Source organism: Paenibacillus sp. M-152 (genome assembly GCF_003856555.1).
In the GTDB taxonomy this organism is placed as follows: Bacteria; Bacillota; Bacilli; order Paenibacillales; family Paenibacillaceae; genus Paenibacillus; species Paenibacillus polymyxa_C.
Window position 1 is genome coordinate 2,458,333 of sequence record NZ_CP034141.1, and the last position, 115,343, is coordinate 2,573,675.

Sequence of the window (115,343 nt, forward strand, 5' to 3'; positions counted from 1 at the left end):
CCACGATTACGGTAACGGCAGATGACGGCAATGGCGGTACGGTGGATACGCAGTTCAACGTGACGATCACGCCGATGATCCCGGAAGCCGTGAATCATGCACCGATAGTAGAAACGTCGATCAGCAATGTGACGATTGGAGTCGCAGATGGCATCAAGACGGTGAGCCTTGCAGGTGTGTTCGCAGATGAAGACAGCGACGCACTGACATACACGGCAACCTCGACAGATACGGGCGTGGTGATAGTAGCGGTAAACGGAAGTGACCTGAAAATTAAACCAGTGAACGCGGGTACGACCACGATTACGGTAACGGCAAATGACGGTAAAGGCGGCACGGTGGATACACAGTTCAACGTGAGAATCACGCCAGTGATCCCCGAAGCTCTAAACCATGCGCCGACGGTGAACACGTCGATCAGCAATGTGACGACAGGAGCCGCAGACGGCATCAAGACGGTGAGTCTTGCAGGTGTGTTCGCAGATGAAGATAGCGACGCACTGACCTTTACCGCAACCTCGACAGATACGGGCGTGGTGACAGTAGCGGTAAACGGAAGCGACCTGAAAATAACGCCAGTGAATGCGGTTACAGCCACGATTACGGTAACAGCAAATGACGGTAAAGGCGGCACGGTGGATACACAGTTCAACGTGACAATCACGCCAGTGATCCCGGAAGCTGTGAACCATGCACCGACGGTGGAAACGTCGATCAGCAACGTGACGACAGGAGTTGCAGACGGCATCAAGACGGTGAGTCTTGCAGGTGTGTTTGCAGATGAAGACAGCGATGTGCTGACATACACGGCAACCTCGACGAATGCAGGCGTGGCGACAGTAGCGGTAAACGGAAGCGACCTAAAAATAACGCCAGTGAACGCGGGTACTGTCACGATTACGGTAACGGCGAATGACGGTAAAGGCGGCACGGTTGATACGAATTTCACTCTAACGGTGACTCCTTTACCTGCGGTTAATCACGCTCCTGTTGTTCAAAGCACGATAAATGATGTTTCTACAGAAGCAGGTGCTATGGACACAACTATTGGACTTGCTTCAACTTTTGCAGATGAAGATTTGGACTTGCTAACGTATTCCGCTGGTTCATCGGACCCTGGAGTAGCAACGGTTACCGTTACAAGTGACCAACTGAGTATTACTCCACTTGTAGTCGGGAGTACTACAGTCACAGTCACCGCAGATGATGGGAAGGGGGGGACCGTTCAAACGACCTTCCAAGTCACTGTTGTAGAAAAAAGAGGACTTTTCTTCTCTGAGTTGGCATGGGGGGAGGGCGACTCTATGATGCAGATTATTGAGCTTTATAATGCGGGTTTTGAGGAATTGGATGCTTCGAAAATTAGAATTGAACGCAGTGATAGTGGAAATTCGATCGAAATAAGTCAAAACGCTGGTGCTTCTATTTCAGGGGGAGCTACTTTTGTGATAGGAGAAACTATGTATTTTGGTGATGCGCATGTAGATTACTTCATGGATATGGGATTTTATAACGACGATTCAGCACCTGTCACTTTATCGCTCTATTACGATAATCAGTTGATTGATACGGCCGTGTTTCAGCCTCATACCACTATAGCTAGACAATCCGATGTTACCCATGGAAATGCAGGCCACTACGAGGCGAGTGAATGGTTTGATGAAGGTATCGATTATACGGATAATATCGGTATCTTTAACAGTGAGGCACCGTAATGAATAAAAAGAATAGAGGGAACATCATGAGTTCTAAGCCCAATAAATGGCTGATTACATTAGCCTTGGCTGCACTTGTTGCTCCAACGGCTTTGCAGACGATTGCATCTGCTGCCAGTGATGCGTCAAACGGAGTAGCTCTGGCGAGCCTGCCTTTTAAAGACATCAATAATATTGCTTCAGAGCAAAAGACAAGCATCCTGCAAGCCATTGAAGCCGGGCTTCTGCATGGCGACCCGTCCGGATCCTATCGGCCAACGGATTTGTTGACCCGTCAAGAAATGGCGGCTCTGTTAACTCAAGCTCTTCAACTCTCTATTTCTAAAGCAGCAAGTAGCAGCTTCTCGGATGTAGACTCGAAAAATTGGTCCAGTCCCTATATTGAGGCTGTACATCGTGCAGGACTCATGAATGGAGACGACGGCTCCAAATTCAGGCCCAAAGCGGCAGTAACCAGAGAGGAGGCTGCGGTTCTGCTTATGCGGGCTTCCGGGCTTCCTATTACAGCTAACGCCACGGAGTCTGCTAAACTTACTGATTGGAATCGGGTCAGCCCGTGGGCACGGCCATACGTTAATACGGCTTTACAGTCGGGCTCCATGAAGACGGATCAGTCCGGTTTCAAACCTAAATCGTCCGTTCAGCGTCAAGATATAGCCCAGTATATGATGTCTACCTTTTTCCCCAAGGACCATGTAGTCCAACTCCAAAAAGTAGAGGATGGAAAGGCCTGGATTAACGGGATTGAATATAAACTCTCGGATTCAGTTAAAGGAATCCTGCAAACCTCTAACCAGGAGATTCTTAAGGGAGCAGATATTCAATTTGTAGCATCACAGCGGACCATTGAATCAATCACCAAACTGGTCATCCATGCGAGTGGGCAAGCCCCGATAGGGCAAGCTTCCGAATTCAGCGGCAATCTTGTATTAGATGGTCATAACTCCTCGATTGACGGCGATTTAACTATTGACGGCGACTACATTTCGGTTATGAATTTGAATGTCAAAAATAGTTTTACAGTTACGTCAAGCCTTGAACATGATTTCTATGCCTCTAAATTTACGGTACAAGAAAAAACATATATTCAGGGCGGTGACCAAAACACCGTATTGTTTAACACATCTGAGCTGCAGGATGTCGAGGTATCCAAACAGGATGTCCGCGTAGTCATTCAAGGAAATTCAAGGGTAGATCAAATGACATTGACTTCCAATGCAACGATTGAAAATGATTCATCCTCAATGATACAGCAGTTAAAAGTTCTTACCGGTGCCCAGCAGGTAGAGTTGCAGGGGACTATTCAGCAATTGTCGGTCAACAGTGACCAGCCCGTAGCTCTGACAGGGCAGGCTTCCATTAATACATTGGTTGTGAACAATTCCTCTCCGGTCAGTTTGGAGGTAGCTGGAACCGTTTCAAATTTACAAGTAAATAACTCTGGAGCAAATATTAGTGTAAGCTCCTCCAGCCAAGTCACGAATACTTCATTTGCAGCAGGTGTGTCCTCTTCGACAGTATCAGGAGTCACTGCAACTTCTTCCAGCAGCTCTTCTAGTAGCTCGCGTTCTACGGTTGTGGCCAATACAGCACCGAAGTTAGTGACCAAATATGAAGATCAAGCCATAACGGTGGGCGATTCTGAACTTCGAATTGACTTGCTTGGGCATTTTACGGATGAGGAGCAGTCTGAGCTCAAATATACGGCTGTGTCGTCTAGTACAAAAATCAGTACAGTCAGAGTAGAGGGAACCAACCTGTCTATCAAGGCTGTTGGCAAAGGGACTGCGACTATTACGATCGCTGCAGATGACCAGGCCGGGAAAAAAGCGGGCACGAGTTTCAAGGTCCGTGTCAATGAATCTCCTGTTTCATTGGGTATCCCCGATCAAAGCGAACAGTTGGGAAGCGGCGACGTAATCTTATCATTAGGATCGTTTTTTACGGATTCTGAAAATGATCTCATGACCTATGAGGTAGCGATCGATGATCCTTCCATCGCTACCTTTACCCTGACGGGTGATCAATTGGTATTAACTCCGGCAGTTGTAGGACATGCCCAAGTTACTGTCAAGGCGTCCGATGGTCGGGGAGGCAGCACAAACCAGTCGTTTCAATTAGTGGTAAGTGCGGGACCTAATCAAAATCCGGTTGTAATTCAGAAGCCAGGCAACCAAACGCTCACTGTGGGGGATACGGACTACATCCTGGATTTATCCCCGGTGTTCCTTGATTCGAACAGTAACCCACTGACCATCTCGGCAGAATCCTCGGATTCTTCCATTGCGACGGTTTCCGTTAACGGAAACCAAACTACGGTTCACGCGGTTTCCTCAGGAACAGCAAGCATCCAGCTAAAAGCGGCTAATGGCCTTGGAGGCGAGGTTAAGACCAATTTTGATATTACCGTTAATGAACCTCCGGCATCCATGGGAATTCCGGGTCAAACGAAACAAATCAATTCAGGTGACATTCAATTATCTTTAAATGACTTCTTTACCGACCATGAGCAGGATTCGTTGTCATACAGCATTGATATTTCCGATTCTTCGGTTGCAACTGCAGTGCTCAATGGGGACACGCTTACCATTACACCGTTAAAGATTGGCAGCACATCAGTATCCGTTAAGGCATCCGATGGCCATGGAGGCAGCACAAGCCGGTCGCTTCAAATGGAAGTAACCGCTGTACCTAACCAAAATCCGGTTGTAGATCAGCAGCCGGGTAATCAGACACTGATTTTAGGTAATTCAGATTATACCCTGGATTTTTCTTCGGTATTCCACGATCCTGATGGCGACTCTGTGGACGTTTCTGCAGAATCTTCGGATTCGTTAGTCGCTGCTATATCCGTTAACGGAAACATAGCCACAGTCCATGCAGTTTCCCCAGGAACAGCAACGATTACGCTTAAAGCAGAAGATGGCCGTGGGGGCGAAGTCGCTACTAATTTTGATGTTAGCGTCAATGAATCCCCGATTTCCACAGGGATTCCGGATCAGATGAAAGAAATAAATACAGGCGATATTCAATTGTCCTTAAATGATTTCTTTTCCAGTCCTGATAGCTATGTTTTAACTTACGATGTTCATAGCGTTTCTGACCCGACTGTTGTGACGGCTGCCGTTTATGGGGATATACTCACTCTTACACCATTAACGATCGGTAGCACATTAGTATCGATCAAAGCAACAGATGGCCAGGGAGGGGAAGTAATCGAAACTTTCAAAACCACCGTCACAGCTGGACCTCCACAGAATCAGAATCCAGTAGAAACTAAACCTGCCGACCAGTCGCTTACTGTAGGTGATGCGGTTTACTCACTCGGTTTAGATTCCGTTTTTACAGATCCTGATGGAGATACGTTGACCTTTAAGGCAACCTCTTCCGTTCCGTCTGTTGCTTCGGCGGAAATCACTGGAGACCAATTGAAAATTCAGGCACTAAGTGCAGGGACGACAAGCATAGAAATCAAGGCTACGGATGGTCGCGGAGGGGAAACTTCAACTACCTTCCAGGTCAATGTCCAGTCATCCGGTTCGTCTAACCCATCTTCAAATCAACGCCCTCAAGTAGAAGCTGCCATTTATGAACAAGTGTTGACTGCAGGAGTTACCAATGCAAGAAGCTACGACCTATCCCAATTGTTCAGTGATGCTGACGGGGATGCCCTGACGTTTACTTCTACTGTTGAATCAAGCGGTGTGGCAAATGCAGAGGTTAACGGATCAACGCTGACTCTTACTCCGGGTAATCAGGCAGGAAGTACCAAGGTAACGATTACTGCGGATGACGGGCATGGTGGAACAGCCACCTATAATTTTCAGGTAACAAATGCTCCTCTAACGACGAACGGAATTGTTCAAATCCGAACCAAGCAAGGGGTCAAAGATCCGATTACTTATGACATGTCAACAGTTTTTCCGGGTGAAACTTCATTTAAAGTCTATTCGGGTACAGCAGATTCTACCTTTACTGGACCAATCCCTCTTAACGGGACAGTGTGGACATGGAATGGGGATATTTCTCAATACTACTGGGTAATCGGGGCGAACGGATCTGCCACTGTATTCCAAGTGATAGCAAATCCTCAAGGGCCAGAGGATCTATATTTTTCCCAGTATCTATCCTTGGATAAAACCCGCACTGCTATTGAGTTGTTTTACAATCCAGTAGGGGATACTTCTAAACCTATAGAAAATGTAGGATACTCACTTGAGATTCATCAATACAATTTAGCTACAAATACTCCTAAAGTGTGGAGCCAGCCTATTAATTCGTTTTGGAAAGGCATGCCTTATATATATATCGATTCCATTTTTTATGACTTTTTCGACATTGTTCCTGCAGCCTACTATAATGAAGAAATAATGTTATCAGAATCAGATAAAAATGTAACGACAGGCTATGTCCTGAAAAAGAACGGTGTAACGATCGATGTCTTAGGTGATCCTGACGGTAAAACGCAATTTATGCCGAATAATGGGACTATTATCCGAAAATCGGGGATAAAGTCCGGTTCCTCCTCTTATAACCTTCCAGGAGAGTGGAACTCTTATCCAAATGGAACGCTCCAATATTTTGGCCATCATACTCCATAACAGTTTGTTGAATTAACGGGAAGCCGGCGATAAAATCGCCGGCTTTTTTTTATATTTTTCAGATTTAAGTCCTCTTGATTTGTGGTTGCTTAAAAGCCAGCCGAATTGCACAACCTTCATCGGTTTTGGGGTTTGTTTTGATTTTAAATTAAACTCGAATTATTTTAGAAAATAACACTTGCTATATAATTTGATTATGTGGTATATTCTTATTCCGGCCAATTAAACAAGGTATTTTGCCGGTCAGCTAATGAGCAGAACGAATTTGAAAAAAACGAAAAAAATTGTTGCAAAGTTAGTTGAAAGATGATAATATATAAAAGTTGCTGTTGAGAAAAAAACAGCGATGGAGTGAAGGGTTTGATCTTTGAAAACTGAACAACGAGTGAGTACGGATTTTGTTTACAAAATCCAATGTTGTAATTTTGATACATGCCATCTGGCTGTATGAAATGGAAATGAAAATGAGATATTTCATCTCGTCAGTTTCAACATGAGCTAATCGCTCTTTCGATAAACCAACTTCGGTTGGTCTTTAATGGAGAGTTTGATCCTGGCTCAGGACGAACGCTGGCGGCGTGCCTAATACATGCAAGTCGAGCGAGATTATTTAGAAGCTTGCTTCTAAATAATCTAGCGGCGGACGGGTGAGTAACACGTAGGCAACCTGCCCACAAGACAGGGATAACTACCGGAAACGGTAGCTAATACCCGATACATCTTTTTCCTGCATGGGAGAAGGAGGAAAGGCGGAGCAATCTGTCACTTGTGGATGGGCCTGCGGCGCATTAGCTAGTTGGTGGGGTAAAGGCCTACCAAGGCGACGATGCGTAGCCGACCTGAGAGGGTGATCGGCCACACTGGGACTGAGACACGGCCCAGACTCCTACGGGAGGCAGCAGTAGGGAATCTTCCGCAATGGGCGAAAGCCTGACGGAGCAACGCCGCGTGAGTGATGAAGGTTTTCGGATCGTAAAGCTCTGTTGCCAGGGAAGAACGTCTTGTAGAGTAACTGCTACAAGAGTGACAGTACCTGAGAAGAAAGCCCCGGCTAACTACGTGCCAGCAGCCGCGGTAATACGTAGGGGGCAAGCGTTGTCCGGAATTATTGGGCGTAAAGCGCGCGCAGGCGGCTCTTTAAGTCTGGTGTTTAATCCCGAGGCTCAACTTCGGGTCGCACTGGAAACTGGGGAGCTTGAGTGCAGAAGAGGAGAGTGGAATTCCACGTGTAGCGGTGAAATGCGTAGAGATGTGGAGGAACACCAGTGGCGAAGGCGACTCTCTGGGCTGTAACTGACGCTGAGGCGCGAAAGCGTGGGGAGCAAACAGGATTAGATACCCTGGTAGTCCACGCCGTAAACGATGAATGCTAGGTGTTAGGGGTTTCGATACCCTTGGTGCCGAAGTTAACACATTAAGCATTCCGCCTGGGGAGTACGGTCGCAAGACTGAAACTCAAAGGAATTGACGGGGACCCGCACAAGCAGTGGAGTATGTGGTTTAATTCGAAGCAACGCGAAGAACCTTACCAGGTCTTGACATCCCTCTGACCGCTGTAGAGATATGGCTTTCCTTCGGGACAGAGGAGACAGGTGGTGCATGGTTGTCGTCAGCTCGTGTCGTGAGATGTTGGGTTAAGTCCCGCAACGAGCGCAACCCTTATGCTTAGTTGCCAGCAGGTCAAGCTGGGCACTCTAAGCAGACTGCCGGTGACAAACCGGAGGAAGGTGGGGATGACGTCAAATCATCATGCCCCTTATGACCTGGGCTACACACGTACTACAATGGCCGGTACAACGGGAAGCGAAGGAGCAATCTGGAGCCAATCCTAGAAAAGCCGGTCTCAGTTCGGATTGTAGGCTGCAACTCGCCTACATGAAGTCGGAATTGCTAGTAATCGCGGATCAGCATGCCGCGGTGAATACGTTCCCGGGTCTTGTACACACCGCCCGTCACACCACGAGAGTTTACAACACCCGAAGTCGGTGAGGTAACCGCAAGGGGCCAGCCGCCGAAGGTGGGGTAGATGATTGGGGTGAAGTCGTAACAAGGTAGCCGTATCGGAAGGTGCGGCTGGATCACCTCCTTTCTATGGAGAATCGTTTCCTGCGATGGAAACATTCAAATCAGCAGGTACATGTGCCTGCGACCAGATATTCAATTCGGTTCATCACGTTCGTGTGAATGAAATGAATATCCTGAACTCTACTCACTCGTTGCTTAGTTTTGAGAGTTCAAACTCTCACATATGACTTCCAAAATATACTTGTATTCAAGTGTTGAGGAATTTGATATGATGTTCTTCCGGGATTAAAACCGGTGAATATTGCACCTTGAAAACTGGATACCGAAACGAAATTGCGTTTTAGAATATTCCTTTAAGCTGATCTTGTGTAAACAAGTGAAATAAAGGTAGCCAATAAGGAAAGATATTTTGCTTATAGCAAAAATCATTTTCTTATTGAACATCGACATTTTCTTTCTGCGAAAGAAAAGTCTAGGTTAAGCTACAAAGAGCACACGGAGGATGCCTAGGCGCCAGGAGCCGACGAAGGACGTGGCGAACAACGATAAGGCCTCGGGGAGCTGTAAGCAAGCTTTGATCCGGGGATGTCCGAATGGGGAAACCCGGCTGTCTTCATCGACAGTCACTACTCACTGAATTCATAGGTGAGTGAGAGGCAGACCAGGGGAACTGAAACATCTAAGTACCCTGAGGAAGAGAAAACAATAGTGATTCCGTCAGTAGCGGCGAGCGAACGCGGATTAGCCCAAACCAAGGAGCTTGCTCCTTGGGGTTGTGGGACGTCTCACATGGAGTTACAAAGGAACCGGTTAGATGAAGAGGTCTGGAAAGACCCGCCAGAGAAGGTAAAAGCCCTGTAATTCAAAACTTGTTCTCTCCGAGACGGATCCCGAGTAGTGCGGGGCACGTGAAACCCCGTATGAATCCGGCAGGACCATCTGCCAAGGCTAAATACTCCCTGGCGACCGATAGTGAAGCAGTACCGTGAGGGAAAGGTGAAAAGCACCCCGGAAGGGGAGTGAAATAGATCCTGAAACCGTGTGCTTACAAGAAGTCAGAGCCCGATCGATGGGTGATGGCGTGCCTTTTGTAGAATGAACCGGCGAGTTACGTTCCCGTGCAAGGTTAAGGTGAAGAGCTGAAGCCGCAGCGAAAGCGAGTCTGAATAGGGCGACTTGAGTACGTGGACGTAGACCCGAAACCGGGTGATCTACCCCTGTCCAGGGTGAAGGTGCGGTAACACGCACTGGAGGCCCGAACCCACGCATGTTGAAAAATGCGGGGATGAGGTGGGGGTAGCGGAGAAATTCCAATCGAACCCGGAGATAGCTGGTTCTCCCCGAAATAGCTTTAGGGCTAGCCTCGGAAAAAAGAATCGTGGAGGTAGAGCACTGATTGGGTGCGGGGCCCGCAAGGGTTACCAAGCTCAGTCAAACTCCGAATGCCATAGATTTAGTTCCGGGAGTCAGACAGTGAGTGCTAAGATCCATTGTCGAAAGGGAAACAGCCCAGACCATCAGCTAAGGTCCCTAAGTGTGTGTTAAGTGGGAAAGGATGTGGAGTTGCACAGACAACCAGGATGTTGGCTTAGAAGCAGCCACCATTGAAAGAGTGCGTAATAGCTCACTGGTCGAGTGACTCTGCGCCGAAAATGTAACGGGGCTAAACACACCACCGAAGCTATGGCTTGATGCTTTGCATCAGGGGTAGGGGAGCGTTGAATGCGGGTTGAAGGTGTACCGGAAGGAGCGCTGGACTGCATTCAAGTGAGAATGCCGGTATGAGTAACGAAAAGATCTGTGAGAATCAGATCCGCCGAAAGCCTAAGGGTTCCTGAGGAAGGTTCGTCCGCTCAGGGTAAGTCGGGACCTAAGGCGAGGCCGATAGGCGTAGTCGAAGGACAACAGGTCGAAATTCCTGTACCACCGTAATCCGTGATGAGCGATGGGGTGACGCAGTAGGGTAGTGACGCGGACTGATGGATGTCCGTCTAAGCAGTGAGGCTGATGTGTAGGCAAATCCGCACATCGTTAAGGCTGGGCTGTGATGGGGAGCGAAAATTATAGTAGCGAAGGTCATGATCTCAGACTGCCAAGAAAAGCCTCTAGCCAGGAGAAGGTGCCCGTACCGCAAACCGACACAGGTAGGCGAGAAGAGAATTCTAAGGCGCGCGGAAGAACTCTCGTTAAGGAACTCGGCAAAATGACCCCGTAACTTCGGGAGAAGGGGTGCCTCGGTAGGGTGAATAGCCCGAGGGGGCCGCAGTGAAAAGGCCCAAGCGACTGTTTAGCAAAAACACAGGTCTGTGCGAAGCCGCAAGGCGAAGTATACGGGCTGACGCCTGCCCGGTGCTGGAAGGTTAAGGGGAGTGGTAAGCTCTTCGGAGCGAAGCTATGAACCGAAGCCCCAGTAAACGGCGGCCGTAACTATAACGGTCCTAAGGTAGCGAAATTCCTTGTCAGGTAAATTCTGACCCGCACGAATGGCGTAACGACTTGGGCGCTGTCTCAACGAGAGATCCGGTGAAATTTTAATACCTGTGAAGATGCAGGTTACCCGCGACAAGACGGAAAGACCCCATGGAGCTTTACTGCAGCTTGATATTGAATTTGGGTACGATCTGTACAGGATAGGTGGGAGCCGTTGAACTTTGAGCGCCAGCTTGAAGGGAGGCATCCTTGGGATACCACCCTGATCGTATCTAGGTTCTAACTTGGTACCGTGATCCGGTGCGAGGACAGTGTCAGGTGGGCAGTTTGACTGGGGCGGTCGCCTCCTAAAGAGTAACGGAGGCGCCCCAAGGTTCCCTCAGAATGGTTGGAAATCATTCGAAGAGTGCAAAGGCAGAAGGGAGCTTGACTGCGAGACCTACAAGTCGAGCAGGGACGAAAGTCGGGCTTAGTGATCCGGTGGTACCGCATGGAAGGGCCATCGCTCAACGGATAAAAGCTACCCTGGGGATAACAGGCTTATCTCCCCCAAGAGTCCACATCGACGGGGAGGTTTGGCACCTCGATGTCGGCTCATCGCATCCTGGGGCTGAAGTAGGTCCCAAGGGTTGGGCTGTTCGCCCATTAAAGCGGTACGCGAGCTGGGTTCAGAACGTCGTGAGACAGTTCGGTCCCTATCTGTCGTGGGCGTAGGAAATTTGAGAGGAGCTGTCCTTAGTACGAGAGGACCGGGATGGACGTACCGCTGGTGTACCAGTTGTTCCGCCAGGAGCACCGCTGGGTAGCTATGTACGGAAGGGATAAGCGCTGAAAGCATCTAAGCGTGAAGCCCCCCTCAAGATGAGATTTCCCAATGAGTAAGACCCCTTGAAGACGACGAGGTAGATAGGTTGGGGGTGGAAGTGCAGTAATGCATGGAGCTGACCAATACTAATCGGTCGAGGGCTTATCCTAAGATAAGACGCAAGGAAGTTTCGGATCCAGTTTTCAGGGTGTAACCTTGAAGTTAGAATTTGCGAGGCAAATTCATGTTTGGTGGCGATAGCGGAGGGGTTCCACACGTACCCATCCCGAACACGACCGTTAAGCCCTCCAGCGCCGATGGTACTTGGACCGCAGGGTCCTGGGAGAGTAGGACGTTGCCAAGCAAATAATAGTATGACTCTGCATAGTCGTACTCAGGTCGTCGAGAAAGCTTCGACGACTTTTTTTATTTTCCCATCATTCAACATAACGTCCTATAAGTATTTAATGCGTATATGCAAATTTGTGATAGTTACGAAAAAAGGCTGTTCCATGACTTTTAAAGGTCAAAGGAACAGCCTTTTATAACTTAATTTCGTAGACATTTCGGAGGGGAATTTCATCTTGAGCCGATCTGTCGATTACAGCGAAACGAAGCACTGTTCCCATTGGTCAGTAATGGATGCTTTGTCAAGCTGTTCTCCAATGAGTGTGACATATCCCTGGCTCACCGGAAGTGCGGTGGGTTGCCATTCCAAGTGACTTCCTGAGAATTGCAGAAGCATTGTGCCCTCATACGGGAGCACACAATAACCTTTCGCTCGAAGAAGCGAGGAACCTAGCCCGGTCAGGAAGTCTTCTAATCGTTGCTTTTCTAATGGCCGAGGAGAATATTGATGCAGTGTTAAGCTCTCCAGACGGGAAAAGGAAGGGGGACGGTTGCGATCATGACTGTGGTTATGAGGATGTGCAGAGATCACTTTGAATGCGGTATTTTTGAAGGTACTGCTAGGTCTTTCATTATCTTTGGTGGGAATTGGGATAGGCGATGCTTCTGCATCGTTGGGCTGCACTTGTGCAGATGTATGTTGAAATACTTGTACAGGTTTCGGATCAACGAGTACGGAGGCCAGGACAGGTTCCAGCAGTGGTCCAAGGTCAACGCGGCTATATTCAGTAGTTTGTAGCTTAGCTGTATTGTTGAGCTTGCGGATGTTCTTGACGACCTTAGCCACTTCACGGCTACTTGCGACATCCGTTTTGTTCACCACAATGAAGTCGGCGGAGCGAAGCTGTCCATGCAGAGTCCGAACCAACTCCTTGTCTGCAGTAAAGCGGCTGTTGTATTCATGGAACAGCACAGCATCCACCACACTGATGCTGTGAACCAGATACAGCCGATCTGCCAGCAGTGGAGAACGAAGTTCCTCCAACACTTGCTCGGGGTTGGCTACTCCGGTGGTCTCCATGAAGATCACATCCGGCTTTTGGATGAGCAGGGAATGCAGTGCGCCAGCCAGCTCATTTCTTTTGCTGCAACAAATGCAGCCCTCTAGCAGACCTTCCACTGTTACGTCAGGCATTTCCTCTGAAATAATAGCGCTGTCTACATCATATTCGCCCATTTCGTTCATTAAAACAGCAGCACGAAGGGGAATCTGGCGAGTATGGGCTAACAGCCGCAAAAGTAGCGTTGTTTTGCCGCTTCCAAGAAAACCACTGATTAATATAACAGGAACCTTGTTCATCATTTTTCCTCCTTGGTGGGTTTAGTTCGCTGCATTCAAGCGATCATAGGTTGCTACCGAGTCTGCCTGGGTATAGACATAAGGAGATTCTGGCTGCTTGACAGTCGTTATTTTATTGGATTGAATTTCAAGTACGGGTGTATTGCCCTTTTGCGTTGCATGCAGTGTTCCTTCAATAGTCACCCAGGTATCCTTGTCAAAGGATGGAGGGTTCTGGGATTGGACGATAATCCCGAATGGCATAGCATCAGCAGTACAGCACATAACGAGGAATCTTCCTACTGCAAATAGACCTTTACCCGGTAGGTTGTCGTCCTTATAGACAAAGCCAGTCACCTGTACTTTTTTTCCTTGAAAAGCGTGATTATACAGTTCGATCGCTCCTATAGTTTCGGAGAAAATCTCCGGATGGATCTGTATAACGGGTTGCTGATACAGACGTTTCGCCAGCTCGGCGAACTCTACATTGTACTCATCCGGCGGAACGAACAGCTTATCCAGCGCTTCCTGACTCCATTTACCCCTTAGTGGGAGCGAAATTGGTGTGAAAGATGTAGTTGATACAAGGGAGGAGGCGGGTGTGTTCGTGGTTTGTATGTCTGTTTTTCGTCGGATATCCGGGTTGGGATAGGTGAAGGACATGCCTTTTTTGGCTGCCATATCACTGCCAAGCGCCTGATTGGGCAGCAGTGAGCCGAATAGCAGCGGAATGAGCAGCATTCCATATACGAGTGTTTTTTTAAACCAGCTTTGCGGTAACGGATGCTCACAATCGCATACATCTTGACCATCCGGCCCTCCCACGATTACGTGCCATGCCATCCCCAAAGCGATGAACATAAGTGGCACAGGACAGAGTAAAAGCAGCTTTTGCATGTGCGGAGCCAAGTAGTAATGAAGTGCACTCGTGCGGTGTAATGTGATAATGTATACAGCTAATCCGATCATGAGCAAGGAGCGCATGCCATATTGACAGCGGATGCTAAAGGTTGAATTCACGTTTGTATTTACCTCCCCAATAACCATTCAGCAGCTATAGAGCCGATCAGAACGAGTAAAATAATGAGCATGCCCAAGATTACGACAAATTTGGTGCGAAAGGTGCTGAGCAGCATGAGTGTGCCTTTGAAATCAAGCATCGGGCCGAGTACTAGAAAGGCTGCCAGTGGACCCAGTGTAAAGGTATGCGAAAAAGCAGTAGCTACAAAGGCATCGGAGGTGGAGCACAGCGACAGCACATAGGCAAAGCCCATCATAAAGGCGTACGAGCCGGCCGTTCCATTGCTTAAGGAAAGCATTTCATCACGTGGGATAAAGGTTTGGATGCAAGCTGTCAATAATGCGCCGATAATGAGATATTTACTCATGTCCAAAAACTCATCGCCAGCATGTACAAAAAATCCCCGCCATGTGCGGTTATGCTGATGAATCTGATTGTTCTGCTTTTGCTGGTTAAAAGAGAGCAACGACCGTTTGAGCGGATGCGCACGCACAAAGGCATATACGATCAATCCGATGGTCGCGGAAACGACAAAGGCCAAACCCATTCGAACGACAGTGACCTCAGGGTGGGAAGGGAAAGCCATTATCGTGGCAGCCAGTACTACGGGATTGATAATAGGTCCGCTTAAGATAAAAGTGATACCCATATAGGCAGGCATTCCCTTGAGCATTAATTGGCGAACGACAGGGATCATGCCGCACTCACAGATGGGAAACAGCATACCTAGCAAGGAGGCGAGCAGGACACCCGGCACAGGATGCGCAGGCGCTATTTTACGAATCCATGTCTCCGGTACAAGCCACTGCAAAAGGGATGAGATAAGTACACCGATCAGGAGAAACGGAACAGCCTCCAGAAAAATACCCATAAATACCGTCTTTAATGACTGCAGCTGCCCCATACCTAACAAACGAAGCCACTGAGGAGATAGCGTAATAAGCACAGGGATGAGAAAGGCAAACGGAATCATAAAAGGCAGCATCTTTAACAGCGTACTGTTTTTCATTCCACATCTCCTTGGGAATAAGGATTCTTATCTACATCCTATGCCTGTGTTGGGACAATCATGCCGCAGGATTATGATTGAATCACCTCCTATATTGACAATTCAAAGCATGGTCATATATATTTATGTTTGTTAATAGTAATTATTACGATTAAAATCGTCAAATGATTGCAAGAAGAAAACTTTTACGGTACGATCCATATTAGTGCTGTAAAGACAAGGAGGATTATATGATACCGATTGTTGTTTTATCCGGATTTTTGGGCAGCGGGAAAACAACTCTTCTTCAGCATGCGCTGGCTTACTACAAGGAGCAGGGTCTCAAGCCAGCTATTTTGATGAATGAGTTGGGTGATGTTAATCTGGACGGCAGTTTGGTGAACGACCAAGCCCCCATGAAGGAAATGCTCAGTGGCTGTATATGCTGTACCATTCGCGGGGATTTGGGCGTCGAGCTCATGAATCTTGCCGAGGAATATAAGCCGGATGTGATTATTGTAGAATGTACCGGAGTGGCTAATCCAATGGAGATTGTAGATGCAGTGACAGATGCCTCTATATATTCTTCTATGGTTTTACAATCTGTTATCACGGTCATGGACGCGCGTCAATTTCTGGATTTTTCCTTGGGTAGTGAGAGAAGCAAGTCGTTTCGTTTGATGCAGGATCAGCTACGGTGTGCTTCCAAACTGATTATTAACAAGACTGATTTATTGGCTGCGGGAGAATTGCAGAAAGTGCAGGCCTTTGTAAAAGAATTAAATCCTTATGCTTTGACTGTAAGCACGGAGCGGAGTGACGTAGACCCGGTTACCTTTTTCTCCATTCAAGGAGAGAAACGGATGGAAATTTCGCGGCAAAAGGAGTCCACAGTCGATATCGGGAATGATCATCATTATGCAGAAGATCGTCTTCAAACGTATGGTCATGATGACCATACAGACCATCATCCTCATGACTGTCATAAGCCTGAGCACCACGACCACGACCACAAACACGGAGAGCATTATCATTCCTACGACCATGTAGTTGTTCATACGCATTTTTTTGGACAACCTGTGTCACGATTCGAGTTTGAACAGTTGTTCCGCAGTTTGCCTGCTGAAATTTACCGGGCCAAAGGAATCGTGCAATTTTTGGAATCGGAGGGTCAGATGATGTTCCAATTTGCCTATCGTGAGCTGGAAATCATTCCAATTCGACCGCAAAAGCCAGTGAACGATGTTGCGGTTATTATGGGCGAGAATTTCTCTGCTTCTGAGATTGAGGAACGATTGAAAAGGCTGGAAGCGGCTGCAAAGCCACTGGCTAGTTCATGATTTCGAGAACAAGCAGCGATTATTCATCCAAGGCTAATTCTCGAGCTGATCTAGCAGGGAAGCCTCCATGGAGATTTACAACAATTCTGTTGCTGCTAACTGCTGTGCTGGTGCTGTCAGTTACACTCGCAGTCATGCTGGGGCCTGTGGCTGTCGCTCCAGGGACAGTATGGCGAATTGCGCTGTCCCATCTGCCCTGGCTGGATCAGTGGGTACCCATGACATGGACCAAACCGGAGCAATATATCGTCTGGGAAATTCGCTTTCCGCGTGTGCTGCTAGGTGTTGTCGTGGGAGCAGGGCTTGCTGTTACCGGAGCGGCTATACAGGCATTAATTCGCAATTCGTTAGCGGACCCCTATATTTTAGGAGTCTCGTCGGGGGCTTCAGTGACAGCGACGTTAGTTATTGTGTTTGGAGCTTTTGGATTTTTGGGACGACTTGCACTGCCCCTATCTGCTTTTATAGGCTCCTTAGCTGCAATGCTCATGGTGTTCGCGTTGGCTCGTGTGGCCGGGCGTATATCGAAGACCCGCTTGCTGTTGGCAGGGGTAGCGGTATCTATGATGCTGTCGGCTGTGACTAGCTTTATCGTTACGATGGCCCCGAATGAAAAAGGCATCCGTGACGCGATGTATTGGATGATGGGAAGTCTGGCAGGCGCTCAATGGGATACGCTTTTTATTCCAAGCCTCATTATAACCGTTGGAACGGCCGTCCTTTTAACCCGATACCGTTCACTGAATGCTTTGCTAACGGGGGAAGAAGCCGCCGTAACGCTCGGTGTGAACGTGCAGGCGTTCCGTGTATTATTGGTTGTTGTCGCTTCCCTTTTAACCGGGGCAGTCGTATCAGTTAGTGGCTCAATTGGCTTTGTCGGGCTTATGATTCCACACATCGTTAGGCTAATAGTGGGATCGGATCATCGACGTGTCCTGCCTGTCAGCCTGCTTCTGGGAGCTATCTTTGTCGTGTGGGCAGACGTATGTGCTCGGCTCGTGCTTGCTCCGCAGGAACTGCCGATTGGTATTGTAACGGCTGTATGCGGTGGACCCTTTTTTGTATGGCTGCTGCGGCGCAGCTCCTACTCGTTTGGAGGCGAAAAATGAATATAGAAGTCGAATGCGTGACCTTCAGTATTCACGATAAACGATTGATCGACGGTATCAGTCTCAAGGTGAGAACGGGAGAGCTGGTCGGGCTGATCGGTCCCAATGGCAGCGGCAAATCGACGTTGCTTAAGAATATGTATCGTGTGTTAAGACCTGATAGTGGTTTGGTGACGCTGGATGGCCAGGATTTACTACGGATGAAGTACAAAGAGACGGCACGACAAATGGCAGTGGTAAGTCAGGATGCGCCCCAAACGTTTGATTTTTCAGTACGGGACATCGTCCTGATGGGCCGCCTTCCTCATAAGAAGCTGCTGGAAGCAGATACCGTCTTCGATCATGAACTGGTTGAGCAGGCGCTGGAGCGGGTAGGCATGAATGCTCAAGCGGATCAGGGGTTTGCTACTCTGTCGGGCGGTGAAAAGCAACGGGTATTGATCGCCAGAGCTTTGGCCGGACAGGCAAAATTTCTCATTTTAGACGAGCCGACGAATCATCTCGATATCCGGTATCAGCTGCAAATTCTCGATTTGGTCAAAACACTTCAGATCACTGCTTTAGCTGCACTGCATGATTTAAATTTGGCGGCATGTTATTGTGACCGATTGTATGTATTAAAAGAAGGCAAGGTGGTAGCCTCCGGCATAACAGAGAATGTGCTTCAGCCTGACCTGCTGCGCAGTGTATTTGGGGTGGAAACAGAAATTCGCATTCATCCGAAAACCGGGAAACCGAGTATTACCTTTTTACCGGATTCTCTCAGAGGTGGAGCCATCCACGACATTAGAAATGGTGATCCGATGAAGTCAGTTAAACTGTGAATGATAGAGGAGACGGTACATATGAATAAATATAGCAAACCCGCATTGCCGCTGGTTATGCTTGCTTTGGCGATGATGCTGTTGTTATCGGCCTGCACAGCAGGAAACACGGCTCAAACCACAAATTCATCTGCAAACGGGCAGCAACCTGATGCATCGCAATCAACGGCCCAAGAGAAGGCAGTAGAGATTGAGAATATGGGTGTAAAAATGATATTTCCCGAAGCGCCCAAACGCGCGGTTACATTGAACCAGCATGCGACAGAAGTTATGCTGGCCCTTGGGCTGGAATCTTCTATGGTAGGAACTGCATATTTGGATGATCAGATTTTGCCTAAATATAAGAATCAATATGATAAAATCCCGGTTCTGGCCAAACAATATCCGTCCAAAGAGGTGTTTATGGCTGCTGCACCGGATTTTGCCTACGCGGGCTGGAAGAGTGCTTTTAATGATAAAAATCTGGGTTCCCGTGAGGAGCTTGCCCAACAGGGCGTGCAAACCTATGTACAGGAATCCTCCAATAAGCCGGGTCCTATACTAGAAGATGTATATCGGGATATACTAAATATTGGACGTATTTTCCGGGTTGAGGAGCGCGCAGAAAAACTTGTAAATGACATTCGTGCACAAGTGCAGTCCATTCAGACTCAAATTGGTACGGTTGAACGGGCACCCAAGGTTTTTGTCTATGACAGTGGAGAAGACAAGCCATTTACGGCTGCCAACAATTATCTGACGTCTTTGATTACAAGTGTGAAGGCAAAAAATATTTTTGATGATATCGACAAAAGTTTTACGGAAGTAAGCTGGGAAGAGGTCGTAAACCGCAACCCTGATGTTATTATTATTCTCGACTACGGAGATACTTCACTGGCTGATAAAGAAAAGCTGCTGTTGAGCAAGCCTGCACTGGCTGGTGTCGAAGCGATCAAAAACAAACGGTTTGTGGTGTTGCCTCTATCCGCAGCGGCTGAAGGCGTGCGCGCACCGATTGCACTGAAAACCTTGGCTGTAGGTTTGTATCCGGACAAAGTGAAATAAACAAACAAAAGAGTTGCCAAAACATTGACGAACCTTGCCTAAACTGTTAAACTTGCTAATGCGTAAAGGTTACGTTTATCAAGCGCTTATTTTTTTATTACCAAATCGTAATAATTACGGTAGATGGTTTAATGATCATAAACGACCTGGAGAATCTGCGCTATGATGACCGCTCAGATGGCTCCAGGCTTTTTAAAGGAAAAGGAGATTTGTATCATGTTATTGGCCTCATTGGAACAGGTCACATTTGGCTACGGAGATGTTCCTAACTTGGTGGATGCCAATGTTGAAATTTTTTCCGGAGAATTTGTGGCTATTACCGGACCGAATGGTGCTTCTAAATCGACGATGCTCAAATTGCTGCTCGGTTTACTTCAGCCTTGGAAGGGCAAAGTGTTTATGTCCGACCGTACAGGTGAAGGCAAAAAGCTCGTTGTCGGATTTGTATCACAACAAATTGCTGCCTTCAATGGAGGGTTTCCAAGTACCATTCTGGAATTTGTCCGTTCGGGTAGATACACTCATGGCTCTTGGCTGCGCCGGATGCGGGCTGAGGATCATGATCTGACAGAACAGGCGCTTCGTCAGGTAGGGATGTGGGATTTACGGCATCGCAAAATTGGTGAATTGTCTGGTGGACAGAAGCAGCGTATTTGTGTGGCAAGGGCACTTGCTCAGGAATCGGATTTGCTCATTTTGGATGAGCCCACGACCGGAATGGATCAGGAAAGCCGACATCACTTCTACGATCTGATGAATCAACAGGTTAAGGAATATGGAAGAACCGTAGTCATGGTTACACATGGACTATCGGAAGTGCAACATTATCTGGATCGTATTATTGAGCTTGAAAGGAAGGAAGATGGCGGATGGAAATGCTGCACTACGACTTCATGCAGCGGGCATTTTGTGCCGGTGGGGTAATTGCACTGCTGGCCTCGGTGCTTGGAGTTTACCTGATGCTACGGCGCCAGGCTCTCATGGCGGACATGCTATCGCATGTATCGCTGGCAGGGGTGGCAGCAGGTGCCTATTTAGGGATTAACCCGACGATAACTGGATTTATTGTTGCCGTGATCGGCGCGATTATTGTTGAATACGTCCGCAGGTCTTATAAAACATATAGTGAGATTTCTGTGGCTATTATAATGGTAGGCGGCCTCTCGACGGCTGTTATTTTAATGAATCTGAATCAGAGCATCAACAAAGGCTTTTCCGCTTATTTGTTTGGTTCGGTAGTAGCCGTCAATCAGACAGAGCTGATGTTAATGATCGTTGTGGCTGTCATCGGTGGTATTTTCTTTTTTGTATTCAGGCGCCCTTTGTATCAGATTACCTTTGATGAAGAAACGGCAAAGACCAATGGTCTTCCTGTCAAGTCTATCTCGTTTGCGTTTAGTATTTTAACAGGGATGATTGTAGCTGCAGCCATGCCGATTGTCGGTGTGCTGCTCGTCTCCTCATTAATCGTGCTGCCTGCTGCCCTGGCGATTCGAATTGCACCGAGCTTTGCGGCAGCTATCTGGATATCCATGATCACCGCATTGATCGGCGTATTTATGGGATTAACCGCATCATATGAACTCAGTACACCCCCAGGGGGGACGATTGCTATGGTGCTATTATTATTCCTGATCGTAGGAGCTAGTATTCAAAAGCTGGTCCGTAAGCTTGGCAAGCAACAGGCTTCCCGACGTAAGAATACGGCAGGTCAGTGAGCTTATAAAAAACTAAAACATAAGGAGTTATGAATATGAATACATGGTTCAAAAAATCATTTGTATTGTCTGCGGGGCTAGCACTTATTTTGGCCGGTTGCGGAGCTAAATCTGATAATGCAGCCACGAATGCATCCCAAACCGAACCTAATACGGCACAAACAGCGGACAGTGGTAAAAAACTGAATGTGGTCACCACTTTTTACCCAATGTATGAATTTACCAAGCAAGTTGCCGGAGATCATGCTAACGTAACTGCGTTGATTCCTGCCGGTGCTGAGCCACATGACTGGGAGCCAAGCGCCAAGGATATGGCACAGGTTAAGGATGCTGATGTATTTGTTTATAACGGGATCGTCGAAGGTTGGGCAGAACAGGCTTTGAGCAGCGCATCGAATGATAAGCGTGTAGTAGTGGAAGCAAGCAAAGGGTTGAACTTGATGGAAGGATCTGCTGAAGAGGAAGAAGGAGAAGAAGCACACGCAGAGGAAGGCCATGATCACGATCATGTGCTGGACCCTCATGTATGGCTTGATCCAGTCTTAGCTCAAAAAGAAGTAGAAGCTATAGAAGCAGGGCTTGTAAAAGCCGATCCTGCAAACCAAGCAGACTATGAGAAAAACGCTGATGCTTATATCGCTAAGCTGAAAGAACTGGATAACGAGTTCAAAACGGGTCTGAAAGATGTAAAACGTAAAGACTTTATTACGCAGCATGCTGCTTTTAGCTATTTGGCGAAGCAATATGGTCTGACCCAAGTACCCATTGCTGGTTTATCTCCAGAGCAAGAGCCTACACCGGACAAATTGGCAGGTATTATCAAGTTTGCTAAAGAAAATAATGTAAAGACAATTTTCTTTGAAACATTGGTTGATCCGAAGGTTGCCGAGACCGTAGCTACGGAAATTGGTTCGAAAACGGATGTGCTGAATCCGCTTGAAGGGTTGACAGATGAAGACAAGCAGAAGAACCTAGATTACCTTGGTGTAATGAAAAACAATCTGGAGGCTTTAAAGAAAGCTCTGAATGAATAAGTAAACTTTAAATAAATAGTTCGAAAAAGACGTCTGCATAAATAGCAGCGTCTTTTTTTATGACTATCGGCACTTTAGTTACTGGTGATTCTCGTGTCTACTGACTAAGTTCAACATTGCCATTCATAAAAATAATGATAAAATATAGTTGAGCATATCAACTATTAACCCTAATCAACTATATTGCAAAGAAGGTAAATGAAATGAGTGACAATTGTATACGGGTATTAGGAGCGAGGGAACGAAATCTAAAAAATATAGATGTGGTGATCTCCAAAAAAGAAATTACGGTTTTTACGGGTGTATCTGGCTCAGGGAAATCATCTTTGGTATTCGATACAATAGCGGCAGAATCACAACGGCAATTAAATGAAACCTATACAAGTTTTATTCGTCACCGTATGCCGCATTATGGAAAACCAGATGTGGATACCATTGAAAATTTATCAGTCGCTTTTATTATCAATCAAAAACGGTTGGGTGGTAACGCAAGGTCAACAGTAGGGACCGTTACAGATATTTATTCTCTATTACGACTGTTATTTTCACGAATCGGAACTCCGTTTGTGGGGTACTCTGATGTGTTCTCATTCAATAATCTGGCGGGTATGTGCAGCCAATGTCAAGGTTTGGGAAAGGTTGAAACAATTGATATCGAACGACTGTTAGATAAAAACAAATCCTTAAACGAGGGCGCAGTCTGTTTTCCCACCTTTGAACCTGGGGGTTGGCGATTAACACGCTATATTCATTCAGGTTTTTTTGATAATGACAAAAAAATTAAGGATTATTCCGAAGCTGAGTTGGAAATGCTTCTCTACGCTGATGGTATAAAAGTGAAAAATCCCTCACCTGAATGGCATAAAACCTCGTTGTATGAGGGGCTGATTCCGCGCATTGAGCGGAGTTTTCTAAAAAAAGAAGAAGGAGAAAAGACAAGATATAGTAAACAAATTGAGCGTTTTGTTACCAAACAGACTTGTTCACACTGCAACGGGACACGCCTGAGTGACAAGGTCCTGTCTTGTAAAGTGAATGGGAAAAATATCGCTGAATGTGCTGAAATGCAGGTGAGTGAACTTTTAGAGTTTATTGAGACCATTCATACTCCGGTGTCCGTCACAATCGTTTCTGAGTTAGCCAATCGGCTGCAGCAGATGGTATCGATTGGATTAGGCTATTTAAGTCTAAATAGAGAAACATCTACTCTTTCAGGTGGGGAGTCGCAAAGAATTAAAATGGTCTGTCAACTGGGAAGTAGCCTGACTGACCTTACTTATATTTTCGACGAACCAAGCATAGGTCTACATCCCCATGACATAAGCAAAATAAATGACCTCATGAAACTTTTGCGAGACAAAGGCAACACCGTGCTTATTGTGGAACATGACCCCGATCTGATAAAGATTGCAGATCATATAATCGACATGGGACCGAGTGCAGGAATTTATGGCGGTGAAATTGTATATCAGGGAGACTTACAGGGATTAAAGGAATCGGGTACACTGACTGGAAAATACTTATCACACCAGCCTGAGTATAAACTCAATACACGCACCCCAAAAGGCTGGCTTTCCATCGAAAATGCAACGTTACATAATCTGAAAAATATTTCGGTTCAAATACCCAAAGGAGTAATGACAGTTGTAACTGGTGTCGCTGGTTCAGGAAAAAGTACGCTTATCAATCAAGTATTACCTCAATTTTATCCTAAAACTGTATTCATTGATCAAAAAGGGATACAAGCATCAAAGCGTTCAAATATAGCCACCTTTATGGGGATCTTTGATAGGATCAGAAAGTTATTTGCAAAAAAGAACGGTGTTAGTGCCTCCCTGTTCAGCTTCAATTCCCAAGGGGCTTGTCCTGTTTGTAAAGGCTTGGGTGTTACATACACAGACTTAGCTTTTATGGATACAATTGTTACCGTGTGCGAGGAATGCCAAGGGGATCGTTTTACCGATGAAGTGCTCCAATACAAGCTAAGAGGCAAAAATATTAGTGAAGTTCTTAAAATGACCGTAGCAGAAGCTTTGGAATTTTTTCAGGAAAAAGAAATTAGCAGGGTATTAAACATGCTTTCAGATGTTGGAATCACTTATATTCCTTTGGGACAACCACTAAACACTTTATCAGGCGGGGAATTACAGAGGATAAAGCTTGCTTCTGAGCTTGAAAATGACGGGCAAATTTATGTTCTGGACGAACCTTCAACTGGCCTGCATATGGCGGATATAAAACAGTTAATTGGTGTAATGAATCGCCTAGTGGAACAAAATTCAACCCTTATTGTAATCGAACATAATTTAGACATTATTTGTCAGGCTGATTGGATTATCGACTTAGGTCCTTTTGCCGGGCAAAATGGTGGTGAAATCATATTTACAGGCTTACCAGAAGATTTAGTTAAATGCAGACATTCACTTACAGGAAGTTACCTGAAGGAATATATCGGGCGCACATAGGAGGAAAAGCAATGCCAACAAAAGATTTAGAAGATCGTTATGTCCCTTTTCAATGTATGATTTTAGCATACTCTAACCGGTTCAGCGTAGAAGGTGTATCAACGGCACAATACTATATACTGGATACTTTGAATAAGCAAGGTCCAAAAACCACAAAGGAACTTGCTGAAATGAAAGGTATTACACAGTCGGGGATCTCTAAATTGACAAAACGCCTACTGGAGAAAAAGTATATAAATCAGGAAAGGCAAACCAATGACCGCCGCTCTTATAACATTGTACTTACCAGTGAGGGAAAAGCGTTTCTTAGCCGTGTTGACGATTTCGGGAATGAAATCATGAATTTAATTGAAGAAGCATTAACAGCAGATGAAGTACAGTCCTTTTCAATGATGTGCAAGAAAATTACGAGCTTATACGCTGAGAAGCTGTAGGATAGCCCGCAGCTTTTCAACCCGGCTTATATAGGGCTAAGGGTTTAAAAGATACTAGTACTTTGTAATCTTCATACTATAGAGATGATTTACGTTATTGCGAAACGTTTTTATTGAAATTAATGCTGTAGTAGCTAGTTTCAAATTCCTTTTATAATTCAATGGTAGCGTTTTTCTTTTTACAGATTCTTTCTATTAATATAACTAGTTTTTTCACCGATATTGAAGTTTGGGCGTGCATTTCATAAGACAACGGATTGGAGAGGTTAACTTGGCAACAGTTATAATAGTAGATGATTCTTTATTTATGCGTTCTGTGCTTAAGGATATTCTGTTGGATTTAGGTCACTCTGTTATTGCAGAAGCGGAAAATGGGTATGATGCAGTTTTGAAATATGCACACTTTCGACCAGATTTAATCACCATGGATATTAATATGCCTAAAATGGATGGGCTTGAGGCTGTTAAAAAGATTGTAGAGCTTGATCCTAAAGCCAACATCTTAATGTGTTCTGCTTTGGGTCAGCAGGAAGCCATTATACAAGCATTTAAGGCAGGAGCAAAAGATTTTATTGTTAAGCCATTTGAGATGGAAAGGGTCGTGAATGCAGTCACAAAAATGCTGGATAATTAATGAATCAAGCTTTTAATACATAATATTGAACATGTTGAAGCGGGAGTTCCATACTTATTTTTCACGAATATGGAGATGAATAGGATGAGCAATCGAGTATTGTCTCAAAAAGTATTTATAGATGAACTGATCGCTACGATCAAGAGTGGGGGGCTTGTTCCTGTAAATTATGAACACCTCATCAGTGAACAAAGAAAAAAAATGGATGCTCTAAACAATGAACTCACCGTTCGTATTGAGGCATTAGAGACAGATTTGATCTCTGCTTCGACATTTTCCATTCCGTTTGCCAATGGTGAAATCATGTTTCTTGCTCGTTATATTGTACTCATTGGGGATTATACCGAGGGTTACTTTGTGTTTTATCGAGCAGAAGACTGCGAAAGTCCAGAAGAATATCAATTTTTAACAAGCTCTTATCAACTTCCACATGTATTACTCGAATTATCTCACACTTTAAAAGAACATGGTATTAATGAGCCGCATGATATTCTGACTTATTGGAATGGCCCTGTGTATCCGCTGAAAGCTTTGAGTAAAGAGGATATTAAGCTGTCCACCTATGAGTTTTAAATCCCCTGAGAGAGGCCACTCCCTCAGGGGATTTTTTTACATTGATAATCAAACGCATGTTCGCATATAATACAAACAAACGTTCTGATGAGGAGTGAAGGATGATGCTGGAGAAATATGTGGGACAGATCGTGGAAATCGTGTATATGGACCGAAAGGGCAAATTGTCTCATCGGCAGATAGAGGTGCATCGTGTGCAGAATGGCTTGATCCGGGCCACCTGTTTGCAAACTGGTCAGCCACGTGTTTTTCGATTAGATCATGTATTGGCATGGCATCCGGTAACCAGAACAGCATAGGAGGGGCTTACGATGGGAAAAAAGCTTGAAGGAAACGGCATATGGGAAAGTTCGCGTATGATTTTGCCCGAGCATCGGGAGGCATATTTAAGACTGATGAAGGAGCAGGGAAGACGCGGCAAGCCAACACTGGACGATCAGGAAATACAGCAGATTGAACAGGCCATTATCGTGTCCTATAACGAACGGAAGCCAATTACGCTAAGAGTGTTCAATCCGTTTGATGATGAGGAATTGTGCGGACTGGTGACAGTGATTAACACAAGTCGGCGAGAAGTGAAGCTATCTCGTGGGGAAGAGGATTTTAGCTGGATTAAGTTGGAGGAAATTATCGAGGCGGATATCTAAAATGGTCTGGCCACGGGACTTTTTTACATTGATTCTGTCATTTTTATAATTAAGATTGTTGCTTTGTGGTTCTAGATTTACAATAAAAATGTAACTGCAAAGGGGGAGTTTATTTTGAAAATAAGTAAACATAGTGCTGAACATTATATATGGGGAGATCAATGTGATGGTTGGCGCTTGGTGAAAAATGATGATTTGAGCATTATTCATGAGCGCATGCCGGGAAATACACATGAAGTCAGACATTATCATCATCATGCGCGCCAATTTTTCTTTATTTTATCAGGTGCAGCGGTACTTGAAGTGGATGGTGAACGAGTCCAATTAGGATCTCAGGAAGGGTATGAGGTTCCTCCTATGGTGCCTCATCAAATGTTTAATGAAACGAATGAGGATGTTGAATTTTTAGTTATCTCTCAGCCTGCCAGCAGAGGCGACCGGGTTCTGACCGAAAACTAATATTAGGGGACAGCCCATCCAAAACGGTATTTTGGGCAAACAACGTTAGAGTATAAAAAAACCAGCCTAGCACATCTCAAGTGCCCGACTGGTTTTTTTCATTAATAGATGTCCGTTGCATCTGCAGGGAGGGTGTTTACGTGATGGAGATAGTTAGTAACACGTTGATCGTCCTGAATCGGGTATTTATAACCATAATGGTTCGCCACTTTCTGGGCAACTTCTCTGAATAAATTACCCATGATAAAAAGAGACTGCCACATATGTTCATAGTCTGCATCCGCAAACGTTTGGATGTAGGCCGTCCAATGATCAGGCTCAAGGTGCTTCTCCAAGTATTTTCCCTGCTTCCCTGGATCTGCCGTGAAGTCGGATTGTATACCCATATGCCATTCCAACATCAAGTGAAGTGCATCTCTTACAGGTCGATCTAACATGAATTTGGCATAGGGAAGCTCATGCCGCCATAGTCCTTTAGCCACATAAGTACTGACCCACCAGAACTCATTGCAGGAATCTGCATAGGTTTGGGCGGTTGGAGGGACTGTCTTATAATCTTGAAGATTTGGCGGTGGAAAAGGCTTCACCAGTCCGTCTTTATCCAGGAGCAGTACACTTAAGCTGTCTCGGGGCCAATTGGCGATGTTAGCCACAGGGCAGAGGGTAAGATCTATGCGATTGCCATCCGTAAATAACATAAGAAAAGCAAAGTGATCACGGGACGTCACAGTAGGCTCCGCATGTTCATCGGGCGTCTGCATAATGATCAATTCTCCAAAGTGGTGAATCCAGCCACGTTCCTGAATAAAGCTGTCCATGGAAGATACGAGAAAGACGATGTCATAATCCTGAAAAATATCTCGTGGAGCATGTGGATTGGCGCGTGAACCATTCATAATCACAGCACGTACCCGTTCGTCCTCTTGAGCAAATTGGAGAATGGTATGCAGCATCTCTTGTTCACTTCTCACTATAGTCGTCTCCACAAGCGGTATCGAAAGGAAAAAAACGTAGACAAGACAGCAGTAGAAATAAAGGCCACCAGTTCAAGGATCATCAAGAAAAACGACCTCCTGTAAGTTCTTTTATCTGGGAAAAGTATCCTATCCTTACAATAGCCTATCCATGGAAGCCATTCAACTGTATGGGAGAGGTATGTTCATACCGAATGTACACTTGACCGAATTGTATAGGCAATTCAAAAGGTTTGGATCAATATCCATCAGCCACATGATCATAATTTTATTTATAAGGAAGCAAACAGCGAGCAGATTGTTCAGAATTTGTTCAGTGACGACATTGTATAATCCAAGCAGCAATCATAGATTTATTTCAATAGGAGGAAAGGTATGCATTTTTGCAAGTCTACTAAACGATTCACATATGCATTGACAGCAGTATCACTAATCTTCTCATCGGCCATCTCGGTGGCAGATGCTGGTGCGGCACCAACCGCACAACCCGAATTAATCCAAGACGGAACATGGAGCAAGTCTGACACTTGGATGGATGCTCCAGAAAACTATGTTGGCAGGTCTTCGGACACAACGTTAGGATATTACCGATCAGCGATTCAGTTTAACATGCCTGAGCTGACAGACAAGGTTGTAACGAAGGCAACCTTGCGAATTCATATCTCTTCCATCGGCTATAGCTATAACTTGAATCCTTTTTTGACCGTGTATGGATCGACTGCCGATGTTTGGAGCAACGAAGCTTTTCCACTGAACCCGACGGATCAGCCTTTGAATACGAAAACAGGCTCAGACCTTCAAGTAGGCTGGGTTGATTTTGATGTTACCCATTTTGTACAACAACAGACGGATGATATTGTCTCCTTTGCATTGCTTGCCAATGAAGAAGGGAACCCTGGAGACTATTCGGAAATTACATATTCAGCCGATGACAACGGCGTAGATATTCCCCAGTTGATATTGGAAACAGCAGCCCTGCCCGCTGTATCCAAAATGCCTGAGGTAGCTGCTGTAACTACTGAGGAAGATATCCCGACATCCAATATAACCATTACACCAAACCCGCAAGATTCAACGGTAGTGACACATTATCAAGTTACGAACGTTATCGGGGGTAAGCTGTATCATAGTGATGGGGTAACGGAGATTTTTGATGGAACTTTTATCACGGCAGCAGAAGCCAGCGATGGCGTGAGGTTTGTGCCTATGGCAAACGCCAACAATGCAGCGGGAGATACCTTCTCGTTCGATGTAAAGGCGGCTCAGAGTGCAACGGGGGATGGACTAAGCGATGCTACTAGGGCTGTTGTTCATGTTACGGAAGTAAACGATGCTCCGACAGCTCAAGACCAAACGCTATCCTCCATTTCAGAAGACTCAGGAGAGCGGACCATCCCTTTTGCAGAACTGCTTGCGCATGCGTCTGCTGGTCCGAATGAGAATGGTCAACATCTAACGATATCCTCAGTCAGCAGCATTGCAGGAGGGGCTGTACGTTTGGATGGAACCAATGTGATTTTTACACCTCAGCCGGATTTCAATGGAACCGCTAGCTTCTCTTTTACCGTCACCGATGATGGAACATCGGACGGCGTCTCAGTCCCGCAGTCGGTGGTCAAGCAAGCCTTCTTTGCGGTCAATTCTGTCGCTGATGTCCCTAATGTGACAGATGCTTTGACAGAGGAAGACAAGCAAAGCTTTGACGGACTGATCCTTACTCGTAATCAAGTGGATGGAACTGACGTGTCGTATTTTAGAATCTCAAACATTATTGGTGGAACCCTCTATAAAAACGATGGGGTAATGGAAATCCGAGATGGTCAATTCATTTCTGTAGCGGATGGCGAAGCAGGGCTTAAATTTATGCCAAATCTTTATGCTAACTCTCCATCAGGTGACCATTTCAGTTTCGACGTACAATCATCGCTAGATATGGCTGGAACAGGGATCAGCGAGCCGAACCAAGCCAGAATCACTGTAAGTGAGGTAAACAACAGTCCGATAGCTGTGAATGATACACTGCCAGCGTTATCAGCAAATTCAGGAGCACAATCTATCGCTGTTGATGAACTCTTAGCGAACGACACGGCAGGCCCTGTGAATGAGAGCTTACAACATCTTAGCATCGCATCGGTAGAAAATGCGCAAGGTGGGACGGTAGTTCTAGACGGATCGGTTGTGTTATTCACTCCGAATTTAGACTACCAGGGCCCGGCAAGTTTTGATTATACTGTGATTGATAACGGCACAACCAACGGAGCATTAGATGTGAAGAACTCGACAGCTACCGCTTCATTCTCTATCAACTCAGTACCAACGCCAGATCCGGTGCCAACGCCAGACCCGGTGCCAACACCAGATCCAGTGCCAATGCCAGATCCGGTACAAACAGATGACAATTACACAGAATTGCGTGCTTCTATCAATAATAGAAAAATGCTAGTAGGGGATACAGAACGGGCTACAGCAAGCGTTGTAAAATCAGATTCGTCAGAGATTGATGTCAGTGAAAAAGCAACTTGGACTTCCAGCAATACGAATGTCGCTACGGTTAATCAGGGAGAGATTAGAGCACTTTCAGAAGGGAACACGGTAATTTCCGCCACATACAGCGGATATAGCTTTAACGTTCCAATTACCGTAACAGCTGTTACTGCTCCCGCACCCAATAATGCTGGCAGTGATTCCAGTAGTTCCAGCGGTAGCGGGTCTGGCCATCGAAACAGTGACCATTCTAGCGATGATTCCAGCAGCAATACGGCAACATCAGCTGTATCATCTTCATCGGTAACTGTATCTAAAGAACCAGTAACTGTACCTGAAGAACTGGTGACTGAACCAACTGTTCCTGTGCAAGACATATTCAACAGTAACGTAGTGGTTGCAGACAACAAAGTACTGCAGAATATAAAATCTAAAGCAGAATCTGCTTTAAATTCTTCTACTAATGTTAAACCGTCAGACCTACAAGGACATTGGGCAGAAAAGACGGTCGACACGTTTTCAAAGCTGGGTATCGTAAATGGATATAAGGATGGCAGTTTCAGACCTGATGGTGAAATTACCCGTGCAGAGTTTTCTGCTATCATCTCTAGAATCTTCGATATTAGTGGTGGAAACCAGCCTGTGGTTTTGAACGATATTGGGGATCACTGGGCGCAGGATGCCATAACAAAACTGACCACAGCAGGAGTATTAAACGGTTATGAGGACGGTACATTTAGACCAGACCAAACGATCGTTCGTCAAGAAATGGCTGCCATTTTGGCGCGGATCTTGGATTTAGACCGATTGAAAAAGGACACCTCGAATGAAAAAAGCTTCACCGACCTGTCCACTTCTTTTGCGGCTGATACGATTAAACAATTAGCACAAGCTGGTGTGCTTTCGGGTATAAGTACGAGTCAGTTTGGACCTAAGTATCATGCGTCACGTGCTGAAGCCTTGACTGCGATTTATAATGCACTTAGTTTGAACAGCGAAATTAAAACCGTATTGGAAAGTTTGGAGCAGTAATCTGGAATGATGTAGAGGCGAGCCTATGTGGCTCGTCTTTTTGGTTGAGAAGCAACGTGACAACTGTTATGTTGTACAACAATCCATCAACCTATAGTTGATGAGCTTTAAGACTTGGTACCTACCGCAAGCATATGCGGGCTCATACCGATCACGGATTCCTGCTCTTCAACCTGCTGTGCTATATCCAGCAAACGTCTGCGATGGGAGGGAATCGCCCATTTTTCTTCAAATCCGGGTGCAATCCAGACGGGGCCTTCCACACCCAAAACACGAGGCTCCTGCAATCCAGCCACCTGCCAGTCTGCACGCAAGGCATCCGGTGTATGAAAGTAGGAGCGTGTGATAAAAGAGGGATAAGCCGCCGGTCGTACATGCTGACCATCTGTTAACTCCTGTCTGACCATATCCATGAATGCATCTTCCTCTAAAATGGTATTGCACTCGCCGTACACCGATAGCCCCCACAGTAACGAGCCAAACCTGGAAATAGCCGAAGTAATCAGCGTTCCCCCCTTTTTTAAGACACGCGCTGCTTCTTGCAGGGCTTTTAATCGTTCCTTCTGTTCTGTTAAATGATATAAAGGTCCCATCAATAGCACGATGTCCGCGCTTTCATCTTTACGATCAATATTTCTGGCATCTGCGGTTTCCAGCTTGCTGATAATGGGTTTATTCAGTTGCTGCTGACGAGCAAATTCAATGGCTTGCGAAGAAAGATCAAATAGATGAACTTCATATCCCAGTTCTGCCAGCCACGAAGAGTAGACCCCTATACCGCCGCCGATATCATAAATAACATGAGTGGACTTGCTGAGATAACGGGAAATGATTTCTTTTGATCTTTCCAGCTCTATTTTTCCGATGCCTCGCTCTAATCTGCCTATTTCTGCACCGCTATCATAATAAGCCAGAATTTCATGCGTATCTTTTTCGAACATAGTGCATCTCACCTCATATGATTGGAATAATATAACAATAGCACTAGCATTAAGAACAAGTCTACCGTACCTTTGAAGAGGTATCCACTTTGACCAACTATGAACTTAGGATAACTATAAAAAGCCAATTTGGGGTCCGGGTTGGCTTTTGCTAAGCAGTAAAGCTCATCATCCACGATTTGAACCCCACAAATATAAATTGCATATATTATCAAGCAAGTCGATCCATAAGATATGAGTTTGAGAGGGGAAGAATACGTGATCATACATGTATACGCATTATGCTGGAACGAAGAAAAGATGCTCCCGTTTTTTTTTAAGCACTATGATAATATAGCCGACCAATATTACATTTTCGATAATGACTCGACTGATAATTCTATATCCATGTTAAAGGCACATCCCAAAGTAAATATGAATAGATTTGAGATCGAAGGTAATTCGGTCGTGAGATCAGCACAAGATCTATTCAACCAATGTTGGAAAGAAAGTAGGAATAAGGCAGACTGGATTATTATCTGTGACGTAGATGAACATTTTTATCACCCTAACCTTAGAACATATTTGCAGGAATGTACTTCGAAAGGGATAACATTGATTGTCCCTAATGGTTATGAAATGGTTTCTGATTTTTTTCCTAGCAGCGATCAACCATTACATGAGACGGTAAGGAATGGTGTAAGAAGTCAAACGTACGATAAGCCTCAAATATTTAATCCAAGTGCGATTCAAGAAATAAATTTTAGCCCTGGTAGGCATACTGCTGAACCTGCTGGGAATGTAATAAAGCCATCTAATAATGAAGTACTATTGTTACATTATAAATACTTGGGATTTGACTATCTGAATTCACGTTTCTCAGCCTTGAAACAAGGGCTGCGGGAAGGGGATACCACTAATCGATGGGGATTTCACTATTTGTGGGATGAAAAACAAAAAATGGAACAATTTAAGGATTTAAAAAATAGATCTGTAAGAGTGTTGTAGCATGAGCTGTTGTCGCAAGTGACATTTGTAAATAACTATTATAACCTTCACTGTTTCTGTGTAAACGTGCTTGCAAGAGAGTATAGTTTATTTGAAATTGATCTACAAGGATAAAGGCACTTTTTTCTCAGGGCGCCTTTATCCTTTTTTATGGTTGGAAAAGAAATTGGTGAATCAGCTTGCTTAATGCTCGGTCACTGCCTTTTAATGTCCCCAGAATTAAAAACGGCTTGAATAAGTAAATATCTATTTTAATTTTAATAGGTAAACAAACAATCATATGTAACAAGTTATTAATATGATACATGGAGCTACATTAATCCCTATTCTGTTCTATATAGATTGAACTTTTAAAAATATAGTAGATAAAGGCCTAAATATATTTTTTAGTTCAATATATATAGTATTTTTATATAATATGGATTTGTAGTTAATAAATAGAAAAGGAGAGATGAACTTAATGGCTGTATTATCAACTGGACCTATTGAGAATAGTCCTGTTAGTGGGATCAGGCCTATTCAGCAGGTTACCGTTAAAATAATTAACCGTGATTTGGTCAATTCTTCAACTATTTTAATTCAGGGCTACATTTTAAATGGTTTACGAACATTGTATGTACTAGAACAAATAGCTTTAGCCCCCAATGCAGTTGTTACGAGAAATTATCTAGCGAACTTCGACGCATATGAATTCGTTTTTACCACAAGCGGTTTAGCAGAAGAAAGTACTGATATTTCAGTTTGGGGAAAAAACGCGAGCGGTACAATCATTGATGTTCAGCGTATTGTTGCGGATGAGCAACTAGGATCTTAAAACTCAACATATGTATAGAGATAGAACCACAATCGCAGCAAATGGTTGAGACATAAAATAGAGGGAACAGGGTCTTGAGAAAGATCGTTGTTCACAAAAATAATTTGCTTTTTACTAGAGAGGAGGGAGTACCTAAATGGCAGTATTATCAACTGGACCCATTGCAAACGATCCTGTTCTAGGAGTCAGACCCACCCAACTGGTCACTGTAAAAATAGATAACCGAGATTCTGTAAATTCTTCTACTGTTTTAATTGAGGGTTTTATTTTAAACGGTAGCAGAACATTATATGTACAACAACTAGTGGCAGTGGGGCCCAATGTGGTTTTAACTAGGAATTTCTTTGCAGGTTTCGACGCATTTGAATTCGTGTTTACCACAAGCGGGCCAGCAGAGGATGAAACTCAAATTTCTGTTTGGGGTAAAGATGCATTGGGGCAATTAGTACCTGCGCATCGGTTAGTATCTGATGAACTTTTAGGAACCGATCAAGGCGTCCAAGGACCTCAGGGTGTTCAAGGACCTCAAGGTGTTCAAGGGCCTCAGGGTGCTCAAGGACCTCAAGGTGTTCAAGGCGTCCAAGGTGTCCAAGGACCTCAAGGTGTTCAAGGGCCTCAGGGTGCTCAAGGACCTCAAGGTGTTCAAGGCGTTCAAGGCGACCAAGGACCTCAGGGTGTTCAAGGCGTTCAAGGCGACCAAGGACCTCAGGGTGTTCAAGGCGTTCAAGGTGACCAAGGACCTCAAGGCGTTCAAGGAGCCCAAGGCGACCAAGGACCTCAGGGTGTTCAAGGAGCCCAAGGCGATCAAGGACCTCAAGGCGTCCAAGGCGACCAAGGACCTCAGGGAGTCCAAGGCGACCAAGGACCTCAGGGAGTTCAGGGAGCCCAAGGCGACCAAGGACCTCAGGGTGTTCAAGGCGTTCAAGGAGCCCAAGGACCTCAGGGTGTTCAAGGCGTTCAAGGCGACCAAGGACCTCAGGGTGTTCAAGGCGTTCAAGGAGCCCAAGGACCTCAGGGTGTTCAAGGAGCCCAAGGCGATCAAGGACCTCAAGGCGTTCAAGGAGCCCAAGGCGACCAAGGACCTCAGGGTGTTCAAGGCGTTCAAGGTGACCAAGGACCTCAGGGAGCCCAAGGCGATCAAGGACCTCAAGGCGTTCAAGGAGCCCAAGGTGACCAAGGACCTCAGGGTGTTCAAGGCGTTCAAGGTGACCAAGGACCTCAGGGAGTCCAAGGCGTTCAAGGACCTCAAGGCGTCCAAGGTGACCAAGGACCTCAAGGCGTTCAAGGCGACCAAGGACCTCAGGGAGTTCAAGGAGCCCAAGGCGACCAAGGACCTCAGGGAGTCCAAGGCGACCAAGGACCTCAGGGAGTTCAGGGAGTCCAAGGCGACCAAGGACCTCAGGGAGTTCAGGGAGCCCAAGGCGACCAAGGACCTCAGGGTGTTCAAGGCGTTCAAGGCGACCAAGGACCTCAGGGTGTTCAAGGCGTTCAAGGCGACCAAGGACCTCAGGGTGTTCAAGGCGTTCAAGGTGACCAAGGACCTCAGGGTGTTCAAGGCGTTCAAGGCGACCAAGGACCTCAAGGCGTTCAAGGAGCCCAAGGTGACCAAGGACCTCAGGGAGTTCAAGGCGTCCAAGGCGACCAAGGACCTCAAGGCGTTCAAGGTGTCCAAGGCGACCAAGGACCTCAAGGACCTCAGGGAGCCCAAGGCGACCAAGGACCTCAGGGTGTTCAAGGAGCCCAAGGCGACCAAGGACCTCAGGGAGCCCAAGGCGATCAAGGACCTCAAGGCGTCCAAGGCGACCAAGGACCTCAGGGAGTCCAAGGCGACCAAGGACCTCAGGGTGTTCAAGGCGTTCAAGGCGACCAAGGACCTCAGGGCGTTCAAGGTGACCAAGGACCTCAGGGAGTCCAAGGCGACCAAGGACCTCAGGGAGTTCAAGGCGTCCAAGGCGACCAAGGACCTCAGGGAGTTCAAGGCGTCCAAGGCGACCAAGGACCTCAGGGAGTTCAAGGAGCCCAAGGCGACCAAGGACCTCAGGGAGTTCAAGGAGCCCAAGGCGACCAAGGACCTCAGGGTGTTCAGGGAGCCCAAGGCGACCAAGGACCTCAAGGCGTTCAAGGTGTCCAAGGTGACCAAGGACCTCAGGGAGTTCAAGGCGTTCAAGGCGTTCAAGGTGTCCAAGGTGACCAAGGACCTCAGGGAGTTCAAGGCGTTCAAGGCGACCAAGGAGCCCAAGGTGACCAAGGACCTCAAGGCGTTCAAGGAGCCCAAGGTGACCAAGGACCTCAGGGAGTTCAAGGCGTCCAAGGCGACCAAGGCCCTCAAGGCGTTCAAGGTGTCCAAGGCGACCAAGGACCTCAAGGCGTTCAAGGAGCCCAAGGCGACCAAGGACCTCAGGGAGTTCAGGGCGTCCAAGGCGACCAAGGCCCTCAAGGCGTTCAAGGTGCCCAAGGCGATCAAGGACCTCAGGGTGTTCAGGGCGTCCAAGGCGACCAAGGACCTCAAGGCGTTCAAGGTGCCCAAGGCGATCAAGGACCTCAGGGAGTTCAGGGAGCCCAAGGTGACCAAGGACCTCAAGGCGTTCAAGGAGCCCAAGGTGACCAAGGACCTCAGGGAGTTCAAGGAGCCCAAGGCGACCAAGGACCTCAGGGAGTTCAGGGCGTCCAAGGCGACCAAGGACCTCAGGGTGTTCAGGGAGCCCAAGGCGACCAAGGACCTCAAGGCGTTCAAGGTGTCCAAGGTGACCAAGGACCTCAGGGAGTCCAAGGCGATCAAGGACCTCAAGGAGCCCAAGGCGACCAAGGACCTCAAGGCGTTCAAGGTGTCCAAGGTGACCAAGGACCTCAGGGAGTCCAAGGCGATCAAGGACCTCAAGGAGCCCAAGGCGACCAAGGCCCTCAGGGAGTTCAAGGCGTCCAAGGTGACCAAGGACCTCAAGGCGTTCAAGGTGTCCAAGGCGACCAAGGACCTCAGGGAGTCCAAGGCGATCAAGGACCTCAAGGAGTTCAAGGAGCCCAAGGCGACCAAGGACCTCAGGGAGTTCAGGGCGTCCAAGGTGCTCAAGGCCCTCTAGGTCCACAAGGTGTTCAAGGCCCTCTAGGTGCTCAAGGCCCTCTAGGTCCACAAGGTGCTGAAGGCCCTCTAGGTGCTCAAGGCCCTCAAGGAGACCAAGGCCCTCAAGGGGTTCAAGGCGTCCAAGGCGACCAAGGTCCTCAAGGAGTTCAAGGCGTCCAAGGAGACCAAGGCCCTCAGGGAGTTCAAGGCGTCCAAGGAGACCAAGGCCCTCAGGGAGTTCAAGGCGTCCAAGGCGACCAAGGCCCTCAAGGAGTTCAAGGACCGCAAGGCGACCAAGGCCCTCAGGGTGTTCAAGGACCGCAAGGTGACCAAGGCCCTCAGGGACCTCAAGGTGAGCAAGGACCAGCTTAAGGTCAGGGTATATTTAGAGGACTCAAAAGTTATTTATAACTTTTGGGTCCTTTTTTTGTTTTAAGTTAATATTTTGCAGTTCTGCTGTAAAAAAAACCTTTGTCGAAGCTCCATGGAAATAATTCCAAGAGACTTCGACAAAGGCATTGGAAAATAATTGTTGGCCAATATTCTATTCAGCATTGTTGTAATTTAGGGCAACACAACCACTTTCTCTTTACAGGACGCAACAAATTTTGCATATTGAATACAAGTTTCTAATGAATCATTTGGCTCCATAGGCCACCATCGTATGGCTCCCCTGGGAGCTTTGGAGGCATAGGTTTCGATTTCTGATGGAATTCGACCTACAACCACAATTTCGATCTCCCTAAAGTTGTTTTCAATGCCCTTTTGGAGTGTCTTATTTAATTGCGTATGCTCTATTTCAGGGCAGGAATGGGGGATAGGGAACAATATCGAGAATCTTGAGGTATCTTCTTGAATAACGTGAGCAGATTTCCGGGCAGGATCATCTGTAGAAGTCTCCCATATACGACGATAAGGCAATAGCTGTGGTAAATCGAATTCTTTCAATCTCATTTGAATCCTTTGAAAATTAGATCTATATAGTTCCCCTACAAGAATCTGAATCTGCTTATTTCTGAGGAATGTAGTGTTATTTCCTTGTTCGTTACGATATTGGATATATATCAAATCGGGGATGTTTACAAATTTAGTGCAAAGAAACGTCCGGACCAGCATATCGTAATCATCTGCTACCAGTAGTTCATTGCGATGGCCTCCGATCAGATGATAACAGTCCCTCGTCCACGCACGTGGATGATTGGGTAAACCGACCAGATGACGAATGGTTTTGCCATTAATGGTCGTATGTTTTTGTACATTTTGCCATCTGTTCATATCATGCAGCCAGACTCGATAATGAACACTGTAACCAAAGCCACAATCCCAGCCGTACCAATGCGCATGATTGCTCCCTGCATACACCTCAGCACAATCCCCATAAACAAAGCCACAGTCAGGATTTTGTTGAAATGCTTTGACGATTTTCTCTAGGCAGTCAGGAGTTAGCTCATCATCATGATCAACTTCTACTATAATTTCCCCTGTACATAGACCTGCTGCAAACCTTTTGATAGCCCCTATATAACCATTGCGGGAATCCTGGCGGTATCTTCGCACACGGTGATCCTCTAAAGGTAGTAAATACTCCTTGTATGTCTCATCTTCATCACCAGAATCATCCACGATTACCCATTCCCAGTTCTTGTAGGTCTGCTTTAATAAAGATTGATAAGGTCGTTGAATTTTTTCTTTTGATCTGTAACTGGCAGTAAACACGGATATTAAAGGTGTGTTTGAAGAGAAATGTGTTGGAGGAATCGTTCTATTCTCCGGAAGAGGATCTGTTGCCTTAAGCCAGCAGAAAAATAAATGCATAGGTTGAATTTCGTCTGGTGATTGGAAGTGTAACCAGCGTTTTTTTTCGTGACCAGGTAACGCTTTTAGTGCTGAAAATTCTCCCCACTCTTCTCCGAGCGAGACGTAAACCCGAGGCTTTTGGAGGCTATTGTCTATAAGTGGTTGATCAGGTTCATACAAGTTTATTGTAATGTGATTTTCTTCCAATCTATCTATCAATTCTTTTACATGATCCTTTAAAACCTTCTTCGATACAAATAAATGAGCTGTCAGTAGCGGAGTGAAATTCAATGACATGATCATTCCCCTTTACCAGTTTCGAACACCAACGAGAGGGAGGTGCCGATTCAGACGTTAGTATTGTTTTTATTGAAACATCCATTTTCCCGGCATCATTTTATTTCTCAGCAATATATATGTATGTGTATGTGTTCGGGGATGTGAGGAAAATGCCAGCCCATGTGAACATAGCAAATTAAATCGTTTGAAACCTCCGGCGTAGACACCTAAGCATAAAGGAAAGGTGGAGTAAGCGTGCAATGCCCATTAGTAAGTGTAGTTATACCTGCATATAATCGGCCGCATACACTAAAAATCGCCATCGACAGTGTATTGGAACAAACTTATCCGAACATTGAAATCATTATCTGTGATGACAGTACAACGAATGAAGTACAAGAAATGCTTGATTCTTATTTAGATTCTTTTCCCCAAATTAAATATTATAAAAATGATAAAAATCTTTTTCTCGGAAATTGGCATAAATGTTTTGATTTAGCGTCAGGTGAATATATCAATTATTTGATGGATGACGACATGTTTCAAAAAGAAAAAATAGCAAGGATGATCTATTTTTTTGAAAATTTCGAAAACATCACACTGGTTACCTCGTATCGGCAAACCATGGATGAATCAGGGACTATTCTCCCACCGCTCTATGCAACGGAAAGGCTGTACGAGGAAACAAGGATCATGGACGGAAGAATGTTGGCAAACGTTGCATTAACTCGTTGTTTAAATGTGATTGGTGAACCTACGACAGTATTTTTCAAAAAAGCAGATCTTATCGAACGGTTTGGGGTTTATAAAGGAAAACAGTATTCTCTTCTTAATGATTTAGCTTCTTGGTTGAACTTACTATCCAAAGGAAAAGCAGTTTATATTCCTGAAGCACTAAGCTATTTCCGAATACATCCCAATCAAAATAATCAGACGCTTGGTCAAAATGCGTTCACGGAATGGTTAGATATTATAATTGCCTCAAGAGATGATGGATTTCTTGATACTGACGATTTGTTTAAAACTGCACTTCATGCTTATCAGGAACGTATAAGGGGTCGTCCACAATTTGTTGAAGATATCGAGCGAATTGAAATGATATTAAAAACATTGGAATCCTAGTTTGCTCATCCCATATGCGAAGGAGGCTGGCTCATGTTCGATATTCCCTTTTTACGACCTAATTTAGTAAAAAAGGAACGATTTATTTCCAATTTTGAGAAAATAGAAGAGACCCGGATTTACTCCAATTATGGTCCCTTAAATAACCTGTTTGAAGAGCGGGTCATTGCGCAAATGTTTGATGGAATCGGTTCGGCTGTGACCGTTCATAACGCTACTATTGGCTTGATTTTGGCGATCGCCCAAAGCAAGCGACCACAGGGCAAATATGCAGTTATGCCAAGTTTTACTTTTGCGGCCACCCCACTTGCTGCTGAGTGGTGTGGGTTAGAACCCTACTTCCTTGACATTGAACCGGAGAATTGGCAAATGAATAGGGAGCAGTTAGAGCAGACAGTCAAGCTGCTGGGAGATGAGATTGCGGTAATCGTTCCATATGCCACTTTCGGTACAGCCATTGATTTATCCGTATATAATAAGCTGCAGGAGCAGGGAATTCCGGTAGTCATTGATGCTGCTGCCAGCTTTGGAACGATAACGCCCGAGGAAGCCACCCATTTTGGCAAAGGTTTTGGAGGGGCCGTAGTATTCAGCTTTCATGCCACCAAATCTTTTGGTATCGGAGAGGGTGGATTGGTATACAGTCTGGACCAAGATCTCATTAAGCGAATTCGTCAGGCAGGGAATTTCGGTTTCTCCAGCAGCAGGGAGTCTGTCACCCAAGGTCTTAACAGTAAGATATCCGAGTATACCGCTGCTATCGCTTTAGCCACCCTCGATCATTTTAAGACTGTACGGGAGAACAGAAGGACGATCTACGAATATTATCTTCAAGAACTGCTTCAAGCAGACTTATTAGAACGAGGATGGTCTATACAAAAAACGCAAGGATCAGTTGTCCATCAATTTATCCCTCTCCTTAGTCCGGATTCACACACGAATCAAGAGGTCGTTAAGTTATTAGCCTCTAATTCAATAGAAGCCAGAACCTATTTTTCTCCGGCGTGCCATCAGCAGAAGCAGTTCCAAAGCTATACGCGGTCTACTCTTCGTGTTACCGAACATATTGCCAAACATATTGTCAGCTTGCCCTTGTGGGAGGAACTGGACGAGATTATTGTTCGAAGAATTGTGAATGTTCTGGGAAGCCTGGGAAAAGAGACAACCGGATGAGGAAAATCGTGATTTGGGGATCGGGCGGACATGCAAGGGAAATCAACTGGTTATGTGAAGAGCTAGGAGTGCAAGTGGCAGGTTTTTTGGACGAACGACCTGAGATGAAAGGGCAGATCGTAAATGGCGTTCCTGTACTGGGGACGTTGAATGACATTGAAGCGTTAAAATATGAGGTGGAGCTGATATGTGCGGGGGTGGGTGACCCGGCATTAAAGAAGCGATTCGTTAATAATACAATTCAATCGGGATTTCGTATCGCAGCTCCGCTAATACATCCCCGTATTCGTTTGTCTCGAAGAAACACCATTGGAGAAGGAAGCATGGTCTTTGAAGGGGCTGTCCTGTCGGACAATATTAAGATCGGACAGCATGTAATTATCAATCGGAGTGTTAACGTGAGTCATGATGCGGTTATTGGCGATTATGTAACCATAGCCCCGGGTGTGAATCTGGCAGGCAATGTAACCATAGATGAGGGTGCCTATATCGGCATTGGTGCCTCGGTACGGGAGAAACGTCACATTGGTTGCTGGTCTATGATCGGTGGTGGGGCCTTTGTTAAAGAGGATATACCCGAATTTACCATGGCTGCAGGTGTACCAGCAGTCGTTAAAAAACAACTTGATATGTTCTGATCTTCCTTCCTTTACAATAGAGCGTAATCAAATTTGCAGCAATATGCTTGGCAATAAAGTGATTTACCTGTCAAAAGGCTGTACCGGAAAAGGTTCTTATGACCTGACCCCGGCACGGCCTTATTATATTTTAAGCTAGACGATATATTCGTGTTACATATGGATAAAATTAAAATTTATTTTTGATTATTTTTGTATTTTGTATTTTCAAATTAAAACAAAAGTGTTATAGTCTCCATAAACAAAAATATCCACCTTAATAAAACAATTCAAAACCAAAACAGAACTTGGAGGTCTTTTTCCTATGGTACAAAGTCTATGGAATTCTTCACAAGCATCTGAGCAGAAAAGCACGCTGGAACAACTCGTATACCGTTCTAACCTGATTGGCACAGATAGGAGCGTGTGCAACTGGGGAGGCGGCAATACTTCGGCCAAAACAACGATACAGGATTTCCGCGGGCGTGAAGTGGAAGTGATGTACGTTAAGGGTAGCGGTTCCGATCTTGCAACAATGAAAGCGCATAACTTCACAGGGCTTCGTATGGAGGATATTCGTCCACTGTTTGAGCGGGAAGATATGTCTGACGAGGATATGGTTGCTTATCTGGCGAATTGTATGATTGATGCCAAGCATCCGCGTGCCTCGATTGAGACGCTATTGCATGCTTTTTTGCCTTTTAAGCATGTCGATCATACACATCCGGACGCGATTATCAGCTTATGCTGTGCGCATAACGGCAAGGAAATCGCTAAGGAAATTTTCGGTGATCGTTTTGTATGGGTACCCTATATCCGTCCCGGCTTTAAGCTGTCGACAATGATTGCCCAAGGGGTACTCGATCATCCACAAGCTGAGTTGGTATTGATGGAAAAGCATGGCTTGGTTACGTGGGGAGACACATCCGAAGCGGCTTATGCCAAAACGATCGAAATCATCCAAGAAGCAGAAAGCTATATTAAAGCTCACCAAGAGGAAAAGCAGGGGTTTGGAGGCGCAAAATATAAAGCGCTTACTTCAGAGGAGCGCCGCAGCATAGTGTCCCAGGTCATGCCATCCGTCCGGGGTGCAGTCAGTGATGAGAAAAAGATGATCCTCACCTTTGATGACGCGGAGGATGTGTTGGAGTTTGTGAACGGCCTGGATTCTAGTGCTTTATCCCAGGTTGGAGCAGCATGCCCGGATCATCTGGTTCATACCAAAATGAAACCGCTCTATGTAGATTGGACACCGGATATAGAGGATGTTGAGGGGCTGAAAGTTAAGCTTGCCGAGGGTATAGCAGCCTATAAAGAGCAGTACCAAGCTTATTTCGAGCGTAATCGACATGAAGGAGACGTGAGATTTGAAGCAGCGCCGCGTGTAATCTTGATTCCGGGTGTAGGGATGATCAACACAGGCAAAAGCTGGAGTAATGCACAGGTAAGCGGTGCCTTATATCATCGTGCTATTGCTGTCATGCGAGGAGCAACGGCATTAGGGGAGTTTGTTTCGCTCAGTGAAAATGAATCTTACAACGTGGAATACTGGCCGCTGGAGCTTTACAAGCTGTCACTGGCGCCAGCAGAAGCGGAATTTTCACGCAAAATTGCGTTCATTACAGGAGGTGCAGGCGGAATCGGCAGTGCAACCGCATGGCGTTTGGTAGATGAAGGTGCGCATGTCGTATTGGCAGATCTCAATCTGGAAGGTGCACAAAAGGTAGCCGCAGACATAAACAGCAGTTACGGTGAAAACCGTGCCATCGCCGTAAAAATGGATGTGACGCAGGAGGAACAGATCCAGGCTGCCTATGCCGAAACGGCGCTAACCTACGGCGGTGTAGATATTATCGTAAACAATGCAGGTCTTGCTACATCCAGTCCGTTCGATGAAACGTCATTAAAGGAATGGAATTTAAACGTGAACGTGCTGGGAACAGGCTATTTTCTGGTCGCACGTGAAGCATTCAAGCTGATGAAGGAACAGACACTTGGCGGTAGTATGGTGTTCGTTGGTTCCAAAAACTCAGTCTATGCAGGCAAAAATGTAACGGCCTACAGCTCGGTCAAGGCGCTGGAGGCGCATCTGGCCCGTTGTATTGCCGCAGAAGGTGGGGAATACGGTATCCGCGTAAACACCATTTTGCCAGATGCAATTTTGCAAGGCTCGGCGATCTGGAACTCCAGCTGGCGCAATGAGCGCGCCGCCGCCTATGGTATTGATCCAGACCAACTGGAGGAGCATTACCGCAAGCGAACGACGCTGCTGGTCAACATCTACCCGCAGGATATCGCGGAGGGCATAGCCTTTTTCGCCTCATCCAAGGCGGAAAAAACGACAGGATGTATGCTGACTATCGACGGCGGCGTCCCAGCAGCCTTTACACGCTAGGAAGAAGAGGCAGTTAATAGAACACTTAGGATCATAGCGAACTAATTTAATGTACTAATTTACTGCAATAATCCAGGCCACAAGCCCATAGTACGAAGAGGTTTTTAATTAGTTTCAAACACGTAAATAAGTTGTGTTAACTTATTTGCGCGCGAATGCCTTTATATACACGCTAACACTTTAAAATAAAAGTGACTTTATGGGTGGTCAGCAGCGAAGCGGCCTCCCCCCCATAACTCACTTACTTTTCAAGGAGGAACCACGATGAGTGACAAAGCGTACGCCTTATTTGAGGAGCAGCAACAACAACGGGGTATTGACCTGGAGCAAGTAAAGACCAAGCTGAAAGCGCTAAGCATAGAAACACCGTCCTGGGGATATGGCGACTCAGGTACACGTTTTAAAGTCTTTCAGAAAACGGGCGTGCCGCGTGATCCGTTCGAAAAGCTGGAGGATGCCGCACAGGTTCATGCCTTGACAGGCTTGTGTCCGTCCGTTGCCATTCACATCCCGTGGGATAAAGTAGACAATTACGGTAAGCTTCGCAGTCATGCCGAAAGTCTTGGCCTGCAGATTGGGGCCGTAAATCCCAATCTGTTTCAAGACGAGGACTACATGCTCGGTAGTGTTACGAATGTAGACCCGGCAATCCGCCGCAAGGCTATCAACCATTTACTGGAATGCGTGGATATTGCAAAGGAAACGGGCTCCAACGATTTTAGCTTATGGTTCGCAGACGGAACGAATTATCCCGGTCAGGGGGACATTCGCAAACGCAAAAATTGGATGTTGGAGGCACTCAGCGAAATGTATAAGGCGCTCACGCCAGACATGCGTATGCTGATTGAATACAAGGCGTTTGAGCCGGCCTTTTACCATACGGATATTGCCGATTGGGGCATGGCGTACCATTATGCGACCAAGTTAGGGCCGCAGGCACAGGTGCTGGTGGATACAGGGCATCATCTGCCGGGGGCCAACGTGGAGCATATTGTTGCGTTTTTAATGGATGAGAAACGACTGGGCGGCTTTCATTTTAACAGTTATAAATATGCGGATGATGATTTGATCGTGGGTTCTGCCAATCCGTATGAGCTGTTTTTAATCTTTTACCAAATTTTGAACGCAGCTCAGGATGTTGATGCAGATATCCGCCATACCGTTGATAAAATTGCTTATTTGATCGACCAGTCGCACAATATCGAACCCAAAATTCCGGCCATGATTCGCTCGGTACTGAATGTGCAGACTCAATATGCGAAGGCACTCTTGATTAATCATGCAGAGGTGGAGGAAGCGTCGAGCCGTCAGGATGTGCTGGGTGCGGAGGATGCGGTACGCCAAGCATTTGAGTTTGATGTGGCCCCGTTGCTTAAAGCGATCCGTGAAGAGCAAGGATTACCTGCAGATCCAATGAAAGCCTACTTGGCGTCTGAGTATGGTACGCAGATTTTGCAAAGAGGCAAGGGTGGTGCGAGCTGGTGAGCATCCTCGCTTATGATTTGGGAGCAAGCAGCGGCAGAGTTCTACTCGGAAAATTGACAGATTCACGTATCGTGGTGGAAGAAATCCACCGCTTTTCCAATGATCCGGTCAAGGTTGGGGAGCGTCTGCACTGGGATATATTGCGTCTCTATCACGAGGTTCAGCAAGGATTGCTCAAAGCCAAGCATATGGGAATGAATCCATCCAGCCTGGCGATTGACTCCTGGGCGGTCGATTTTGGACTGATTGGAGAAACCGGAGAATTGCTAGGCAACCCTTATCATTATCGGGATTGGCACACCCATGGAGTAATGGAAGAAGTACAGGAACAACTGGGAAAAGAGTTTATTTTCCAGCGTACAGGTATTCAGTTTTTGACGTTTAATACGATTTATCAGCTGGCTGCTATGCGAAATGCAAGATCACCCTTGCTAGAGCAGGCGGAACATTTTCTGATGATCCCTGATTTGCTGCGGTATTTTCTGACAGGTGAAATGTATCATGAGTTTTCGAATGCAACCAGCACGCAATTATATCATCCGTTACAGCAAAAATGGGATGATGAGCTTTTGTCCGGAATCAACATTCCCCGCTCTTGGTTTGGAGAGGTACTGGAGCCGGGAAGTGTTGCAGGTACAATCCGTTCATCGGTCATGACGGATCTGGGCATTGGAACGATTCCTGTGATTGCAGTAGCAGAGCATGACACAGGATCAGCAGTGGCGGCCGTGCCTGCGCTGGAGCGATCCTTTGCTTATTTGAGCTGCGGAACATGGTCCCTGATGGGAACGGAAACCGCACAGCCAATAATCAATGATGATACGCTTCGATTTAATTTTACAAATGAAGGCGGCGTGGACCGAACCTACAGGTTGCTAAAAAATATCATGGGGCTGTGGATACTACAGGAGGCGTGCAGAGAGTGGGAGCGGCAGGGAAACTCTTATTCCTTTCCTGAATTGGTTCATATGGCAGAACAGGCTCCAGCGTTCACTTGTTTGATTGACCCGGATGATGAACTGTTTTTGCATGCCGGAGATATGAAAACACGCATACGCCAATACTGCCGCAATACCGGGCAGCCATTGCCGGAAACGCCGGGCGAAATTACACGCTGTATTCTGGAAAGTCTGGCGTTAAAGTATCGTTACATTTTGGAGCTTACAGAACGAGTGTCAGGACAGCGTTTTAATGGCTTGCATATGGTCGGCGGCGGGATTCAAAATCGCTTGCTGTGCCAATGGACGGCCAATTCGATACAAAAACCCGTATGGGCGGGCCCCGCAGAAGCGAGCGCAATCGGCAATCTTGCGGTACAATGGATGGCACAGGGAAAGTTCGCCGATATATGGGAAGCACGCCGGGTGATTGCGGATTCGATTACCGTAGAGGAATATGAACCTGCCGAGTCAGAAGCGTGGGAGGATGCCTACGGGCAGTTCCGGCGGGTGACAGGACTTTTTGTACATTAAAGATGTGGAGTGAGATTGCCATGCTGGTCGCAGAAAGATATGAGATGATTGTGCAGCTCGTGAATGAAAGAGGAAGCATACGGGTGTCCGAATTGAGTGAGCTGTGTAAAGTAACGGAAGAAACGATTCGCCGCGATCTGGATCGTCTGGAGCAGGCGGGACGACTGCGCCGTTCACATGGGGGAGCGGTTAGTGTCAAAAACGAGCAGCCTGAAACGCCCTATGCGGTACGGGAAATTATGAACGCAGAGGAAAAGCGTCGGATTGCTGAGGAAGCGGTCAAGCAGATTCAGCCGCATGATCGCATTTTGCTGGATGCCAGTACGACTGCCTGGTATATGGCGTCTAGTCTGCCCGATATTCCTTTAACGATACTGACGAATTCGATTCGGGTAGCTACAGAGCTGGCAGGTAAGGAAAAAATCGAGGTTATTTCGACGGGAGGTCAGCTGCTTCAACGTTCACTATCGTTCGTAGGCCCGCTCGCAGAGCGTTCATTAGAAACTTATTATGTAGATAAACTGTTTTTTTCCAGTCAGGGAGTTCATCTGGATCGTGGCATTAGTGAATCGAATGAGCTGCAAGCTCGTTTGAAGCAGAAAATGGTCAGCATTGCAGATCGCGTGATTTTACTGGCAGATGCGAGCAAATTCGGGCAGCAGGCGTTTACACATGTGGTGAACTTGTCGCAAGTGTCCGAAATTATCACAGATTCGCGGTTGTCGGACCCGATTCGCAGTCAGCTCGCAGAGCTGTCCATCCCGGTTACGATTGTGTAAAGAGTGCAATTTCCGGGGGAAGGCCGCTCTGCGGTTCATTTGATCTTACCATCGCTGTTGCAGCGGGATTCTCTGGTGAGTATGACCTATATAGGTAAGAATCCCGCTGCAAGCTATGCTTATGATGAAAGTTTTCTTTTGGAAAATGGACGGAAGGGGTGTATCGTATGAAGGTATCTTTATTTATTACCTGCCTGAGTGATGCGATTTATCCCAAGGTAGGGGAGGCGATGGCCCGCTTGCTTGCCAGATATGGTGTCGAGCTAGAATTTCCCAAGGTGCAGACATGCTGCGGGCAGCCGTCCTATAACAGCGGCTATTGGGATGAAACAAGGGCTGCTGCAAAAACGATTTTGAAAGCGTTTAATGACAGTGATTTTGTTGTAGCTCCTTCCGGTTCCTGCACATATATGATTCATCATTACCCGGAGTTGTTTAAGGATGAGCCTGAGTGGCTGGATTCGGCACGGAGACTGGAGCAAAAGACGTATGAGTTTACACAATTTATGGTACAGGTGCTTGGCGTGACCGATGTCGGCGCGTCTTTTCCTCATACGGTAACCTACCATCCGTCTTGTCATGGAACACGTTTGCTCGGCGTAAAAGAGGAACCGATGAAGCTGCTTGGCAGTGTAAAGGGTTTGCAATTAGTGCCGCTTCCTTTTGCTGAGGACTGCTGTGGGTTTGGTGGTACTTTTGCGGTAAAAATGCCCGATATTTCGGGAGCGATGGTGACTGAAAAAGTGGACCATATCAGGGAGACGGAAGCTGAGGTGCTGGTCGGACTGGACATGGCCTGTTTGATGAACATCGCCGGAAATCTCAGATATCGGGAAGAGCCAGTTCGGGTAATGCATCTGGCAGAGCTGCTGTATGAAGGGGTGAAGCACGCATGACCGCTGTACATACCCATTCTATGAAGCAAAAGGTCAAAGAACGTGCAGAGCTGGCTCTAAATGACGATTTTCTACGGAATGCAGTTCGTTTCACTACCGAGCGACTGCGCAACGGTAAACGGGTAGCTTCTGAGCAGCATGGAAATTGGGAGGAATGGCGTGAGCGGGGGCGCCAAATTCGGCTTCATACCATTGCCCATCTGGACTATTACTTAAATCTATTTGTAGAAAATGCCCGTGCCAACGGGGTGCATATCCATTTTGCCGACACAGCTGTGGATGCTGTACGCATTACACTGGACATTGCTGCGCATAATCAAGCACGTTCTGTCGTCAAATCCAAGTCGATGGTGTCGGAGGAGCTGCATTTGAATCAGGCGCTGGAAGGTGCGGATATCGAGACGATTGAAAGTGATCTCGGTGAGTACATTATTCAACTGGCAGGAGAGGCGCCATCTCATATCGTAATCCCTGCGATTCACAAAAACCGTTATCAGATTGCCGAGCTGCTGTCCAAAGAAGCGGGGGAGGAGTTGTCCGCAGATACGACGATTTTGGCGGGCTTTGTCCGCAAAAAGCTGCGTGAAAAGTTTCTAGATGCGGATATTGGCATGACAGGCTGCAATTTTGCCATTGCTGAGACGGGTTCCATGGTCCTGTTCGAAAATGAAGGCAACGCTCGTATGGTTTCCACTCTGCCCAAAACGCAAATCACACTGATGGGTATGGAGCGAATTATTCCATCCTGGACAGATTTGGAGGTGATGGCTACATTGCTGCCACGCTCCGCTACCGGACAAAAGCTGACTATGTATATGTCGGGGATTTCAGGACCCCGGCGCAGCCAGGATGCCGATGGACCGGAGGAAATGCACATTATCATCGTAGATAACGGGCGTTCGCTTCAGCTAGGCAATCCCGAATTTCAGGAGCTGTTAAATTGTATTCGCTGCGGTGCTTGTCTGAACGCTTGTCCGGTGTACCGACACATTGGGGGACACGCGTATGGCGGGACATACAGTGGTCCTATTGGTGCAGTGCTTACGCCTGCCCTTCACGGCAACATCGAAGAGTGGAACGATATAGCGAGTGCGTCCAGCTTGTGTGGGGCGTGTTATGAAGCCTGTCCGGTCAAAATACCACTGCATGATATGCTGGTTTATTTGCGTAGACGCAAGGTGGAGGCGGGAAAAGGGGATAATCTAGAGACGGCAGCGATGAAAGGTTTTGCGTCAGTAGTTTCCAGCTCAAAGCGATTCGCTGCGGCGATCCGACTCGGACAGATCGCACAGAAAGCGGTCGTTCGTAAGGGAGAAATTACTCTTAAGCTTGGCCCCTTAAAAGGCTGGAATACGTACCGTGTGGCCCCTAGTCTGGCAAAAAAATCCTTCCGTCAGCACTGGAACACACTGGCGCGTGAGCTGGAGCAGGAACGCAAGGTCATGCATCCGGACATTCTCAGCCGAATGGAGACGATCTTGGCGGATAGAAGAAAAGGAGGGATGCAGCATGAATGAACAGCGTAATCCTTCTGCGCATGCAAAAGCGGAGCATGAGGCGTGGCTTCATCAAATACAATCAGAATCCCGTGTCAAGCAGGCACGCTTTATGGAGGGCATTGCGGCGCGGCTCAAGCGTCCGCGGCAGACGGAGCCACCGATGCAGCCGTTTCGCGGCGCACCAGCGTTTTGGCACGAATTCGAATGGAGTGCGGAGCAGCGCATCGAGGAGTTCACCGCCAACTTTACAAGTGTTGGCGGACATGTCGTGCGTCTGCCGGATCTGAAGGAGACGGCAGACTGGATCGCGAACAAAGCGCGAGAGCTGGGAGCGGCCTATATCGTCCGGCAGAATGAGCCGGACCTGGAGGCGCTCCAGTTGGAAGCAGCGCTGCCGGAAGTCCGACTGTCGGTGTGGAACACCGATCCAGCGGAAGACTGGAAGGTACGCGCCGCGGAGGCCGATATCGGCATTGTCATAGCCGATGAGGCCGCCGCCTATACCGGCTCGGTAGCAGTGCTATCCTCGCCGGAGAAGGGGCGCTCGGTCAGTCTGCTGCCGACCGTGCTGATCATTCTCCTGCCCGTGGAGCGTCTGCGAACACGACTGGGCGAGATTTTAAGCCGCTTTGACGAAGCAGGGCGCGAGCAATTGCCCGCAGGCATTCATTTTATTACTGGACCGAGCCGCTCGTCCGATATTGAAAATGACTTGACGATCGGCGTACACGGACCGGGTATCGTTTATACGTTGTTGATTGGTTAGCGTTACACTGCCCGTCTAACGGGTACGATAGAGCGGAAAACGGGTTTCAAAATCCGTTTGTCTGCGATTGCTCCTAACCGAAATACGGCCATTGTGCAGCTCAGTAATGCTTTTGGTAATGGCAAGACCCAGCCCGGTGCCTCCGGTTTCCTTGGAGCGTGATTTGTCCACTCGATAAAACCGTTCAAACAGATGCGGGACATCTTCTGGTGGAATCGGGGCACCGTAGTTGGTGCAGATCACTATCGCTTCATCGCCTTCACGTCCGATGGTGATATCGAAACGTTTGCCATCCTTTCCGTATCGAATCGCGTTGGAAAATAAATTTTCATATAGGCGTACCAGCTCGTCCGTATCGGCCAAAATCCGCACAGGCTCAACGATTCGGACACGATAAGACATGTCCGCCTGTTCCAGTGAGGGTACAAATTCCTCAGCAAGTTGAGTGAGCAATTTGCCGAGGTCTACAGGCTCCAGCTCCAGAGGCAGGCTACCACCGCTCACACGCGTGTACTCAAACAATTCGTCGATCAGCTTTTTCAGCGTCAGCGATTTTTCATAAGCAATGTTTACATAGTAGCGCAGCTCAATTTCGTCCCGGTAGCGGTCGGTTTCAATATACTCCAAAAAGCCAATCACAGAGGTTAGCGGGGTGCGAAGATCGTGGGATACGCCAGTGATCAAGTCGTTTTTGGCTTTGGCGGAAGCCCGTTCTTCTTCTAGTGAGAGACGGAGCTTGTCTGCCATGGTATTCATATTTTTCGCCAAGCTTGCCAGCTCATCCGCTGAAGATACCGGAATCGAATAGGATAGATTTCCGTCCGCGAACTTCTGCATCCCTTTCGTAATCTCGCGTAGATAGCCGATCGTATTTTTGGTAAAAAGGAAAAAGAAATAAATATATAAAGGCAGCCCGCTCACCAGCATGATCAGTGAGGAACCAATATGATTTACGGTCCAGCGGATCAGCCGGGTGCCGAAAAATGAACGGGAGGGATTCAGCCATAACAGCAAAGACGCTCCATAATAAAACACCATTAAAATCAGTCCAGTTAAAGTGAAGGCAGCAAGGCTAAGAGCTGCCAGCTTCCATCCCAGCGTATCATATCGTTTTGCCTTCAAGACGCAAGTCCTCCATTAATCGAATTTTTCCATTTTATAGCCGATGCCCCACACTGTTTTCAGGTATTTGGGCTTTCTCGGATCAGTCTCAATTTTCTCGCGAATTTTACGCACATGAACCATTAGCGTGTTGTTGGATTCCAGATATTGCTCCTTCCAGACCTTCTCATAAATCTGCTCCATGCTCAGCACTTGCCCCCGGTGTCGAGCCAAAAGCTCAACAATGGCGAATTCACGCGGAGTCAGCTTAACGGATTTTCCAGCGAGAGTGACCTCATGCGTAACAGTGTTAATGGAGAGTTCATCCAGTACCATTTCATGCTCCAATACAGGAGAGGAATGGATATACTTCCGTACTCTACGTAGCTGGGATTTGATGCGTGCCACTAGCTCCAGCGGGCTGAACGGCTTGGTGACATAATCATCAGCCCCAACGCTAAGCCCTGTAATTTTGTCCATATCTTGTCCCTTCGCAGACAACATAATGATCGGAAAATGCTCGGTTTCCCTGATTTTCATACAGGCTTCAATCCCGTCCATGTTGGGCATCATCACATCCAGCACCATCACATCTATCTGTTCCCGATTAACCTGCTCCAGCGCTTCCAGTCCGTCCCTTGCCATGAGCAAGCGGTATCCTTCATTTTCTAAATATATTTGCATGAGCTTAATTATTTCAGGTTCATCGTCTACTAATAAAATGGTTCCGTTATGCATGGCCCGCGCACCCTTTCTGTTCTTTCCAGCAGTATACAATATGGGCGTATTATATACCTTTTTGGCGGTGGAGGCTATGGGCACCCTTCTCAGATCGTTTGTCGGGTATCATCAGCCTTTGAATAGTAACGTTTCGGGCGAAGACATACGCTCTTCTTGCTTGAAGTTCCTTTTTCCTATACCCGGTAGCTGACCGAACAAAATCCACGCACATGGCAGGAAGCGGGCGATGAACGACACGACGAGCCAAGAGCAAAGAAGTGCACAGAAAAAACCTCCAGCGTACCACACATGAATAAGCTGCGGCGAACCGATGTGTGGTGAAAACTGCCGATACAGGAGCAGGAAAAACGGATGGATGAGATACACCCCAAAGGACAGGGTACCCAGACGCTCCAGCTTGCGAATGACAATGGAATGTTGTCTCCTATACATGAGAAAGGAAATCTGTAACAATACCAGCGTACTAGACAGGCTGTACATATTATACATAAGTTCAAAAACCAGCGAATTGTATGAGGTTCCGTACATTCTATTTTCATACCAAATATAGACATGAATGATGGCTGAAATCAGCCATAAAGCCCAAATTGCAATCCAGGTCAGCACGCTGACAAAGCTTCGTTCCCCTTTACGCATCAGAAACCAAGTTCGGAGCTGGGGATAATAGTAACCGAGAGCAGCGCCCATCATGTAACAGGCCACATAGGACAGCGCCCAGCTGCCTTTATTTTGAACCTGAAAGAGAAATTTATTGCTAATTATAAATGCCCACTGTACCAGCAGCCCAATGACAATAGACCATTGCGGAAATTGCCGATAATGCTGAAACAGCCACAGTACGCATGGAAATGCAAGATAGAATTGCATCATGATAAAAATGTAATATAAATGGGTGTAGGCTTTGCCTGTGACCAGCTTCAGAGCAAAACTTTCCGCTAGTGTAGTTATACTCCATGGTTCGTTACTGCCAGCCATAAGGGACAGGATGAAATAAAAGAGAGAGAACATGACATAAGGTACGAGAATATACAACAATCTCTGCTTATAAAAGCGGCTCAAAAGCTGTCGTCCCATTGGACGATCCTTATAGTTGTAGAACAGTACCATGCTGCTAAGCGCGATAAATACAGGGGTACCATACTTCATCAACACATTGAGCGCATTATATACAACATAAAGGCTGGAATGTGTAAGTTGAACCGTTGCATAAGAAGTGGCATGTACCATTAAGACGGCTAAAATCGCCATGGCTCTGACCAACTGTAATTCGGGAATTCTTTCTTTGGTCGTAGGCTTCATAAGCTTCATTTCCTTTCAGTAGTGAACTGTATCTTGTTGAACTCTTTCTATTAAAAGATAAAGTTCTTAACAATCTGAAAGGGAGTGGCTTAAGAATCGCTTATGAACTTCTTAACTTTTGTTAAGAATTAAGAAAAAGAACTTCCATAGGCTCAAAATGAGCAGCATGGAAGTTCTTTTAGTACTCATGTCCATTCGTTATTTGCAACGTTTGATAGGTGCGCGTCTGATTTGTCCACGAATGGCACCGTTCGGATGACGGATCGTGTGGACATTGACGTAGGTGTTGCCCTCTCTGATTTGGCATACCAAATCATTAATGGTTCTGCCTCTGAGCGGACCAGTAAGATCAAATGCACGCAGCACGCCGGTAACGACGCCTCTTCTTACGGTAATCCCAAACTTCGAAGGGCCAAACAGGGTAGCGACAACAGGTCCGTTTTGACCTCTTCGTCCCAGATGAATGTGCGCTTCCGTTACTCGTGAAATATTGCGGACCGTCAGTTCAAAGCTTAATTGCTGGCTCGCTGGACGGTAACGAAATTCCGCAGTTCCTGTCGCATTTGTTCTGACAGGAGGCACTTCATTAGCCCCCCTCAACGTGGCTCTAAACTTATTAGACATTACGTCCCTCCTTTCCCAGTGTTGGTTTAGTGTATTCACAGAACCAGAGAAAGGGCTGTACATTTGCCTATTCATCAGAAGTTGTGTGTTTTACAAGTTATTCAGTCCAAGCACAAAACGAATTTTTTCATAGTCTATGAGTATCTGGTAGGCAGGAGGAGACACCATGGGAACATTTATTGATGGAAGAACATCCTAAAATGCTTCGACAGCCAACTCTATTGCCATTCCGATCACTCTTATAAATACTCCTCAATTGTTCGGGCAGATCGGATTAAACACACAGGGAGCCACAGATACGCAGATAACGGATCCTGTTGTTTATTCGGCTACGTCAACTTTTTATTTGCATAAGAATTACATAGGTACAACCGTGCAACCATTGGTAGAATTTTATGTATGCGCTTACATTAAATATTCTTTGCTTCTTACAATTAAAAATCTGGAGGAGGAATGAAGAATGAAGTGGAAAAAAGGATTGACTGGTATGCTTTTAGCAGCTTTTTTATGTGGTGCGCCAGGGTTGGGTATAACTACTCAGGCACATGCATCCAATGGCGAGTACAAGTTTGATTTTGGCGGAGGTACGGTCGAAACGGGTTATACCGGAGTGAGCGCTTCGCTGTCCTATGACTCAGCACGTGGCTATGGCTTTCGTACCCCTGAGAATATGCGTAATGTCAGTGCATCGGGGACTGGGGTGGCAAGTGATGCGGTACAATTCCTGACTACAGGTACGAAAAGCAAGAATACTTTTGACGTCGATCTTCCTCCAGGTTTATATGAGGTATCGGTTACTTTAGGTAATACTTCTCGTTCGAGTGTTGCGGCCGAAGGGGTGTATCAGGTCATAAATATGACGGGGAATGGGGCCAAGGATCGCTTTCAAATTCCAGTGACAGACGGACAGTTAAATCTACTGATTACTGAAGGCAAAGAGGGCGCGGTCTTCACACTTAGTGCACTGGAAATCAAGCAATTGTCTAGCAATCCAGCTACGAATCGCACGATTTATATTGGTGGGGATTCTACGGTATGTAACTATTATCCGCTAGATAGCAGCGTGCAGGCAGGATGGGGTCAACTGCTGCCAGAGTTTGTAAACACGAATACTTTTCAAATTCGCAATATGGCGTCAGGGGGCCAGATTGCTAGAGGATTCCATCAGGACGGTCAGTTGGAGGCTATCGTTCAATATATCAAGCCAGGGGATTATTTTATTCTCCAATTAGGCATTAATGACACCAATCCAAAGCATAACGAAAGCGAAGCGGAGTTTAAGGATTGGATGCGAGATATGATCCGGCAGGTGAAGGCTAAGGGGGCGACGGTAATTCTGTCAACACCGCAAGGACGAGCCACTGACTTTAATGCTAACAATGTACACAACGCAGAAAACAGATGGTATAGAAGCGCTATTTTGGCGCTGGCTCAAGAGGAACAAACGCCTTTAGTCGATCTGAATGTGCTCAGTTCAGCTTATTTCACTTCTATTGGCAAAGAAGCTACGCTGGCTTTGTATATGAACGGTGATACACTACATCCAAACTTTGCAGGAGCAAGGCAACTGGCGCGATTAGTAGCACACGATTTAAAAAGACAGGGTCTGAGTGGATTCTAAATTTCAATGCTGGTTTTACCTCTGTTTCTTACATTTGTAGGAACAGGGGTTTTTGGCTTATGTTCAGGGTGCTATAATAATGGAAAAAAGCAATAGTAATTCGGAGGAATTAGAACATGCAGCCTTTCACTGCCCGTGTGCTTCAGATTATATTGCTGATCCCTGAGGGAAAAGTAATGACTTACGGTCAAATTGCGGCAGAGGCCGGAAGCCCAAGAGGTGCTAGACAGGTGGTGCGAATTTTGCATACACTGAGCCAAAAACATCGACTTCCATGGCATAGAGTAGTCAACCGCTTGGGAGAGATTGCTTTGCAGGAGGATGAATCCGCCTCCCTGCAGCGCCTGTACTTGGAAGAGGAGGGCATACAGTTTAATGCAAACGGACGTATCCCGCTGGATCAATATCTTTATCATCCACAGACGGAGACAGAAGAATAGGCGAGGAACACTAGTCTGAATCCTCGCCAAAAAGAGACGGGACAAATCATAGTTTTGATTTGTCCCGTCTCTTTTTAAACTGGCGTATCATGTAGATTAATGAAGAATGGCGTTCATATATAGCACTAGATTTCCCAGTAAGCTTATCCAATCAGATGCTGCTGGTCACGCTGGGCAAGGTGAAAAGAAATACTGTTCATCAGCGGTAGATCGTTATTTTTTCGGGCTTCCCGAATGAGTTGTTTCTTTTTTTGTTCTGATTCGCGTAAAAAGCGAGTCATCCACAAATCAGACGGTTCGTTAGTAGTTGTCATGCGAGATTCTTTTATCATCTATTAACCCTCCTAGTGAGCGGCTGTTATTCTTTCTCTATTATATGTTCCAAACCTTAATAGATGCTGTTGGTTTCCTTAAAATTAGCTGAAATTTAGGTAAAGTTCAGGTAAAAACAGCTTAAATCTATGTCTAGTGGGAAGTAAAGTAGCTTACAACGAGTTATCTGGCAGTAAAGGTTACAAAAATGTATTGTTTTGACACCTTGTACCAACATAAACCTGAAAGTACAATTAGAATGCGAGGAATTCGTGGAAATTTATGTCGAAAAGAATGGAAAAGATTCGAAGGATGCACTTGAAAGGGGAGAAACTCATTTATGAAGCCAAAAGCGGCTGCCGTGCTGCTTGTACTGTCTTTTTCAACAGGCTTGGTCACCACTGTCCAGGCTGACAGTTCATCAGGAAGCATTACAGCAAATGTGTCAGTTAATTCATCATCTGCTGCGGCTACGGCGAAGACATCATCCGTAACGGGACAGGTTCTACCTCCATTAACGCTCAAGCAGGCAGTGGAATGGGCACAGACGAACAGCTACAATACGCGTACCGCAGAGCGGGATGTAGAGCGTCGCAGACTTGAACTGAAAAATGCAGAAAAGGAGCTGGGCAATTCACCTATCGATTATATAGACAATGAGTATGTTGATAATGAAACGTCCTGGAGGAATTACAGTTCTTCGACACTATCCTATCTAGCTAGCAAAAAGCAGGCGCAATATGCCAAAGACCAGATTTATTTTAATGTAATGAAAAGCTACCAAAGTGTGTTTGTAGCAGAGAACCAGGTGAAAAATGATCTGGAGGCGCTGGAAATCGCCCAAGCGGAGGAAAAGATTGCACTTGCCAAATTTGCGCGCGGCAAGCTGTCTGAATATGCGAAAAACGAGAGCACACAGGCCAGGGTCCAGGCGGAACAAGCGGTCGAACAGGGGAAAATTGCATTGCAAAAATCCAGAGATGCACTCAACTTCCTCATGGGACAGCCTAACGGGACAGCCTATGAAATGGTGGATCGACCTGTGTACAAAGAACCGAAGAAGCTGGATATCGAATTACATATACAACAGCTGACAGACATGAATCCAAATTTGTGGAAGCTGGAGGATAGTATCAAAACTTCGGAACTTAATGTAAGATATTTTGATTTTAACAACGGCGCCGGTGCTTACGATCTAGCTAAAATGGATGTCGATACAGCTAAAGAGGAGCTTGCCAAAGGTCAAAAGGATTTTGCCGAATCACTCCGCAATTTGTATGCCACGGTTAAGGAAAACCAAAAGAAATACATACAGTTGGAGGAAAGTTTGCGCACGGCAAAAGAAGCCTTGGAATTATCACGCAAAAAGTGGGCCAGAGGTCTGGTTATCGAGATGGAATTGAAAAACAACCAGTTGAAAGTGAACCAGATTGAACGACAAATGGAAGAGCTGGCGATCGAGTTGGATCAAAATGAGTATACGTTGAACAAGCCATGGAGCACATAGGGAGGAAAAGGCGTTGGCAGAAACGGTTTTAAATGATGCTTTAATCAAGCTACGGAGAAAACGGAGAAAAAAATGGATCTGGACTGCGATTGTTTTACTGGTTGTAGGCGGAGGCGGAGCAGCAGTATATCTGAATATGCCGAAAGAGCAGGCAGCACCTGTAGTTCAGGACGAGACGTTTAAAGTAGAGCGCGGCGATGTGAGCGAGAAGCTGGACACGTCCGGTACCGTGCAAGCATCCAAGGAAGTGAAGCTGAACTTCACAAGTGCAGGCGATAACAAGCTGGCTGCGGTGAACGTGAAAGCCGGGGACAAGGTCAAAAAAGGACAAGTGCTGGCGCTTCTGGACAGTTCAGAAATTAAAATGCAAATTCAAAGTGCGTCTGATTCTTTAGAGATATCCAAAGCCAAGTTGGCTGAATTGGAGAAGGGTCCGAAGGCGGAGGATATTGAAATTCAGAAAACAAATGTACTTCGGGCCAAAATGGCTGTCGATACAGCGCAGGAATCATTTGAGCTGGAAGAGGCCGAAAGTCAGAAGAAAGCTTCCCAAAAGCAGTTGGAGCAAGCGCGGAAGGCATATGAAGACCAAAAGTTTTTACATGATGCCGGGGCTGTATCCAACAGTGAATTGGAGCAGGCAGAGCAAGCATTGGATAAAGCACAAACGGACTATGATAATCTAGATTTACAGTTCCGCAAGATTATATCGCAAAAACGTCGTACCATTTCAGAGGCTGAAATCGGCTACCGTGCCGCATTGGCTGAGCTTCGCAAGACTCAGGTTCCGGCTGATGCATCGAGTATTCAGTCCTCACGGATAGAGGTGCGAAGACTGGCGACTGAGCTAGAGCAGAAAAAAAATGAACTGAACAAGCTTCAGGTCACGGCACCGTGGGACGGAGTGATCTTGAAGGTAAACGGGGATGTGGGAACCAGTCCGACGGCTCCATTTATTGTCATGAATAACTCGGATTCCAACGATCTTAAGGTAGTTGTGAAGGTAAGTCAGAATGACATTGTCAAGGTAAAAAAGGGGCTTTCCGCTGTGTTGTCAACCAATGCATATCCGGGTGAATCGTTTCCAGGGAAAGTGCAATTCGTCTCACCGGAAGCTTCTACAGATGAAGGGATGACGACGTATCTGATGGAACTGTCTGTTCACGACCCGAAAGGCAAGCTTAAAACAGGCATGATTATGAATGTGGCCGTTATTTTGGGAGTACACAAAAATGTACTGTTCGTTCCTGCGACTGCCCTGAGATCCGAAGGAGGACAGGACGGCGTGTATGTATCCGCTAATAACGCTGCGAATCCGGGGGCACGCACATTCAAACCCGTAGAACTTGGATTTTACACGCCAGACCGTGTAGAGATTAAGTCCGGTGTTAAGGAGGGTGACACGATTATTGTGCCTGCCCCTGAACCTCCGCCAGATCCTTCCGCAATGGGCGGCATGCAGGGAGGCTTTTAAACAGGCATGAGATATGTTATTCAGATTGAGGGTTTGAAAAAAGTGTACCATGTCGGAGATCAGGAAATTCATGCTCTGCGTGAGGTTCAACTTGATATTGCTGACGGTGATTTTGTTGCGATTATGGGACCGTCTGGATCAGGCAAGTCCACGATGATGAATGTTATCGGCTGTCTGGATTTACCTACGTCAGGACAATTTTATTTGGACGGATATTCGATCTTAGATGCCCGCGAGGATGAACTGGCTATTATACGTAATCAGAAAATCGGATTTGTATTTCAGAAATTCCATTTACTTCCACGATCCACAGCTCTGGAAAACGTGGAACTGCCTATGATCTATGCGGGGGTTTCTGCCAAGGAGCGTCGTTTGCGGGCTATGGATGCCCTCACAAGCGTAGGTCTAGGCGATCGGATGAACAACAGGCCAAATGAATTGTCAGGCGGTCAGCAGCAACGGGTATCCATTGCGCGGGCACTTGTGAACAATCCGGTTATTCTCTTAGCGGATGAACCGACAGGAGCTTTGGACTCCAAAACAAGTGTGGAAATCATGGGGATTTTTCAGCGTCTGAACGATCAGGGGAAAACGGTTGTACTGGTTACTCATGATCAAGAGGTTGCTGAATACGCCAAGCGTCTGATTCATTTTCGAGATGGGCGGATTGAAAAGGATCAGCCTGTTGAGGAACGAAGAATGGCGGCAGAGGAAGTGAAGGCATGAAGTTTCAGGAAATTATTCGTGTGTCGCTCAATAGTTTGCGAACCAATATGCTGCGATCCTTGCTGACCATGGTGGGTATTATTATCGGAGTAGCCGCTGTGATTGCGATTGTAGCCATCGGTAAAGGATCAACCGCTACAATTACATCGCAGATCAATAGTATGGGAAATAATCTGCTGATGATCTATCCTTATGCTCCATATGATGGGTCAAGTTCCATGTCGTTCAACCAGACGAAAGGAATATCTTTGGAGGATATTGAGGCACTAGAGCAGCAAAAAGCAGTAGCCGAGGTGGCGCCAAGTGCGATGACCAATGCAGATATTACATGGAGTCGCAATAAGGTCAGCGGGCAAATCGAGGGGACCTCGCTGGGATTTGTTCATGTGAGAAAGTTGTCGCTCGCTCAGGGCAGATCGTTTACCCACTATGAAGTGGATAAACGATTGAATGTGGCTGTATTGGGGAGTGATGCGGCCCGTAATATTTTTGGCCCGGATGCTTCCAAAGCGGTAGGTGAGATCATTATGATCAAACAACTGCCCTTTAAGGTGGTTGGTGTGCTGGCTAATTCCAATTCAAATATGAATAATAGCGGACAGCAGGTCTATGTGCCAATCACAACGGGGATGGAACGACTAGGTAATATGAGCATTCAGCAGGTGAATGCCTCTGCAACAACGGAGGACAAGATTGATCAGGCAAGTGCTCAAATTCGGCAGGTGCTGCGTGTCAGACATGAGCTAAAGCCATCAGAGGGCGATGATTTTCAAATTATGACCCAGACGGAAATCCTAAAAACAGTGTCTGGGGTTGACCGGGTTATGAATATGCTACTGATCGGTGTGGCTGCAATTGCGCTCGGCGTTGGTGGTGTTGGCATTATGAATATTATGCTGGTGTCTGTCACGGAGCGTACGAGAGAGATCGGAATTCGCAAAGCGATTGGTGCGCAACGCAGTGATATTATGCTGCAGTTTGTGGCTGAGGCTGTTTTTCTCAGTCTAATGGGTGGACTGGTCGGCGTTATGGTGGGTCTTGGGGGTGCAAAGCTGCTCGAGAAATTCGTCCAAATGCCGATTGTGTATTCGATAGAGCCGGTACTGTACTCTTTTCTGTGCTGCATGGGAGTCGGAGTGCTGTTCGGAGTATATCCGGCGCGCAAAGCCTCGAAGCTGCGTCCGATTGATGCTTTAAGATACGAATAGGAAAGCGGGTGTTTTGCCTTACTCGAAAGAGGGGGGGGAAAGCGCCCGTTTTTTGTATGGAATAAGTATTTTAAATGATAAAAAAACATGAATAACCACTTTGATTTTATATATGTGATGTTTTATATGCTTTTTTAGGTTGATTTATTATTATATATGACGTATTATATTCCATATCAGATCGCAAGCAAAAAAGGAGGGGCGTTCATCATCGACCTTACGGCAAGACAAGTAGAAATTTTAAACATCGTACAAAAGCATGCCCCGATTACGGGTGACCAGATTGCGGAAATGCTTAATCTCAGTAAGGCGACCATTCGGACCGACCTATCCAAATTGGGCATTTTGAATTACATAGATGCTAAGCCCAAGGTCGGTTATTTTGTTGGAAAGCGGGGTACGCCGAACCGGGAGGAAAAATTCCGGCTTTTGCAAATGAAGGTCGGTGATCTTCACGGGGTTCCAGTCATCGTACGTGAAACAACCACAATTCAGGAAGCTGTCGTAGCTTTATTTTTGGAAAATGTGAGCAATTTGATCGTCACCGATGAAGATGGAGATTTGGCAGGGGTGGCTTCCCGCAAGGATTTACTCAAGGTCACGTTAGGCAATCCCAATGCAGCAACCATTCCTGTCAGTCTTGTGATGACCCGACAGGCGAATGTGGTCACTGTTTCCCCAGAGGATACCGTACTAGAGGCAGCACGCAAAATTATTGCCCGTCAAATCGACAGTCTGCCTGTTGTCGTCCCTTCGGATTCTGACAAACCAGGAGAACACTGGAAAGTCGTGGGACGTATTACAAAGACAAATATTATTAAAATGTTGCTCGATATGGTAGCAGAGGATTAATGGGAGGAATCGAATGGTTCAGGCGAGCAGTCATTTTATAGCGATCTGTTCAGACTCGATTGGTGAGACGGCAGAAGCTGTCGTGCAGGCGACCATGCGCCAATTTGAGTTGCCAGACACAGAGATCAAAAGATTTATGAATGTGAGGGATGAAGACGAGCTGAGTCGGGTAATGGAGGAAGTTGCCGAGCGTAAAGGCTTTGTAGCTTATACGCTGGTACAGCCGGAATTGAGAGAGGCGATGAAAGAGGAGGCTGTTCGGCTGAATGTGCGGGCTGTCGATATTATGGGACCGATGATGCAGGCGTTTGCCGATACGTTTCATAACGATCCCAAAGAGAAGCCTGGCCTACTGCACCGACTGGACGACAACTATTTTCGGCGTGTAGAGGCACTGGATTTTGCGGTTCAATACGATGATGGCAAAGATGTGAGCGCTATTCTCAAAGCAGATATAGTATTGCTTGGGGTGTCTCGTATTTCCAAAACTCCTTTATCCATGTTTCTCGCACATAAAGGTTATAAAACAGTCAACATACCGGTTGTACCGGAGCTGACACCACCTGTTCAGTTGAAGGATGTTCAGCGTGGCCGAGTGTTCGGATTGACGATCCAGCCGGAGCTATTGTTGAAAATACGCAGTGAACGACTGAAGGTAATGGGGCTTCCGAATAATGTGCAGTATGCTACAGCGACGAGGGTAGAAGAGGAAATCGCGTATGCGCAGTCTTTGTTTAAAGAGCTGAATTGTCCAGTCATTGATGTTACAGATAAAGCAATTGAAGAGACAGCGGGCTTGATTGTTAGAATGCTATAAAGCGAAGCAACTTAGAAGCAGCGTTTATAAAGAAAATATGAATCACGGGATACAGGAGTGTAAATATAAAATGGCAGCAAAGCTGCCGTGAAATATTATTTGCCTGTGGGTAACAATTATTTTTAGGAGAGGTGGAGGGATAGGTATGGAGAGTCAAATGGCATTGGAATTCGTTCGGGTAACAGAGGCAGCGGCACTGCAATCGGCACAATGGACAGGGCGTGGAGATAAGAATAGCGCGGACGAGGCGGCAACAGTAGCCATTCGTACTCATTTTAATGCGGTATCCATGGACGGCACGGTCGTGATTGGTGAAGGCGAAATGGATGAGGCTCCCATGCTGTATATCGGGGAGAGAGTAGGCAATCGCAGAGGGCCGGCCATGGATATTGCTGTTGATCCTCTCGAGGGGACGGAAACAGTGGCGAACGGTTTGAATAACGCACTGTCGGTCATTGCTGCTGCACCTCGTGGTAGTCTACTACACGCTCCGGATATGTACATGCAAAAATTAGCTGTTGGTCCGGCATTGGCTGGAAAACTGTCACTAGAAGACACGATCCCGACTACATTGTCAAAAGCAGCGCGCATACTGGGGAAATCCTTGTCCGATCTTACGGTGTCGATTCTGGATCGTTCACGGCATGCCGGGATTATCCAGCTTCTGCGGGAAAGCGGCGTTCGGATCAAGCTGCTTGGTCATGGGGATGTGATGGGCGCAATTGAAACCTGCCTGGATAGCGGTGTAGATTTGCATATCGGCTCTGGCGGCGCTCCTGAGGGTGTATTGGCCGCGGCCGCGCTGAAATGCATGGGCGGAGAAATACAAGGCCGTCTGCTTCCTCATGGAGAAGAAGAGATTGCACGTTGCAAACGCATGGGTATTACTGATCCAGGGGCGTTGCTGTCGATGGAGGACATGGTCGGACGCCAAGGCGTGATGTTTGTCGCTACAGGCGTTACGCCTGGTGAGTGGTTGCAGGGGGTTCGTTCTCTGCCTGGTCACAGAGCTGAAACCCATTCAGTTGTAATGCATTCAGATACAAAAACGATTCGTTTCGTGCGAAGTATTCATCATACAGCTGATTCTTCCGGTACGCTTGCAGCCGCGGCATCCTCTTGAAATTTGAAGTCAAGACTTCCTTCACTGGTGAATTCAATCATAATAAACTTATAAAACAGCAAGTCTCTGACTAAAGAGAGACTTGCTGTTACTGTTTTTTGGGGATAAAAGAGTAAAAGCAAGGATATAAATTTCTAAAAAGCAGGCACTTTTGAAGTGAAATTGAAACGTTTCTATTAGGGCTTGAAAAGAAAAAACATAGCTTTGGAAGAGAAAAAATCAATTCGAACTAATTTTTTTAGACGAAGAGTCAAAAAAAATTATGCATTATATAGTTCTTTGGAACTATATAAAAACCCTGTTTATTAAAAATTTAAAGAGTTATTAATTTGGGTTTGTGTGTGGTTGTTTTAAATTAGTTCCATTATATAGGAGGTTGAAGGGAGGTACGGAAAAAGTCGGAATTTGTCGGATGATATCAGGTTGAATTTGTTACATTTATGTTAAAGGCATGTAAAGATAAAATTGTTATAGGATAAGGGCTTTAGGCGTAATTGTAAATCATAATGATTTTAGTTTTACAATGTTCGTGAAAATGTGAAATTATGTTTTAAGCCAAATTTGCAGATCGTGATGGGCAGATAATGAGCGAAAAAGTAAAATTGTTGCTTTTGTAGTTTGGAAACAAATAGCATAATATGGATTTTGGTTTATTTTTATGAAGTCTAGTAATTTAGCACTTTTGTCCCATGTCAAGCCGTTTTAAAGTTTGTATATTTAAAAAAGCTAGAAAGTGTTGGAAGAAAAAAAGAGATATAAGGATTTAATGTAAAATTATGACTTAATAGAGGATGGAGGAATTCATATGACGACTCGATCACAATCTTGGTTCGCGAAAACAGAGGTCCAACCGACTGCGAAACTCCAATTATTTTGCTTCCCCTACGCCGGCGGCGGTGCTTACATATTTAACTCTTGGAAGTCCAGGCTCGCACCTGATATTACTGTGTTGCCAATACAACTCCCAGGACGTGAGGCCCGCTCCATTGAAGCTCCAATGGAAACCCTTCAAGACATCGTTCAATCGTTGGTTCCCGCTATGGCTCCATACATGCATAAGCCGTTTGCCTTTTTTGGACATAGCATGGGGGCACTGATTGCATTTGAAACAGCACGGCAGTTGTACAGCAAAACAGGAAAACTACCTGTGCATATCATCGTATCTGGCAAATCCGCCCCTCATATTCCATACTCCAAAAAACGACTCCATGATTTAGCAGATGATTCTTTCACCGAAGAGCTCCGTTTGATGCAGGGCACCCCCGAAGAGGTGCTGCAAAATGCAGAATTGATGCAAATTATTATGCCTCGTCTGCGTGCAGATTTTAAGGTATGTGAAACTTATGTTTATCAGCCGGGAAATCCACTGGCATGCCCGATGACGGTTCTAGGGGGAACGAAGGATTTTGAGGTTAGCACAGACTCACTCCGTGCCTGGCAGCAGCATACGATGTCACCTATGGATGTCCGGATGTTCGAAGGCAATCACTTTTTCATCCATGAACAAGAGCAAGAGGTTATGAGTGCAGTCGAGGACATTCTTTCCGCATCCTCGCCGATGGCCCACACTGCGGCAGCTCATACAGCTTGCAACACAAGTACTCTACAACCACGATTTAGGCAGAGTTGACTGTCCCACACATCACGATGCACTTCGTTATCACCATCTCAGCAATAACCGATAAAACAACCCACCATGATGCATTTCCCAACATAGATTAAAATCCAACTTTACTGTACAGGCACTCATTCATTTCAGACACAGAGTTTACTTCAACGACGTCCATCGCCAATCTAAATAGTTCGCACTGCATAAAGTGTGGGCAATGAAAAAGAGGGATGCCCTTGTTTCGAGCAAATTCTGCTTTTAGGAGACTTACACGTTATATAAAACCGTATAACCTTTGGGTTTTTATAACCGTAATTTCTTCTTTGTGTTTGGCAGCTATTGACATTATTTTGGGTAAGGCCATAGAACAAATGGCACAGGGCACATTCTCCTCCACCCAGAACATGATCTATCTAGTTGTTGGTATGACGGTCATTGGAATGCCTTGTAAGTTTGTGATGAGGTACGCTTCAGCACGATTTAGTGTTAGTGCATTGCGTGACTTGAGAGGCGATCTCGTACATAAGTTTTATGATTTACCTGTTTCTAGCGTGGAGAGGAAGTTCACCGGAGATCTGGTATCCCGTCTAACAAACAATACGGCGCTGTTGCAGAACTTTTTTATCCAGCAATTTGCTAATCTGTTCTATTTGCCACTTGTGTTTACAGCATCATTAGCGTTGCTTTTACTGACAAGCTGGAAACTGGTTTTGGCAAGTCTTGCGCTTATGCCTGTAGGAATGATTATCACCTCACTGATGAGCAAGCCAATTGAAAAATACTCCAAGGAGCTTCAGGAGAAAATTGCTCATTTGAATGCGGTGGGACAGGATGCAATTGGAGGACTTCCTATCGTCAAGGCATTCAATATGCAGGCTGTGCTGTTGAAGAAGTATTTGGTGATTACGGAGGAGGTCATCCGGCGTGGGCTGCGGCTGGAAAAACGCTATGCGTTCATCACCCCAGTAGGTGTGATGATGCTGGCGACACCAATTATTTTGGTCATAGTGTGCGGGGGATATCTGATTCAACAAGGTGAGCTGAATGCTGGAGGCATTGTCCTTTTTTTATATCTGATTTCGTTCATCTTGCAGCCTGTCGCCATGCTGCCGACAATCATTTCACAAATGAAGGAAGCAGAGGGAGCTGCGAAGCATTTGTTTGAGGTGCTGGATTGGCCGGATGAACGGCAAGACGGGAAAATCACTACAATAAGCCAAAATCTCAAGGAAGACGATGCAGAAAGCAAGGACGACATTACTGTAGTCAGCTTTGAGCATTTGACCTTTGGCTACAACGAAGGGAACTCGGTGCTGAAGGATATTAGCTTTCAGGTAGGACAAGGTGAAACGGTAGCGATTGTTGGGGCCAGCGGTGGCGGTAAAAGCACAATTTTCAAGCTGCTATGCGGATTTAATGAACCTGGAGAACATGCTGGAGCCGTTCAATTATTTGGCAAGAATTTGACAGATTGGAACCTATCAAGCCTACGTAGCCATATCTCGATGGTATCTCAGGAACCGTCGCTTTTTCCGGCCACCATTGCAGAAAATATCGGATATGGCCGTCTGGAGGCGACTCGGAAAGAAATTGTCGAGGCGGCGAAAGCGGCACATGCGCATGACTTTATTGTTCAGCTACCAGAGGGATATGAAACTCTGTTGAGCGAGCGGGGAGGCGGATTGTCCGGCGGACAAAAGCAGCGTATTTCTATAGCAAGAGCATTGCTGAAAAATGCTCCGCTGCTTTTACTGGACGAGCCGACTTCAGCACTTGATAGCCAGTCGGAGGCTCAGGTACAGATTGCAATGAATGCAGCCATGCGAGACCGGACGGTACTGGTCATAGCTCATCGACTGTCAACTGTACGCCAGGCGAACCGCATTATCGTACTTGATCAGGGGAGCATTGTGGAATCAGGTACACATGAGGAATTACTAGGCCGTGATGGTGTGTACCGAAAGCTGTATTTGCAAAATTTTGAAGGACAGCAAACGGAGGAAGACGGGTATTCACTGCCTGAGGAAAGGAGTGAGCGTCGTGACCTTCAAGCAGGGGTTTTATGAATTTAAGCAATTGATGTCCCTGATGAAGCCGCATCGAAAATGGTATTTTACGGGGTTGGTTGGCAACAGTCTAACCAATGCCAGCATCACAATTTTGCTTTCTTTTGTGGTGCATAATCTGCTGAATTTTGCGGTTAATGGCGATGTACAGGAGCTATATCGAGCGGTCTATCTGGTCAGCGGGACATTTTTGGCATTAAGTCTTATTTCCCCTGTGTGCAGCTATATGTATAAACGCTGTGTCAAGCTTGCGATTGCCGATGTACGAATGAAGCTATTCGGCCATGTTGTCAAGCTATCGTATGAAAAAGCCGAAAAACATCATTCGGGTAATCTTGTATCCCGCATGACGAACGATGTGCAAGCGCTGGAGCAGGCTTATACCGTTCATATTCGCTCGATTATACTGGAAACTTCGCTTTTCTTAGGCTCATTAGTCATTCTGATGGTGCTGGATTGGCGATTTGGGGCTATGGCGGTTTTACTTGGTTTGGCTTCAGCCTGGATAAATGCTCATTTCGCGAAGAAAATGCGACACACGAGCGAAGAATTACAGGGACGGATGAGCAGATTTACAGAACGATTGAGTGATTTGCTTTCCGGATTACAGACGGTGAAGTTGTTTGGGCTCAGGGCAAAGGTAGGCGGACTTTGCAACGATGCAAGCGAAGACATAAATCGCATTAGTATCCGACAGGGACGTCATATGGGCTTGCAGGATATGTGCAATTTTGTCATTGAATTTATTACATTGGGCGGTGTGCTTGTTGCCGGATTGATCCTGGTTTCGCAGAAGCAAATGGAACTTGGAGTTTTGGGACAGATTGTGCAGCTGCAAACGGGTATTTCAACGGTGTTTTTGGAACTGGGGGCGGCTGTATCCCTGTTACAAAACTCTTTGGCAGGCTTGGCGCGTATCCGCGAAATCTTGAATGAGTCGAAGGAAGAGGAACAGTTCCCTGCGGCGAAGCAGAAGGGATCAGTAACCGGGCTTATCGATCTGGAGGTATCAGCTTCATCCGCCCGTGAACCTAAGGAATCTTATGGCGGTGTCGAGACTGTGGGTTCAGACCTCGCCATTGAACAGACTGCGGCTGCGCTGGAACTGCATAACATTACCTTTGGCTATCAGCCAGACCGTCCAACGCTGCGAGGATTGAACTTGGTCGTGCCAGAAGGGCAGGTAACCGCGATTGTTGGTCCGAGTGGGGGTGGCAAAAGCACAGTGATGAAGCTGTTACTGGGATTTTACCCACCGGATGAAGGAGTGCTGCGAGTTCGCGGCCGCTTCGCAGAAGAATTTCGGTTGGATGAGGTTAGGGAATTGATGGCCTATGTGCCACAGGAGGCTACACTGTTCCATGGTACAGTAGCGGATAATATCCGTTTTGGCTCACCGGATGCCACCGATGAGGAAGTAAAGGTTGCGGCCAAAACAGCCTATGCCAGCGGCTTCATAGCTGAGCTTCCGGAGGGTTATGACACGATTGTCGGTGAACGCGGAGCCAATTTGTCCGGCGGACAAAGACAGCGGATTGCGATTGCCCGTGCTCTGCTCAAAAATGCACCGATTTTGCTGCTGGATGAAGCGACCTCAGCCCTGGATGCAGAGTCGGAATACGAAGTTCAGCAGGGCTTAGATGAGCTGATGAAGGATCGCACCACATTAGTTATTGCCCATCGATTGTCTACGATTGAACGGGCGGATACGATCTGTGTCCTTGCCGATGGCGAGCTCAAAGAACAGGGAACTCATGACCAGCTCCTTGCTGAGGGAGGTCATTATGCGGAGCTGTACGAGCTTCAGTTTCGAAAGCATCCCGAGGAACAAACCGCATAAATATGCGAATTTTCTTTTTACCAAATATCTATTTTGCGAGGAGAGAGACGGATGACACAGCAAGATGTTCAATTGTTTTCCTTAAGCCAGCCACAGCAACGTATTTGGTACACGGAGCTTTTGTATCCTCATCGGAACACTTCAACCATTATTGCTACTGTAAAAATCAGAGGAACTGTTCGTATAGATGCATTGCAGCAAGCAATGAACCGGGTGATTGCCCAAAACGATTCTTTCCGTATCAAAATCACTGCTCAGGATGGAATCCCATATCAATATGTAGAGCCGTTTACAGTGGAAAGTATTGAAACGCTTCAAGTAACCCCGGAAGAAGCGAATGAATGGTTAAAGCGCCATAATCCACAGCCGTTCTCATTGTTGGATTCGCAGCTGTACCGATTTGTTATTTTGCAGTTAGGGGCAGAAGAAACCTGGTTTAATTTTAAAATGCATCATATTATTTCGGACGGGGTGTCCATGAATCAGGCCATTAATGAAATCACTGGACATTATATGGATATTGTTCATGGTACAGGCCAGGATGCACCGAGCAAGAGCAATCCTTATCTGGATTTTATTCAGGTAGAGCAAAGCTATGAGCAATCTGATCGCTATCAAAAGGACAAAACGTATTGGACGGAAAAGTTTGCTGATTTGCCAGAGACCACAGGTCTAAAATCATATAACCCGCTGACACTGAGCACAGCTGCACGCCGGGAAAGTTTTATACTGGAACATGGATTGTATCGTGGTGTTACGGCTTTTTGCGAGGAACATAAAATCAGTATTTTCACGTTCTTCCTAGCCGCTCTGTATATTTATTTGCATAAAGTGACGGGTGAGCAGGACTTAACTGTAGGAACACTCTATGCCAACCGTACGTCTAAGAAAGAAAAGGATACCATCGGCATGTTCGTCAGCACCGTGGCTACGCGTCTGCTGGTCGAACCGGAATCCGAACTGCTGGCCTTCTTACAGGGTGTAGGGAAGGAGCAGGCGTCCATTTTGCGGCATCAGCGTTACCCGTACAACAAAATTATTCAAGATTTACGTGAACAGCAAAGCAGTATGGACATCCAGCGTCTGTTTGGGGCATCCATTCAGTACCGTACATTGAGTTTCTCTCGTTTTGATGAAGCGATTCAGCAGGTGGATAACGATTTCTGCGGAGATACAGTGAATGACTTCGATATTCACATGGTTGAAATGCTGGATGACGATAGACTCGTATTATACCTGGATTATCGTACCGAGCTGTTTAGTGAGCAGGAAATTGCTCGAATTATTCGACAATTTTTGAGTGTGGCGGAGCATATGGTACAGGGCCCACACAAGCGAATACAGGAATTGTCGCTGATCAGTGAGGAAGAACGGGCGGAAATCGTCGACGTATTCAATGCTACAACAGTGGAATATCCACACGAAGCAGGCATTCATGAGCTGTTTGAGGAACAGGCGGCACGTACACCGAATCAGACAGCAGTTGTGTCTGACAATGCCTATTTAACTTATGGCGAATTGAATGTAAAAGCCAATCGATTGGCTCACACGCTGCGCGGGCACGGTGTTACTGTCGAGCGAACTGTAGGTATCGTTGCAGAGCGTTCCGCAGATATGATCGTTGGTATGCTTGCGATTCTCAAAGCGGGCGGCGCATATGTGCCAATTGACCCTGATTATCCGGCTGAACGTGTGCGCTACCTGTTGGAAGATTCGGGAGCGGAGTTGCTGCTGGTGCAGCATGCGGAACAGCAACCGGAGGATTACACCGGAATTGTGCTGGATCTGAGTGATGCCGCTGTGTACGGGACAAAGAATAACCAAGACGTGAATAACATACATGGGGAACAAAACGAAGCTAGTCATGCAGATTTTACCCATTATTTAAATCTGAAAAATGAGAATTTAAAAGAATCTTCTTCGTCTGTCGTAGACAGTACTACTGGAGCACATACATTTGGCAATCGACTAGCCTATCTTATGTACACTTCGGGTACGACCGGACAGCCTAAAGGAGTTATGGTAGAGCATCGCAATGTCGTGCGTTTGGTGAAAAATACAAACTATGCGCAACTGGGTGCTGACACGCGCATTTTGCAAACTGGTGCCGTTGTCTTTGACGCGTCCACCTTCGAAATTTGGGGTGCGTTGCTGAATGGAGGACAGCTTGTACTGGTAAGTCAGGATGTTATTTTGGACGCTCCGAAGCTCAAGGAAGCTGTCCGCAGCCATGGTATTACGACAATGTGGCTAACTGCGCCACTCTTTAACCAGCTATCCCAGCAGGATCTGGAGTTGTTCGAGGGGGTACAAGAACTGCTGGTCGGCGGTGATGTGTTATCCGTACCGCACATTAACCGGGTGCTGGAGGCTCATCCGTCCCTACGGATTATCAACGGCTATGGCCCAACGGAAAATACAACTTTTTCTACAACTCATGCAATTGCTGGCGTGCAATCGGAAGCGGTACCGATCGGGCGTCCGATCTACAACTCCACAGCGTATGTTGTAGACCGTTCCATGCAGCTTCAGCCTGTGGGAGCATGGGGTGAGCTAATCGTCGGCGGCGACGGGGTGGCACGTGGCTACCGGAATCGTCCTGATTTAACGGCTGAAAAGTTTATAGACAGTCCTTTCCGCAGCGGTGAGCGCTGCTACCGTACAGGCGATTTGGTGCGTTGGAATGAGGACGGAACGTTGGAATACAAAGGACGGATCGACGCGCAGGTGAAAATCCGTGGCTACCGGATTGAGCTGGGCGAGGTGGAAGCGCAGCTGTTGAAGCTGGAGGCGGTGCAAGAAGCTGTGGTCATTGCACGTGAGGATGAGCAGGGACAAAAACAGCTCTGCGCATATGTGGTCACCCTTGCGGATATCACAGCAAGTGAGCTGCGAAGCGACTTGAGTCAGGAATTGCCGGGTTACATGGTGCCGTCGTATTTCGTACAGCTGGAACAATTGCCGTTGACACCGAATGGCAAAGTGGATCGGCGTGCATTGCCGCAGCCGGAGGGAAGCGTGGATTCCGGCGAGGATTATGTAGCCGCTCGTAATGAGGTAGAGCGGACATTAGTATCAGTATGGCAATCTGTACTGGGTATCGAACAGATTGGTGTTCTGGATAACTTTTTTCATTTGGGTGGCGACTCGATTAAGGCCATCCAGGTGTCTTCAAGACTGCTGCAAAATGGTTACAAGCTGGAAATGAGGGAGCTGTTCCAGTATCCAACGATTGCTGAGCTGAATGGACGAGTGCAGCGGGTGACCCGCGTGTCCGATCAAAGAGAAGTCAGAGGAAACGTGGCATTGACACCGATTCAGCACTGGTTTATTGAACAGCAGCCATCCCATCCTGAACACTACAACCAGGCTCTGATGTTACACCGTGAGGATCGTTTGGACGAAACGGCGCTTCATCAGACATTGCAACGCATTGTCGAGCATCATGATGCTTTGCGCATCGTATTCCGCCAGAATGCAGACGGTGGTTATGAAGCATGGAACCGTGGCGTGCAAGAAGGAGAGCTGTATAGCCTCGAAGTGATGGATTATACCACGGAGTCTGACTTTGCTCATTTGCTGGAGAACAAAGCCAGCGAAATCCAAAGCAGCATCCGTCTAGATGAAGGTCCTCTGGTGAAGCTGGGTCTGTTCCGTTGCATCGATGGAGACCATTTGCTGGTGGCGATCCACCATTTGGTGGTCGACGGCGTGTCATGGCGTATTTTGCTGGAGGATCTGGCATCCGGCTATGAGCAGGCTTTACGGGACGAGTCTGTCCGCTTGCCGAATAAGACGGATTCCTTCCGCCTGTGGGCAGATCAACTGGCAGCTTATGCGAACAGCACCGCGTTGGAGAAGGAACGTGCGTATTGGGAGCAGGTGGAGCGAGCTGGTGCTGCTCAAGAGGCATTGCCTAAGGATTACACTCGTAAATCTCAGGCCAAGCCACAGCTTCGTGATGATCGAACACTGACCGTAGCGTGGACGGTCGAAGAAACGGAACAATTCTTGAAACAAGCTCATCGGGCCTACAATACAGAAGCAAACGACCTGCTGCTGACAGCTCTGGGCATCGCCATTCAGGAGTGGGCAGGCATCCGTCAGGTGCTTGTAAACTTGGAGGGTCACGGACGGGAAGCCATTTTGCCGGATATGGATATTACGCGCACGGTCGGTTGGTTTACCAGCCAATTCCCAGTTGTACTGGATATGGGCGAAGACCGGAATGTGGGACAGCGTGTCAAGAACGTCAAGGAAGGGCTGCGCCGTTTGCCGCATAAAGGGATTGGATACGGGATTTTGAGATATCTTGCTGACAGAGAAGGGAAAGCAGCTTTTGTTGCCGAGCCGGAAATCAGTTTTAACTATCTCGGACAATTCGATCAGGATTTGAAAAATAATGCATTCCGCATGTCTCCTTATTCCATCGGGGCCTCCATGAGTGACACATTGACCAAGCGGTATGCGCTGGATATCAACGGCATGATCACAGACGGCGCACTGGAACTGACGATCAGCTACAGCAACAAAATGTTCATGAAAAAATCAATCAAAAAGCTGGCTGATTTACTTCAGGAGAGTTTACGTGAGGTATTGGCTCACTGTGTGGTCAAAGAGTTGCCGGAGCTGACCCCAAGCGACTTGTCCTTCCAAGGACTAACGGCCGGAGAGCTGGATCATATTGTAGAGCAGACGGCTGCTGCGGGGGAACTGGAAAACATTTATTCGTTAACACCCATGCAAAAAGGCATTCTGTTCCACGGCTTAATGGAGCCGCAATCCGGGGCGTATTTTGAGCAGGCGACATTTGATCTACAAGGCAGCTTTCAAGTGGAGGCTTTTGCCGAAAGCCTCAATCAACTGGTGGATCGCCATCAAATATTCAGAACGAATTTTTATAGCGGCTGGAATGAACAGCCCTTACAGGTGGTGTATCGACACAAACATGCGGGGTTCCGTTTTGAAGATATACGCTTGATGGGACAAGAAGAGCAGGACGCGTACATTGCTGATTTTGCTGAGCGCGACAAAGGCGAAGGCTTTCATTTCAGCTCAGGCGAGCTGATGCGGGTGTCTATTTTACGTACAGGTGAGGAGTCTTACCGTTTTGTATGGAGCTTCCATCATATTTTGATGGACGGTTGGTGCTTGTTCCTGGTTGTAGGGGAAGCATTTAATACGTACTTTGCCATCCTCGAAGACCGCAAGCCGGAGCTTGTCCCGGTAACACCATACAGCGAATATATTGAATGGCTGGATCGGCAGGACAAGACGGAGGCTGAACGGTTCTGGCGCGATTATTTTGCGGGCTTTGAGCAGCAGACGGTATTGCCGCAGGTCAAACAGCTGGACGGTCACGCTAAAGCATATGAAGCGGACAAGCTTTCGTTTACACTGGGCCGTGAAGTGACGGAGCGGATGAACAAGCTGGTTAAGCAGAAGCAAGTGACGGTCAACACACTTTTGCAAGCAGCGTGGGGCGTTGTGCTACAGCGGTATAACAACAGCCGGGATGTGGTATTTGGCAGTGTCGTATCTGGTAGATCAGCAGATATTCCGGGCATAGACAAAATGATTGGGTTGTTCATTAATACGGTTCCTGTACGGATTCACAGTGAGAAAGATATGACATTTGCTGGGCTGATGAAGCAGATCCAGGAGCAGGCACTGGCTTCCCGTGCCTACGAAACCTATCCGTTGTATGACATTCAGGCCCTGACCGAGCAGAAACAGGACTTGGTAAACCATATTATCGTGTTTGAAAACTACCCGGTAGAACAGCGCATGGAGCAGATGGGTAGCCGTGGCGCGAATGGCTTTACGATTGCCAATGCTTCCATGTCAGAGCAAACGAACTATGATTTCAACATTACCGTTGTGCCGGGTGATGAAATTCATTTCCATTTGGAGTACAACGCGCGAGTGTTGGAACGTGCAGCTGTAGAGCAAATCCGTGAGCATTTGCTGCATATGATTGAAGAAGCGATTCACAGACCAGATGCACGGGTAGATGAGCTTGAATTGGTGACTGCTGCGGAAAAAGCAAAAATCATCGATGGTTTTGGATCAGTAGGCGTAGCTGCGTGGACTGATGAAAAAGAATCTAATTTGTTGTTCCACGCCTATGTGGAAGAACAGGCACAGCTTGTGCCGGATCACGTGGCCGTTGTATACGAGGAACGGCAGTTTACGTACCGCGAGCTGAACGAGCGTGGGAACCAGCTTGCTCGTAGATTGCGGAATGAGGGCATTGGACGCGAGTCCATTGTCGGTATTTTGAGTGAGCGCTCAGTGGACATGCTGGTCGGCGTACTGGCGGTGTGGAAAGCCGGAGGCGCATATGTACCGCTGGATGCGGATTATCCGTCCGAACGGATTCGCTTTATGCTGGAGGACAGTGGTGCGACGGTGCTGCTAACGCAAACCGGTTTGCAAGAGCGTGCACAGGGTTGGCTGGAGGCAAGTCGGCAGGCCTTGGTCGGAGGGCAGACTGAGGGTGAATTGGAAACAGCGGCTGGCGCTGAAACGATGGAAAGAGACAGCCTGAATGAAGGCGTAAGCTTGAAATCAGATTCGAAGTCTGACAGTGAAGCAGTATCCGAACCGGCAACAGGGCTGCGTCTGCGTACTGTATTGGCATTGGACGATGAGTCGCTGTACACCGGGGGTGTCACGGATATCGAACCGATCAATGAACCACACGATTTGGCATATGTGATATACACGTCTGGGACAACCGGACGTCCGAAAGGCGTCATGATCGAACATCGCAGCCTGGTAAATACGGCTGCGGCGTATCGCCGGGATTACCGTCTGAACCAGTTCCCGGTGCGACTGCTGCAACTAGCAAGCTTCTCCTTCGACGTGTTCGTCGGGGATATGGCACGGACGCTCTATAACGGCGGCACGATGGTCATTTGTCCGAAAGATGACCGCATTGATCCAAGCCGTCTGTACGGATGGATACGCGATTACCAGATTACCGTGTTCGAATCGACTCCGGCCTTGATCGTACCGTTTATGCAGCATGTGTATGAACGGGGCCTTGACATGAGCAGTCTGGAACTGCTGATCACCAGCTCGGATAGCTGCAGCGTGACGGATTACCGGGTGCTGCAAGAGCGGTTTGGCGCGGATATCCGCATCATGAACAGTTACGGCGTCACCGAAGCGGCGATTGACTCTAGCTTCTATGACGAAGAGCTGTCGAAGCTGCCAAGCAGCGGCCATGTGCCGATTGGTCAAGCGTGGCTGAACGCACGCTTCTACATTGTGGACAGCCAGCTGAATCCGATGCCGATTGGCGTACTGGGTGAGCTGTGCATTGGCGGTGCTGGCGTGGCACGGGGGTACCTGAACCGTGCGGACCTGACATCCGAGAAATTCGTAGCGAACCCGTACGTACCGGGGGAACGTTTGTATCGCACAGGCGATTTGGCGCGGTGGATGCCGGACGGTAATGTGGACTTTATCGGCCGGATGGACTACCAGGTCAAAATCCGGGGCTACCGGATCGAGCTGGGCGAGATTGAAACGGCGATCCAGCGGGTGCCGGGTGTGCGCCAAGCCGTAGTCATCGACCGGACGGATGAGCGTGGGCACAAGTATTTGTGCGGATATATCACGGGAGAAACCGAGCTGCGGATCGAGGAAGTGCAGGCAGAGCTGGAAGCCGGACTGCCAGCGCACATGGTGCCTGCGCGCCTGATGCGACTGGAGACCATCCCGCTGACCAGCAACGGCAAAATCGACCGCAAGGCTTTGCCGGAGCCAGAAGGCAGCATCCATACGGGAGCAGCCTATGTAGCCCCGCGTACCCAGGTGGAGCAAGTACTGGCTGCGGTATGGGCTGGAGTACTGGGCGTGGAAGCCGTAGGCACGCAGGATAACTTCTTTGAGCTGGGTGGCGATTCGATCAAAGCACTGCAAGTATCGTCTCGCTTGCTGCAAGCCGGCTATCGATTGAACATGAAAGACCTCTTTAGTAATCCGACAGTAGCAGCACTCAGTCCTTTGCTTCGTACAGATGGCAAGATGGCCAGTCAGGAAGAGGCAGTAGGCCCGGTGGAACTGACACCTATTCAGCGATGGTTCTTCGAGCAGCAGCCGGCCGACCTGCACCACAGCAACCAGGCGATGATGCTGTATCGAGCTGGGCGCTTTGACGTCGACGCGCTGCGCCGTACGATGGACCGTATGGTCCAGCATCATGACGCATTGCGCACGGTATTCCGTGAGACGGGGCAGGGCTATGTCGCTTGGAGCCGCAGTGTAGCGGAAGGCGAGCTATACACGCTGGACATTGTAGATTTCAGCGCAGTGGAAGACGAATCCACCGCTGTTGAAGCCAAGGCGAGTGAAATTCAAGCGAGCATTCATTTGAGTGAGGGTCCACTTGTGAAGCTTGGTCTGTTCCACTGCGCTGAGGGCGACCATTTGCTAATCGTCATTCATCATTTGGTTGTGGACGGTGTATCGTGGCGTATTTTACTGGAAGATTTGGCATCCGGTTATGAGCAGGCTGTTGCAGGTCAAACCGGCACAGCGATCCGACTGCCGCATAAAACAGATTCATTCCAGGTATGGGCCAAACAGCTGTCAGCCTATGCCAACAGTGCGACGATGGAGCGGGAGCTTGCTTACTGGCAGCATATCGAACAAGCAGAAGCTAGCCTTGTGAAGCCTTTGCCGAAGGATTTTGCAAATGACAATGCTCTGCTTGGAGACAGTGAGGTTGTGACGATCCGCTGGACGAAGCAGGAAACCGAGCAGCTGCTCAAACAAGCTCATCGCACGTACAACACGGAAATGAATGACCTGTTGCTGGCTGCGCTCGGAAAAGCAGTCTATGACTGGTCTGGTTCCGAACGGGTGCTGGTCAATCTGGAGGGCCATGGACGGGAAGCCATTGTATCGGATGTGGATATTACGCGCACGGTCGGCTGGTTTACGAGCCAGTTCCCGGTTGTACTGGATGGAAGTTTGGGACAAGGGGGACATACCGCTCGTCTGATCAAAAGGATCAAGGAAGGGCTGCGTCATATTCCGCAAAAAGGCATCGGCTACGGTATTTTACGATACCTGTCGGATATGAATATGCTGGAGAAAGCAGGCGTGCGGTTACAGGCTCAGCCTAAGATCAGTTTTAACTACTTGGGCCAATTCGATCAGGATTATAAAGGCAATGATCTACAGCCTTCCGCCTATTCTATCGGTGTGCCTGTCAGCACGAACGCGACTATGGATTTTGCGCTGGATATCAATGGAGTAATCGAAGATGGCGAGTTGATGTTCACGATTCGCTACGGCACAACGCAGTTCCGTCATGAAACGATTGAACGGCTTGGAGAGCTGTTGGCATCCAGCTTGCGTGAGGTGATTCATCACTGTGTTGCCCAAGAAAGAACGATGCTAACCCCAAGTGATGTCCTGTTAAACCATGTAACGCTGGATGAGCTGGAGCAATTGGTGGAAGATACGCGAGATCTGGGCGAGCTGGAAAATGTGTATGCCTTAACGCCGATGCAAAAGGGGATGCTCTTCTACAGCCTGATGGATGAGAATTCGGCGGCTTATTTTGAGCAGGCCACCTTTGAGTTGAACGGGCGTTTTGATGTGGTTACTTTCGGTAAAAGTTTTGATTTGCTCGTACAGCGTCATGAGGCATTGCGGACGAACTTTATCAGTTCATGGAAGGACGAGCCTGTACAGGTCGTTTTCCGCAACCGTAGCGGACAATTATATTATGAAGACCTGCGCGGACTGGAAAAAGAGGAACGAGCAGCTCGTGTTGAAGCTTTTGTCATCGAAGATAAAGCAAAAGGATTCCATCTGGCAGAGGATGCACTCATTCGTGTTTCCATTTTGCAAACCGGGGATGAAACGTACCACTTTGTTTGGAGCTTCCATCACATTTTGATGGATGGCTGGTGCTTGTCCTTTATTACACAGGAGGTATTCGGTAGCTATCTGGCACTGCGCGCGGGTCATGAGCCAGCGCTGGAGCCAGTCACGCCGTTCAGCCGATTTATCGAATGGTTGGAGCGTCAGGACCGTGAGGCGGCCTTGCAATACTGGAGTGGGTATCTGGCGGACTACGAGCAGCAAATTACGCTTCCACAGCAAAAAACACAGTCGAAATCTTTACAATCCGGGGAGTATGTCGCTGAAGATCTGGAATGTAACTTCCAGCCAGAGCTGGTTGCTCAGATCGAACGGGTGGCGAAGCAAAATCAGGTCACGATCAATACGCTGATTCAGACGGTATGGGGCGTTCTGTTGCAAAAATATAACAACAGTACGGATGTCGTGTTCGGTAGCGTCGTGTCCGGTCGTCCAGGGGATATTCCAGGCGTGGAGCACATGATCGGGCTGTTCATTAATACCATTCCAGTGCGTGTGCAGTCTGAACAAGGTGAAACCTTTGTCGAGCTGATGAAACGAACCCAGCAGCAGGCGCTGGCTTCCAATGCCTACGATGCATTCCCGTTGTATGAAATTCAGGCGCTGACCGAGCAGAAACAGGATTTAATCAATCATATTATGATATTTGAAAATTATCCGGTGGGACAGCAGGTAGAACAGTTAGGTAGCGAGGGACAGGATAAATTTACGATTTCGAACGTGGTGGCTACAGAGGAAACCAACTACGATCTGAACGTAGCTGTTATGCCGGGAGAAGGCATCAAGATTCGCTTTATGTATAACGCGCTCAGCTTTGATCAAGCAGGTATTGAGCGTCTGCATGGGCATTTAGCACGCCTGCTGGAGCAAATTTCGCTCAACCCGCATGTTCGGGTTGAAGAGCTGGAATTAGTCACAGCAGCGGAAAAGCAGCAGATTACAGGAGCGTTTAATGCGACGGCTTCAGCATATCCAAGCCATCAGACGATCCAAAAGCTGTTTGAGGAGCAGGCTGAACGCACACCAGATCATGTAGCTGTCGTTTGGGAGCATCAATCCTTAACCTATCGTGAACTGAACGAGAGAGCCAACCGTCTTGCACGCACCTTGCGCACAGAAGGAGTAGAATCGGAACAGCCGGTAGGCATTCTGGCGCAGCGCTCGCTGGACATGATCGTAGGCATCTATGCGATCCTTAAGGCTGGCGGAGCTTATGTACCAATCGATCCGGAATATCCGGCCGACCGCATCCGCTTTATGCTGGAGGATTCGGGAGCGAAACTCGTGCTGACGTCATCGCACCTGGCCGAGCAAGCATCGCTGAGTTTCGACGGCCAGGTGCTGGTGTTGGAACGCAACGACATCTACCACGAAGATAGCTCCAACTTGGAGCCGTTGTCGGGGCCACATCATGTCGCCTATGTGATCTACACCTCCGGTTCCACTGGAAAACCGAAAGGTGTAATGGTGGAGCACCATTCCGTGCTGAACCGGATTTTGTGGATGCATGATCGCTACGGCTTGAGTGCGGAGGATACAATTCTGCAAAAAACCACCTTCACCTTCGACGTGTCGGTGTGGGAGCTGTTCTGGTGGTCGATGGTCGGCTCGAAGGTGAGTTTGCTGTCAGTCGGCGGGGAGAAGAACCCGGAAGACATCGTTGACACGATTGCCCGTGATGGTGTGACCACGATGCACTTTGTACCTGCTATGCTGCATGCGTTCCTGGAGTACGTGGAGCAACAGCCACGGGAAGTGATGCAAGCGAAGCTGGGCACGCTGCGCCATGTCTTTGCCAGTGGTGAAGCCTTACCACCGCAGCATGTGGCGAGGTTCCAACGTCTCGTGTCGAGCCTAGCAGGAGCGAAGCTGATCAACCTGTACGGCCCGACGGAAGCGACGGTGGACGTATCGTACTTCGATTGCAAGCTGGATGAAGAATATACAGTTATTCCCATTGGGAAACCGATTCAAAATATTCGTTTGTACATCGTGAAGGAAGGCAAAGAGCAATTGCAGCCGATTGGGGTTGCGGGTGAGCTGTGCATCGGCGGTGTCGGCGTAGCCCGCGGTTACCTGAACCGACCGGAGCTGACGGCTGAGAAATTCGTAGCCGATCCGTTTGCTGGTGGGGAAGCAGGCTATGAGCGGATGTACCGCACAGGCGATTTGGCGAGATGGTTGCCAGACGGGAACATCGAATATTTGGGACGGATTGACCATCAGGTAAAAATCCGGGGTTATCGAATCGAACTGGGCGAGGTGGAAACGCAACTGCTCCAGGTGGAATCGGTACGAGAAGCCGTGGTCATGGCTCGTGCGGATGAAACGGGCCAAAACCAAATGGTGGCCTACTATGTTGCGGGGCAAGAACTCAGTGCCAGTGAGCTGAGAAGTGAGCTGGGCCGAGAACTGCCAAGCTACATGGTACCATCCTACTTTGTACAGCTGGAGCAGATGCCACTGAGTCCAAACGGCAAAATTGACCGCAAGGCTCTGCCGGTACCCGAAGGGAGTCTGCAAAGCGGAGCGGAGTATGTAGAGCCGCGCACTGGAGCCGAACGGGCACTCGTAGCAATCTGGCAGTCCGTTCTGAACGTACAAACGGTCGGTATTTTAGACAACTTCTTTGATCTGGGCGGCGACTCCATCAAGGCGATTCAATTCTCTTCCCGACTGCTTCAAGCCGGGTACAAGATGGATATGAAGGACTTGTTCAAATTTCCAAATGTGAAGGAGTTGGCTCCGCATCTTCGGTTAGCGGACAAGCAAACGACCGAGCAAGGCGAGGTCACGGGGAAAGTGGCGCTAACGCCGACCCAATACTGGCTTGCAGAACAAGGGCAAGTGCATGCGTATCCATTTAACCAGGCGGTTATGCTGCATCTGGAGCAGGGCTTTGACGAATCCGCTCTACGTCAGGCGCTCATGAAGCTAACTGAGCACCATGATGCATTACGTATGGTGTTCAGAAAGACGGAGCAAGGCTATGAAGCATGGAACCGTGGAGTACATGAGGGCGAATTGTATCATCTGGATGTATTGAACTTTAGAGATGTCACTGATGAAGCCTTGCTTAGTGCGACGATTGAGGCGAAAGTCAGCGAAATTCAAAGCAGTATTTATGTGCATGAAGGCCCGCTATTTAAAGCTGGTTTGTTCCACTGTGCGGATGGGGATCATTTGCTCATAGCCATCCACCATTTGGTGGCAGACGGGGGATCGTGGCGCATTTTGTTGGAGGATTTAGCCACAGTCTATGAGAAAGCCGTCCATCAAGAAGTGCTTCAGTTACCGGATAAAACGGACTCGTTCCGTTCCTGGTCTCAAAGACTGTACACCTATGCGAATAGTGCAGCACTGGAAGGCGAACGCGCCTATTGGGAGCATCTGAACGCATCCGCTTTGGCTGACCAGGTACGCTTGCCTGAAGATCAAGCACAGGATGGCAAATTTATCTTGGCTGACACGGGTAAAATGGTCGTTAAGCTTTCGGAAGAAGAGACAGAACGGCTATTGAAGCAAGCGCACCGCGCATATAACACGGAAGTGAACGATCTGCTGCTGACAGCTTTGAGCATGATGCTGTACACATGGACCGGTCATGAACGTAGCCTGATCAATTTGGAAGGATATGGACGTGAGGGCATTTTACCAGATACGGACCTTTCTCGTACGGTAGGTTGCTTTACGGTTCAATATCCAATATGGCTGAACATCGGCAGTGATTCTACTTTATCGGGACGCATCAAACAGGTCAAAGAGAGTCTGCGTGATATCCCGAATAAGGGAATTGGCTACGGAATCTGGAGACATTTGAATGAATCCGGCCAAGCCACGGGTCAGCAAGCAGATGCACTGAATCTCGGTCAACATCAAGCTTTTGCCGAGCCACAGGTAAGCTTGAGTTATCACGGACAGTTTGATCAGGAGTTGCAAAACAGTGATATCCGTATGTCACCTTACTCGATTGGATCGGTCGTTAGTGGTCAGCTGGAGATGAAATACGATTTCATTGTGGACGCGAGTGTAACCAACGGTATCCTGAAACTGGATATTCGATATAACAGCAAGGTCTTCCGTAAGGACACCATCCAAATGCTGGCTAACCTGCTAAAAGCCAATCTGCTTGAAATTATCGAGCACTGTGTTGCAAGGGAGCAGAACGAATTGACTCCAAGTGATGTACTGTTTAAAGGTCTGACCTTGGAGCAATTAGATACGATTAAGGAGCAGACAAAGACGGTTGGGGAATTGGAAGACGTGTACCCGCTAACGCCAATGCAAAAGGGTATGCTGTTCCATAGTTTGATGAATACACAAACCGAAGTGTATTTTGAACAGTTGACGTTTGATCTTGAAGGAGAGTTTGAACCGAGCATGTTTGAGGAAAGCGTGAAGCTGCTCGTAAGCCGTCATGCAATTTTCCGGACAAATTTCTACAGTGGCTGGCATGGTCAACCGTTGCAGGTTGTCTATCGTCATAAAAATCCGAGCTTCCGTTACGAGGATGCCAGAGGGCGTGAACACACTGTAGCTGAATTTGTGACTCAGGACAAAGCTCGAGGCTTTGATTTAGGCAAGGATGCGCTGATGCGTATAGCTGTCTTCCGTACAGGGGATTGCTCATACCGATTTGTATGGAGCTTCCATCATATCCTGATGGACGGCTGGTGTCTGTCACTTGTCATGGAAGAAGTGCTAAGTGCGTATTCGTCTTTGATGAAGAACAGGCAGCCGGAACTACCACCTGTCAGATCATATAGCCGTTACATTGAATGGCTGGAACAGCAGAAAGCGCAGGAAGCGGCTCGCTATTGGAGCGACTATTTGGCGGGTTATGAGCAACAGACCTTGTTGCTTGGTGAGAAAGCGCAGGCTTCTGTAACAGTGCAGAATGAGGATGCAGACGGAAGTGACGGGCGTTCGGATACAGGCTATGTTTTGGAGAAGGTGACCTTTGGGTTAGGTAAAGAGCGGAGTACCGCATTGAAGCGTATTGCAAAGCAACAGAAAGTAACAATTAATACGATTTTACAGAGTGCGTGGGGTGTTATTTTACAGAAATACAATAATAATCAGGATGTCGTGTTTGGTAGTGTGGTATCCGGGCGTCCGGCAGAAGTCGCAGGCGTGGAGAGCATGATCGGTTTGTTCATTAATACAATTCCGGTACGCATTTACAGTGAGCGGAATGCAACATTTGCTGAAATATTAAAGCGTACACAGGAACAGGCTTTGAGCTCCGGTCCATATGACACGTTTCCGCTCTACGATATTCAGGCGCTAACTGAACAAAAACAAGACCTGATTAATCATATTATGGTCTTTGAAAACTATCCGATCGGGCAAAAGATATCTCAGGCGATTGATTCCGGCGAAGCAGACGCACATACAGGCTTATCTATAGCCAATGTGGCAATTGCAGAGCAAACCAACTACGATTTTAACCTGATTGTCGTGCCTGACGAGGATATCACGATCCTGCTGGAATACAATGAACTGGTATATAACCGGTCCGAAATGCAGCGCATCAAGGGTCATATCGAGCATGTCATTAGGCAAATTGTGGAGAATCCGAATATCCGTGTGAGTGAGTTGGAATTGATAACATCGGAAGAACAAGCGCAGATTATTCAGGTTTGGGGCGATACTGCAACAGCTTATCCACAGGATCAGACGTTAAGTGCGGTGTTCGAGGAACAGGTGGCACAGACACCGGATCAGGTAGCATTAATGTTTGGACATCAGAGTCTGACTTATCGGGAGCTGAATGAACGAGCCAACTCATTGGCACGAATACTTCAAGCACAGGGGGTAGGACCTGATAAGCTGGTCGGCCTGATGGTGCATCGCTCAGTGGAAATGATCGTAGGTCTGCTGGCCGTTCTAAAAGCAGGCGGTGCATATGTGCCAATTGATCCCGAATTTCCGTCATCTCGTATTCAATACATGCTGGAAGATAGCGAGGCCACAGTGCTTCTGACCAGTCGTGATCTGTTGGAAGAGCACCATTGCAACGCCAATGCAATATTTATTGAGGATGCAGAATTGTATCAGGGAGAAAGCAGCAACCTGGAGGCGATTGCCCGCCCAGAGCATTTGGCTTACGTCATCTATACCTCTGGTTCAACTGGAAATCCGAAAGGGGTTATGCTCCAGCATCGCTCAGTACTCAACTTTATTACAGGTATGCGCGAAGCAATTGACTTTGAAACGAGTCAAACCATTTTGTCACTGACGACCATTTCATTCGATATTTTTGTCTTGGAAACCATCCTGCCTCTGCTGGGTGGCATGACGGTTGTGCTTGGCGACCGCCAGCATCAGGTGAATCCTCAGGCACTTGGTGAGTTGATTACTCATCATCATATTGAGATGTTGCAAATGACACCATCGCGGGTGCAAATGCTACTGAGTCATGAAACAGGTTCCCACGCACTGCAAAGCGTGAAGGCAATTATGGTCGGGGGTGAAGCTCTACCGTCCAAGCTGTTGGGAGATCTGCAAAAGATAAACGGTCCTCGCATTTACAATATGTACGGACCTACAGAAACGACAGTTTGGTCGACTGTACAGGAACTGACCCATGCTCATCAAATTAATATCGGACGTCCTATCGCGAATACCCAAATATATATCATGAACGCGGATGGGGGATTGCAGCCAATCGGTGTGCCGGGCGAATTATGTATTGCAGGGGAAGGATTAGCCCGTGGTTATTGGAAACGCGAAGAACTAACGGCCGAGAAATTTGTAGAGAACCCGTTTGCCGGAGGCAAAGCAGGCTATGAACGGATGTACCGCACCGGCGATTTGGCGAGATGGATGCCGGACGGCAACATTGAATATCTGGGCCGGATCGATCATCAGGTGAAAATCAGGGGTTATCGGATTGAGCTGGGCGAGGTCGAATCGCAGCTGCTCCAGGTGGAATCGGTACGCGAAGCGGTCGTCGTGGCCCGTATGGACGAAATGGGCCAAAACCACATGGTGGCCTACTATGTCGCGGGACAAGAAGTCGAGGCCAGCAAGCTAAGAAGTGAGCTGGGACGGGAGTTGCCAGGCTACATGGTGCCATCCTACTTTGTACAACTGGAACAGCTGCCACTGACACCGAATGGCAAAATCGACCGCAAGGCCTTGCCTGCACCAGAGGGCAGCCTGCAAACCGGAGTCGATTATGCCGAGCCGCGTACGGCGCAAGAACGCGCTTTGGTAGCCGTCTGGGAGTCGGTACTGGGGCTGCAGACGGTCGGTATTCTGGACAATTTCTTCGACCTGGGCGGTGATTCGATCAAGGCGATCCAAATCGCCTCCCGTGCGTTCCAGGCCGGCTATAAGCTGGACATGAAGGATTTGTTCCAGTATCCAACCGTTGAAGCCCTGGCACCGCATATGCAAGAGGTCCGTCGTATGGCAGATCAGGAAGAAGTCAGCGGGGAAACGGCGCTACTTCCGATCCAGCATTGGTTCTTTGCGCAGGAGCGCGAGCGTCCGCAGCACTTTAATCAAGCGGTTATGCTCTATCGCGCCGAGGGTTTTGATGAGACAGCGGTTCGCCAAGCCATGGATCACCTCGTGAAGCATCATGATGCGCTGCGTACGGTATTCCATCAGACTTCCGCTGGTTATACAGCTTGGACTCGCCATGTAGAGGAAGGCACGTTATATACACTGGAAACTTTGGATTACCGTGAACGGGCCGCTTATGCGGAAGCGCTGGAAGCGAAGGCAATGGAAATTCAAAGCAGCATGGACCTGTCCGCAGGACCCTTGGTGAAACTCGGATTGTTCTGCACAACCGAGGGCGACCATCTGCTGATCGCTATTCACCACTTGGTGGTGGACGGGGTGTCGTGGCGGATTCTGTTTGAAGATTTCTCGACAGGCTACGAGCAGGCGATCCAGGGCGAGCCTGTACGATTGCCCTATAAAACAGATTCCTTCCAAACGTGGGCACGGGAGTTATCCTCTTATGCTAACCGTCCTGAGGCTGTATCGGATGAAGTCTATTGGAAGCAGCTGGAACAGGTCAAAGCTGAAGCTGCACCACTGCCTAAGGATTTTGCCTATGAGGGCTCCGTGAATGCAGACAGCGAAGTGCTAACGGTGGAGTGGACTGAAGCTGAAACCGAGCAACTGTTGAAGCAGGCCCATCGCGCCTATAACACCGAGGTCAATGATTTGCTGCTGACCGCGCTGGGACTCGCGGTGCACAACTGGACAGGTGCAGGACATGTACTGGTGAACCTGGAGGGCCATGGTCGGGAAGCGATCTTGCCAGAGGTGGATATTACACGTACAGTAGGCTGGTTTACGAGCTTGTATCCAGTGCTGCTGGAGACCGGCAAGGAAATGACACTGGCAGAGCGGATTAAAGAAACGAAGGAAGGCTTGCGGCGCATTCCGCATAAAGGGCTGACCTATGGCACTTGGCGTTACCTGTCCTCTGCGTTGCCTGCAGATGAAATGGATACGATCGCAGCCGAACCGGAAATCAGCTTTAACTATTTGGGGCAGGTCGATCAGGATCTGCAAAACAGTGGAATTACGTTGTCCTCCTACCGTGCAGGGGAGACAGAGGATGCCCATTCACCGTTACTGTACACGCTGGATTTGAACGCAATGATCTCGGAAGGCACGCTGCGTTTGACGATCGCTTACAGCCGTAAGCAGTATCGTAAAGAAACGCTGGAACGAGTGGCGGGGCTAATGAAATCCGCTTTGCAGGAGGTCATTACGCATTGCGTCGCTCAGGAGCGGCCAGAGCTTACCCCAAGTGATGTATCCTTCAAAGGTCTGACGACTGGTGAGCTGGAACAGATTGCGGAACAGGCGGCACGTATCGGTGAGCTGGAAAATGTATACGCACTGACGCCGATGCAGAAGGGCATGCTCTTTTACAATCTGATGGATTCGCAATCGGGAGCTTATTTTGAACAGGCCTCCTTTGATCTGCGAGGACATTTTAATATCGCTGCCTTTGCAGCCAGTTTGGATGTCTTGGTGCAGCGGCATACGGTACTGCGCACGAACTTCTACAGCGGCTGGAAGGATGAACCGCTTCAGGTCGTGTACCGGAATAAGCGCAGCGAACTGTATGTTGAAGATTTAAGGGACATGGAGGACGAGCAGCAAAACGAATACATGCTCGAATTTACGCGTAAAGACAAGCAAAGAGGCTTTGACCTGGCACAAGACGCCTTGATGCGTGTCGCTGTGTTGCGCACAGGTGAGGAGACGTATCGTTTTGTATGGAGCTTCCACCATATTGTGATGGACGGCTGGTGCTTGTCGCTGGTGACAAACGAAGTGTTTGCAAGTTATTTTGCGATACTGGCTCATAAACAACCTGAACTGGCCCCTGTAACCCCGTACAGTCAATATATCGAATGGCTAGAGCAGCAGGATCGTCAGGCTGCATCAAGCTACTGGAGCAAGGTTTTGGAAGGGTATGAGGAGCAGTCCCGCTTGCCACAGGCAAAAATTCAGGGTAAGACGGGGTATCAGGCGGAGCGTCTGGATTTTGATTTGGGCGCAGAGCTCACAGCTGGTATTCAGCGCATAGCCAAGCGTTATCAGGTCACCATCAATACGTTGATGCAGACCGTATGGGGCCTTTTGCTGCAAAAATATAATGGCACCGATGATGTCGTGTTTGGCAGTGTGGTATCTGGACGTCCGGCAGACATTCCGAATGTGGAGCATATCATTGGTCTGTTTATCAATACGATTCCGGTGCGTATCCACAGTCAGGTGGACAGCGTATTCTCCGACGTGATGAAGCACATCCAGGAGCAATCGATCGATTCCCATGTGTATGATACGTATCCGTTGTATGAAATTCAGGGGTTGTCGGAGCTTAAGCAGGATTTGATCCATCATATTCTTATTTTTGAAAATTATCCGGTAGAGGAACAAATCGAGCAATTAGGTAGTAGTGAGGCGTCCAGCTTCACGATCACAGGAGCCGAGTCTGTCGAGCAGACCAACTATGACTTTAACGTGGTAGTGCTGCCGGGGAATACCATTCACATGAGCTTTGGCTATAATGCCCTAGCCTTTGAACGGGAAAGTGTGGAACAAATTCGAGGTCATCTGGTGCAGCTACTGGAGCAGGTGACAGCGAATCCGAACATTCGCGTACATGAACTGGACATGGTTACGATGCAGGAGCGTAAGCAAATCGTTGAGGTGTGGGGCAATACAGCGGCAGCCTATGCAAGCGAGCAAACGATTCACGGCTTGTTCGAGGCGCAAACCGCGCAGACGCCAGAGCAGACAGCCTTGTTCTTTGAAGGAGAGCAGCTGACTTATCGCGAGCTGAATGAACGCGCCAATCGATTAGCGCGTACCTTGCGCAGTCAAGGCGTGACGAAAGATCGTTTGGTGGGTCTGATGACCGAGCGGTCGGTGGACATGCTTGTGGGCATCTTCGGGATTTTAAAAGCCGGAGGCGCCTATGTTCCTATCGATCCAACCTATCCGGAGGAACGTATCCGCTATATGCTGGATGACTCGGGAGCGAAGCTGCTATTGACACAAAGTCATCTGGTGGACAAAGCCGTTATCGACGGTCAAGTGCTGGTATTGGATGGGGAACAATCGGTGTACCACGAGGATGGTTCCAACCTGGAGCCGCTGTCTGGTCCAAACGATTTGGCGTATGTGATCTACACGTCAGGTACAACCGGGCAGCCGAAGGGCGTGATGCTGGAGCACCACGGGCTGTGCAATCTGAAAACGTATTTTGATCAGACGCTCAAGATTCGTGCGTCGGATCATGCGCTGCTATTTGCCAGCTACTCGTTTGATGCGGCTTGCTGGGAAATCTTCCAGGCGCTGTTCTGCGGGGCTACGTTATACGTGCCAACAACAGAGACGATTTTGAACTACGAACGGTTTGAGCAATATATGGCGGATCACCACATTACGGTGGCTGCTTTGCCGCCAACTTATGCAGTGTATTTGGAGCCGGGGCGGATGCCGCACCTGCGTATTCTGTTCACTGCGGGTTCAGCCTCATCCACCGAACTGGTATACAAGTGGAAGGATCAGGTGGCGTACTACAATGGCTATGGTCCAACCGAAAACTCGGTGGCAACATCCATCTGGCCGGTATCCGAGGATGAAAGGGCAGGACAACTCATTTCCATCGGACGTCCTGTGCCGAATCACCGGGTATACATGGTGGATGTGCATGGACATTTGGCGCCGGTCGGCGTAGCAGGTGAGCTGTGCGTGTCCGGTCCGGGTCTGGCGCGTGGTTATCTGGATCGCCCAGAGCTGACGGCGGAGAAATTCGTAGCGAACCCGTTTGCGGCGGGTGAAGCAGGCTATGAACGAATGTACCGTACGGGGGACTTGGCGAGATGGATGCCTGATGGCAACATTGAATATTTGGGCCGGATCGACCATCAGGTGAAAATCCGGGGCTACCGGATCGAACTCGGCGAAGTCGAGGCACAAATGTTGAAAGTGGAAAACGTGCAAGAAGTCATCGTCCTGGCTCAAGCGGACGAGCAGGGACAAAACCAACTGGTGGCGTACTATGTCGCTGAAAGAGACGTAAGCGCTGGGGAGCTGCGCGGCTTCCTGGGTGAGGAGCTGCCAAACTACATGGTGCCTTCGTATTTCATCCAGCTGGAGCAGATGCCGCTGACACCGAACGGCAAAATCGACCGTAAGGCCCTGCCGGCACCGGAAGGCAGTCTGCAAAGCGGAGCGGATTATGTAGAGCCGCGCACAGCGCTGGAGCAGACGTTGGCTTCGATTTGGCAGTCTGTATTAGGAACGAAGAACATCGGTATTTTAGATAATTTCTTTGATCTGGGCGGCGATTCGATCAAAGCAATCCAGGTATCCTCCCGCTTGCTGCAAGCGGGCTACAAGCTGGACATGAAGGATTTGTTCCAATATCCATCCATTTCGCTGCTGAGTGGTCATGTACACCCAGTTAGTCGTACGGCCGATCAGGGCGAGGTTTCGGGCAGCGTCAAGCTGACCCCGATCCAGCAGTGGTTTTTTGGACTATCGTCGGCAGAGCCGCATTATTTCAACCAGTCGGTGATGCTGCATCGAGCAGAAGGCTTTGATATAGATGCATTGCATCGCACGGTGACCCAGGTGACGGAGCATCATGATGCGTTGCGTATGGTCTTCCGTCAGACCGAACAGGGCTATGAAGCGTGGAATCGCGGTGTGAACGAAGGCGAGCTGTATCATCTGGACGTTGTAGATTTGACAGGCGTCGAAGATACGGCAGATGTGATGATGGCGATTGAGATGAAAGCCAATGCCATCCAAAGCTCTATTCATCTGGATGAAGGACCGCTGGTGAAGCTGGGACTCTTCCGCTGCATGGATGGAGATCATTTACTGATTGCCATTCACCATTTGGTTATAGACGGGATCTCATGGCGGATTGTGTTTGAAGATTTTGCGACTGGATATGAACAGGCCATTCGGGGAGAAGCGATTCGCTTGCCTTATAAAACGGATTCGTTCTCTGCTTGGGCAGAGCGGTTGTCTCAATATGCGAACAGTCCGGCCATTGACAACGAACGCGAATACTGGCAGCGTCTTGCTCACATGGCAGTCGCATCGCTACCTAAGGATCAAGACAAAGCAGCAGGACAGCCTTTTTGGGTCAGAGATAGTGAGACGGTGACCGTGGCTTGGAACGAACAGGAAACCCGGTTGCTGCTTCAGGAATCACATCGTGCGTACAATACGGAGGTCAATGATCTGCTGTTAACCGCACTCGGCAGCGCATTGTACAACTGGAGCGGTCAGGAGCGTGTGCTGGTCAATCTGGAGGGACATGGCCGGGAGGCTATTGTTCCAGATGTGGATATCACACGTACCGTGGGCTGGTTTACGAGTCAGTATCCGGTGCTGCTGGATGTCGATGGAAAGGCGGAAGTAGGGCAGCGCATCAAGCGGGTCAAAGAGGACCTGCGTCATGTGCCGCATAAGGGCATTGGCTACGGTATTTTGAAGTATATGTCTTCGGATGATGCTACCTCTTCCTGGAGCCTGCAGCCAGAGATCAGCTTTAACTATTTGGGACAATTTGATCAGGATTTGGAACAGAGTGACATCGTGCTGTCTTCGCATACGGACGGAGAGCCGATGAGTGGTTATACCGTGCTGGAGCAGCCGCTGAATGTGAACGGCATGATTACAGCAGGCGTGCTGACACTGGAAATTCGCTATGACAGCCAAGTATATCATCAGCAAAACGTAGAAAAATTTGCGCAGTTGCTACGGGAAAGCTTGCAGGAAGTAATCAAGCATTGTGCCTCCCAAGAGCGGAGCGAACTAACGCCAAGCGATGTCTTGTTCAAAGGCTTGTCGTTGGAACAACTGGAGCAATTGACGGAGCAAACGGCTTCTGTGGGCGAACTGGAAAATGTGTATGCTCTTTCTCCCATGCAGAAAGGGATGCTGTTCCATAGCTTGATGGAGCCAGACTCAGGCGCATACTTCCAGCAAGCATCGTTTGATCAAAAAGGCAGCTTCGATGTTGCTATTTTCCGTCAGAGCCTGGATCTGCTGACACAGCGTCATGAAGCGCTGCGGACGAATTTCTATCGGTTTGAGACCGGACATGGTCAGGAGCCATTGCAGATTGTATTCCGTCACAAAGATAGCGACCTTTCCTACAAGGATGTACGCGGAATGCGGAAAGCAGAACAACAGGCGTATATCCAGGCGTTGAAGCAGGAGGATCAGGCTCGGGGCTTTGATCTCGGTACGGATGCACTGATGCGCGTACAGGTATGGCAGACCGATGAAGAAACGTATCACTGGGTCTGGAGCTTCCATCACATTATCATGGACGGCTGGTGCTTATCGCTCGTTACGGGTGAGGTGTTTGGTACGTACTTTGCGCTGCTGGAGCAGAAACAGCCGGAGCTGGCTCCGATCACACCGTATGGCCAATATATTGAATGGCTGGAGCGTCAGGATGAACGTGCGGCAAAAGAGTATTGGAGCAGCTATTTGGCGGGCTTTGAACAGCAGACGTTGTTGCCAGGATCGGATACTGCATCGAAAGACCACGTGACGGACAGCAGGGAACATGCGGTATCCTCGACAGCAAGCGAAGCCAGCGAATATGTTTCTGAAAAAGTAACGGTAGATCTGGATCCAACGTGGAGCGAAGCCATGTACCGGATTGCCAAGCAGCAGCAGGTCACGATTAATACGCTGATGCAGAGCGTGTGGGGCCTGATTTTGCAGAAATATAATAACAATGAGGATGTTGTATTCGGCAGTGTCGTATCTGGACGTCCGACGGATATTGCGGGTGTAGAAAATATGATCGGTCTGTTCATTAATACGATCCCGGTTCGGATTCAAAGTGAGCGGAATGCCACGTTTGTGGACATCATGCGGAACACGCAGGAGCAAGCGTTGGCTTCGGGAGTATATGACAGCTTCCCGCTATATGAAATCCAGGCGCTGACCGAGCAAAAGCAAAATCTGATTAATCACATTATGGTATTTGAGAATTACCCGGTAGAGGAGCAAGTCGAGCAGTTGGGTGAAGTTCGTCCGTCTGCATTTGACATTACGAATGTAGAGGTTGTTGAGCAGACGAACTATGATCTGGACTTGATTGTGATGCCGGATGACACCTTCCGCATCATGTTCAGATACAACGCGAATGTGTACGATCGGTCTACGATCGAGCGGATGCAGGGACATGTACTGCATGTCATCGAGCAAATCGTGAACAATCCGCATATCCGTGTGAATGAGCTGGAATTGGTGACACCAGAAGAACAGGCACAGATCATTCAGGTGTGGGGAGATACGGCGGCAGCCTATCCACAGGATCAAACGCTAAGCGCACTGTTTGAGCAGCAGGCAGCAATTACACCGGATCAGGCAGCGGTAATATTCGGGTCGGAGATGTTGACCTACCGTGAGCTGAACGAGCGAACCAACCGTTTGGCTCGGACGCTGCGTGCGGAAGGGGTTGAACCCGATCAGCCTGTAGGCATTCTGGTCCATCGTTCGCTGGACATGATCGTAGGTATCTATGCGATCCTCAAAGCAGGCGGAGCTTATGTACCGATCGATCCGGAATATCCGGCCGACCGCATCCGCTTTATGCTGGAGGATTCAGGCGCGAAGCTGGTGCTGACGCAATCGCATCTGGCGGAGCAAGCATCACGGAGTTTCGACGGTCAGGTGCTGGTGCTAGATCGTCAGGAGCAGGCTGGCAAGAATATTTACCACGAAGATGGTTCAAATCTGGAGCCCCTGGCTGGGCCGCATCATGTCGCCTATGTCATCTACACCTCCGGTTCCACTGGAAAACCGAAGGGTGTAATGGTGGAGCACCATTCCGTGTTAAACCGGATTTTGTGGATGCATGATCGCTACGGCCTGGGTGCAGAAGATACGATCCTGCAAAAGACCGCCTTCACCTTCGACGTGTCGGTGTGGGAGCTGTTCTGGTGGTCGATGGTCGGCTCAAAGGTAAGCCTGCTGTCGGTCGGCGGGGAAAAGAACCCGGAAGACATCGTCGACACGATTGCCCGCGATGGCGTGAGCACGATGCACTTTGTTCCAGCCATGCTGCATGCGTTCCTGGAGTATGTGGAACAGCAGCCACGAGAAGTGATGCAAGCGAAGCTGGGCACACTGCGCCATGTCTTTGCCAGTGGCGAAGCATTGCCGCCACAGCATGTGGCCCGGTACCAGCGGCTCGTGTCGAGCCTGGCCGGAGCGAAGCTGGTCAACCTGTATGGCCCAACCGAAGCAACGGTGGACGTATCGTACTTCGATTGCGAGCCTGATGGAGCCTATTCGGTTATTCCGATCGGGAAACCGATTCAAAACATTCGTCTGTACATCGTCAAGGAAGGCACGGAGCAATTGCAGCCAATTGGCGTGGCAGGGGAACTGTGCATCGGCGGTGTCGGCGTAGCACGAGGATATCTGAACCGTCCAGAGCTGACGGCCGAGAAATTTGTAGCTGATCCGTTTGCCGGCGGGGAAGCAGGGTATGAGCGGATGTACCGTACCGGCGATTTGGCGAGATGGATGCCGGACGGGAACATTGAATATCTGGGCCGGATCGACCATCAGGTGAAAATCCGGGGGTACCGGATTGAGCTGGGCGAGGTCGAAACGCAGTTGCTCCAAGTGGAATCGGTACGCGAAGCCGTGGTCATGGCTCGTGCGGACGAAACGGGACAAAAACACATGGTGGCCTACTATGTTGCCGGGCAAGAAATCAGTGCCAGCGAGCTGAGAAGTGCGCTGGGGCAGGAGCTGCCAAGCTACATGGTACCATCGTACTTTGTACAGCTGGAGCAGATGCCACTGAGTCCCAATGGCAAAATCGACCGCAAGGCACTGCCAGCACCGGAAGGTAGCCTGCAAAGCGGAGCCGATTATGTCCCGCCGCGGACGTGGGTGGAAGTGAAGCTGGCGCAAATTTGGCAGGATGTGCTGGGCCTGGCGCAAGTTGGCGTGAAGGAAAACTTCTTCGAAATTGGCGGACATTCGCTGCGGGCGACGACACTAACCTCGAAGATTCACCAAGAGCTGAACAAGCAGCTTCCTCTGCGCAGTATTTTTGAAGCACCAACGATTGAACAACTGGCGGCTGTGCTGGAAGGTCTGGATCAGGTGGCGTATGCGTCCATTCCGGTAACGGAAGAGCGTAGCTTCTATCCACTGTCCTCGGCGCAAAAACGACTGTATGTGCTGCATCAGTTCGATCCGCTGGATGTGAACTACAACATGCCGTCGGTGCTGCAAGTGAGCGGTCCGCTGGACGTGAAACGAGTGGAACATATATTCCGTCAACTGATCGCCCGCCATGCGACCTTGCGTACTCGCTTTGAGCTGGTGGACAATGAGCCGATGCAATGGATCGAGGACACCGTGCCATTCGAGGTGGAATATACGAAGGTACAGGCAGAAGATGTGATTGCGGATACAGATCAGGACACAACTACAGATACGTACACCAGGGTCAACATAGAGGCGCAACAGCTGGTGCGGCGCTTTGTCCGTCCGTTTGATCTCAAAGCTGCACCGCTGCTGCGAGTAGGTTTGGTGGATCTGGGCGTTCAAGGAGTAGAACAGGAATCCCAACATCTGCTTATGCTCGATATGCACCATATCGTCTCAGATGGGGTGTCCCTGGAGGTCCTGACTGATGAGTTTGTTCGTTTGTATGGCGGTGAAGAGCTGGCGCCATTGCGGATTCAATACAAGGATTATGCCGTATGGCAGCAAAGCGAAGCCCATCAGGAATGGATGCAGCGTCAGGAAGCGTACTGGCTGAGCACTTTCCAAGGTGAACTGCCTGTACTGGATCTCTCTACGGACTTTGCCCGCCCAGCGGTGCAGAGTACAGCAGGGGATACGGTCGAATTTGTACTGGAGCGTGAGGATAGTGAACGCCTGAAAGAACTGGCTGCCCAGACCGGCTCTACCCTGTTTATGGTGATGCTGGCGGCGTACACCACACTCTTGCACAAATACACAGGCCAAGAGGACATGATTGTCGGTACGCCAATTGCCGGACGACCGCATGCCGAACTGGAGAGTTTGGTTGGTGTATTCATTAACACACTGGCGATGCGCAATTATCCGTCCAGCGACAAATCGTTCCTGGATTATCTGCAGGAGGTCAAAGAGCATGCGCTTCGTGCGTATGAGCATCAGGACTATCCGTTTGAAGAGCTGGTTGAAAAACTGAATTTAACCCGGGATACGAGCCGGAATGCGCTGTTCGACACGATGTTTGAATTGAAAACGTTGGAGCAGCGGGAGTTCGAGCTGAAAGGGCTGACCTTGAGCTCCTATCCACTGGATAATCACACAGCCAAATTCGATCTGAGCTTGGAGGCGATAGAGCAACCGGAAGGCATTCTGTGCAGTCTGGAATACAGCACAGCGCTGTACAAGCGGGAGACTATGACGCGATTGGCAGAGCATTTTGCGGAAATCGTTCGAGCGATTGCCTATCATCCGCAGCAGCCACTGGCAGTTTTGAACATGGTAACCGATGAGGAACAAGAGCAACTCATCTACGGTTTTGGAGAAGTGGGCGTAACGGATGTTGCTGCGGTTGGAGTAGGAGCCCTGTTCCATACCTATGTGGAAGAACAGGCCCAGCTTATACCAGATCATGTGGCGGTGGTATACGAGGAGCAACAGCTTACGTACCGGAAACTGAACGAGCGTGCGAACCAATTGGCGCGCAGACTAAGAAATGAAGGTATCGGACGCGAGTCGATTGTCGGCATTTTGAGTGAGCGCTCGGTAGACATGCTGGTCGGTGTGTTGGCGGTATGGAAGGCTGGAGGCGCATATGTGCCGCTGGATGCAGACTATCCGTCCGAGCGCATTCGTTTCATGCTGGAGGACAGTGGTGCGACGGTACTGTTGACCCAGACGGGATTGCAGGAGCGCGCACAAGCATGGCTGAATGAAAGCCAATGGACTTGGGGCGATGAAAAAGCTAAGGGTGAGCTGGAGACGGCGGTTAGCGCTGAAACGATGGAAAGAGACAACCTGAATGAAGGTTTGAGCTTGAAATCAGATTCGAAGTCTGACAGCGAAGCAGCATCTGAATCGGCAACAAAGCTGCGTCTGCAAATCATGCTGGCATTGGACGATGAGTCACTGTACACCGGAGATACGACAGACGTTGATCACATCAACGAACCGCAGGATCTGGCGTATGTGATCTACACCTCCGGAACAACCGGACGTCCGAAGGGCGTCATGATTGAGCATCGCAGTTTGGTGAATACAGCTGCGGCGTATCGCCGGGATTATCGCCTGAGCGAGTTCCCAGTACGACTGCTGCAACTGGCAAGCTTCTCCTTCGACGTGTTCGTCGGGGATATGGCGCGGACGCTCTATAACGGAGGCACGATGGTCATCTGTCCGAAAGACGACCGACTTGATTTTAGCCGTCTGCATGGCTGGATTCGTGACTACCAAATCACTGTGTTCGAATCGACTCCAGCTTTGATCGTACCGTTTATGCAGTATGTGCATGAACAAGCACTGGACATGAGCAGTCTGAAGCTACTCATCACGAGCTCGGACAGTTGCAGCGTAACGGACTACCGAGTGCTGCAAGAACGGTTTGGTGCAAATATCCGTATCATCAACAGCTATGGCGTCACGGAAGCAGCGATTGACTCCAGCTTCTATGACGAAGAGCTGTCGAAGCTGCCAAGCAGCGGCCATGTGCCGATTGGTCAGGCATGGCTGAATGCCCGCTTCTACATCGTGGACAGCCAGCTGAATCCGGTGCCGATCGGTGTACTGGGTGAGCTGTGCATCGGCGGAGCCGGGGTCGCACGGGGCTACCTGAACCGTGCGGACCTGACGGCGGAAAAATTCGTAGCGAACCCGTACGTACCGGGCGAACGACTGTACCGCACAGGCGACTTGGCGCGGTGGATGCCGGACGGCAATGTAGACTTTATCGGCCGAATGGATGATCAGGTCAAAATCCGGGGCTTCCGGATTGAACTGGGCGAGGTGGAAGCGCAACTGCTGACTGTGGATGGCATTGAGAAAGCCATCGTCACCGCCTGGGAAAACGAAAACGGAGACAAAGATCTGTGCGCGTATGTCGTAGCCTCGGAGGCGCTGAATTTGCCGGAGCTACGCAGCACACTCCAGCCCAAACTGCCGGGCTATATGATCCCGACGTATGTCGTACCACTGGATCAATTCCCGCTGACACCAAACGGGAAAATTGACCGCAAAGCGTTGCCAGCACCGGAAGCTCGCCTCGAAGGAGGCACGGAGTATGTTGCGCCGCGGACAGAGCTGGAAGAGCAACTGGTACGTATTTGGCAAAGCGTTCTGAATCATCAGCGGGTAGGCATCCAGGATAACTTCTTTGAAGTGGGAGGACATTCACTGCGTGCCACCACCCTGATGGCGAAAATCCATCAGGAGCTGAATCACAAGCTGGCCTTGCGAGATATTTTCCAATATCCGACAATTGAACAATTGGTACAGGTGATGGGTGAAGATCAGACCCAGCAAACGTATGTATCCATACCTGTGGCGGAGGAGCGCGACTATTATCCCGTTTCCTCGGCGCAAAAACGGATGTACGTGCTGAGTCACCTGGAAGGTGGAGAGGTGAGCTACAACATGCCGGGAGCTTTGATTATCGAAGGCTCCTTGGATAAAGAGCGACTGGAACAAGCCTTCCGCCAGCTGATTGCCCGTCATGAAACCCTGCGAACCCGATTCGAGATGGTGGATGGCGAGGTGATTCAGCGGATTGAATCTAACGTCCCATTCAGCGTGGAGTATGTGCAAGCAAGCGAAGAAGAGACACCGCAGTACGCACAGGACTTTGTACGTGCCTTTGATCTCGCACAAGCCCCGTTGCTGCGAGTTCAGTTGATCGAAAACGGACCGGGGCGTCACGTTATGCTCTATGACATGCACCATATTATTTCGGATGGCGTCACGGAAGGAATTATCGTGCAGGAGTTCTCTCAATTGTACGAAGGCAAGGAGCTCCCGCCACTGCGTATTCAGTACAAGGACTATGCCGTTTGGCAGCATGCAGATATGCAAAGTGAACGTCTTCGTGCGCAAGAAAGCTATTGGCTGAACACCATGTCTGGTGAAATTCCGGCACTGGATATGCCAACGGATTTTACAAGACCCGCCGTACAGCGTCTGGAAGGAACTCGATTTGAGTTTGCGATCTGCATGGAGGACAGCGAGCAGTTGAAGCAGCTGGCCGCGCAAACCGGATCCACCTTGTACATGGTATTGCTTGCAGCGTATAGCACACTCTTGCATAAATACACGGGTCAAGAGGACATCATCGTCGGCACGCCGATTGCCGGAAGACCACATGCGGAGCTCAGTAGCCTAGTAGGCGTATTCCTGAACACGCTGGCGATCCGTAATTATCCGTCTGGTGACAAAACGTTCCTGGACTACTTGCAAGAGGTCAAAGAGCATGCGCTCAGTGCGTATGAGCACCAGGAATATCCGTTTGAGGAGCTGGTTGAAAAGCTGAATGTAACGCGGGATACGAGCCGGAATGCGCTGTTTGATACGATGTTTGAATTGAAAACATTTGAGCAGCAGGAGTTCGAGCTGGAAGGGCTGACCTTTAAGCCGTATCCGACGGACGTTCATACGTCCAAATTTGATTTGACCTTGGATGCTGTAGAGCAGCCAGAAGGCATTCTGTGCAGTCTGGAATACAGCACGGCGCTGTACAAACCTGAGACCATCGCGCGCTTTGCACAGCATTTTACTGAACTCGTACGAGCCATTACACTGCATCCAAAGCAGCCACTGGCCGCTTTGGATATGGTAACTGTCGAGGAAAAAGCACAAATCCTCTATGGTTTTGGAGATGTAGGCGTATCAGATGTTACTGCGGTTGAAGCAGGAGCACTGTTCCATACCTACGTGGAAGAACAGGCCCAGCTTGTACCGGATCATGTGGCGGTGGTGTACGAGGAGCAACAGCTTACGTACCGCACACTGAATGAACGTGCAAATCAATTGGCGCGTAGATTGCGAAATGAAGGTATCGGACGCGAGTCGATTGTTGGCATTTGGAGTGAACGCTCGGTAAACATGCTGGTCGGCGTACTGGCGGTGTGGAAGGCTGGAGGCGCATATGTGCCGCTGGATGCAGATTATCCGTCCGAACGCATTCGTTTCATGCTGGAGGATAGCGGTGCGACGGTGCTGCTCACGCAAACCAGTTTGCAGGAGCGTGCCCAGGCATGGCTGGAGAAAAGCGATCAGGCCTTGGTCGAAGGGCAGACTGAGGGTGAGCTGGAAACAGCGGCTGGCGCTGAAACGATGGAATCAGGTGCTCTTCATGGAAACCTAAATGGAACAGCAGATTCGAAGTCTGACAGCGAAGCAGCATCCGAATCAGCAACAGGGCTGCGTCTGCATACCGTACTGGCATTGGACGATGAGTCGCTGTATACCGGGGATACGACGGATGTTGAACCGATCAATGAACCGCACGATCTGGCGTATGTGATTTACACCTCTGGCACAACCGGACGTCCGAAGGGCGTCATGATTGAGCATCGCAGCTTGGTGAATACGGCTGCAGCGTATCGCCGGGATTACCGTCTGAACCAGTTCCCGGTACGACTGCTGCAACTAGCCAGCTTCTCCTTCGACGTGTTCGTCGGGGATATTGCACGGACGCTCTATAACGAGGGCACGATGGTTATTTGTCCGAAAGACGACCGCATTGATCCAAGCCGTCTGTACGGATGGATTCGCGATTATCAGATTACCGTGTTCGAATCGACTCCAGCCCTGATCGTACCGTTTATGCAGCATGTGCATGAACAGGGCCTTGACATGAGCAGTCTGGAACTGCTGATCACCAGCTCGGACAGCTGCAGCGTGACGGATTACCGGGTGCTGCAAGAACGATTTGGTGCGAATATCCGCATAATAAATAGCTACGGCGTCACCGAAGCGGCGATTGACTCCAGCTTCTATGACGAAGAACTATCGAAGCTGCCAAGCAGCGGCCATGTGCCGATTGGCCAGGCATGGCTGAACGCACGCTTCTACATCGTGGACAGCCAGCTGAATCCGGTGCCGATCGGCGTACTGGGCGAACTGTGCATCGGCGGCATCGGGGTCGCACGGGGCTACCTGAACCGTGCGGACCTGACAGCCGAGAAATTCGTAGCGAACCCGTACGTACCGGGGGAACGTTTGTATCGCACAGGCGATTTGGCGCGGTGGATGCCAGACGGCAATGTGGACTTTATCGGCCGGATGGACTACCAGGTCAAAATCCGGGGATACCGGATTGAGCTGGGCGAGATTGAAACGGCGATCCAGCGGGTGCCAGGTGTGCGTCAAGCCGTAGTCATCGACCGGATGGACGAGCGTGGACACAAGTATTTGTGTGGATACATCACGGGAGAAGCCGAGCTGCGGATGGAGGAAGTACAGACCGAGCTGGAAGCCGGACTGCCAGCACACATGGTGCCTGCACGTCTGATGCGACTGGAGACCATCCCGCTGACCAGCAACGGCAAAATCGACCGCAAGGCCTTGCCAGAGCCGGAAGGCAGCATCCATACAGGAGCAGCTTATGTGGCCCCGCGTACGAAGGTGGAGCAAGTACTGGCTGCGGTATGGGCCGGAGTGCTGGGCGTGGATGCCGTAGGCACGCAGGATAACTTCTTTGAGCTGGGCGGCGATTCGATCAAAGCCCTGCAAGTCTCGTCCCGCTTGCTGCAAGCAGGTTATCGACTGGAGATGAAAGACCTGTTCAGTCATCCGACGGTGTCTGCCTTGGCGCTGAAAGTCCAATCGGTGACAAGATTGGCGGATCAGAGCGAAGTGGTGGGCGCGGTGAAACTGACACCTGTTCAGCATTGGTTCTTTGAGCAGAACCTGACGGATGCTCATCATCATAACCAGTCCATTATGCTGCATAGCCAGGACGGTTTTGATGAAGTGGCCCTGCGCACAGCGATGGACCACATCGTTAGCCATCACGATGCACTGCGGATCGTTTTCCGCCTTACCGAGCATGGATATGAAGCTTGGAACCGCGCAATTGGCGAGGGTGAGCTGTATACGCTGGAACGTATAGACTTCAGCCATGAGACTGAAGTGTCTGCGGCGATGGAGGCCAAAGTAAATGAAATTCAGGCGGGCATTCATTTAAGCGAAGGACCACTGGTGAAGCTGGGGCTGTTCCATTGCCCAGATGGAGACCATTTATTGATGGCTATTCATCACTTAGTAGTGGATACCGTATCCTGGCGCATTTTGTTCGAGGATCTTACGACAGCCTATGAACAGGCATTGCACGGACAAGCGGCTCGTCTTCTGCACAAAACGGATTCGTTCCGTACCTGGGCCGAGGCACAGTCTCACTATGCGAACGGTCCAGAAATGGAAGCAGAGCTCGCATTCTGGCAAGACGTGGAACAGGGAAGGTATGAGCCGCTTCCAAAAGACGAATCACCTTCTCATTCCTTGAATAAAGACAGCGAGCTTATGATGGTCACATGGACAGCTCAGGAAACGGAGCAGTTGTTAAAACAGGCGCACCGTGCCTACAACACGGATATGAATGATCTGCTGCTGACCGCACTTGGCACGGCTATTCATCGCTGGGCGGGGATTGAACGCGTGCTTGTCACCCTGGAAGGCCATGGGCGGGAGTCCATTTTGCCCGAGCTGGATATTACGCGTACGGTGGGCTGGTTTACGACACAGTTCCCGGTTGTGTTGGATATGAGCGCAGGGCAAGACCTTTCACAGCACATCAAACAGGTGAAAGAAGGGCTACGCCGGATTCCGCAAAAGGGCATTGGCTACGGGATGCTGAGATACCTGTCTGCAGCATGTGAGCAAGCGCATTTTGGAACCGAACCTGAAATCAGCTTTAACTATCTCGGACAATTTGACCAGGATATGCAACATCAATCCATTGGCGTGTCTCCTTACGCTAGCGGTGCCGAGCTTAGCGCATATGCAGCCAGATCGCACACCCTGGATCTGAACGGACTGATTTCCGAAGGTCAATTGCAATTGACGATCAGCTACAGCCATCAGGAATATCGCAAGGAAACGATGGAACAGCTAGCCGAAGCGCTCAGAACCAGCCTGCAGGAAATCATCGCGCATTGCGCGGGTCGCAAACAGCAGGAACTGACGCCAAGTGATGTTATGCTTAAACCTGTAACCTTGGCCGAGCTGGATCAGTTGGTCGAACGGACGCGTGACATCGGGGAACTGGAAAATGTATATGCCTTGACACCGATGCAAAAAGGGATGTTGTTCCATAGTCTGATGGATGCAGAATCAGGGGCTTATTTTGAACAAACGACCTTTGATCTACACGGACGTTTCCAAGCGGATATTTTCCAAGATAGCTTGAATCAGCTGGCGCAGCGGCATGAGATCTTTAGAGCTAATTTCATTAGCGGCTGGCAGGATGAGCCCGTACAGGTGATTTTCCGCCATAAAGAGGTTGGTTTTAGATATGAGGATTTGCGTCATTTGGAAGATCAGGAACGCGACGCGTATGTGCAGGAATTTATTCGTAAGGACAAGGTAGCTGGATTCGATTTATCCCGGGATGCGTTGATGCGCGTGGCGATTTTGCGGACAGGTGATGAGGATTATTATTTTGTATGGAGCTCTCATCATATTTTGATGGACGGCTGGTGTGTGGCGTTGGTGACGGATGAGGTGTTTGAGGCTTATTTTGCAGCCGTAGAGCATAGAGCACTGAAGCTCGCCCCTGTGACTCCATACAGTCAGTATATTGCGTGGCTGGAAGCTCAAGATGTAGCAGCAGCCGCTTCATATTGGAAGGAATATTTGCTGGGCTATGATCAGCAAACGTCGATTCCAACCGGCAAAGTAGGCGCGAAAGCCGAGGGTGAACAATTTGAGCATGTGCTGTGCGATCTGGGCCAAGACTTGACCAAACGTATGGAAATGGTAGCCAAGCAGTATCACGTGACCACCAATACGCTCCTACAAACGGCATGGGGCTTACTGCTTCAAAAGTACAACGGTAGTAACGACGCCGTCTTTGGCGGTGTCGTATCGGGTCGCCCGGCAGATATTTCAGGGATCGAAAACATGGTGGGCTTGTTCATTAACACCATTCCAGTACGTATCCGTAGTAAGGCTGAGGACACCTTTGCCGACCTGATTAGAGCGAATCAGCAGCAGGCGCTGGCTTCTCAAGATTACGAAACGTATCCGCTGTATGAAATTCAAGCCTTGACCGAGCAAAAGCAAGAGCTGATCCAGCACATTATCGTGTTTGAAAACTATCCGGTGGAGGAGCAGGTCGAGCAGCTTGGCGAAGGTGCGGAATCGGATTTTGTCATCAGCAATGCAGGGATGATTGAGCAAACCAACTATGATTTCAATCTGGTCGTCATGCCGCAGGAAGCGATGAAAATCCGATTCGAATACAATGCGAAGTTATATGATCGGGAAGCGGTGGAACGGACGCAGGGTCATCTGGTACAGCTGCTGGAGCAGGTGGTAGCGCAGCCGGACATTCAAGTGCAGGAGTTGGATGTGTTAAGCGAGCAGGAACGCGAGCAAATTCTCCACGGATGGGGAGATACAGCCGCTGAGTATCCAAGCGAACAAACGATCCATGGCTTGTTCGAAGCACAAGCCGTGCAGACACCGGAACAGCCAGCATTGTACTTCGAAGGAGAGCAGTTGACCTATCGCGAGCTGAATGAACGTGCGAATCGTCTGGCTCGTACCTTACGCAGTCAAGGCGTGACGAAGGATCGTCTGGTGGGTCTGATGACCGAGCGTTCGGTAGACATGATCGTGGGCATCTTTGGAATTTTGAAAGCCGGAGGCGCATATGTCCCAATCGATCCAACATATCCAGAGGAGCGTATCCGCTACATGCTGGATGACTCGGGAGCAGAGCTGTTGTTGACGCAAAGCCACTTGGTGGACAAAGTAGCTTTCGACGGTCAGGTGCTGGTGCTGAATGGGGCGGAGAGTGTGCATCACGAGGATGGTTCCAATCTGGAGTCGTTGTCTGGTCCGAACGATCTAGCGTATGTGATTTATACGTCAGGTACGACGGGACAGCCGAAAGGGGTTATGCTGGAGCATCGCGGTCTGTGTAATCTGAAAACGTATTTTGATCAGGAATTCCAGATCAGCGCGTCGGATCATACATTGCTGTTTGCCAGCTATTCGTTTGATGCAGCTTGCTGGGAAATATTCCAAGCCCTGTTCTGTGGTGCCACGTTGTACATGCCAACGTCAGAGACGATTTTGGACTATGAGAGATTCGAGCATTACATGACAGAACATCAGATTACGATAGCGACATTACCACCAACCTATGCGGTCTATCTGGAGCCAGAACGGATGCCAATCCTGCGTATTCTGATCACTGCCGGTTCAGCCGCTTCAACAGAGCTGGTATACAAGTGGAAGGATCATGTAGCGTACTACAACGGGTACGGTCCAACTGAAAACTCGGTGGCGACATCCATCTGGCCAGTATCCAAGGATGAGAGAGCAGGACAGCTGATTTCTATCGGACGCCCTGTACCGAATCACCGGGTATACATGGTGGATGTACATGGACACTTGGCTCCAACAGGCGTAGCGGGTGAGCTGTGCGTGTCCGGTCCAGGTCTGGCTCGCGGCTATCTGGATCGTCCAGAGCTGACGGCTGAGAAATTTGTACCGAATTCATTTGCGGCTGGCGAAGCAGGTTATGAACGAATGTACCGTACGGGTGACTTGGCAAGATGGATGCCGGATGGCAACATCGAATATTTGGGCCGGATCGACCATCAGGTGAAAATCCGGGGTTATCGGATCGAGCTGGGCGAGGTCGAGGCACAAATTTTGAAAGTAGAGAGCATACAAGAGGTCATCGTACTGGCCCAGGCGGACGAGCAGGGACAAAACCAACTGGTGGCGTACTTTGTTGCCGAACGTGACGTGAGTGCGGGTGAGCTGCGAAGCTTACTGGGTGAGGAGCTACCAAACTACATGGTGCCTTCGTACTTGGTACAGCTGGAACAAATGCCGCTGACACCGAACGGTAAAATCGACCGCAAGGCCCTGCCAGCACCAGAAGGCAGCCTGCAAAGCGGAGCCGACTATGTCGCACCGCGGACGTGGGTGGAAGTGAAGCTGGCGCAAATCTGGCAGGACGTGCTGGGCCTGGCGCAGGTCGGCGTGAAGGAAAACTTCTTCGAGATTGGTGGACATTCCCTGCGGGCGACGACACTGGCCTCGAAGATTCACAAAGAGCTGAACAAGCCACTTCCACTGCGCAGTATTTTTGAAGCACCAACGATTGAGCAACTGGCCGTTGCACTGGAACAGCTGGATCAAGTGACGTATGCCTCTATTCCGGTAACGGAAGAGCGCAGCTTCTATCCACTGTCCTCGGCGCAAAAGCGACTGTATGTGCTGCATCAGTTCGATCCGCATGATGTGAACTACAACATGCCGTCGGTGCTGCAAGTGAGCGGTCCGCTGGATGTGAAGCGGGTGGAACATGCATTCCGTCAACTGATCGCCCGTCATGCATCCTTGCGTACCCGCTTTGATCTGATCGACAGTGAGCCAATGCAATGGATTGAGGACAAGGTACCGTTCGAGGTGGAATATACGAAGCTACAAGCAGAGGGTGTGACTACGGATACAGACACGATGGCCAGCAAGGAAGTGCAGGAGCTGGTGAGTCGCTTTGTCCGTCCGTTTGATCTCAAAGCTGCGCCGCTGCTGCGAGTAGGCTTGGTGGATCTGGGCGTCCAGGGAGTAGAGCAGGAATCTCAACATCTGCTTATGCTCGATATGCACCACATCATCTCGGATGGTGTGTCGATGGGGGTACTGACTGAAGAATTTGTCCGCTTGTACGACGGTGGAGAGCTCCCGCCACTGCGGATACAGTACAAGGATTATGCCGTATGGCAGCAAAGCGAAGCCCATCAGGAATGGATGCAGCGTCAGGAAGCCTACTGGCTCGATACCTTCCGGGGTGAACTGCCTGTGCTGGATCTACCGACAGACTTTGCCCGTCCGGCGGTGCGAAGTACAGCAGGCGATACCGTGGTGTTTGGGCTGGAACGCGAAGTAAGCGAGCGTCTGAAAGAACTGGCTGCGCACACCGGCTCTACGCTGTATATGGTGTTGCTGGCGGCGTATACCGCCCTCTTGCACCAATACAGCGGCCAGGAGGACATCGTCGTCGGCACGCCGATTGCCGGACGACCGCATGCGGATTTGGAGCCGATCCTCGGTATGTTCGTCGGTACGTTGGCATTGCGAAACTATCCGACAGCAGAACATACCTTCCGCAGCTACGTGGAAGAAGTGAAGGTTCGCGCCCTGCAAGCCTATGAGCATCAGGACTATCCATTTGAGGAGCTGGTCGAAAAGCTGAATGTGAAGCGGGATATGAGCCGCCATCCGCTATTCGATACGATGTTTACCCTGCAAACGACCGAGGAGGGCGAACTGCAACTGGCAGACCTGAGCTTCCGTCCGTACGGCCTGGAACAAACGCCAGCGAAGTTTGATCTGACGCTGGAAGCCAGAGAGGAAGAGGCAGGCATCCAGTTCGGATTGCAGTATGCAACCGCGTTGTATCAACGGGAAACCGTTGAACGGATGACACGTCACTTTATTCGCTTAGCCGAAGCCGTGGCAGCGAACCCGGATGCGAAGCTGGGTGAGCTGGAGCTCATTACGACAGAAGAAACCGAACGGATTCTGAAGGTGTTCAATGATCCGAACGCACATAGCGTGCGTGGAACACTCCAAGGCCTGTCGCTCAGCGAGCGTTTTGAAGAGCAAGCGAAAAACAGCCCTGAGCGGATAGCCGTTGTGTCTGGGGACATGGCGCTAACCTACGCTGAGCTGAATGAGCAGGTGAACCGATTGGCCCGGGTGTTACGGGCAAAAGGAGTTGAAGCAGACCAACCGGTAGGCGTACTGCTGGAACGTTCTGCGGATCTTCTGGTGAGCATTCTGGGGGTACTGAAGGCCGGGGGCGCGTATGTGCCAATGGATACGATGTATCCGCAGGAGCGCATTGATTACATGCTTCAAGATAGCGGAGCAACAGTCGTGATCACCCGCAGAGCCGCCAACCTTTCGCTGAGCTTGCCATCCACAGTACAAGCTATCGTTCTTGACGATGAGGACGTTCAAGCTCAACTGGGAGCACAGGATGCAAACAACCTGATCCCTGTCGCCGGCCTGCATAACCTGGCCTATATGATCTACACGTCAGGTACAACCGGTCAGCCGAAAGGGGTTATGATTGAGCAAGGCAGTGTCGGCAATCTGGTAGACGCTTTATATGAGCGAGTGTACAGCCGGTATGATCAGCCGCTTCACATCGCATGGCTGTCCGCATTTGTATTTGACGCTTCAGTGAAGCAAATCTTTGCCAGCTTGCTGCTAGGCCACACCCTGCATGTGGTGTCCCGTGACGTCAGCCTGAGCGGAGAGCATTTGATCGCCTACTATCGCACGCACCGAATCGATCTGTCGGACGGCACACCAGCGCATCTGCATATTTTGAACGAAAGCGTCAATGTGACAGAAGCGCCGGATGTGAAGCATTACCTGATCGGGGGCGAGGCCTTATCCGTGCAGCTGGTACAGGGGTTCCTACACAAATGGTCCGGATATCGCCCGGTCATTACGAACGTGTATGGTCCGACCGAAGCGACGGTAGATGCAACAGCCTATACGATTGAAGATGTAGAGTCACTGAATGTACTGCTGGAAAAAGGGGAGCATACGGTATCCATTGGAACGCCGATAGCGAACCAGGCTGTGTACATCTTGAACACTCGACAACAGCTGGTACCGATCGGGATCGCGGGTGAGCTCTATATCGGAGGGGCAGGTATCGCACGAGGATACCTCAACCTGCCGGAACTGACGGCTGAGAAGTTTGTTCCGAATCCGTTTGCTGATGCGACAGCCGCTGATCCGGCGGACAGCAGTTACGCAAACCGGATGTACCGGACAGGCGACCTGGCACGGTGGCTGCCGGATGGCAGTATCGAGTATTTGGGCCGGATCGACCACCAGGTGAAAATCCGCGGCTACCGGATCGAGCTGGGCGAGGTGGAAGCACAGCTGCTGACCGTGGACGGTATCCAAAAAGCCGTGGTTACGGCATGGGAAAACGAAGACGGACACAAGGATCTGTGTGCCTATATCGTAGCTTCGGAGTCGCTGAGTCTACCGGAACTGCGGAATGCGCTGCAGCCGAAGCTGCCGGATTACATGATCCCGACGTATGTGGTACAGCTGGATCGTTTCCCACTGACGCCAAACGGGAAAATCGACCGGAAGGCGTTGCCAGCACCGGAAGCACGCCTTGAAGGAGGTCTGGAGTACGTTGCGCCGCGGACGCCGCTGGAGGCCAAGTTAGCGCAAATCTGGCAGGATGTATTGAAGCTGTCCAGCGTAGGCGTCACCGACTCATTCTTCGATGTGGGTGGACACTCCCTGCGGGCAACGACGCTGGTGGCTAAAATCCATCAGGAACTGGACAGTCGGATTACACTGCGTGAGGTGTTCCAGCACTTTACGATTGAGCAGCAAGCTCAGCTCATCGCAACGCACGGGACAGACACCTATACGGTGATCCCTGCTGCGACGAAACAGTCTTACTATCCTGTCTCCTCGGCGCAAAAACGACTGTATATTTTGAGCCATCTGGAAGGTGGGGATCTCAGCTACAATATGCCGGGTGTATTAACAGTGGAGGGACCGCTTCAGGCAGATCGACTGGAGGAAGCGTTCCGTCAGTTAGTAGCCCGTCATGAAACGCTGCGAACTTCCTTTGAAATGGTGGACGGCGAGGTTGTTCAGCGGATTTACGATCAAGTGGAGTTTGTCGTAGAACGCCTGCAGGCCAGTGAATCCGAAGCGGAAGTGTATATCGAGTCCTTTGTACGCAGCTTCGATCTTCGGCAGGCACCGCTGCTGCGTGTCCGTCTTATTCAAACCGGACCCGAGCGCCATCTCCTGATGTACGACATGCACCATATTATTTCAGACGGGGTATCGTCTAACAATATCGTGCAGGAGCTAGGACAACTGTACGAGGGACAGGCCTTGAAGCCGCTGCCAATTCAGTACAAGGACTATGCGGTGTGGCAGCAGCAGGAAATGCAGCGTGAGTCCTACCAGCGCCGGGAACAGTTCTGGCTGGAGCATTTAGCCGGGGAATTACCGGTGCTGGATTTGCCGATTGCTTATCCTAGACCTGCTGTTCGCAGCTTCGAGGGAGCAATGTATGAGTTTACCGTGGACCCGAATGTATCTGAGCAATTGCACCAAGTGGCAGCACAGACCGGAAGTACGCTGTACATGGTGCTGATGAGCGCCTACACCGTTCTGTTGTCCAAATATAGCGGTCAGGATGATTTGATCATCGGTACGCCGGTAGCAGGTCGTTTGTTACCTGAACTGGAGCCGCTGATCGGCATGTTCGTCAATACACTAGCCATCCGGCACCAGCCGCAGGGCAACTCAACGTTCCATAACTACCTACTGGAAGCCCGAGATCGTACGCTGCAAGCCTTCGAGCATCAGGATTATCCGCTGGAAGAGCTGGTGGAAAAGCTGGATATAGTACGGGATGCAAGCCGTAATCCGTTGTTTGATACTATGTTTGTACTGCAAAATACGGAGTCGCAGGAAGCGAAGCTTGAAACGTTGTCCTTCAGTCCTTATGTGCAGGAGCATCGTATTTCCAAATTTGATTTGACCTTGTCCATGAGTGATGAAGACGGGCAGATCAAGGGTTCCTTTGAATATTGCACGAAGCTGTTTAGCGCAGATGTTATTGAACGATTAACCGGAGATTTGATAGCGATCCTGTCACAGGTTGCGGCCAATCCAGATTTGCAATTAAGCGATATTCAGGTGAACTTCGGTGAACAAGCAGAAGGCTTCTCACCGGATTCCATCGACTTTGTTTTCTAGATCAGTTTTCAGGTTTCTAAAAGGCAATGATTTCACTTTGCATGTGCAAAGGGCAGCGGCTTCGTCCGACTGCCCTTGCCTGCAAAGTATTCTTTTTCCGATACAACGCTCATCTACGTAACAACGCACCATTCCAACCGGGGTACAGACCCCATAAAGCAGGAGGGATGTCATTGAAAGCCTTATTTGAGAAAGAGAAAAATTACTGGAGTCATAAGCTGGAATCCGAGGATCGTATCATCTGCTTGCCATATACCAACCATGTGTCCAGGGATACAGCTGCAACAGATTCTAATTGTCATACGTACACGCTGACATTTCCATCAGAAATTTCCCAAAGAATATCATCTATAACAGGTGGGGCTCCATGGGCTGTATTTATGGTTCTGCTTGCTGGAGTAGAAAGTTTATTGCATAAATACACAGGTGAAGAAAGTGTGCTGCTGGGCATTCCTGTAGCCAAGTCTGGCAACGGTGCTACCAAGCCAATCAACCATCTGCTTTTATTGAAAAATACGCTGGATTCTTCAACGACCTTCAAAACCTTGCTGTCTCAGATCAAAACCTCTGTCAGCGAAGCTATTGAACACCAAAATATTCCTTTTTGGAACTATACCGAGGGGCTTGAAATCCTACGTAACAAGGACGACAAGCCTCTTATCCACACCACGGCCTCCTTGCAAAATATTCACATTTCTGATTTTCTACATCACGTGCAATCTGAGCTGGATTTTCAATTTCAATGGGAAAATGCTGCAGTTTCTCTAAACGTGAAATACAGTAGCGACCGTTACGACCAGGTGACGATTGAACGCTTTGTTGAGCAGCTATTACGGCTGTATACCGTTGTTTTACATCAGCCAGAGTTGGAGATTTGCACAGCACAAGTGCTGTCAGAACAAGAAGTAGAGCAGCTGGTTCATACTTTCAACGATACAGCTGTAGATTATCCACGTGATGCTTCCATTCATGAATTGTTCGAGATACAGGCGAAGCAGGTACCACAGCAGGTGGCAGTAGTGTCTGGACCCAATAGCCTAACCTATGAAAAATTAAATGAAAAGGCCAACCGACTGGCTCATTTTTTACGTAAGCAGGGAATCCGTACTGAACAGACAGTCGGCATTGTAGCTGAGCGCTCGATTGAGATGATTGTAGGCATGCTCGCGATTCTTAAAGCAGGCGGGGTGTATGTTCCGATTGACTCTGATTACCCGGACGAGCGCGTGCGTTATTTGCTGGAGGATTCCGAGACCAAGATACTACTTGTACAAAAAATGGAGCATCGGCCCACAGATTTTAAGGGAATAGTACTTGACCTGAGTGATGATGCGATCTATGAAACAGATGATGCTGATCGCTGCAATTCCGTTTTGTCGTATGATAACGGGATGAGTACAGATACGGGTAATATGGGAT

The 115,343-nt window shown here is 48.5% G+C and carries 57 protein-coding genes and 3 rRNA genes (2 of these 60 only partly in view); 49 read left to right on the top strand and 11 right to left on the bottom strand.

The genetic code is table 11. The features are described from left to right. The 5 genes from EGM68_RS11285 to rrf all read left to right on the top strand — a co-directional run. Positions 1-1,715, top strand: the final stretch of a protein-coding gene (locus EGM68_RS11285; RefSeq protein ID WP_129549179.1) for an Ig-like domain-containing protein. The gene continues 1,756 nt to the left of window position 1, outside the view; 1,715 of the gene's 3,471 nt are visible here — the last part of the coding sequence; its start codon lies beyond the left edge, outside the window; the stop codon is at positions 1,713-1,715. 26 nt (positions 1,716-1,741) lie between these two features. Then, the gene (locus EGM68_RS11290) at positions 1,742-6,316 is read left to right on the top strand and encodes an S-layer homology domain-containing protein (protein ID WP_129549180.1); all 4,575 of its coding nucleotides are present in this window, start codon (positions 1,742-1,744) and stop codon (positions 6,314-6,316) included. A gap of 535 nt (positions 6,317-6,851) precedes the next feature. After that, positions 6,852-8,405: ribosomal RNA gene (locus EGM68_RS11295) — 16S ribosomal RNA — on the top strand. A gap of 411 nt (positions 8,406-8,816) precedes the next feature. After that, a 23S ribosomal RNA gene (locus EGM68_RS11300) occupies positions 8,817-11,746 on the top strand. 77 nt (positions 11,747-11,823) lie between these two features. Further along, positions 11,824-11,940, top strand: a 5S ribosomal RNA gene (gene rrf / locus EGM68_RS11305). The 16S, 23S and 5S rRNA genes sit together here, the layout of an rRNA operon. Positions 11,941-12,177: 237 nt before the next feature. On the opposite strand, the gene EGM68_RS11310 is transcribed toward rrf, so the two are convergent. The 3 genes from EGM68_RS11310 to EGM68_RS11320 are packed head-to-tail and all read right to left on the bottom strand — an operon-like array spanning position 12,178 to position 15,293. Then, positions 12,178-13,287: a CobW family GTP-binding protein gene (locus tag EGM68_RS11310; RefSeq protein ID WP_129549181.1), complete on the bottom strand. Its 1,110-nt coding sequence runs from the start codon at positions 13,285-13,287 to the stop codon at positions 12,178-12,180. Positions 13,288-13,305: 18 nt separating this feature from the next. Beyond that, positions 13,306-14,283 carry a TIGR03943 family putative permease subunit gene (locus EGM68_RS11315; protein WP_129549182.1) on the bottom strand — a complete coding sequence of 326 codons (978 nt, stop codon included), beginning with the start codon at positions 14,281-14,283 and terminating at the stop codon, positions 13,306-13,308. A gap of 8 nt (positions 14,284-14,291) precedes the next feature. Further along, positions 14,292-15,293 (bottom strand): permease, encoded by a 1,002-nt coding sequence (locus EGM68_RS11320; protein ID WP_129549183.1) that lies wholly within the window; start codon positions 15,291-15,293, stop codon positions 14,292-14,294. A gap of 230 nt (positions 15,294-15,523) precedes the next feature. Between EGM68_RS11320 and EGM68_RS11325 the strand changes: the two genes are divergently transcribed. The 14 genes from EGM68_RS11325 to EGM68_RS11390 all read left to right on the top strand — a co-directional run bounded on the left by EGM68_RS11325 (position 15,524) and on the right by EGM68_RS11390 (position 27,553). Further along, positions 15,524-16,612, top strand: a complete 1,089-nt coding sequence (locus EGM68_RS11325) for a CobW family GTP-binding protein (protein WP_129549184.1) — start codon at positions 15,524-15,526, stop codon at positions 16,610-16,612. Next, a complete protein-coding gene (locus EGM68_RS11330) occupies positions 16,609-17,721 on the top strand; it encodes a FecCD family ABC transporter permease (protein WP_129549185.1) in 1,113 nt (370 codons plus the stop codon). Before EGM68_RS11325 ends, EGM68_RS11330 begins: the two co-directional genes overlap by 4 nt. Beyond that, the gene (locus EGM68_RS11335) at positions 17,718-18,545 is read left to right on the top strand and encodes an ABC transporter ATP-binding protein (protein ID WP_129549186.1); all 828 of its coding nucleotides are present in this window, start codon (positions 17,718-17,720) and stop codon (positions 18,543-18,545) included. The genes EGM68_RS11330 and EGM68_RS11335 overlap by 4 nt, the downstream gene beginning before the upstream one ends. A gap of 21 nt (positions 18,546-18,566) precedes the next feature. Continuing rightward, positions 18,567-19,589 (top strand): ABC transporter substrate-binding protein, encoded by a 1,023-nt coding sequence (locus EGM68_RS11340; RefSeq protein WP_013370954.1) that lies wholly within the window; start codon positions 18,567-18,569, stop codon positions 19,587-19,589. Between the two features lie 216 nt (positions 19,590-19,805). Next, on the top strand, positions 19,806-20,513 hold the full coding sequence (locus tag EGM68_RS11345; RefSeq protein ID WP_170973163.1) for a metal ABC transporter ATP-binding protein: 708 nt from the start codon (positions 19,806-19,808) through the stop codon (positions 20,511-20,513). Then, on the top strand, positions 20,459-21,307 hold the full coding sequence (locus EGM68_RS11350; RefSeq protein WP_014599709.1) for a metal ABC transporter permease: 849 nt from the start codon (positions 20,459-20,461) through the stop codon (positions 21,305-21,307). Before EGM68_RS11345 ends, EGM68_RS11350 begins: the two co-directional genes overlap by 55 nt. 35 nt (positions 21,308-21,342) lie before the next feature. Next, positions 21,343-22,341, top strand: a complete 999-nt coding sequence (locus EGM68_RS11355; protein WP_129549187.1) for a metal ABC transporter substrate-binding protein — start codon at positions 21,343-21,345, stop codon at positions 22,339-22,341. Between the two features lie 203 nt (positions 22,342-22,544). Next, a complete protein-coding gene (locus EGM68_RS11360) occupies positions 22,545-24,806 on the top strand; it encodes an ATP-binding cassette domain-containing protein (protein WP_129549188.1) in 2,262 nt (753 codons plus the stop codon). 11 nt (positions 24,807-24,817) lie between these two features. After that, on the top strand, positions 24,818-25,240 hold the full coding sequence (locus tag EGM68_RS11365; RefSeq protein ID WP_013370959.1) for a MarR family winged helix-turn-helix transcriptional regulator: 423 nt from the start codon (positions 24,818-24,820) through the stop codon (positions 25,238-25,240). A gap of 271 nt (positions 25,241-25,511) precedes the next feature. Continuing rightward, on the top strand, positions 25,512-25,874 hold the full coding sequence (locus EGM68_RS11370; RefSeq protein ID WP_014599711.1) for a response regulator: 363 nt from the start codon (positions 25,512-25,514) through the stop codon (positions 25,872-25,874). Between the two features lie 84 nt (positions 25,875-25,958). Next, positions 25,959-26,447 carry a hypothetical protein gene (locus tag EGM68_RS11375; protein ID WP_013370961.1) on the top strand — a complete coding sequence of 163 codons (489 nt, stop codon included), beginning with the start codon at positions 25,959-25,961 and terminating at the stop codon, positions 26,445-26,447. Between the two features lie 104 nt (positions 26,448-26,551). Continuing rightward, the gene (locus EGM68_RS11380) at positions 26,552-26,746 is read left to right on the top strand and encodes a hypothetical protein (protein ID WP_017428465.1); all 195 of its coding nucleotides are present in this window, start codon (positions 26,552-26,554) and stop codon (positions 26,744-26,746) included. A 12-nt stretch (positions 26,747-26,758) separates the two neighbouring features. Continuing rightward, entirely contained in the window at positions 26,759-27,094 is a 336-nt protein-coding gene (locus EGM68_RS11385; RefSeq protein WP_013370963.1) for a YolD-like family protein, read from the top strand. A 114-nt stretch (positions 27,095-27,208) separates the two neighbouring features. Then, positions 27,209-27,553 (top strand): cupin domain-containing protein, encoded by a 345-nt coding sequence (locus EGM68_RS11390; RefSeq protein WP_129549189.1) that lies wholly within the window; start codon positions 27,209-27,211, stop codon positions 27,551-27,553. A 101-nt stretch (positions 27,554-27,654) separates the two neighbouring features. On the opposite strand, the gene EGM68_RS11395 is transcribed toward EGM68_RS11390, so the two are convergent. Then, positions 27,655-28,524, bottom strand: coding sequence for an aminoglycoside 6-adenylyltransferase (locus EGM68_RS11395; RefSeq protein ID WP_058831532.1), 870 nt, complete (start codon positions 28,522-28,524; stop codon positions 27,655-27,657). 378 nt (positions 28,525-28,902) lie between these two features. Here EGM68_RS11395 and EGM68_RS11400 point away from each other — a divergent pair, with 378 nt between their 5' ends. Beyond that, entirely contained in the window at positions 28,903-32,043 is a 3,141-nt protein-coding gene (locus tag EGM68_RS11400) for an S-layer homology domain-containing protein (RefSeq protein ID WP_129549190.1), read from the top strand. A gap of 107 nt (positions 32,044-32,150) precedes the next feature. On the opposite strand, the gene EGM68_RS11405 is transcribed toward EGM68_RS11400, so the two are convergent. Beyond that, on the bottom strand, positions 32,151-32,984 hold the full coding sequence (locus EGM68_RS11405; protein WP_090735208.1) for a class I SAM-dependent methyltransferase: 834 nt from the start codon (positions 32,982-32,984) through the stop codon (positions 32,151-32,153). Positions 32,985-33,242: 258 nt separating this feature from the next. Between EGM68_RS11405 and EGM68_RS11410 the strand changes: the two genes are divergently transcribed. The 4 genes from EGM68_RS11410 to EGM68_RS26055 all read left to right on the top strand — a co-directional run bounded on the left by EGM68_RS11410 (position 33,243) and on the right by EGM68_RS26055 (position 38,279). Next, a complete protein-coding gene (locus EGM68_RS11410; protein WP_090735206.1) occupies positions 33,243-33,971 on the top strand; it encodes a glycosyltransferase family 2 protein in 729 nt (242 codons plus the stop codon). Positions 33,972-34,431: 460 nt separating this feature from the next. After that, positions 34,432-34,785 carry a hypothetical protein gene (locus EGM68_RS11415; RefSeq protein WP_025675342.1) on the top strand — a complete coding sequence of 118 codons (354 nt, stop codon included), beginning with the start codon at positions 34,432-34,434 and terminating at the stop codon, positions 34,783-34,785. A gap of 512 nt (positions 34,786-35,297) precedes the next feature. Continuing rightward, complete coding sequence (locus EGM68_RS11420) at positions 35,298-37,862, top strand: hypothetical protein (protein WP_240664153.1); 2,565 nt, start codon at positions 35,298-35,300, stop codon at positions 37,860-37,862. Positions 37,863-37,934: 72 nt separating this feature from the next. Then, on the top strand, positions 37,935-38,279 hold the full coding sequence (locus EGM68_RS26055; protein WP_240664154.1) for a hypothetical protein: 345 nt from the start codon (positions 37,935-37,937) through the stop codon (positions 38,277-38,279). Between the two features lie 128 nt (positions 38,280-38,407). Here EGM68_RS26055 and EGM68_RS11430 read toward each other — a convergent pair whose 3' ends face one another. Then, positions 38,408-39,937, bottom strand: a complete 1,530-nt coding sequence (locus EGM68_RS11430) for a glycosyltransferase (protein ID WP_129549191.1) — start codon at positions 39,935-39,937, stop codon at positions 38,408-38,410. Positions 39,938-40,174: 237 nt separating this feature from the next. On the opposite strand from EGM68_RS11430, the gene EGM68_RS11435 reads away from it, so the two are divergent. The 10 genes from EGM68_RS11435 (at position 40,175) to EGM68_RS11480 (ending at position 52,123) form a co-directional block, all read left to right on the top strand. Next, a complete protein-coding gene (locus tag EGM68_RS11435) occupies positions 40,175-41,041 on the top strand; it encodes a glycosyltransferase family 2 protein (protein ID WP_129549192.1) in 867 nt (288 codons plus the stop codon). Positions 41,042-41,074: 33 nt separating this feature from the next. Further along, complete coding sequence (locus EGM68_RS11440; RefSeq protein ID WP_013370972.1) at positions 41,075-42,214, top strand: DegT/DnrJ/EryC1/StrS family aminotransferase; 1,140 nt, start codon at positions 41,075-41,077, stop codon at positions 42,212-42,214. Continuing rightward, on the top strand, positions 42,211-42,852 hold the full coding sequence (locus EGM68_RS11445; RefSeq protein ID WP_129549193.1) for an acetyltransferase: 642 nt from the start codon (positions 42,211-42,213) through the stop codon (positions 42,850-42,852). The genes EGM68_RS11440 and EGM68_RS11445 overlap by 4 nt, the downstream gene beginning before the upstream one ends. Before the next feature lie 304 nt (positions 42,853-43,156). Further along, the gene (locus EGM68_RS11450; RefSeq protein ID WP_129549194.1) at positions 43,157-45,226 is read left to right on the top strand and encodes a bifunctional aldolase/short-chain dehydrogenase; all 2,070 of its coding nucleotides are present in this window, start codon (positions 43,157-43,159) and stop codon (positions 45,224-45,226) included. 264 nt (positions 45,227-45,490) lie between these two features. Beyond that, positions 45,491-46,711: an L-rhamnose isomerase gene (gene rhaI / locus EGM68_RS11455; protein WP_013370976.1), complete on the top strand. Its 1,221-nt coding sequence runs from the start codon at positions 45,491-45,493 to the stop codon at positions 46,709-46,711. Continuing rightward, positions 46,708-48,183: a rhamnulokinase gene (gene rhaB / locus EGM68_RS11460; RefSeq protein ID WP_129549195.1), complete on the top strand. Its 1,476-nt coding sequence runs from the start codon at positions 46,708-46,710 to the stop codon at positions 48,181-48,183. Before rhaI ends, rhaB begins: the two co-directional genes overlap by 4 nt. A 20-nt stretch (positions 48,184-48,203) precedes the next feature. After that, positions 48,204-48,962 carry a DeoR/GlpR family DNA-binding transcription regulator gene (locus tag EGM68_RS11465; RefSeq protein ID WP_013370978.1) on the top strand — a complete coding sequence of 253 codons (759 nt, stop codon included), beginning with the start codon at positions 48,204-48,206 and terminating at the stop codon, positions 48,960-48,962. A gap of 167 nt (positions 48,963-49,129) precedes the next feature. Next, a complete protein-coding gene (locus EGM68_RS11470) occupies positions 49,130-49,858 on the top strand; it encodes a (Fe-S)-binding protein (RefSeq protein WP_013370980.1) in 729 nt (242 codons plus the stop codon). Then, positions 49,855-51,375 (top strand): LutB/LldF family L-lactate oxidation iron-sulfur protein, encoded by a 1,521-nt coding sequence (locus EGM68_RS11475; protein WP_129549196.1) that lies wholly within the window; start codon positions 49,855-49,857, stop codon positions 51,373-51,375. Before EGM68_RS11470 ends, EGM68_RS11475 begins: the two co-directional genes overlap by 4 nt. Continuing rightward, complete coding sequence (locus tag EGM68_RS11480) at positions 51,368-52,123, top strand: LutC/YkgG family protein (protein WP_129549197.1); 756 nt, start codon at positions 51,368-51,370, stop codon at positions 52,121-52,123. The genes EGM68_RS11475 and EGM68_RS11480 overlap by 8 nt, the downstream gene beginning before the upstream one ends. A 15-nt stretch (positions 52,124-52,138) precedes the next feature. Here EGM68_RS11480 and EGM68_RS11485 read toward each other — a convergent pair whose 3' ends face one another. From EGM68_RS11485 to EGM68_RS11500, 4 genes are all read right to left on the bottom strand, one after another. Next, complete coding sequence (locus EGM68_RS11485) at positions 52,139-53,245, bottom strand: sensor histidine kinase (RefSeq protein ID WP_129549198.1); 1,107 nt, start codon at positions 53,243-53,245, stop codon at positions 52,139-52,141. Between the two features lie 15 nt (positions 53,246-53,260). Next, positions 53,261-53,962, bottom strand: a complete 702-nt coding sequence (locus EGM68_RS11490) for a response regulator transcription factor (protein ID WP_129549199.1) — start codon at positions 53,960-53,962, stop codon at positions 53,261-53,263. Positions 53,963-54,073: 111 nt separating this feature from the next. Then, positions 54,074-55,264: an acyltransferase gene (locus EGM68_RS11495; RefSeq protein WP_129549200.1), complete on the bottom strand. Its 1,191-nt coding sequence runs from the start codon at positions 55,262-55,264 to the stop codon at positions 54,074-54,076. Positions 55,265-55,462: 198 nt separating this feature from the next. Continuing rightward, complete coding sequence (locus tag EGM68_RS11500) at positions 55,463-55,888, bottom strand: CHRD domain-containing protein (protein WP_129549201.1); 426 nt, start codon at positions 55,886-55,888, stop codon at positions 55,463-55,465. A 220-nt stretch (positions 55,889-56,108) separates the two neighbouring features. Between EGM68_RS11500 and EGM68_RS26525 the strand changes: the two genes are divergently transcribed. From EGM68_RS26525 to EGM68_RS11515, 3 genes are all read left to right on the top strand, one after another. Then, on the top strand, positions 56,109-56,345 hold the full coding sequence (locus tag EGM68_RS26525; RefSeq protein WP_434063624.1) for a hypothetical protein: 237 nt from the start codon (positions 56,109-56,111) through the stop codon (positions 56,343-56,345). A 3-nt stretch (positions 56,346-56,348) separates the two neighbouring features. Continuing rightward, positions 56,349-57,509: a rhamnogalacturonan acetylesterase gene (locus EGM68_RS11510; protein ID WP_129549202.1), complete on the top strand. Its 1,161-nt coding sequence runs from the start codon at positions 56,349-56,351 to the stop codon at positions 57,507-57,509. Positions 57,510-57,625: 116 nt separating this feature from the next. Further along, positions 57,626-57,949, top strand: a complete 324-nt coding sequence (locus EGM68_RS11515) for an MGMT family protein (protein WP_013370988.1) — start codon at positions 57,626-57,628, stop codon at positions 57,947-57,949. A 143-nt stretch (positions 57,950-58,092) separates the two neighbouring features. On the opposite strand, the gene EGM68_RS11520 is transcribed toward EGM68_RS11515, so the two are convergent. Continuing rightward, the gene (locus tag EGM68_RS11520; protein WP_129549203.1) at positions 58,093-58,281 is read right to left on the bottom strand and encodes a hypothetical protein; all 189 of its coding nucleotides are present in this window, start codon (positions 58,279-58,281) and stop codon (positions 58,093-58,095) included. Between the two features lie 320 nt (positions 58,282-58,601). Here EGM68_RS11520 and EGM68_RS11525 point away from each other — a divergent pair, with 320 nt between their 5' ends. From EGM68_RS11525 to EGM68_RS11580, 12 genes are all read left to right on the top strand, one after another. Next, positions 58,602-59,768 carry a TolC family protein gene (locus EGM68_RS11525; RefSeq protein WP_129549204.1) on the top strand — a complete coding sequence of 389 codons (1,167 nt, stop codon included), beginning with the start codon at positions 58,602-58,604 and terminating at the stop codon, positions 59,766-59,768. A gap of 13 nt (positions 59,769-59,781) precedes the next feature. Further along, positions 59,782-61,242 (top strand): efflux RND transporter periplasmic adaptor subunit, encoded by a 1,461-nt coding sequence (locus EGM68_RS11530; protein WP_129549205.1) that lies wholly within the window; start codon positions 59,782-59,784, stop codon positions 61,240-61,242. A 6-nt stretch (positions 61,243-61,248) separates the two neighbouring features. Next, positions 61,249-61,968, top strand: a complete 720-nt coding sequence (locus tag EGM68_RS11535) for an ABC transporter ATP-binding protein (RefSeq protein WP_013370992.1) — start codon at positions 61,249-61,251, stop codon at positions 61,966-61,968. Further along, a complete protein-coding gene (locus EGM68_RS11540) occupies positions 61,965-63,176 on the top strand; it encodes an ABC transporter permease (protein ID WP_013370993.1) in 1,212 nt (403 codons plus the stop codon). Before EGM68_RS11535 ends, EGM68_RS11540 begins: the two co-directional genes overlap by 4 nt. A gap of 156 nt (positions 63,177-63,332) precedes the next feature. Next, positions 63,333-64,028, top strand: coding sequence for a helix-turn-helix transcriptional regulator (locus EGM68_RS11545; protein WP_129549206.1), 696 nt, complete (start codon positions 63,333-63,335; stop codon positions 64,026-64,028). Between the two features lie 13 nt (positions 64,029-64,041). Next, entirely contained in the window at positions 64,042-64,845 is an 804-nt protein-coding gene (locus tag EGM68_RS11550) for a pyruvate, water dikinase regulatory protein (protein WP_013370995.1), read from the top strand. A gap of 145 nt (positions 64,846-64,990) precedes the next feature. Further along, positions 64,991-65,968 carry a class II fructose-bisphosphatase gene (gene glpX / locus EGM68_RS11555; RefSeq protein ID WP_014599716.1) on the top strand — a complete coding sequence of 326 codons (978 nt, stop codon included), beginning with the start codon at positions 64,991-64,993 and terminating at the stop codon, positions 65,966-65,968. Between the two features lie 805 nt (positions 65,969-66,773). Then, positions 66,774-67,598, top strand: coding sequence for a thioesterase II family protein (locus tag EGM68_RS11560; protein WP_064962316.1), 825 nt, complete (start codon positions 66,774-66,776; stop codon positions 67,596-67,598). Between the two features lie 215 nt (positions 67,599-67,813). Continuing rightward, positions 67,814-69,643 carry an ABC transporter ATP-binding protein gene (locus EGM68_RS11565; RefSeq protein ID WP_129549207.1) on the top strand — a complete coding sequence of 610 codons (1,830 nt, stop codon included), beginning with the start codon at positions 67,814-67,816 and terminating at the stop codon, positions 69,641-69,643. After that, positions 69,618-71,483: an ABC transporter ATP-binding protein gene (locus EGM68_RS11570; protein ID WP_058712389.1), complete on the top strand. Its 1,866-nt coding sequence runs from the start codon at positions 69,618-69,620 to the stop codon at positions 71,481-71,483. Before EGM68_RS11565 ends, EGM68_RS11570 begins: the two co-directional genes overlap by 26 nt. Positions 71,484-71,534: 51 nt before the next feature. Further along, positions 71,535-113,924 carry a non-ribosomal peptide synthase/polyketide synthase gene (locus EGM68_RS11575; RefSeq protein ID WP_129549208.1) on the top strand — a complete coding sequence of 14,130 codons (42,390 nt, stop codon included), beginning with the start codon at positions 71,535-71,537 and terminating at the stop codon, positions 113,922-113,924. A gap of 173 nt (positions 113,925-114,097) precedes the next feature. Next, a protein-coding gene (locus EGM68_RS11580) for a non-ribosomal peptide synthetase (RefSeq protein WP_129549209.1) crosses the window boundary here: on the top strand, positions 114,098-115,343 show its beginning. It continues 10,001 nt past the right edge of the window; 1,246 of the gene's 11,247 nt are visible here — the first part of the coding sequence; the start codon lies at positions 114,098-114,100; the stop codon falls past the right edge of the window.

What these genes read in the sequence shown, in the direction of transcription:
- EGM68_RS11290 (WP_129549180.1), top strand. Translation starts at nt 1,742, where the DNA reads ATGAGTTCTAAGCCCAATAAATGGCTGATTACATTAGCCTTGGCTGCA.
- EGM68_RS11310 (WP_129549181.1), bottom strand. Translation starts at nt 13,287, where the DNA reads ATGATGAACAAGGTTCCTGTTATATTAATCAGTGGTTTTCTTGGAAGC.
- EGM68_RS11320 (WP_129549183.1), bottom strand. Translation starts at nt 15,293, where the DNA reads ATGAAAAACAGTACGCTGTTAAAGATGCTGCCTTTTATGATTCCGTTT.
- EGM68_RS11325 (WP_129549184.1), top strand. Translation starts at nt 15,524, where the DNA reads ATGATACCGATTGTTGTTTTATCCGGATTTTTGGGCAGCGGGAAAACA.
- EGM68_RS11330 (WP_129549185.1), top strand. Translation starts at nt 16,609, where the DNA reads ATGATTTCGAGAACAAGCAGCGATTATTCATCCAAGGCTAATTCTCGA.
- EGM68_RS11335 (WP_129549186.1), top strand. Translation starts at nt 17,718, where the DNA reads ATGAATATAGAAGTCGAATGCGTGACCTTCAGTATTCACGATAAACGA.
- EGM68_RS11340 (WP_013370954.1), top strand. Translation starts at nt 18,567, where the DNA reads ATGAATAAATATAGCAAACCCGCATTGCCGCTGGTTATGCTTGCTTTG.
- EGM68_RS11345 (WP_170973163.1), top strand. Translation starts at nt 19,806, where the DNA reads ATGTTATTGGCCTCATTGGAACAGGTCACATTTGGCTACGGAGATGTT.
- EGM68_RS11350 (WP_014599709.1), top strand. Translation starts at nt 20,459, where the DNA reads ATGGAAATGCTGCACTACGACTTCATGCAGCGGGCATTTTGTGCCGGT.
- EGM68_RS11355 (WP_129549187.1), top strand. Translation starts at nt 21,343, where the DNA reads ATGAATACATGGTTCAAAAAATCATTTGTATTGTCTGCGGGGCTAGCA.
- EGM68_RS11360 (WP_129549188.1), top strand. Translation starts at nt 22,545, where the DNA reads ATGAGTGACAATTGTATACGGGTATTAGGAGCGAGGGAACGAAATCTA.
- EGM68_RS11365 (WP_013370959.1), top strand. Translation starts at nt 24,818, where the DNA reads ATGCCAACAAAAGATTTAGAAGATCGTTATGTCCCTTTTCAATGTATG.
- EGM68_RS11375 (WP_013370961.1), top strand. Translation starts at nt 25,959, where the DNA reads ATGAGCAATCGAGTATTGTCTCAAAAAGTATTTATAGATGAACTGATC.
- EGM68_RS11380 (WP_017428465.1), top strand. Translation starts at nt 26,552, where the DNA reads ATGCTGGAGAAATATGTGGGACAGATCGTGGAAATCGTGTATATGGAC.
- EGM68_RS11385 (WP_013370963.1), top strand. Translation starts at nt 26,759, where the DNA reads ATGGGAAAAAAGCTTGAAGGAAACGGCATATGGGAAAGTTCGCGTATG.
- EGM68_RS11400 (WP_129549190.1), top strand. Translation starts at nt 28,903, where the DNA reads ATGCATTTTTGCAAGTCTACTAAACGATTCACATATGCATTGACAGCA.
- EGM68_RS11405 (WP_090735208.1), bottom strand. Translation starts at nt 32,984, where the DNA reads ATGTTCGAAAAAGATACGCATGAAATTCTGGCTTATTATGATAGCGGT.
- EGM68_RS11415 (WP_025675342.1), top strand. Translation starts at nt 34,432, where the DNA reads ATGGCTGTATTATCAACTGGACCTATTGAGAATAGTCCTGTTAGTGGG.
- EGM68_RS11430 (WP_129549191.1), bottom strand. Translation starts at nt 39,937, where the DNA reads ATGTCATTGAATTTCACTCCGCTACTGACAGCTCATTTATTTGTATCG.
- EGM68_RS11440 (WP_013370972.1), top strand. Translation starts at nt 41,075, where the DNA reads ATGTTCGATATTCCCTTTTTACGACCTAATTTAGTAAAAAAGGAACGA.
- EGM68_RS11445 (WP_129549193.1), top strand. Translation starts at nt 42,211, where the DNA reads ATGAGGAAAATCGTGATTTGGGGATCGGGCGGACATGCAAGGGAAATC.
- EGM68_RS11450 (WP_129549194.1), top strand. Translation starts at nt 43,157, where the DNA reads ATGGTACAAAGTCTATGGAATTCTTCACAAGCATCTGAGCAGAAAAGC.
- rhaI (WP_013370976.1), top strand. Translation starts at nt 45,491, where the DNA reads ATGAGTGACAAAGCGTACGCCTTATTTGAGGAGCAGCAACAACAACGG.
- EGM68_RS11465 (WP_013370978.1), top strand. Translation starts at nt 48,204, where the DNA reads ATGCTGGTCGCAGAAAGATATGAGATGATTGTGCAGCTCGTGAATGAA.
- EGM68_RS11470 (WP_013370980.1), top strand. Translation starts at nt 49,130, where the DNA reads ATGAAGGTATCTTTATTTATTACCTGCCTGAGTGATGCGATTTATCCC.
- EGM68_RS11475 (WP_129549196.1), top strand. Translation starts at nt 49,855, where the DNA reads ATGACCGCTGTACATACCCATTCTATGAAGCAAAAGGTCAAAGAACGT.
- EGM68_RS11480 (WP_129549197.1), top strand. Translation starts at nt 51,368, where the DNA reads ATGAATGAACAGCGTAATCCTTCTGCGCATGCAAAAGCGGAGCATGAG.
- EGM68_RS11490 (WP_129549199.1), bottom strand. Translation starts at nt 53,962, where the DNA reads ATGCATAACGGAACCATTTTATTAGTAGACGATGAACCTGAAATAATT.
- EGM68_RS11495 (WP_129549200.1), bottom strand. Translation starts at nt 55,264, where the DNA reads ATGAAGCCTACGACCAAAGAAAGAATTCCCGAATTACAGTTGGTCAGA.
- EGM68_RS11500 (WP_129549201.1), bottom strand. Translation starts at nt 55,888, where the DNA reads ATGTCTAATAAGTTTAGAGCCACGTTGAGGGGGGCTAATGAAGTGCCT.
- EGM68_RS11510 (WP_129549202.1), top strand. Translation starts at nt 56,349, where the DNA reads ATGAAGTGGAAAAAAGGATTGACTGGTATGCTTTTAGCAGCTTTTTTA.
- EGM68_RS11515 (WP_013370988.1), top strand. Translation starts at nt 57,626, where the DNA reads ATGCAGCCTTTCACTGCCCGTGTGCTTCAGATTATATTGCTGATCCCT.
- EGM68_RS11520 (WP_129549203.1), bottom strand. Translation starts at nt 58,281, where the DNA reads ATGATAAAAGAATCTCGCATGACAACTACTAACGAACCGTCTGATTTG.
- EGM68_RS11525 (WP_129549204.1), top strand. Translation starts at nt 58,602, where the DNA reads ATGAAGCCAAAAGCGGCTGCCGTGCTGCTTGTACTGTCTTTTTCAACA.
- EGM68_RS11535 (WP_013370992.1), top strand. Translation starts at nt 61,249, where the DNA reads ATGAGATATGTTATTCAGATTGAGGGTTTGAAAAAAGTGTACCATGTC.
- EGM68_RS11540 (WP_013370993.1), top strand. Translation starts at nt 61,965, where the DNA reads ATGAAGTTTCAGGAAATTATTCGTGTGTCGCTCAATAGTTTGCGAACC.
- EGM68_RS11545 (WP_129549206.1), top strand. Translation starts at nt 63,333, where the DNA reads ATGACGTATTATATTCCATATCAGATCGCAAGCAAAAAAGGAGGGGCG.
- EGM68_RS11550 (WP_013370995.1), top strand. Translation starts at nt 64,042, where the DNA reads ATGGTTCAGGCGAGCAGTCATTTTATAGCGATCTGTTCAGACTCGATT.
- glpX (WP_014599716.1), top strand. Translation starts at nt 64,991, where the DNA reads ATGGAGAGTCAAATGGCATTGGAATTCGTTCGGGTAACAGAGGCAGCG.
- EGM68_RS11560 (WP_064962316.1), top strand. Translation starts at nt 66,774, where the DNA reads ATGACGACTCGATCACAATCTTGGTTCGCGAAAACAGAGGTCCAACCG.
- EGM68_RS11575 (WP_129549208.1), top strand. Translation starts at nt 71,535, where the DNA reads ATGACACAGCAAGATGTTCAATTGTTTTCCTTAAGCCAGCCACAGCAA.